Below are 115,343 nucleotides of genomic sequence, written 5' to 3'. Positions count from 1 at the left end.
GCTGCAGCTTGTATACCTCCACGCCTTTGTAGTTCACCATCATCGGCTCCTCCTCGATCGGCTTCCACCTGGCCAGGTCCTGCATCGTGATCAGTCCGCCCTGCTCTTTGGAACCGCGCACAAATTCCTCGGCAATGTCGCCTTTGTAAAAGCGGTCATAGGCTGCCATGATGGCCTCTTTTCGGCTTTTGCCTTGTTTCAGGGCTGCTCTTTCAGCTTCCACCAGTTTGGTGAGCGTCTGCAGCAGGTCCTGCTGCACAAAGATCTCACCGGCGTTTGGTGCCTCACGCTCTTCACCTAAATGCGTCAGGAATACCTTTTTGCTGTATGGCCACTGCTTGATCAACGCCTTGTTTTTCTCAATGCTATTCGCAGTCTGCGCCTCAATTGGGTAGCCTGCCGCCATTTCCATGGCAGGCGCCAGCACCTCTTCCAGACTCAGAGTGCCGTAGTTAGCCAGCATATGCATCAGTCCGCCCGGGGTACCAGGTGTGGTGGCTGCCAGCGGACCGTTCTCCGGCGGGAAGTTATAGCCTTTGTCTTTGAAGAACTTGGCGGTAGCGCCGGTAGGGGCTACGCCCATCGCATTGAGGGCGATTACCTTTTTGGTTTTGGGGTTGTAGATCAGCGCCTGTGTTTCGCCTCCCCAGCTCAGCACGTCCCACATGGTGCAGGTGGCCGCCAGCATGGTACAGGCCGCATCCACGGCGTTGCCGCCTTTCTGGAAGGTCATGGCGCCGGCAGTGGCCGCAAGCGGTTTGCCGGTAATGGCTACCCAGTTCTTGCCGTGCAGCACCGGCTTCTGGGTCTGCTGCGCCGCTGCCGGAAATAGGGGCAGGGCTAGCAGACAAAGGGATATGATTCGTTTCATTTGTTAAGGTTTTAGGAGATCAATTTAGTGATTTTCGCTAAGCAGGCCAATGCAGGCGGGAGCATTTGTACTAATTTACAGGTTGATGGCCTCACATTTTTAAGCTTCCAACTGAAACCGGCTGGCTCATTCCATTTCCTGTGCCGTGTATACCTGCACTTTCGCAATCAAGCCTCTGCAAAATATTTTCAGCTTTAATTTTTTGATTGTAAGTAATATATCAGATATTAGCCAGCAGAAATGAACACAGCCCAAAATCATATCACCTATTATAGCTACTACTATTTTACTTTATGTAAATAAGGGTGGCGATGCTATAGGTTGACAAACAGCTATAAATCAGAGGCCTCCCGATCGGAGGCTTTTTTTGTGTGAAGACATGACAGCGAAACTGAACAGCTATTTTACTTTTTACTATTACTACTTCTATCGCAGGAAGCAGGCGGGGTTCCTATGGTAAAAAGCAAGCTGTTGCTTTTCACTTACAAAGAGTCCCCATCCGGCGGACTCTTTTTTTATTTAAAAGGATTCAAAACATCTAAAACAAGCAGATGGTGAACATAGCAAACAGATACGGTGATGTGCAGGAGTACTACTTCTCCCATAAGCTGCGGGAGGTCGCCCAGCTGAACGCATCCGGCAAAAGCATTATCAACCTCGGTATAGGCAGTCCGGATATGGCCCCGCCACAAGAGGCGGTGGAGGCGCTGTGCGCTGCCGCCAAAGACGACAAAGCACATGGCTACCAAAGCTACAAAGGAACACCAGCCCTCCGGCAAGCCTTCCGTGACTGGTATGCCAACTACTACGCGGTTACTCTGGATCCGGAAACAGAAATATTGCCACTGCTGGGCTCGAAAGAGGGCATCACTTATATTTCCAACGCCTACCTGAATGCCGGGGATGAGGTGCTGGTGCCCAATCCGGGTTATCCGGCCTATGCCGCTGCAACCAAAGTAGCGGGTGGGGTGGTGCGGTACTATGACCTGCGGGAGGAAACGGGTTGGTTGCCAGATCTGGAGGAATTGCAGCAGCAGGATCTCAGCAAGGTGAAACTTATGTGGGTGAACTACCCGCATATGCCTACCGGGGCTGTGGCGACTAAATCAGCCTTCGCACAACTCGTGGATTTTGCGGAGCGAAACGATATCCTGCTCTGTCATGACAATCCTTACAGTTTTATCCTCAACGACAAACCTGAAAGCATTCTCTCAGTCAAGGGTATCTCAACGCATGTACTGGAACTGAACTCTTTGAGCAAGTCACACAACATGGCCGGTTGGCGTGTGGGTATGCTGGCAGGCCATCCCCAGCATATCTCGAATGTGCTGATTGCCAAAAGCAACGTCGACTCAGGTATGTTCCTGGGTATACAGCAGGCCGCTATCGAGGCTTTAAAACAATCCCAGGCCTGGTTTGATGAACTGAACGCACAGTATGCGGAGCGGCGGAAGCTGGTCTGGCAGCTAATGGACACCCTGGATTGCAGGTATAGCACTGAGCAAGTGGGATTGTTTGTGTGGGGACGTGCTCCGGAAGGAGTCAAAGTAGAGCAGTTGGTGGACGAACTCCTCTACGAAGCAGGGGTCTTTATCACGCCCGGCTTCATTTTCGGAACGAACGGGGATCGCTACATCCGGGTGTCGCTGTGCGCTGACGCAGATCAGCTGCAGACAGCATTGGAAAGAATAAAAGCATTTAAGAAAACTAAAGTCAAATCATCATGATCGTAGGCGTAATAGGTATCGGATTGATAGGAGGCTCCATGGCGATGGACCTCAGGCAACGTGGTTTTGCCAGCAGAATAATCGGATTAGACAATAATCCGGAGCACATCCGGATTGCGAAAAGTGCAGGCATTATACAGGAAGAGGGCAGTCTGGCAGAGCTGGCCAGCAGCTGTGAACTGATCATCGTTGCTACGCCGGTAGATGTGACCCCGGGTATCGTGCTGGAGCTATTAAACCAGCTTGAAGACGGTACCGTTGTGCTGGACGTGGGATCTACAAAAGAGCAGATCTGCAAGGCAGTCGCAAGCCATCCCCGCCGAAAGCAGTTTGTCGCCTGCCACCCGATTGCCGGAACTGAAAATACCGGTCCGGGAGCGGCGCACCACAAGCTCTTCGACAACAAAGTGAACATTATCTGCAACGCGACCGCCTCAGGCGAGGAAGCAGTCCGGAAAGCGGAATCCGTGTTTGCCGCCCTGAAAATGGAAACAGTGCACATGGAGGCGCGTGAACATGACCGACACATCGCCTTTGTTTCGCACTTATCCCACATCTCTTCCTTTGCGCTCGGGCTGACGGTGCTGAAGATCGAAAAGGATGAGAAAAGCATCTTCAATATGGCCGGCAGCGGTTTTGCGTCTACCGTGCGACTGGCAAAAAGCTCTCCCGACATGTGGGCGCCTATCTTTAAGCAGAATGCCGGCCATGTATCAGCGGCACTGGATGCTTACATCGAACAGCTGCTGCTCTTCAAAGAATCGATTGACGAGGGCCTCAGCTCCGAAACCTATGATATGATTTCCACGGCTAACCAGATCAGCCGCATACTCGACGGCATAGAGCTCAAGAACCGACAGAAGCCCTTTGCTCCCCCGCTCACTGGGAAAGACAAATTGGGGATCGCCCCGATTACCACCTGGCTCCCTGACCTGCAACGGCCCCTGGTGATCAGCGGTCCCTGCAGCGCCGAAACGGCGGAGCAGGTGATGGAGACCTGCCGACAGCTGGCTGCAACTGGCAAGGTGGATGTGCTGCGGGCCGGCATCTGGAAACCCCGCACAAGACCCAATAATTTTGAAGGAATCGGCACGATCGGTCTGGAGTGGTTGAGAAAAGCAAAGGAGGCGACAGGTATGAAGATTGCAGTGGAGGTGGCCAATAAGCAGCATGTGGAGGAAGCGCTGAAGTATGGCGTGGACATTCTGTGGATAGGCGCACGCACGACAGTCAATCCCTTCTCGGTGCAGGAAATCGCGGATGCCCTGCAAGGTATAGATGTGCCGGTTTTGGTCAAGAACCCGATCAATGCCGACCTGGAGCTGTGGATCGGGGCGCTGGAGCGCTTGAGCGGGGCAGGTATAACCAAACTGGGTGCCATCCACCGGGGCTTTGCCAAGTATGGCGAGACAAAATTCCGCAACGCGCCACAGTGGCAACTGCCCATCGAGCTGAAAAGAAGGATGCCTGACCTGCCCATGATCTGCGACCCGAGCCATATCTGCGGTAACCGGGAGTTACTGGCTGAGATCTCGCAGCAGGCGATGGACCTGAACTATACCGGCCTGATGCTGGAAAGCCACATTGACCCGGACAAGGCATGGAGCGACGCCAAACAGCAGGTGACGCCGGAGCGACTGGCGGAAATCATTGACGGGCTGGTGCTCCGAAACGGTTATGCGGGTAAAGTGGGGGTGGATGATACCCTGCAGGAGCTTCGCAGTCAGGTAGATCAGTTTGATAGTGAATTGTTTACCCTGCTGTCACAGAGGATGCAGGTGGTGGAGCGCATCGGCCAGTACAAGAAGGAGAACAAGCTGACCATTCTGCAGGCGTCCAGATGGAACGATGTATTGGAGCAGTCCTTTAAGCGAGGAGAGAAGCTTGGTCTGAGCAGGGACTTTATTGAAAAGTATCTCAAAGCCGTGCATCAGGAATCCATCAATCATCAAAGCGCCATCATGAATGCGCAGTAGGAACAGGTATAGAAAAAGGGATTGAAGCAATAACCAGCTGCTTCAATCCCTTTTTAATTTAAAGCTCAGTATTATCTGATCAAGCCAACGCCGACCGTCGAGTTAGACCGTTCGTCGATGAGGATGAACGAGCCGTTGGCCCTGTTTTCAGCGAAGGCATCGTAAAAGACCTCCTTGGCTGTTTTCAGCTGCACGTCGGCAATTTCATTAAGCTTTAGTTCGCTTACATTACTATCAGCACCAAGCGTTACCACATCTATCAGGTTGGAGAGTGCGCTGACTTTGGCTCTGGAAGTGTTGACCCCATGCTGTAACAGGTAGGTGCCACCCACACGCAGCGGCTTCTTGTCCATCCAGCAGATGGTGGCCTGAAGCTGTCTGCTTTGCTGCGGCAACTGGCTAATAGGTACGATCATATCGCCCCGGCTGATGTCCACGTCATCCTGCAGTAGCAGACTGACGGATTCCTTAGCCTGCGCCGCTTCTATCTCACGGCCATACTTTTCAATTTTGGCTATCGAGGTTTCCTGCCCGCTTGGCAGCACGACTACACGCTCTCCTTTGCGCAACAGTCCGCTGGCTACTTTACCTGCATAGGCCCTGTAGTCATGAAACTCCTCAGACTTTGGCCGTACCACGTACTGCACCGGGAAGCGGCTTGCTTCTTCTGACAGTTGCTTTTCCAAAGGTATAGCCTCCAGCAGACTAAGCAGCGATCCCCCCTGGTACCAGGGCATGTGCGCTGACTGACGCACCAGGTTTTCGCCGTAGAGCGAAGACACTGGTATAAAGCTGATCTCCTGACCCGGGAAGCGCACCTTTTCGGCAAAGGCCATGAAAGCGGCCTTTATTTCCTCAAACTTTGTCTGGTCGTAATCAACCAGGTCCATCTTGTTCACGCAAACCACCACATTCGGAATGCGCAGCAGACAGGAAATATAGAAGTGCCGGTATGTCTGCTCCACCACACCGTTGCGGGCATCCACCAGGATCATGGAGACATTGGCATTGGAAGCGCCTGTTACCATGTTGCGGGTATACTCGAAGTGCCCCGGTGTGTCAGCGATGATAAACTTGCGCCTGGGCGTAGAGAAGTAGATGTGTGCCACGTCGATCGTGATGCCCTGCTCACGTTCGGCAATCAGGCCATCGGTAAGCAGCGACAGATCCACATAGTCGAGACCCTTCTTTTTGCTGCTTGCCATGATGGCTTCCAGCTTATCGGTGGTGATCGAATTGGTCTCGAAAAGGAGTCGGCCAATCAGGGTGCTTTTCCCATCGTCCACACTTCCTGCGGTTGCTATTTTTAGAACGTCCATACCTTAAAAATATCCTGATTGCTTTCTTTTTTCCATCGCCGCCTCCGAACGTTTGTCGTCTATGCGGGCACCTCTTTCGGACACCGTGGCACTCAGTATTTCCGCGATGATGTCTTCAATTGCCACGGCAGTTGACTCCACTGCAGCCGTACAGGTCATGTCGCCCACCGTTCGGAAGCGCACCATGCGAGTGCTCACCGGCTCGTCATCCGACACCGTCATAAAACCAGAGTAGGGGAGGATCTGTCCGTCACGCTCAAAAGTCTGCCGCTCGTGTGAGTAGTAAATAGAAGGTATAGCCAGCTGCTCTTCTCTGATGTAGTTCCACACATCCAGTTCCGTCCAGTTGCTGATCGGGAAAACGCGCACGTTCTCACCCAGGTTAATCCTGCCGTTGAGCATATCGAACAGCTCCGGGCGCTGCTTTTTAGCATCCCATTCGCCGAAGTCATTACGAACCGAGAAGATCCGCTCCTTGGCGCGGGCTTTTTCCTCGTCTCTTCGGGCGCCACCAATGCAGGCGTCAAAGCCAAACTCCTCGATGGCATCCAGCAGCGTAACGGTTTGCAGCACATTGCGGCTGGCATACTTCCCGGTTTCCTCCACTACCTTCTGCTGGTCAATGCTGTCCTGCACGTAGCGCACGATCAGCTCCAGGCCCAGTTCTTCTACAAGCTCATCTCTGAATTGGATGGTCTCTTCGAAATTGTGCCCTGTGTCGATGTGCAGCAGGGGGAAAGGGATTTTAGCCGGATAAAAGGCTTTGTAGGCAAGTCTTACCAGTGTGATCGAGTCTTTTCCGCCGGAGAACAGGAGCACAGGTTTTTCAAACTGCGCAGCGACCTCCCGTATGATGTAGATCGCTTCGTCTTCCAGTTCTCGGGGAAATACAGCGTTGTGAGTAGCCATATTAATTTTGTTTGTTAAAGTAATTTGCATGCAGACCGCATTCCTTCTGGGTCTGTTCCCACCACCACCTTCCGGCACGCGGTTCTTCACCTGGCAGTATCGCCCGGGTACAGGGCGCACAGCCTATGCTGACAAAGCCCTGGTCGTGAAGCGTATTATACGGTACGTTGTTGTCCTGCAGGTAGGCAATCATTTCGTCGAATGACCAGTTGATGATCGGGTTGAATTTGATTACCTGAAACGCCTCGTCCCATTCCAACAGACTGAAACTGCTGCGGTTGGCACTTTGGCCGGAGCGCAGTCCGGTAACCCAAACATCCACATCCTGCAGTGCTCTCGTCAGCGGAAGCACCTTACGCACATGGCAGCAGGCTTTTCGGTTCTCGACGGAGTCGTAGAAGCCATTCACACCGTTTTTGGTAACCAACGCCTCCACATCGGCAGCCTCCGGAAAGTAGGGTTCTATTTTGCTTTTGTATTTGTATTCGGTTTCGCTCCAGAGGGTATAGGTTTCCTGAAACAGGCGGCCTGTGTCGAGCGAGAAAATTCTGATCGGAAGCTGATTGGAGAAGATGGCGTGGGTGATGACCTGGTCCTCCTGCCCCAGCGCTGTTGAAAAAGCAACGCGGCAGGGGAATCGGTTTGCTACCCATGCCAGTGCTTGAGGGAGTGACAGGTCTGCCAGTTGCTCAAGCAGCGACGGTATTTGATTTTTCAAGTTCATTGGCCTCTTTTTTTACAGTGAATCGTTCCCAGATCCGTTCGTGGACGTAATAGAGCAGAATCTTGCTAAACACTTCTATCGACCCGATGGAGAAAGCCATTTTAAGCTCACCCGTGATCAGGTAAGAAATAACAATGGTATCAAAAGTGCCCAGGACACGCCATGAAATCGCCTTGGCAACACTTTTGAATTTGCTGTCCTTTTTCTGCGGACGCTGCTTTTTACTAAAAGCTTTTTGGAGATATCGGTCTAGTAGCATTGTGCTGCATTGAGCACCAAAACTACACAAAACCTACAAATTTAGTAGGGTAACAAGCTAAAAAAATCTAAAATCAGCTATATCTAATATTTAAGGCGCAGTTGTTCAGTTGCTTGGGGTGATCAGGTCGGAGAGGGTTTTGTTTTCGACAACAGCCAAAGTCTGATCTCTCACCTGGCACATGATGAGGTGCATGTTGCAAGTGGCTTCGTCGGGACAGTCGGAGCATTTTTCGTAATAGTTGAGGCTCACGCAGGGGAGCCAGGCGATAGGTCCGTTGAGCAGGCGGATGATTTTGGCCAGTGTGATCTCTTCTGGTTTTTTGATGAGGTAATAGCCGCCGCCTTTGCCTTTTTTGCTGCCCAGTATACCTGCCTTCTTCAGCTCGAGCAGGATGTTTTCGAGGAACTTATGTGAGATATTCTTACTAACTGCGATTTCCTGTATAAGCACGGCACCCTTATCCTGGTTTTCGGCCAGGTAGGTGAGTGCATGGAAAGCGTACTTTGTCTTTTTGGATAACATAAAAGAGGCTGGTATCAGCAGGCCCGGCTTTTCAAGGCAGGCTGTGTTACCACAAAATTAAGTAGCAGTATGATGTAAAACTATTCTGCGAACAAAAGATTGCAGGTATAGGGTATCGAAGTGGCGGTGCTGTAGCGGATTTGTCGTCCTGAAGGTACGCGGTGGTAATGTTTATACCTGGTTGGTACTTAAATACTTATGCCTGCGTCTGCTGAAAAAACCATACCTGACAAATAGGCGTAGATGCTCAGAGTCGGAGCAGTTGGTATAGTTCAACTTCTGTCGTTCTGGCTAGCCCTGGTGCGCTGCATTTGGGGTTAATCAAATCAAAAACGCTTGCCCTGCAGGTATAAGAATATGCTCAAAACTCTACTCTTAGCATGTGTCTTTTGCTCCCTCATTTTACAAGCTTCCTACAGCCAGAACTCGCTATCCGGCACGGTGCAGGATGAGAATGCAACTGCCATTCAGGGAGCCTCTGTTCATCTCCTGAACACTTCCTTGGGTGCGACAACTGACAGCCGTGGCAGCTTTACGATTGCAGGTATACCTGCGGGCACCTACCGGGTGAGGACCAGTGCGCTGGGCTATGCCACCACGATCGACCTCGTGACGATAAGCGATGCAACACAGCAACTGGATGTGCGGCTACCAGCGGTCAGCAGGCAGCTGGGGCAGGTGACCGTAACGGCCCAGAAACGGGAGGAGGACCTGCAGCGGGTTCCGTTCAGCATCTCAACACTCAGCGGCAGGCAGGTGCAGGAGTACAGGCTCTGGAATGTGCGTGATATCACGGCCATCATACCTAACCTCTATGCGGCAGACCCCGGTGATAACAGGCCTGTGACTTCTATCAGGGGTATCACCACCACCTCCTACGACCCGGCAGTGGCTACTTACATTGACGGTGTGAATCAGTTTAGCCTGGACACATACATGGCCGACCTCCTGGACATCGAGCGCATTGAAGTGCTCCGCGGTCCGCAAGGGACGCTCTACGGAAGGAATGCCATGGGAGGTGTCATCCACATCATCACCCGTGAGCCAGACAATCGTCTGAGAGGATCGGCTGAAGCCAGCGTCGGCAACTACGGGCAGCAGCGCTACAGCGGCTCCCTGCAAACTCCGGTCGTAAAAGACCGTCTCTTGCTAGGTATAGCCGGGCTACACCGGAGGCAGAATGGTTTCTATACCAATCGCTTTGACAACAGTGATTATGACAGGCAGCAGGTATGGATGGGCAATTATTACCTGAAGTACCTGGCAGCTCCCAGCCTGAACTTCACACTCCATGTGAAGCACAGCGCAAATCGGAACAGCGGACCCTTCCCGCTGGTAATGGGGCTGGAAGAGGCGCTGGAAAATCCCTTTGAGTTGAATCAGAATGCAGTGGGTGAGATGGTGGATAATACGTTCAATGCCTCCTTGTCGGTTAACTACACTTCCCGCCATATTCAATTTTCCTCGCACACCGCCTACCAGCGCAACTACAGGTACTATGACCAGCCGCTTGATGGCGATTTCTCACCAATCGATGGTATTTCGATCGTGAATGACTTTGGCAGGGATTGGAACAAGGTACAGGTACGCACGCAGGAACTCCGCTTTACTTCACCGGCTGCCAGCGCTTCACCTTTGCAATGGACGGCCGGCTTCTATGGCTTCCACAGCGAGAGTCCGGTGAAGCAGGGAATATACTTCGGGCAGGACGCAGCCATGGTAGGCGCTCCCTTTCCTGACTTCAGCAGCGTGATTATTAACAGGGGCGAAAGCTATGGAGCAGCCCTATACAGCCAGGCAACTTACCGCATCAGTCCAAAAGTGGAAATAACGGCGGGCTTGCGTTATGATTACGAACGCAAATCGCTGCAAGTGAGGGGCGAGCTCTGGACGAATGAAGCGGAGCCGATCATTACGCAAGCCGACACAGCTGCAAAAGCCAGCTTTCGTGCCTTCTCACCCAAACTGAGCCTGGCATACCTGATATCGGAAAATCACCAGTTGTACGGTACCTATAGCCGTGGCTTCCGGGCAGGTGGCATCACCCAGCTTTCTTCAGATCCTGCACAGCCTCCGCTCTATGCGTATGACCCCGAGGAGAGTGACAATTATGAAGCTGGCGTTAAAAGCTCTTTTCTGGGAAACCGGTTACGCCTGAACATCGCTGCATTCCATGTGCAGGTAAGCGATGCGCAGGTACCTGTGCTGGTGATGCCCGAGGCGCTTGTCATTACCCGCAACGCAGGCAGGTTGAGGAGCAGGGGGGTAGAAGCAGAGCTAACCACTGTGCTGCTGCAGGGGCTGGAGACAAGCTATAATTTTGGCTATACCCATGCAGTGTATACCCGGCTGAGCGGCATTGTGGGGGGAGAGGAGGTAAGCCTGGATGGAAACAGGCAGATCTTTACACCTGAGGTCACCTCTATGCTGGCACTGCAATACAGGTACGACCTTAACCCGGAGAAGACAGTTAGCTTGCTGGCAAGAGGGGAGTGGCATTACCTGGGCAGCCAGTATTTTGATCTGGCCAACCAACTGGAGCAGGAGGGCTACCACATACTGCATGCCAGAGCGGGCATCTCCTACAAAGGCTATGAACTGATGCTATGGGGCAGAAACCTGGCTGACAAGCGGTATATCGCCTACGCCTACGGCTTCGGTGCCGTGCGCCTCGGGAGCCCACGTACCTATGGCATTACGGGGAGCTACCGGTTTTAGACTGTGTCTATACCTATACCTATACCTGTCGCACCCTTGCCTGAGACTAGCTGCTCTAATTAGACACCAGGTTCTCGTTCAGAGGTTTATTCTTTTTCATTGCTTTCATGTAGCGCACCAGTGCTTCCAGGTCTTCATCCGGAATTTCGTGTTCTTTAAAGGAGGGCATCCTGCCCAAGCCCAATAGAAAAGCCTTGCTTCGTACTCTAAACTTGATCAGGCCACCTGGCAGTGGCACATTGTTGACCGGCGGTCCTACACCAGCCTCTCCTCCTGGGTGACATTTCTGGCAATGTTGCATAAAGACCAGCTGCCCCCGTTCCAGTTGTTCTGTTTCCAGCGGAATGGGGCCACTGATCGGCTCACCCCGCTTTGCCGTGCCGCAGGCTGCTGTTACAAGTAGGAGCAAAACTGCCAGGCAGTATTTAGTCCGGTTATGCAGGATGTGAGTTGTGATGCTGTCCTTCATTTCAATTGCCTCCTTCCCTCGTTATTTTCCAAAGTACGCCTGTCGCCTGTTTGGGAGCAGGGCCTTTTTCTGTCATCGGCATGATGCCGAAATCCACTACATACAAGGCCTGGCCGCTGGGGTCAAATTCCGCATCGATGGGTCGCTCTATACCGCCGCCGCCAATCTGTGAGGCGGGGCCATTGGTTTTGCCCTTGTTCACGGCAAAGTCCGTGATCACGCCGGTTTTTACATCTACCCGCACCACTTTATATCCAACAGGTCCGTAGATGCGGCCCACTTCAGGCGCCATGTCACCGAACTGTGCTACGAAGGCCTGCCCTTCATGCCCGAAAGCAGGACTGGAGGAGAATGAAAAGCCGTTTGAGGACGAGTGAACACCCAGTGTAGCAACAGGTCGGGGAGGTTTGGCGGGATGCTTGGCCAAAATGAATTTCGGGTCCTCTTTGTTCGTTTCGTAATCTTCCGTATTCATGGCATCGCCTCCAGAATAGTCCGGCCAGCCATACCAGGTGCCGCTGCTGACAGACCAGAGCCAGTCGCCGTTGCCATAACCTGGCCGGCTGCCCCGTGTGTCGTAGGCATTGTCTGTCACAAACAGCCTGCCCTCCGGCGAGAATGCCAGTCCGAATGGGTTGCGAAAGCCCCAGGCGACCAATTCCAGTTCCCCGCCAGTGGCAGGTACCCGAAAGACGGCACCTGAGCAAGGTATACGGCCTTTGATAACCTGGCCGGGCTGTGAGGCTTGTCCGAAAGGGAGGAAAGCCCCCGTAGTGGCTTTGTCCTTGTCGTCGGGCGTGAGCGGATTATCAGATACAAAGTTCTGCCCCGCCAGCACGATGTCTTCGCAGGGTATATCGTGAAACTCAGGTTTGCGTGATAACCAGCCATAGTCATAATTGTCGGGACCCACCACGCCGGAATTGGTGGCAGTGCCCTGGCCAAAGTATACATAGCCGTCCTGCCCGATGGCCGGTCCGTTGGTATGGTGATCACCAAAGCTTGGCAGATTCTCCACCAGTCTGGTAATTTCGCCCTCCGGGGTAATTCTAAGAATTCTGCCGCCTTCCATGGTGCCTCCCTCGGCTACATAAAATGCTCCGTCATGAAATGCGACGCCAAGCCAGGGGCCGTTTTTATCACCAGCTGCCACCTGCGTTGTTTGTCCGGAGGGTTCTATCTTCAGCAGCCGCGGTGTTGTCCAGATCTCACCGTAAGAATAGCCTGCTTCAATCACATAAGCATTACCTGCATCATCAAAGGTCACGCCGGTGGGATAGGTCAAACCAGTTGCAACAGCCTCAATTTTATACCCCTTGGGCAAGGCCACATCCGTTGGCTGCACGGGCCGCTGCGTAGCCTCGAAGCTCTGCTCGCCCCCGTAGTGCCCCCTGAGCTTGTAGCAGCCCTGCAGGAGCAGTAAGGTTAGCATAGATATGATGGTGAATGCGGAAGGCCTGTAAAGTTTTTTCATAGACAAGATACTTCGTATTAAATGTTACATTCACAATAAGTTACGATCATATTGTTACGTAATTTGTGCTGCCAGAGTAGCGCATTAACACGGAATAATTAAACTGCAGAAGGAAGTGATGTGATGCTGCAAGATATAGGATTGGATCTGCGCTGGGGAGTCATATGCTCCCTGATCTTTCCAATTCAGGCCAATCCTCTCAACTTTTTGTAGAAGCTGTCGCTATAGGTATCACTAATCGGGATGATCTGGTCTCCAATGCTGATCCTGTTCTTTTCGATGTGAACGATCTTGTCGATGGCAACCATATAGGAACGGTGTACGCGGGCAAAGTCCTGAACTGGCAGCAGTTCCTCCAGTCTGGCAAAGCTCAGCAGGGTCATGATCTTTTCCTTGGCTGTATGGATCCGCAGATAGTCTTTCATGCCCTCCACGAATAGAATATCGCGGGTGGCAATTTTCTGGATGCGATGGCCCACTTTCAGGAAGATGTATTCCTGTTCATGCTTCGGCTCAGCTATAACTTCTTTCTTCTCCGGTAGCTGCCGGTTACCTTGTTCCTGGTACAATCGAAATACACCTTTGTAGAACCTCTCAAAGGAAAACGGTTTGACCAGGTAGTCCTTCACCTCCAGTTCAAAGGCTTTCAGGGCATACTGATCATAGGCAGTCGTCAGGATGATCATAGGTTTTGGGTTCAGCATCGGGATGAAACTGAGTCCGTCCAGGTCAGGCATGTTGATGTCCAGGAAAAGCAGGTCGGGCTTATCTTTATCTATTTCTGCGGCTGCTTCCAAAGGACTCATGAAGGTGCCTTTCAGCTCCAGGAAAGGGACTTTCGCTATATACTCTTCCAGTATTTCCTGGGCCAGGTGCTCATCATCAATTATATAGCAAGTGAGCTTCTCTTTCATGAACCTGTGAATGTAGATTGTGAATCTTTAAAGTAACTGTAAACGTTTCGTCCGTGCTGTTGAGCTCCAGATTATGTTGGTCCGGATACAACAAAGTCAGTCTTTTCCGAACATTCGGCAGCCCGATGCCTCCCGGTTCTTCCAGCTTATTTCCCTTGTGTCTTCCAATCGGGTTCTGGATACGGAAGGTAAGGGTATTTTCTTTTATCTCTACGCTCACTTTTACATCACCGGGTTCCAACCGTGCAGGACTGTGCTTGTAGGCATTCTCCATGAGGTGAATGAACAGCAGCGGGGCAATGTGGCAGGAGTCTGTGTCTCCTTCAATTTGCAGGTCCACCACCGGGCTCTTTTTATACCGGAGCTGCTGCAGACTTATATAATCCTGCAGGTAGTTCATTTCCCTTGAAAGTGGTACGGTGGGGGCATTGGATTCATAGATCATGTATCGCATCAAAGACGATAGGCGCATAACGGCCTCCGGTGCTGCCGGAGCCTGTTTGTATACCAGCGTATGAATGTTATTGAGGGTATTGAACAGAAAGTGCGGATTGATCTGTGACTTCAGATAGTACAGCTCTGCCTCCACGGCCTGTTTCTCCAGCTGCTCTTTCCTGATCGTATTAAGCACCAGGTTCTCTGTGACTCTGGCCAGCCAACCGAGAAAGAGGAAAAGGGGAACAGCCGTGATCAGCATCATGACATAGTAATTTGGCCAAGATTCCAATCCATTAGGGTGGAAAAACATAAAGGGCAAGGGACCGGTTAAAATAATCCCTGTCAGTTTTAGAAAATAATCCCCCTTCTTTCTTCTACCTAAATAGCGGGTAAGGAGAAGGAAATGGCCGTAAAAAACATACAAACAAGTCAGGATGAACGCTGTGGTCAAGGTAAGCCAGCGGCCATCATCCTGACTCAGCTGCAAGGCTACCAGGAGGCTAAACAGGATCCAGAGAACGATGTGGATCAGCGTGAATACCTTCTTGATTCGATTCATAAAACAAAGATATTTTTTCCTGCCATTTCCTCACCACCGACTCGACCGTTGCCCTGTCTCGATCTACGAAATGGGGAGTTGAGGCTGCAAGTACTTTGGCGGAAGCAAAGCAGCCTTTGGTCGATTCATTAGCAGCGCCAGCATATTGCTTTTTGCTTTCCAGTCCCATAGCGTTTCCTTTATTCTGAAAATGAGCGGGCTAGATCTGTATAGATGCTTCGCTTTCTTCTTGAGTACGATCACAGAAAAAATCAGAACTATGGAAAATCAAATCAGCCTGTCCATACGCAATGTCTCTAAAACCTACGCCAATGGCGTACAGGCATTGAACAATATTAACCTGAACATTCCCTCGGGGATGTACGGCCTGCTCGGTCCAAACGGTGCCGGGAAATCTACACTGATGCGCACACTGGCCACACTGCAGGAGCCCGATGAAGGCAGCATACGCCTGGGAGAAATAGATGTGCTGCGCCAGAAGGAGGAGGTGCGCCAGACACTCGGTTACCTGCCGCAGGAGTTCGGTGTCTACCCGAAGTCGAGTGCAGAGGACCTGCTGGATTACTTTGCAGTTCTCAAAGGCATTACAAACCGTGCTTCCCGCAAAGAGGTGGTGGAGCGTTTACTCCGGCAGACAAATCTCTGGGACAAGCGCAGGCAGAAGCTGGGTGGCTATTCGGGGGGGATGCGCCAGCGATTTGGCGTGGCGGTAGCACTGCTGGGCAACCCGAAGCTACTGATCGTTGATGAACCCACGGCTGGGCTGGACCCGGCCGAACGGGTGCGCTTTCTTAACCTGCTGAGTGAGCTGGGCGAGAGCAGTGTGGTGATTCTGTCCACACATATAGTCGAAGACGTGTCGGAGCTGTGCACGAACATGGCTATTATCAACAAAGGAAAAATACTACTGGAAGCAGCGCCGCTGCAGGCCGTTGCCGCCCTGGAAGGCAGGATCTGGCGAAAGCTGATTCATAAGAATGAACTATCAGCCCTGGAGCAGGAGTATAAGATTATCTCTGTTAAGCTTCTCAGCGGGCGCACACTGGTCCATATATACAGCGAGGAAAGTCCGGGCAATGGCTTTGAACTGGTAGAGCCTGGCCTGGAAGATGTTTACTTCAGCACCATGGCGGGTTTTTACACGAACTTTCAGCATGTGGAGGAGGTAAACATATGAAATTACGGAAGATCTTTCACCTGGAGTTCTCCTACCAGCTACGCAATGTGTCTACCTGGCTGTACTTTTTGGTGGTGGCGGGGCTCGCTTTTTTATGGTTCATAGGCAATTACCTGCATGACGCACGGGAAGGGTATTTCTTACTCAATGCGCCTATAGTCATAGCGGCCGTCGCTGTTTTATGCTTTCAATTGTGGGTATTGGTAGGCGCATCTGTGGCGGGCGACGCGGCTGCCCGGGATGTACATACACGTATGTATTCCCTCACCTACACAGCTCCGGCCAGCAAGGCCGAGTATCTGGGAGGGCGATTCCTTGCCGCTTTCTTACTCAATGGCATTATCCTACTAGCCATACTGCTGGGCACGCTGTTTGCCCTATACTTTTCTGGCGTAGAGGCTGAAGTGCTGGGTCCGTTCCGTATGGCAGCCTATCTGACTACTTTTCTCTACATTATATTGCCCAATACTTTTATCGTGACGGCCATCCAGTTCTCGTTGGCGGCCCTCACACGACGCGCTATGGCAAGTTACCTGGGCGGAGCACTCCTCTTCGTGGCTGCGTTCATTTTGGGTCAGGTTTTGCAGAACGAGGGGGAATGGGGGAATTTGATAGACCCCATCAGTTTCACCCCAATTATGAGTCATCTGTCGAATGAATGGAGTCCACTGGAGAAGAATAACCGTCTGCTCGTGTTGGAAGGCTCCCTGCTTCTTAACCGCCTTCTGTGGCTGGTGATCGCACTAGGCATGCTGACACTCACCTATTTCCGGTTTCGGTTCACATACCCTGCTGCTGGTGAAAGGAAGCAGCAGAGGCTTCAACAGTCTGCCAGTATAACTGCCCCGGAGTGGCTGAAGTGGAGAACAGGAGAATCACTGCCGCAAGTCAGGGGAGCATTCGGTCTCTCCACACACCTTCGCCAGTTGCGCCTCATCACCATGAAATCCTTTCTGCAAGTGGCCAAAAGTATAGCAGGGCTCCCTCTTTTGGCAGCACTGGCCATGCTGATGGGGTTTGCCTTGTCTGGAAACCTCAAAGCTAAAGGGGTGCCATTGCTGCCCAGAACAGACTTTGTGCTGGATACGCTCACAGCACCCATAGTGAGTCTGGATTTTTTCTGGATCATCATCGCCCTGCTCATAATTTATTATGCCGGGGAACTGGTATGGCGGGAAAGGGAAATCGGCCTGAGCGAGATATCGAACGCGGCACCGGTGCCGGAATGGGTTCTTTTTCTGAGCAGGTTCCTGGCGCTTAGTCTTCTACTGGTGGCGTGGCTGGTATTCCTGATGACGACTGGAATAGTGGCTCAGACAGTGATGGGTACTTCTACCATCGAGATGGGACTATACCTGCAGGTTATGTTCGGGCTACAGTTGGTAGATTGCCTCCTGTTTGCTCTGCTGGCCCTCTTTGTGCACGTGCTGGTCAATCATAAATTTGTGGGACATCTAGTAGCGCTCCTGGTCTACGGGTTCATCCTCTTTGCTGCTAACCTGGGCATGGAGCACAAACTCCTCATTTTTGGAGCCAGCCCAGGTTGGTCCTATACGGATATGGTAGGTTTCGGCACTTCCCTAGCACCCTGGCTGTGGTTCAAGCTATACTGGCTTGCATGGGCGCTTCTTTTGGCAGTGGTGGCGAGACTGTTCTGGGTGCGGGGCCGGGAGGGAAGTATAGCTTCACGAATCAAACTGGCCCGCAGCCGCTTCACTCGTTCCACGATGTTGGTTGCTGCCACTTCGGTTGGGAACATTACACTATTGGGTAGTTTCATTTTCTACAATACCAATGTGCTGAATGACTATAACTCCACATCTAACGCAATGGAGCAGCGGGCGGAATATGAAAAGCGCTACCGGCAGTACAAGGGCAGGCCACAACCCCGGTTAATCAAAACCAACCTGTACGTTGAGATTTATCCGGAGCGGCGGGAGGCGGAAATACGCGGCACCTACCATTTGGTAAACCATAGCACAGTAGCTATCGACTCTATCCATCTGGCCACTGCTGCGGGAGTTCAAACAGCCAATGTTGCATTTGACCGTCAAGCGACGCTGGTACTCGCAGACGATAAGCTAGGTCACCAAATTTATGTGCTTGCAGAATTGCTTCAGCCCGGTGACTCACTGCTACTTAGTTTTGAAGTAAATGCTAAAACTCGCGGCTTTTCGAATAGCGGAGCAGATGCCTCTGTGAGGGCTAATGGCACCAACTTCCGGAATTATGAATGGATGCCAGCCATTGGCTATCAGGATTATCGTGAGCTGGATGATGTTGGTTCCAGGAACAAGTATGGGCTTTCACCCCGGCCCGCTACTCCTTCTCTCTATGATGTGGAAGCGCGCAAAGACTCACCCTTCAGCGAGCGCATCTCATTCGAAGCGGTCGTAGGAACAGCTGGTGATCAGACCGTAGTGGCGCCGGGAACGTTGCGCCGTACCTGGATCACTGGCGGCCGCCGATACTTCCACTATGCTACTGATGCTCCCATTCGGAATGAATATAATTTCTTTTCCGCTAACTATGCGATGCATGAAGGGCAATGGAACGATGTAGCCATACAGATTTACTATAACCCGGGCCAAACAGAGAACCTGGAGCGCATGCTGCGGAGTGTACAGGCCTCGCTGGCCTATTACACCCAACAGTTCGGGCCTTACCCACACCGGCAGATTCGGTTCGTCACGTACTCCGGCTACAGTTTCGGTAACCACGCCGCACCCATCAATATTACGGCCGGGGAGGGTTTCTTTCTCTTGAACCCGAAGGATGACCCACGGGGATTTGACCTGGTGACGGCGGTAGTGGCACACGAAGTGGCGCACCAGTGGTGGGGCAACGAGTTAGATCCGGCCAATGTAGAGGGGGCGGGACTGCTCTCAGAAAGCCTCGCCTGGTATTCTGCGATGGGGGTGCTGGAAGAGAAATATGGACCTGAGCATTTTCAGCGGCTTCAGAGTTTCTTGCGGGAGGAATATAAAAACCCGCGTACTCGTGCTGCTGTACCGCTGCTTCAGGCCAATGACTGGTACCAAAACTACCGTAAAGGTCCCTTCGCGCTTTATGCGCTGAGTCAGTACATCGGCAAGGAAAAAATGAATACTGCACTCCGGCGCCTGATCGAAAAGAATGGATCGGGGAAATCACCGCAACCGACCTCACTTGATCTTTACCGGGAGTTAAAGACGGCAACACCTGACTCTCTTCAGTATTTGCTACATGATCTCTTCGAGAAGAATACCTTCTGGGTACTGGAGACGAAACAAGCCAAGGCGAAGCAGATCAAACCAGACGCCTGGCAGGTGATACTTGAAATTCAGGCTCGGAAATTTATGGTAGACAGTATAGGTGTAGAAACTAAGGAGCCAATGAATGATTGGGTAGAAGTTGTCGTATTTGCTCCTGCCAAAGCAGATCAGAGTCAAGGCGAGGTGCTTTACAAGAAGAAGCATTTTATAAGTTCAGCTAAGCAGACGATTACGGTGATGGTACAACGCAAACCTGCCCGTGCTGGCATAGATCCTGACAACCTGCTTATTGATTGGGAAACAGATGACAATACCGTAGATATACAGTTGGAATAGTGCGCACATTAGGCGTGACGCCTGCATGATAGAAGGGGGAATTACCGGAAAAAAACCGCTTCAATTTTTAATTGAAGCGGTTTTTTTCCGAAGAATTAAGTTCTTCCTGCACCTTGTTCTTCTGCCGGTTGACAGTTTTCACCTTATCATCTTGCAGGAACAAATCTTAAAAGCAATCTACTGCCTTACTTCAGCAGTTTATAAGCCGGTACCAGTTGGTGCGTAGGAGAGCTTTCCACGGCTTCCTGCAGCAGGGCCAGGTGGCCAGCGCCATAGATAACTAATATCCTGTCCTCAGGCGATTCGGTAATGCGCTGGATGTTTCGGAAGATGCGGAGGTTGCGGTTAAACCAGGTGGCGCTGTACCAGTCTACGCCGGTATAGTCGTATGCCTGCTCTTCGTACTGAAATGCTTCGCGGAAGTAGTTTTGGTGCTTGCGGCGTATTGTATCAGGGTGGTTATACTTCTGAATGACCTTGTAAAGCGTACCCTGCTGGCTGAACAGCTCTTTGTCCTTTTCTGCGCGCTCCAGCGTTTTGGCACGCATGTAAGTCCAGAACTTTTCCATACGTTCTTTCTTATCTTCGCGCAGCTCAAACTTGGTCGCGCCGGGCCTTTGGTACGTATCGAGATCGCCCATAGCGTTGATGCAGTACACACGCTGGTGCCCCAGTTCCTTAGCCAGTTGAAAACCGATCAGGTATACCTCGTCTACCGGCAGTTCAAAGTGGCCATCCAGGTAGGCCCGGTACAGCGAATCAAGCTCTGCCTGTTTTTCAGGCATTACTTCTACGGCAATTTTAGTAGGCTTATATTTAGCCAGTTGCCGGTTAATCTTCATCAGGTCCTCCTGGCTTTCCGGACTCGTCACATCCAACTGGTCTTTTTTCTCGGTTACGATAATATCCTTGTTGCGGTGCGAGAAGTGGAAAGTGCCTAGTAGCATCACTTTTGCACGATCATCTTTTTTGCCGGGTTTAGAGGCCTGTGCCTGTACAGGAGATAAAAAGCAGCCTGTAACAAAAGCCGCCGCGAGTAATAGTTTTTTCATTATGAATGATAGTCAAAAATTTTGTTAGCTGATGATTCCAGACAGGGCGGTGGCGTTGCATGCCCATTGGCTACATTTTATTAAGTGGCTATACCCCAGTTTAATTATTTTTTGTGGTGATGCAGGCGAGGCGTATACCTGAGTCACAGTACAAAGTTCCGGTGAAACAGTGCCTGTCACAATGGACAAACAGGTGCTTGCCTTGCACAATTGAGCATGTCCTATGAGAAGCCTAACCAGTAAAAAAATTGCTACCGCATGCGAAACAGAAAATATGTAAACCCTTTCTGAAATGTTGTAATATTTTAGCTCGTATTGCCCGCTATGTTTGCTGCACAAAATAAGCATTATGGCAACTACGAAAATCTACATCAAGAACATGGTATGTGACCGCTGCAAGCGGGTGGTAGAAGAAGAGCTGACGAGGCTTGGCTACCTGGTATTGCAGGTGGACTTAGGTGAGGCGGAAATAGCCGCAGTCGAAGAACATGACCTGCTGCATGTGCGGCAAGTGCTGGCCGAGAACGGTTTTGAAATGCTCGATGACCGCAAGTCACGCATTGTGGAGCAGGTAAAGCTGGCCGTGATCGATCTCATACACCAGCAGAGTGATGCTGGCATGCACCTGAACATGTCGAACTACCTGGCGCAGAAGCTGGGGGTGGATTACAGCATGCTCAGCAGCCTGTTTTCATCTACCGAAGGTACAACCATCGAGAAGTACGTAATCCTGCAGCGCATCGAGAAGGTAAAGGAACTGCTGGTATACAATGAACTCAGTCTGAAAGAAATTGCCTACGAACTGGGCTACAGCAGTGTGGCGCATCTGTCTAATCAGTTTAAGAAGGTAACGGGTCTTACCGCCAGCCACTTTAAGGAGGTAAAAACCAACAAGCGAAAGACGATTGACAAGGTGCTCAGCTAAGCAGGTACAATGCCACTCAAACTACTCCTGGCTGTGCTCGGTCTGCTGACCTTTACCAGCCTGCAAGCGCAACAACATAAAACCATGAAAAAAGAAACAACTGTATTGGTGCTGTTCCACTCGAAGGGCGGCACCACTTACAAACTGGCTTCAGCCATTGCCCGTGGCGTAGAGAAACAGGAGGGCGTGAAAGCGGTGCTGAAGCGGGTGCCGCACATCAAGCCGCCCGTCGACCTGGAAAATCAAGCCTTCTCTTCGGTACCTTATGCTACTCCTGAAGAACTGGCAGATTACGATGGCATTGCCTTTGGCTCACCCATTCACTTCGGTAGCACCACAGCCGACATGCGGCTGTTCCTGGAGGGCACCCTCGGCTTATGGTCGCAGCACAAACTGGAAGGCGTACCAGCTACAGTGTTTATGGCAGCAGGTGGCGGAGCGGCAAAAGAGGCAGCTATACTTTCAATGTGGTCTACGCTGGCGGTGCATGGGATGGTGCTAGTGCCTACAGGTATGATGGGAGCAGCAGAAATGGATAAATCCATAGCGCAGGGAAACACCGTGTTCGGTATCACTGCCCTTGCCAATATGCCGGGCTCCGGAAGACCATCTGAAAACGAGCTATACCTGGCCGAACTGCAGGGAGAGGCCCTTGGCAAGGTTGCCAAGGCACTCGCGCCTTTGCGCAGGTCGGCATCTCCAGCAACGTCACCCGCCAAAGCGCCCGATGCAGGTAGAATTGAGGTGGAGCAACGCCTGCAAGAACTGGGTATACGGCTGCCGGTGCTGCCCGAGCCGGTGGGCAATTACAAGCCCCATACCCGCTCCGGAAACCTGGTATTCATCAACCAGGTGGCGCTGAAAGAAGGCAAGGTGCTGCACCCCGGCCTGATAGGGCAGGACCTAAGCACTGAGCAAGCCAAAGAAGCCACACGACAGACGATGCTAAATGTGCTGGCCGTGCTGAAAAGCGCTGTTAATGATGACTTGAACCAGGTAAAACAGGTGGTGCAGCTAACAGGCTTTTTAAATACCCCCACAGGCTATACCCAACATGCTGAGTTGATGAATGTGGCCTCTGACCTGGCTGTAGCGGTTTTCGGTGAGAAGGGCAAACACGCCCGCGCCGCCCTCGGCGCTTCGTCTATACCTGTTAATTCGCCTGTGGAGATTCAGGCTGTGTTTGAGGTGGAGTAGGGAAGAATGTAGAACCGCCACGCAGGTTTTCGGCTGTGCGGCGGTTTATCTGGGTACTAAGATTTGATTTTTTAGATCTTTCTATAATGTTCCTCCTCTATTTTTTTCATTAGAATCTTTATAATAATACAATTTAGTATTTTGCCGTTATTATATGGTTTTTGAATATAGCTAAAATGACTTGGTAGTGTATTTGGAAGTTTCCCCATATAAAATCCTACAACACTTCTTTAAAATTCTGTAACACCTCCACCCTCTCCACGCTATACCTTTGTCATGTTCAAAATCAGTAACACCAAAAGAAAAATAGAACATGAAAGAGCTGCAATTCAAAACCAACATCAACTGCGGAGGCTGTGTGGCTAGTGTAACACCAGTGCTAAATGCTACCGAAGGCGTGTGCGAATGGAACGTGGATACCACCAACCGCAACAAAGTGCTTACCATCAAAACTGATTCCCTTTCTGCCAGCGAGATCATGGCTACGGTAGAGAAAGCAGGCTTCAAGGCGGAGGTGCTGTAATAGCAACGGGCAGTACCCGCTGAGTTATGCGCGTGTTCAGCACATACCTGTTTGTCCAGCAAAAGCACCTGTTTGTGTATGGCCTGGGGCTGCAAAAGCGCAGAAATTTGTGCCGTTGCAACAATCAAATAAAGAGCAGGCGGGAGCGGTACAAACCCCAAGCCTAACACAGCCTGCATGACAAGTTAAAAAACAAGCAAAACTATTATCGAGCAAAACGGAAGCTGCCCCTGAAATGGCGGACGGCCACCTTATTGCCCAAACCTTTAGCTACAAAATAAATTCATGAAAAAAACATTACGAACCACTCTTGCAGCAGCAACGCTGAGTACACTGCTGCTGCACCAGGCAAATGCCCAGATCGACCTCAGTTTCCCGGCTACGCCGGCACCGGATACCACGCAGGCAGGCAAGCCATATTTCAAGTCCAGCATCAACGGCATTATCACGGCTTCGGGCTTTGTGCAGGACGGTACCTTTGGGATGGGCGAGGGCGCTATTACCATGTGGGCCAACCCAAAGCAACCCGCCCGGGACGAGTACCAGTTTGGCGGCGACCTGCGCAAGACCTGGCTCATCTTTAAAGGAACAGCCTATAACCTGCCGCACGGCATCACCGCCACCGGTCGCGCCGAGCTGGACTTTTTAGGAGGCACGGCAGGGGCTGGCGGTTTTGCCGACGAGAACCTGTTGCCGCGTGTGCGCCTGGCCTATGTGGAGGTGCAGAAGGGGCAGACAAGGTTGCGCCTGGGTCAGAACTGGACACCGATGGTCGCGCACTTCCCGAACTCTGTTACGCACTTTGCCATGGGCTATGGCTCGGCAGGTGGCATCGGCTTCCGTAATCCGGGCCTGTTCCTCTACCAAGGTATAAGCAGTCCGACAGCCGCCACCAAAGTTCGACTGGACCTGGCCGTGTTCCGCGGCTCCTGGACCGGACCCAAAGCCGAAGCAGATGGTCGGGATGAAGGAGAGATCGGTATACCACAAACAGAAATCGGGCTGAACATCAGCAACCAGACACAGCCGCTGAAATGGGAAGTAAACCTGGCCGGCCACTACGACCGCAAGCGCCTGGTGCAGGGCGATAGCCGCAGCAATTTAGAGGGTAAAGCCATGCAGGCAGGCACGAAGCTGACGTATGGCGGTGCCACCCTGCAGGGGAATGCCTACTGGGGCCGCGCCATCGGCCAGAGCTGGGGTCAGCTGCTGCAGTTCGGAGACATAGCTGGCTACGGAGCCTGGGGGCAGGCAGGTTATAGATTCGGCAAGCACCTCAGCGCCTGGGTCATGTACGGCCAGGACAACCCGACTGATGGCGATGTGCTTGCTGAAGTAACAGGAAATGCTCGCCTGAAAAACGAGATCATTGTGCCGATGATCCGCTACGACATGGGCTCATTAGGTATAGCCCTGGAGTGGTACCGAGCCAACACTGACTGGAGGCTCCTGGAAAACGGGCAGCAGGTATACAAGACTACTTCCGCCAACCAACTGGCCCTGGGTGCACAGTTTGTGTTCTAAACGACCAATCCAATAACCTGTTCATTCAAAATTCACTCATTTAAATTTACTCATTCGAAATTCTACATCTATGAAGAAATCATCTGTTCAACCCTTTATCCTGGTAGCCAGGGTACTGATCGGAATTACATTTTTAGTGGCAGGCATGCATAAAGTACTCTTCTGGGATGGGCCGGCCATGTGGATGGCATCGAAAGGCCTTCCTTTTGTGCCCCTGCTGCTGGGAGCCGCCATGGTGACGGAATTGCTCGGTGCCATCCTTCTGTTTGCGGGCTTTAAGGTGAAACAAACCGCCATAGCCCTGATTCTGCTCCTGCTCCCGATGACGCTGTTTATGCATACCTTCTGGAACATGGAAGGCATGATGCAGCAAACCGCCATCATGGACTTTATTCAGAACATGGCTATCATGGGAGGATTGGTTGCCCTGGCAGCCGTGGCCCACCTTTCAGCTAAGCAACCAGCAAGTACAAAATAAGAATGCTATACCTGAGCCGTGCTACCTGCCTGACGTAGGGGCACGGCTTTTTTTAACTTTATATAACATGGGACATCATCACCATCACCATCACTATGCGACGGTGAACATCAAATTTGCCTTCTTCCTGAACCTGGGCTTTGCCTTACTGGAGCTCATAGGCGGGGTTTTCGTAAACAGTGTGGCCATCATGAGCGACGCCCTCCACGACTTTGGGGATGCCTTTGCACTGGGTGTCACCTATTTTCTGCAACGCAAATCAGAGCAGCCGGGCAACCATACCTATACCTATGGCTACAAGCGCTACTCCGTGGCTGGAGCCCTGCTTACATCGCTCATACTTATCTTTGGGGCTGTATTTGTACTAACAGAAGCTGTTGAACGATTGTTGAATCCTTCCATGCCTGAACCAATGGGCATGTTGCTCTTTGCCATACTGGGGATAGTGGTGAACGGTGCCGCTTTCTTCAAGCTGAAAGGAGGAATCAACCTGAACCAGCGGGCTGTGTCGCTGCACATGCTCGAAGATCTGCTGGGTTGGGTAGCGGTGCTGGCTGCCAGTATTATCCTGCTGTTCTTTGAGTTGCCCTGGCTCGATCCGCTTTTGTCAATAGTCATATCGCTCTACATGCTGGTACACGCCTTCATAAATGCCTGGGCAGCTTTGAAGGTCTTGCTCCAGGTCAACCCGCTGGACACTCAGCTGGAAAAGGTAAAAGCCCATGTGCTGTCCCTGAAAGATGTACAGGAGATACACGAGCTTAGGCTGTGGTCCCTGGATGGTGAGCACCACGTTTTATCGGCTCACCTGGTTGTATCCAACATGCAGGAGCCAGAGGCAATAGCCACTCTAAAGCATCAGGTTAGCCACGCGCTGAAAGCCTTCTCAATCACTGAAGTAACTTTAGAGCTCGAGCACGAAACAGAAGTGTGCCGTCTGAAAGCCTGATGGCGATTTGTTAGTGAGTGCTCTTAAATACAAAGAAGCCGCTTCCTGTCAGAGTAAGCGGCTTCTATATTTTAGATGGTGTGAAGGTATAGCCATTGGTGCCCTATACTTTGTAGATGTCCAGGTACCGGGCAACCGAGCGCTTGAACGCCTCCCGGGCGCCGGAAGGAATTACCTGTCCTTCAAAGGCACCATACATAGCATCAAAGTCGAGCGGCTCCACTCGCTGCTGTATCAGCTCTACCGCTGGTTTTTTCAAGGGGATCAGGTTGGGGTAGCTGTACATAAAGGACACATGCTTTCTGTCGTGTACTACAAAGATGCTGTCGCCTGTCAGAAGGCTGCCTTTGGCTCCGTGGTGGGGCAGGTGCAGTACCGTGCTGCCGGCAAAGTGGCCGGCCACATGCACGATCTTGATATCGTCCCATAGCTCCAGTTTCTCACCCTCCCACAAGCGGATATGCCTGCTTTTATCCTGTATCCATTGCTTGTCCTGCGCATGCAGGTAAATCGGGCAATCGAAGGCCTTAGCCCATTCTGCCATCAGGCTGTAGTAGTGCGGGTGCGAAATGGCAATTGCTTTTATACCTCCCAGCGAGCGGATATAGGTTACCGTTTGCTCATCCAGAAAAGGAATGCAATCCCAGAGTATGTTCCCGCTTTTCGATAGAACCAGGTGGGCTTTCTGGTCGATGGCAAAAGAAGGCATGATCTTGAGGTCGTAGAGGGCTGACTGTAGTTGTGTGATGCGAATGCTTCTGCCTTTTGCTACTTCCTGGTAACTTAGCCATACCTGTCCCTTGTCGCCTACGTACTGGCGCTCGTCCTGGCAGATGGGGCAGGCGTCTGCCTCTGTTCTGGCTGTTGCATACCGGGTGCCGCAGGTGGCGCAGATATTTTTCTGGTCCTTGTCTCTGATTGCAAGCTTCATGCTTTTTTTACCGGCAGAAGCTGAAAAAGTGTTGTGCGCCAGGCCCGGTACCAGTAGGAGAGACGAGCTCAGGAAAGACTTCTGTAGAAATGATTTTCTGTCCATTGGATGCTGTTTTTAAGATAAATCGATCTGATTAACAGCACAAAGTTCTCACGTTAGATTCCCTTGCTCAATGGACAAACCTTTGCTTTTCTAGGACAAGTACGCACTACTTTACCAGCCCGGCTTCGATATGTTTTTCCTTTAGCCTGAAGTGCTGCGGCGACGCGCCCTCATTCTTGGTAAAGAACCGGGTGAAGTAAGCAGCATCGTCAAAGCCCAGCTCGCCTGCTATTTCCTTTACGGAAAGTTTGCCGTGGTGAAGCAATCGTTTGGCTTCGAGCATTAGCCTTTCCCTGATCAGGTCGCTTACAGTTTTGCCGGCGTATTTGTGCGTGATCTCATTCAGCGCTCTTGGCGTAATAGCTAGCTCTGCAGCATAATGTTGCACCGCGTGTTGTTGCCTGTACTGCTGCTCCAGCAACATTTTAAAGGAGCGGTAAACCAGGTAACGTGGTTCTGGTGATGCCTGCAGCTCTTCCTGGTGGCTGGCTTTGAGTTTGTATACCTGGAGCAGAAATATTTTGAGGTAAGAGGCAATGATCACGGTCGACAGCTCAGAATGATTTTTATACTCCAGCAGCATTTTCTGCATTAGGTTATTAAGCAGCAATACCGCCTCCTGGTCCAGCTGAAGAACTGGCTGCACGTTGATATTATCGAAGATGCCATACTTGAGTAGCAGGTTCTCAGCACCTGATTCAACAGAAAAAAGTGATTCATTAAATTTCAGCACAAAGCCTTTGGTGGGGCCGTCTTTAGTGATCTGGTGGATATGGCTGGGCTGTAGCAGGAAAAGGCAGGGACCATGAAAAGCGTAATCTTTAAAATCGATGGTGTGTGTGCCGCTTCCTTCGGTTATCCAGATAATCTCGTAGTAAGTATGCCGATGCGGGGTCACCCGCCTGAGCCCGGCATCTTGCCTGTCCTCATACGAAGCAATATAAAAATCCCGGAAGCTGTTTTTCTTGAAGCTATCAGCCTCTGTGTAGACTGGAATACTGGCACCTTGCTTTGTCATTTCCTGTAGGTTTATTGCGCTTGTAAAAATAAAAATCTGTTGTTGATTTTACAGCTTTGTCAAAAGTATAGCCTGCCAGATTCCGGATCCGACAGGCTATACTTTGTAGTTTCTTCGCCTTTCAAAGCACTTCTAGGTTTCCCATCATGCCTAAATCTTCGTGCTCCAGGATATGGCAATGGTACATCACCCTACCCTTATACTTATCAAATGGTATGGCAATGCGTACTGTGCTATTGGCGGGTACATTGACCACATCCTTCCAGGCGCGGTAGGGTACGGGCACTCCATCTACAGCTATCACCTGGAAAGGAAATGTGTGCAGGTGGAAAGGGTGGTCCATGCCCATGTGGTTTACGATATCCCACACCTCCAGTGTACCTGCCTGTGCGGTGAGGTCGGTTCGGTGATGTTCAAAGGCCTTGTTGTTGATCGTGAACTGCAGCGGCTGTATGGTAGCGCCAAAAGTTATGGTTTTGCGATCAGCTGCTGAGGCCAGATCCAGTTCAGGTATGGTGGCCAGCTTTTCTGGAAGAAGAACGGATTTAGGCTCACCCTTCACCGTAAAAGTGGCTAATACCGCACCTCCGGTTGGCGTGTCTTGGCTTGGGCCGGCAGGAGTTCTGCTGTAAGGCAGGTTCAGCAGGGGCAGGTTCGCTTCTTCTGTTGCTTCCACCAGTATGTCTGCTCTTTCTCCCGGACCTAGCAGAAGCTTGTTTACTGCCACCGGCCTTTCCAGAAAACTGCTATCCTGTCCGACTAGGTATAGCTTTTTGCCTGGTATACCTAAGTGATAGTATCGGGCAGTGGAGGCATTCAATACGCGGAGCCGTAATAAACCTGTTGGTATCGACATTTCCGGCATTCTTTCGCCATTCACCAAAACCAGATCGCCTTCCTTCCCTTTAGCCCAGTCCATACCTGCATGCGAGGACACCTTTCCATTATTCAGTTGAATGTCGTGTAGTACCAGCACTTTCTCGGTGGCGGTGGCCAGGGGTTCTATTTTGTCAAGCGCTCCCCTGATGATGAGAGGGCCATAAAGGCCTTCAAAGAGCTGGCGTGTAACGCTACCGTGCGCATGAGGGTGGTACCAGTACATACCTGCGCTACCCGGGTGTGCCTTAAAGGTATAAGATAGCGTATCTCCGGGTACAACTACCTGGTGTGGCTTATCTTCCTCTGGCGACATAAAAATACCATGCAGGTGCAGGTTAGAAGGCACCTCCAACTGGTTGCTAAAGTTTACCCTAACTGTTTCACCTTCCTGTATCTCCAGTAGTGGACCCGGAAAGCTGTTGTTGTATGTTAGGAGCTCGGCTTGCGTTCCATTAATAGGCTGTAGACTTTTAGCTGCTGTTAGGTGGAACTGTACTGCTTCTGTAGCGGAGTGTGTTAATATTTGCTTATCCATAGTTTTATTGTGTCTGAACTGAATGGTTGAGCAAAACTAACAAGCTGGATAGAGTAAGTTGTTACAGGATTTTCGCTACCATTTACACTTTTTTAAGTCAAATAGCAGCATTGAGTGCCTGTTTATCATGTCGCTTATAATGGCGCCATCTGATAGCTACATGCCGAACGGTACCATAACCTGATCTAGTTCTTTCGGAGGCGGCTGATACACTTACCCAGGCCTGACAGCCGTACTTTCAAATGCGACGTATTTATTAGCTGCTAAAAGCCGGCTAGTTATTTAGATAAGGTTATAGAAAATGGAAGCGAACTCGAATCAGCTAAAACCTAATTTCCTACTCATTGTAGTGGATGACATGGGCTATTCCGATTGTCAGCCTTTTGGCGGCGAGATCAGGACGCCCCATATGCAACAGATGGCGGATAATGGTGTCTGTTTCCGACATTTTCATACTTCTGCTCTGTGTGCACCCACAAGGGCTATGCTGCTGTCGGGTTGCGATAACCACGATGCCGGCCTGGGCAACATGCCGACCGCGCATGCCACCAACCAATATATGCAGCCCGGTTACGAAGGCTACCTGAACGGCGATGTCCTGACCCTTCCTGAAATTCTGAAGCAAGCCGGCTACCATACCTATATGGCAGGTAAATGGCATTTAGGTGAACCGGAAGCCTGGCGGCCTCATTCCCGTGGCTTTGAGCGGACGTTTTCTTTCCTGGGAGGCGGTGTCAGCCACTTTAACGACCAGCGGCCCTTGAGTGCCTACGAGCAACCCCACACCAAGTATACAGAGGACGGTAAAACTGTCGATAACCTGCCTGAAGAATTCTATTCCTCCGACTACTACACCGATAAGATGATGCAGTATCTATCGGAGCAGCAGGACGAGAACCCGTTCTTTGCCTACCTGGCCTTTACCGCTCCCCATGACCCCTTACAGGTGCCCGATGAATGGCTGGATAAGTACAAAGGGGCCTACGATGGTGGGTACGATACCATTCGGGAACAGCGCCTGCAGCGGATGAAGGAACTGGGGCTGATACCTGATGAACTAAGCGAGAACAAAGGCAGTGGTCTGTTCAAAAGCTGGGACGAGCTTAACGATGAAGAACGTAGGGAAGCGGCACGGAAAATGGAAATCTACGCTGCCATGATCGAAAACCTGGACTGGAACCTGGGGCGCCTGTTTGATAGGCTGAAGGATCTGAACAAATACGACGACACGATTATCTTCTTTCTTTCCGACAACGGTGCCAATCCTAAAGAACCTCATTTTTATGCACCCAACACTGAGGATTCAATCGATCAGGAGTATGATAACCGCCTGGAGAATTATGGGAAAATCAATTCGTTTATTTCCATTGGCGGGGCCTGGGCAGAAGTAGCCAATACACCTTTGTCCTACTTCAAGTTGACCACCTACGAAGGCGGCACACAGACACCCTTTATTGTTTCCGGAAGGCGAATGCACAAACGCGGTGTGGTTACTGATGAAATGCTGCATGTTACGGACATCATGCCTACCATCTTAGATTATGCCAATGTGACATTTCCGCGTACAAATAAAGACCTGAAGCCACTTTATGGAACATCACTGAAACCATACCTGCAGGAGGAAACAAAGCAGCCGGTCCGAAATAAGTTTGACGTGCTTGGTTTTGAAATAGCTGAATGCAAAGCCGTGCTGAAAGGCGATTGGAAGCTCATCTTCATGCCGCCACCCTATGGCAAAGGCGATGAATGGCATTTGTACAACCTGAAGGAAGACATCAAGGAAGAGAACAACCTGGCCGGGCAGTTTCCTGAAAAGTTTATGGAACTCAAAGCGGACTGGGAAGCATACGCGCGCTCAGTCGGTTACATACAATCCAATGGTGAGCCTGCGGTGCAAAAATTAGGATATGAAGAGTTTTACCGTTTCGATCCAAAGCACCGGCTGGAAGGAAATCTGAAGACGCAAGATGCAGCGTCCAAAGATGCTTCTCCGACAGACTTGGTCGATTAAACCCGTATGTCATTCTGTATATTGATCAGGATATCAGGGATGATCACGTTTCTATTCATATTACTGCTGGCAGACGACCGCTCAAAGGAGGTGATCATGTTCGGCAGGCGAGCGCCAGGTATAGCCAGACCCAGGCTGGAGTAGGATCCAGCGATACGACAAAAGCCGCTCCAGGTATACCTGAGGCGGCTTTTGTAGACCGAAGGATTGCATTATCGAACCTTTTCCACAAGGATTTAACAGCAATAGAGGCTTATCTTCCAGCTGACAATTGAAAGCTTTCTTAATAATATATCCCTTATGAATAGCTCCAGTTTTCTTGCCTACTATGCCAGCAAACTATAGTATTGCATTGCCTCTGCGCTATTGATATTGCTGTCGGCAATTATCCATACTTATTGAGCATCCCGGACTTGTTGATTTTGGATAGATTCCGGGAGGCCTTCTGTACTGTTACTGTTTATTCTCGTCGTTCGGTTTAGCCAGGTTATGGTAGGCAGGTCCTTCCAGCACCTCCCCCCCAACCGAGAAACGGCTGCCGTGGCAAGGGCAGTCCCAGCTTTTCTCAGCATTGTTAAAATGCACTATACAGCCCATGTGGGTGCAGACAGACGATACCACGTGTAGCTTCCCGGCATCGTCTCGGTAAGCAGCCAGTTTCTCATCGTCTATTTCAATGGTTTTGCCTTCCCCTGGCTGTATTTCTTTCAGCTGATCTACTTCCCCGTAAAACAGGAAATCCTTTACCAGGTGCACGGCCACATCTACGTTTTCTTTTATGAATTTAGGAGCAGAAGCTACAGGCGTAAAACGAGTAGGGCTGTACATTTTTGTCAGCTCGTTTTCCTTGCCCGTAATGAGGTCGCAAATCAGCATGCCTGCTAGCGTACCCCAGGTAAGGCCGTCGGCGGCGAAGCCGGTGGCGATGTAGGTGCTGTGCTGGGTTGGGCTGGTGCCGATGTAGGGCAGTGCATCGGCAGGTTTGTAATTCTGAGCTGCCCATTTGTATACGATATGGTCCACGTCGAAGCGCTGAGTCAGATACTGTTCCAGTTTTAAGAAAGCCTCTTCGTTGTGTTCTTTTTGGCCTACCTTATGGGCTTCTCCCAGAATAAGCAGAAAATTGCCCTGTTCATTGCTGTAGGGGCGAAGGGAGTAATGCTGCATTTGCTGCACGTGCCAGTAAACACCGCCATCGGGTATGGTATCTCCTTTCAGACGTACAGCCATGGCATATTCACGGTACGGTTCCATGGCAGTATGCACCGCATAAATGCCTTTAGGGGAGTGTGTGGCCATCACTACCTGCTTTGCCGTTACCTTGCCTTGCTGGGTATGCACGATACAAGGATCACCGTCTTCTACGTCTATTACTTTAGTGCCTTCGTAAATATGGCAGCTTTCGCTTTCTATGGCGGCTGCCAAACCCTGCACATACTTAAGCGGGTTAAACTGTGCCTGATGCGCTATGTTGGCTATTGCATCTACTTTAAAGGGGAATCCTGCAGGCGCCTGGTCAGTTACGGGCAAGCCAGTCTTTTCGGCTGCTTTCCGTTCCCGCTCCACCTGAGCCATTAGGTCGTTACCCGGCTCTGAAAACAGATACCACGGTACGCGCTTAAACTCGCAATCTATACCAAACTCCTGCACGCGCTGCTCAATAAAGTCGATTGCGGAACTGCGCGAGGCCGCTACTGCCCGCATGGCTTCTTCGCTGTGCTTCGACTCAACCGTATACAGGCGCTCGTCTATTGGTGCGTACAGGTTGCCAGTGGAGGAGCCAGTGGTACCGGCGCCGACTTTCAGGGCCTCCAGCACAACTACGCGCTTGCCTGCCTTCGCTAAGGTATAAGCCGTGCTGATACCAGTTATTCCTGCGCCTATTATGGCTACGTCTATCTCAATGTCGCCAGAGAGTTGTGGGTACGTTTTAAACGGAGTTGTTGCACTCCATAAAGCCTGTGTAATATGATCTCCTGCCATGCTGATTTCTGTTTTAGTTTTGGTATTTGTTTTCGCAAAAAGCAAGGGTAATGTTGTGTAAAATATCATAATTTGCCTAATGATATTACAAATAGGTGGCGCATTTTACTTAGAGGATGTGCATGCACTGTTGTGGCCTCTTGACATAGAACCTTTAAACAACAGTAGAGCATTGCGAATGACTTGTTCCTAAGTGCCTCTATAAGCAGTGCTCACTGAAAAACAGCAACAAGGGAGAGGCTGCTTTAATGTCCGAATATTGTAGGGAGTGCATAAAAAAATCCTCTCTATGTTAACCGAGAGCTCAGTATTAAAAAGGATGAGGTATTTGCGGAAGGAAAAATCAATGGCAAGCCTGAGAAATATAATTGAAGAATTTAGTCGTGTAACATGGCACTGGCATCATAATCGGCTATACCTCGTCTGCAGCCAGAGCAAACCGTTATACAACTAAATTAAGCTTTAGTGTCCCAATAACGAGCAATGCTCTTAAAAAAAGCCGCTCCAGGTATAGCTGAAGCGGCTTTTTAGTAGACCGAAGGATGGTATTATCGAACCTGATTCAGAGAGATTTAACTGCTGTTGAAGAATTCCTAGTGCTAGGAGAGAAGGAGGCTAAAGTTTAGACTTATTAATTGTACTAATAAGGCACATAGAGCTGTTGGCTAGCCTCACTAGTCTTTACTTTATATGCTTTATTAACAACTACCCCTAAACATAGACAATTACTGCAATTAGCTTATCAGTGCTCCGCATACAATTGCTAAAATCTTAATCCTTTGGTTGTAGAATACGATGAATGCCAACTGCTTAGCACTATTGTTAAAGCCTGTTACCTATATCAGCTTAGTTCGTTATACCTGTATAAATACTGCGTTCGCAGGTATAGGCATTCATCTTAATTTTACCGCAGCACACTTACCCATCCTTTTATGTACCTGCTTTCCTGCGCTAGATAGAGCACATAGTAGTAGGTGCCTTCCGACAGGCCCGCCGCATCCCAGTTGTTTTGGTAGGAGTGGGTGTGGTATACCTGCTTGCCCCAACGGTTATAGATAGCCAGGGAGTTGTTTTGGCTCAGGTCCAGGTGAACGACCTCGAAGTACTGGTTCTTGGCGTCCCCGTTGGGCGTGAAGATGTTCGGGATGACCACGGGTGGGTATACAATCGACTCGGGTTTCTCCTCCGACTCAGGTTGGCTTTCCACGGCTGTCTCAAGCGCTTTGGTGTGCTCCTTGTAGAGAAAGATATCCCAGTTTGCCCTTGGTCGACTCCCAAGATGATTTGGGAACCGGAGTGTAGAGGAGATGGTGTGCCCCGCCAGGTAGAAGTTATCCTGTGGCGTTAGCGCGAGCCGCAGACCCGTCGACGTGCCATCGCCAGTCGACTGGATGGCCCCGGCTATTTCGCCGCTGGCGGTTAGCTTTGCCACAAAGACATCGTACTCATTTTCGCTGCCCTGCGCATCCAGCACCGTACTGCCAAACGCAACCTTGTCCTGGAGATGCCCTGCCACCAGAATAGACCCATCTTTTTCGCTTACCTTAATCACGTTGCCGGCAATGCCTCCCATATAAAAAGTGTCCACCTTTCTGCTGACAGAGTACCGCCCGGTTTGGTCGCCGTCCGGATTAAACTTGAGCGCCAGGTCCATGTGGTCTGCTTTGTTGGCGAAGCGCCCTGTCAGGTAAATATTCTCAGCCCTGTCAAAAGTAATGTCTAAAATAGAGCTAAACCGCTCGCCTTTGCCCACGTGCCTGGCCCACTTTAGGCTGCCGTCATCCTTGTATTTCACCAGGAAGCCATCGGCCATGCTGCGACCCTCGAACAGCTGGTCGTCGAGCTGCACAGCGTGCATGAACTCCCCCGCCACGATCGGTTGCTGAGTAGCGTCTACTAAAATGCTGCGGATATAAGCGGGGTTGGAGGAGTTGACAGGGGCAATCATGCGTTCGAGGAGCGGGTTTCCGGCATTGTCGAATTTGTACAGGTAAAGTCCCGTAGTTTCTACGCCATTGCCCAAGTACCTGCCCTGACTACACGCGATGTACAGGTTGTTTTGCTTGTCGATGGCAAGCTTCGCTTCGACTGTCGTTTCTCCAGGGAGGTAGTTTAGCCATAAAGGCTGGCCAGCAGCATCGTATTTAGCGATAAAGTGCTGGGGGAAGTAAGAGTTTTGGGTATAGGTTTGGTCCATGAACCTCAATTCTCCATGAAACCTGCCTATCACGTACATGTTCCCAGCGGCATCAAGCACTGCCTCTTCGATAGAGCCAAAGCGGTTGCTGCGTAACACCTGTGCCCACATAACCTGCCCCTCGGCATCAAATTTTGCGATAAAGCCCGCTCTGAAATTAGACGGGGCCTCGCTTACCAGAGTGATAGGACCGATCGGCATGCGTCCATCCCCGTGAATGAACGAACCCGTCATGATTATCTCGCCCTTATTATTCAGCAGCAGCGAGGTCACCATATTTTCTTCATCGCCACCAATGCGTTTTAACCAGGAGTTGTCCTGGGCGGTTAGATTGAACCGAAAACCTACTAAAAGGAAGAGTGTGAGTAGAGAAGGAATCGAAACGCGTAGTGAATGCATCATGAGGAAAATGGCACAGGAACTGCACCTGGTAAAAGCGCAATGTAAAAAGTCGCCCAAAATTAACAGCTTTTCCTATAGTAACTGACACGAACTGGCTTGGATTCTTTTTTCAGTTGTTTTTTTTTGGTGAAGTGTGCTAATCTGAAGCATGCTATAAATGCGATTTTCGCAAAAGGTTTTATGGGGCATGTGTTCTCCTGCAACGCAATACAAGAGCAAGAAAGATGGGGAGAGGCATAAAAAAAAGCCGCTCCAGAATTATCTGAAGCGGCTTTCTAGTAGACCGAAGGATGGAATTATCGAACCTTGTCCACATTGATTTGGCTGATCTGAAGATGTTTCTGCAAGTGGGAGAGGGGCCCTTTTAGCCGTAGCGTCGAGATTTTTGGTTAGCTTGGAGAATTTCAAAGTTTATAGAGTACTCAAAGTCTCAACCTCTACACTTTTACTTTCTTTGGAATTAATGTAGTGTTTGCAAATAAATTCACTGATGCAGTGAAGATTGAAAAAACCACCGCTGCCAAAGCACAGAAAAACAAAGCCATCGCCATCGGCACAACCGACCCTCCCTGGACCAGCCCGATAACGGCGGATACAATAAACGTAACGGCCAGTTGTGAAAAACCAAATACTGCCGATGCCGTGCCGCTCTCATCTTTAAAGGACTCCAGTGCCAGGTCCGTAGTGGTTGGGAAAAGAACTCCGGTAGGCAACAGATATAAGAAAATCATAACAAGCATATAGTTAACGGGTAAATTTGCCAAAACTCCTACGGCTAGTAAGAAACCGATCAGTACTTGTAAGATGGAAGCGTATTTTATAATTCTCCGCAGGTTCATAAACTTCATCAGGAAGTTAACAGCATAGGTTGCCATCATCATGCCCACGGCATTGGCTCCAAAAATAACGCTGTATTGCGTTCTAGAATATCCTCCTTTTCCCATGATTAGGAAAGGTGAATTGGAAATGTATACCATCAGGCCGCTGTAGGCCATGCTGCCGATCAAGGTATAAACCACGAATTGCTTACTGCGGAAAACATGGAGATATGAACCCACTACAGAGCGCTTTTCTACCTGATGTGTAACATCGTTCCGAGTCCTGTTCAGCGTTTCAGGTAGGAAGAAAATAACCGACAATGTGGCAACTGCACCCAGTAAGGTCATAGCGATAAACACGTTATGCCAGTCGCCCTGCGTCAAAAGCAAATTGCCAATACTTGGAGCAATAATCGGCGCAACGCCTATAATCATGGCTAGTAAAGCGAAGATACTGGTAGTCCGCTTCTTGTCGAAAATATCTGTCACCACGGCCCGGGCTATTACCACGCCAGCTGAGCCGCTAAATGCCTGCATGAACCTGCACAGCCAAAGCTCCTCAATGTTCCTAACACCTATGACAAGCACCGATGACACCGTGTAGATAGCAATGGCAATAATTAGAGGCCATTTTCTGCCGAACCTGTCTGAAAGCGGCCCCCACAGGAGCTGCCCTACAGCAAAGCCGCCTAGAAACACAGACAGTGAAATCTGCACTTTGCCGATGTCAGTGTTTAAGTCATCTGATATGGCTTGAAAGGCTGGCAAGTAAAGGTCGATGCTCAATGCCTCCAAAGCGGTAAGCAATGCCAGGATCACAACAATGATTAATTCTTTTCTGGTTAATTTCATGGGTATAGCTTTAGCGGTAAGGAAGCGGCCTGCATCCTCTCAACCGGAATATACTTGTGTTAATAATGCTTTTAAAAAGACACGGCGCTGCCTAGCCAATGTAGGAAGCGGCCTGCTAAGCACCATGTTATGAAAGAGGATGTAGTTGTTTAGCTCAGGAAGAGGCTAAACATTCTGGCAGATCATCATGCTATGGAATTCTTCTCTTCCTGCCTGGCAGTTTTTGATTTATCTTCAGCCACTCCGGCTTTCCAGTAAGAGTAAGCGTACAGCTCCTTTTGCTCCCAACCCATTTCTTTGCGCAAATAAGAACGGACCGCTTTTACTGTAGAGAACTCAGCTGCCACATATGCAAATTTGGAGGTTTCAGGCAGCGCTACTCCTCTTACCAATTCAGCCAGCGTGCTCCCTTTTTCAGGCGTTGGGTTATGCAACCAGATAAATTCGAAATCGGCATCGGTCTGCAGCACCTGCTTATCTGCTTTTTCAGGAACTTCAATAATGCATACTCCTTTTGCTGTAGAAGGCAGTTTTTCCAGTATAGCGCCAAGCACAGGTATAGCAGTGGCATCACCTACCAGCAGGTACCAATCAACTTCAGGGTAAAGTTCTTTTGGCGATGTCCGCATCATCACGCCCAGTTTATCACCTGGCTTTGCCTGCAGTGCCCACTTGGAAGCAGGCCCTGTATCACCATGGTTTACAAAATCAATAATAAGTTCTTTGCGCTCCAGGTTGATGCCCCTGTGTGTATAGGTTCTCACAGCAGGTGCAACTTCCTGGGGTGGATGAATCCATTTGTGTTCTTTTTCATCATAGCCTGGAAAATGCACCTCGTTCAGGCCTACCGGTGGAACCAGTATTTTATTATTGTCACCGATGGTGGTATGCACAAACTGTTCGACATCACCGGTTAAATACACACGGATATAGTGAGGGGTGATGAATTCTTTTCGGGTAACTGAAACCTCTACCTCACCTGCTGCTAATTTTGCCATCTCAATATTATTTTATGTGTCTGAAAGGGGCTGACGCTGCAACTCTTCTATTAACTAGATCAAGCCTTCTTTCTTCATTAGCCTGATAAGTGGTTAGATAAATAAAACCCTTCTATAAAATTCCAGCATCCAACACTTTCCCGGAAACGAGGTCCCGATTTTAGAAATTAATTCTCCTCCTTCATTTCCAGGCAACAGAGTCGCAACTACTGTTGATTAAACTATACTAATCCCATTTGTTCGTAGTGGACAAGGCATATTTTCCTGCCCCGGTAAAAAATAGCGCCACTGCTCCAAAGAGAAATAAGGCATTCAGTTCAACAGACCATCCACCTGTAGGAATAATTTCCCAAAGGTGTTTTAAATGCCACGTCAGAATGGCCACGACCATTGTGCCTGCAAAGAATACAGATGCTATGCGTGTTCTAAAACCAAAAATTAGCATGATGGGGGCGATGATCTCTCCTACATAAACTCCGTAGCCCAGGAAAGTCGGTAAACCAGAGTCTGCCATGGTTTTTAATACATGATCTACACCATTGAAGAGTTTATGAACACCGTGCATTAGCATTAGAACGCCTAATGTCAGTCTCAAAATCAAGAGACCCAGATCGATGTTCGTACTCACAACTTTCTTATTAATTGGTAATGAACTCATAAATGTTTAAAAATACTTTCTGATAAATATTATTGCTCCACCTCCCCGGTTAGGTATACCCGGATAAAGTGCGGGGTAACTATATAATGCCACTCAAGGCGCTACTACTGCAATTTTTCTATTGAGTAGGTATGGGCATAGGCCTATACCTACCTTTTAAGTTTATCTAATTCACAAAAAGCTAGAAGGCAGAATCTACTACGCCACCATCAACACGCAGGGCTGCTCCTGTAGTAGCAGAAGAAAGCGGACTGGCCACATACACCACCAGGTTGGCTACTTCTTCAGCTTCTGCAAAACGCTGAATGATAGATGAATTTCTCTTCGCTTTTATAAAGGCATTTTGTGCTTCTTCCACGCTTATACCTTTTTCTTTGGCTTGTTCCTGGAATATTTTCTCTGCTCCTTCCGCAACAGTAGGTCCGGGAAGTATAGCGTTAACAGTGATGTTGGTTCCTTTCAAATACTTGGCTAAACCTCTGCTCAATGACAGGTAGGCAGTTTTGGTCACGCCATACGTAATCATGTCTTCTGGTATATTGATGGCCGATTCGCTTGAAATGAAAATGACACGCCCCCAGTTGTTCTGCTTCATACCTGCCACATAATGGCGTGATAGGCGGACACCACTCATCACGTTAACTTCAAAATCATCAAACCATCTCTGGTCATCAGTCGTCTCAAACGGACGTTCACCATAAATCCCTACATTGTTTACCAGAATATCAACGGCTGGCAATTTTTCTATCAGGGCATTTACTTCTTCAACTTTAGAAAAATCAGCTGCAATGCCTTCTACTGCTGCATCAGGCACTTCGCTTTTCAGTTGCTGGATGGCTTGGTTGATTCTCTCTTCGGTGCGGCCATTGATGTACACTTTCGCACCTTCTCTCAATAATCCCAGCGCAATAGCATAACCTATTCCGGCGGTAGAGCCTGTTACCAGTGCTGTTTTATTTCTTAACTGTAAGTCCATCGTATTACCTTTTTGTAGTTACTGTATTTGCAGACACCAACGTGACTTTCATTTCGATATCATCATAAATCGCTTTGTCACCGATGCTATCAAAAAATGATTTTGACCCATACCTAACATTGTATTTACTTCTGTCGAAAGTAAGGTTTGCTGTAGCGGTTGTTTGTCCGTTTTTAGTTACAACTGTGGCAGGAAATTTAATGGGGTGCGTAATGCCTTTGATGGTTAGATTTCCTGTCACGTTGTAGTTGTCTCCGCCTTTGTGCTCCACTTTGGTGATAGCAAGTTTGGCTGTCGGGAAATTGCTGGTAGCGAAAAAGTCGTCTGACTTTAAATGACCCACCAAATCCTGATTATCCTTCTTTTCCTTTAGGTTCGTGTTGGTGATGCTGTTCATATCTATCACGAATGAGCCGCCGGTCAGTTTGCCGCCTTTCAGGATAAGTTGGCCAGTCAACAACGAAATGCTTCCATAATGTTCGCCACCTAATTTTTTGCCTTTCCACTCTAGTGTAGATGCCTTTACATCTACCTCCTGGTTCGGTTTTATTGTGCCTGCAGTTGCTATTGTCGTGAGCAGCATGGCTGCTATTATAAATAAGCTGAGAATTGACTTTTTCATTTGATTATGTTTCTATTCGGTTCCTTCTAACTGGTTTTTTAGGGTTTCGTGTCTAATTTATAAGTCGCTAATTGTTCCGCTTAGCGGAATGATTTCTTTGTCTATTTTCAGGAAACAATTTATTGTGTTATCTCTCAGGTTCAACACTTGGCTAACGCCCAGCCCATCTTGCTCAACCCAGGAGATAAAAAGAGAATGATTGTTGATGCGATGCACAAAGTAATTTTCATCTGCTTCCTTTCCTTTCTCTTCTCCTGCTATGCATTTCCAGTGCAGCGTATCTTCTGATTTGAATTCTATTTCATAGGTATAGTCTCCATAATCATATAATAGCTTTTTACCAGCCAGAGAAATTCTATCATTCGACTCTATGCTATTTTTTTGCGCTATTTCCTGATTTTTTATCTCATTCTGATTTGTGCAAGCTATACCTGCAAGTAAAATCCCAACTGCAATTATTACCTTTTTCATTATCTGATTTTGAAAGGATAGTATTGTTATATAACCTCTTGCTCTATTTTCCTGCTACCTGCTGAATTGCTTTATCTGGGTAATGCCAACTTTAAGATGAGCTCTTCTTTTTGTCTTCTTACCTTTTTCGCATTCGCCAGAAAATCAGCGTCTGTATCTTTATAACCTAGCTGAGGTCAAAAATAGAGGCATTATAGCTTAATGTAAGAGCCCCAATTTTGCTAAGGTAGTGCTGGCGGCTTGTTATTGTTTTTGGTCTATTTTTTTGAAAACACTAATGCGAAGCCCAAGCCTGATAAAACTAAAATTTTGCTCCATTTAGTAATGCTCCAAAATTTGTAGTTGTTTACATACTTTGTAAAGCTGCCCGATAAATAGGAAATCATGCAAAAAATACCCAGAGATTGGATTGCAAAGACAAGTCCGAGAATAAGCATTTGGTAAGTTATGCTAAAGCTAGTCTTGCTAATGAATTGCGGTAAAAATGCAATGAAAAACAAAGCAACTTTTGGATTTAGAACATTCATTAAAAATCCTTTTCTAATCAAGAATAAGGATGATTGTGGTTTTTCATCTTGAAAGGAATCAGTGTTTATTTCCTCTTTTTTTTCTTTTATTGCTTTGAACGCCAAATAGAACAAATACAATGCTCCGAAATATTTTATGACGGTAAAAGCGATAGCGGATTGTTGGATGATAATTGAGAGCCCTGTTGCTGCAGCAATTGTATGCACCAAAACGCCTAAGGAAAGTCCCAAAGAAATTTTCATTCCGTTTCTTCGTCCTTGTGTTAAACTTTCTGTCAAGACGAAAATATTGTCAGGCCCTGGCATAAATGTCAATAAAATTGACGCGCCTATAAACGAGAGAAATAATCCTATTTCCATATTTTCTATTTGCTAATGCTTTGTTACAATCTCTATAGGTTATGCCCTAATGTTTAAGTAATGCAAAATTACGACCCTTACATGGAACATGTCTTGCACAAACAGGCGGTTCACCTGTGCATTCCTGTCGGGTATACCTGTAGTCTTAAAAGCAGTAACTATCTTAGCAGATGAAATACAAAACGATTATTTAACTTATAAATCAAGCGTAAACACAGCATCCATGTACAAGTACTTTTTCACCAAAACTATCTTCATTTTGGTATTTTTCACAGCTCTTTCGCTCCACACAAATGCTCAGGACTTGAAAATACCAAGGCCAAGCAGCCTTCAAAAAATAGAACAGCAGTTGGGCACATCCAACCTTGTTGTGACTTACTCAAGACCTAACACCAAGGGCAGAACGGTATTCGGCGAACTGGTTCCGTATGGTAAAATCTGGCGAACAGGTGCTGACAAGCTAACGGATATAACAGTTGAAAAAACCATTACAGTAGCCGGAAACACACTCAGCCCTGGCAGGTATTCTATCATCACTATACCTGACAAGAAAATGTGGACGGTGATTTTTAACCGCGAGCCGGATCTTTGGGGTGCAGCAGACCATGACGAGAGCAAGGATGTTTTTCGCTTCCAGGTAAAGCCTGTCCGACTGAAAGACAGACAGGAAACCATGCTGATCTCTTTTGAAAATGTATCTGCCTTCGCGTTGGATTTTCAGATAAGATGGGAAAATACGATGATTCAGTTCCCGATAGCCATTAACCAGGACAAGGAAATAGAGGCTTCTATTGACGAGGCAATTGCTAGAGGTGAAAAGCCTTATGTAGAGGCTACCATTTTTTACCTCAACAACGGCAAAGACTTAAACAAAGCGCTGGGCTGGATGCAGGAGGCCGAGAAAGAGGTGAACGATCAACCATATATTTATTACTGGAAAGCAATGGTAGAGCATGGGCTGGGCAAGAAATCCGATGCCCTGGCGTCTGTTACAAAAAGTCTGCAATTAGCAGAAGAAGCAGGCAACCAGGACTACATCAGAATGAGCAGAGCACTGATTAAAAAGTTGAAATAAAAGATGCTGCAATCCCCGCTAAGTCACGTGCTTGGTGGGGATTAATTTTTTATTTCCCGGAATTGCTCCGGCGTCATGCCTGTTCTCTGTTTAAAGATTCTTGAAAAATAAGCCGGATCGCTAAAGCCTAACTGATAGGCTATTTCTTTTAACGACATGGTATCATAGGCAATGTATCGTTTCGCCTCTGTGATACTTCTGTTGATGATCAGTTGCTTCACCGTCATACCTGTTGCGGCTACCACAATTTCATTTGTCCTGCGAATACTCAGGTTGATGGCATTGGCATAAAATTCCACTTCTTTATGCTCGACAAAATGCTTTTCAATTAACCCCAGCACTTCCCCCACTTTTGTGTCTTTCGTGCCGGGTTGCGTTACATCGGTGGCGATATGAATTAAGAAGGCAGCCAGATAAGCCTCCATCAGGTTTTGCCTTTTACTTCCGCTATATTCCTTCTCAATTAAACTCATCAAGCTTTTCAGAACCTGAGAAACCTCCGCTGGTAAGGTATGCACGAAGAAATAAGGCTTTACAAGCAGCACCTTGGAAAGCTGAAAGAAGCGGTTAAAAAATTCAGGAGACACCGCTATCAAAAAACCTTGTTTGGTCCCAATTTCCATAGTATGCACTTGGTTGGGAGTCAATACATAAATTTGGTTAGGGAAAATAGTATAATCTTCAAAATCGATGGAGTGCTTTTCACCGCTTTCTACATTTGTAAACCAGAGAATTTCATAGAAATGATGCCGATGGTAGCCCGTAAAATTGCTTTCGTCAGACGCTTCTATTCTTTCTAAAAGAAAGAACTCATCTGTAGGCAAGCTATGAAAGGGGATTATTTCATCACTCATAAGCGGATTGTTTATCTAAAATAACGGAATGCCATCAAATATGCCATACCCAACTAATTTATCAAGTGGGTAAAGTTAATGTTAAAAGAACGGAACAGCTTCATTATCTTCTCTATACAGCTAGAAGAAGTTTGGCATATGTATAAGAAGGCTGAAACCATTTGTATGGTAGCTGAGGATATTTATATGACAGGAACTGTGGCTTGGAGGTAAAGGAGCCAAAGCGGATAAAGGAGTTGAAGGAGGAGAACTTCAGCCTCAAGAAGATTTCTGCCGAATTCTTACTGGTGGAGTTTCTGGACAAGAAGCGAGGTGTGGGTGTACCTTAGGCATGCTGGTCCGTAGGTGGGGCAGGAGCAGCTATCAGTACAAATATTTTGAGAAAGATAACAGCGTTATGAAAGAGCAACTGCAGCAGCTGGCGGGAAGCTGACCCGAGAAGGTTTATACAGACTAGGAGTTTAGGATCTTAGTGTCCGGAATGAATAAAAAAAGCCGCTCCAGTATTATCTGATGCGGCTTTCTAGTAGTCCGTAGGGGAATCGAACCCCTGTTGCCAGAATGAAAATCTGGAGTCCTAACCCCTAGACGAACGGACCATTCTGTCTTATTGTGATGCAAATATAGCGGGTAGCTTTTATTTTGCAAAGTATCCGGTCTTCTTTTTAACAAAAAAACAGCACCTGCAGCGTAATTGCCTCACTTTTAGAGAGAAATTTTTTGTCCTTTTAACAACAGGATCACTCCGCTTTTAAGGAAAGAACCGGATTGGCTATAGCTGCCCGTACTGCCTGCGTGCTCATGGTGATCAGTGCAATGATGAGTGTGGCGGCCCCTGCCATCAGGAAAGGTAGATACCCGATGCTGATTCGGTAGGTAAAGTCCTGCAGCCACTCACTCATCAGGTACCAGGCGATAGGAGCTGCCAGCACAAAGGCGATCAGCACCAGTTTCACAAATTCCCTGGAGAAGAGCACTGTGATCTGGAACACAGAGGCCCCCATAACCTTGCGTATACCGATCTCTTTGGTACGTTGGGTGGCCATAAAGGCAATCAGCCCATACAAGCCCAGACAGCCTATAAATATGGCAATAAAAGAGAAAATCTTGAAAAGGGTACTCTGCCGTGACTCATCTCTGTAAAAGCGATCAAGCGTATCGTCTATAAATTCGTAATGAAACACCGCTTCCGGATAGGCCTTCTGCCATACCTGTTCAAGATGGGCCAGGGCATCCTCTGCCTGTCGCATGTCTATTTTCGCCATCATAAAGAAGTGATCACCTCCACTGGAATAAAAGATGACTGGGTCGATCGGGAAACGGAGTGAATTTTGGTGAAAGTCTTCCACTACACCCACAATAGTTGCCTTCTGTCTGCCTCCATTCAGGTATATACTCTTGCCAATTGCCTCCTCAGGCTGCTGTAAGTCCAGTTTTCGGCGCATTGTCTCGTTGATGAGCACTTGCATGACAGAGTCTTTTTCAAAGCCGTCAGCTCTGAACATGCGACCCGTGATGAGCTTAATGTCAAACAGCTCCAGGTAATGCTCATCTGCGGACTTCATGTGTGCCTGGAAAGGAATGATATTTTCTGCGTTGCCAAAGCGAAACGCACTTAAGCGTGTAATTTCAGAAGAAGGTGGCGCAGAGCCGAAAGTAAGTCCGTTAAGTGCTGGGCTTTTCAGGATCTCGTCCCGAAGCGCTTCTATTTTATCGCTGTTTTCGCGAGGCAAAGGTACCGTTACAACAGCATCTTTATCGAAGCCCAGATCTTTGTTGCGCAGGTACTCCATCTGCTCATTGACAACAAGTGTACAAATGATGAGAACCTGGCAAATGGTGAACTGTAATACCACCAGACTACGTCGCAGTGAGAGACCCCCGACCTCCTGTACCGACATGCGGCTGCGCAGCGCGGCGATCGGCTGGAAGCGCGCTAACAGAAAAGCAGGGTATAGGCCAGCGAAAAGGGAGACCAGCAGCACCTGTAGCGTCACAAAGAGTAACAGTTGCGGATTTTCAATAAAACTGAAAGCTATTTTCAATCCCAGCAGCTGGTTCAGGTAAGGCAAAGCCAGTTCTACCATTATAACAGACATGAGTGTGGCAGCCAGTGTGATCAGCAGTGTTTCACCCAGGAACTGAAGCATAAGTTGCAGTTGGTTGCTGCCCATAACCTTACGTATACCGACCTCCTTCGCTCTGCGTACAGCCAGTGCCGTAGCCAGGTTGACAAAATTGATGCAGGCAGTCACAAGGAGGAGCAAGCCGATCAGGGCCATCGACCAGATCACTTCTTTGGATATAGTGCGTTGAGAGTAGTTGCCGTATGCCGGATTGAAATGAATATCCTGGAGCGGCTGAAGGTTGATCAGTTCTTTAGCTGTTCGCTTGTCAGGTATAAGACTCTGTATAACACTGTTTGCCTGTTCTTCTATTGCTTCCACAGCTGCATTGTCAGGCAGTAGAGCAAATGCTGTGTGGTTACTTAGGAGTGTGTGCCAGGAGCTGAGATCAAAACTTGTAAAGCTCTGCAGGGTAGGGTAGGAGACAAGCATCGCAAACGGAAAATCGGTTGTGACCGGAAAGTCAGGTATAACGGCTGCTACCTTAAGCGTAAGTTTGTTGTTGTAGCTGATTACTTTGCCAATCACCTCGTCATCCTCAGGGAAGAATAACGCTGCCATGCTGTTTGTGAGCACCACGTTGTTTGGTTCGCGCATGTAGGGGCGAAGGTCCTGCCCATCTGTGCTGAAACTGAAAATCTCAAAAAATTCCGGCTCCACAAAGGCTAGCTGACCTGGGTTCCGAAAGTGGCGGGGCACCGAGCTTCCATTGCCAGGGATCGTAATCTGACCATCTGCTTCTGAATATATCTGGGTTATGTTTTCAAAGCCCGGATTATTATTGCGCAATGCATTGGTAGCCGGGAAGTGAATAGATGTAGTTTGAAAAACGCCATCGGCATAGTGCGCATCAATATTCAGCCGGTAAATACGATCACCTTTGCTGTGGAAGGCGTCGTATCTAAGTTCATACTGAATGACCAGGAAGAGCAGGATGCTGCAGGTAATGCCCAGCCCCAGCCCCAGTACATTGAGCAGGCTGTAGCCTCTGCTGCGTAGCAGGGAGCGGAAGGCCGTTAGAAAATAGAGCTTTAACATGTCGTGTACAGCTTTAGGAGTGGAACCGTTAGCTTCATTAAATCCATTGTTGTGCCAGTCCTGCAAAAAGGGCTTTGCCGCCTTTATCAGGCATAGGCGTACTGTTCAACTGACCAGTTGTGGACACTTATTGTCCGTGGCTGGACAGGTATAAGCTATATATTTCCTAAATTTATCTTAAATTAAGCATTAAACCCGACTGGCATAATTTTCTATCCTCTTTTTATAAAACCTATACCTGTCATGGAACAAAACCTGGGAAGAATACTGGTGATCGACGACAACGAAGATGTGTTGTTTTCGGCCAAAATGCTGCTGCGCAAATATGCCAAAGAAGTAGTAATGGAAAAGAATCCGAAGAAGATCCCTTTCCTGGTTTCCAACGAAGAGTTCGATATTATTCTCCTGGACATGAACTTCAGCCAGGACATCACGAGCGGGCAGGAGGGTTTTTTCTGGCTAAAGGAAATTCTGAAATATGACCCCTCGGCCGTGGTTGTCATGATCACTGCCTTCGGGGATGTGGAGATGGCCGTGCGGGCACTCAAAGAGGGGGCGACTGACTTTGTGCTGAAGCCCTGGCAGAACGAGAAGCTGCTGGCCACCCTGACCGCCGCCTCCAAACTGCGCCACTCCTACAAAGAGGTAAACCAGCTCCGGCAGGTAAACCGCACCCTCACCGCCGAGTTACAGAACCAGCAGCCGGTCATCACAGGTGAGAGCCAGGCCATGCGCAGTCTGTTCTCCATCATCGACAAAGTTGCCCGCACCGATGCCGACATTCTGCTTCTAGGCGAGAATGGTACCGGAAAAGAAGTCATCGCCCGCACTATCCACCAACGCTCCTCCAGGGCCGATAAGGTGTTTGTAACGGTAGACATGGGGGCCATCACAGAAACCCTGTTTGAGAGTGAGCTCTTCGGGCACAAGAAAGGCGCCTTTACAGATGCGAAAGAAGACCGGGTGGGGCGCTTTGAAGCTGCAAACGGAGGTACGCTTTTTCTGGATGAGATCGGGAATTTATCGCCTGCGCTGCAAAGCAAGCTGCTGACAGTACTGCAGCGCAGGGAGATCATACGGGTGGGTACCAACAAGCCTATACCTATTGATGTGCGACTCATCTGCGCGACCAATATGCCGCTGAAGGAAATGGTGCAGCGGCACGAATTCAGACAGGACCTGCTCTACCGCATCAACACGGTGGAGCTGAACCTGCCGCCACTTCGTGAGCGCCTGGAGGACATTCCCTTATTTGCGGATCATTACCTGCAAACGTATGCCACCAAGTATAAGCAGCCACTCAAGCGACTCTCTGACGCCGCGCTGGCTAAGCTGCGTCGCTATACCTGGCCAGGCAATGTGCGGGAGCTGCAGCATGTGCTGGAGCGTGCCTCGATCATGAGCGATAACCGGGAGCTGCAACCGGATGATTTCTTCTTTATACCGGACGAACCAACCGTGTCTGCAAACGCCCCGGCAGCAGTGCCCAATTCCCAAAATCTGGAGGACCTGGAGCGACAGGCGGTGCAGCGGGCCATGCAGCTACATGAGGGCAACGTGTCAAAAGCGGCTAAAGAACTGGGCCTGTCCCGCGGTGCCTTGTACCGAAGACTAGAAAAATATGCGCTTTAACAACTACCGGCTACAGTTGGTGCTGCGGCTCATTATGCTGGCACTTACTGTTTTTGCGCTGGTAAAGGTAGGGCTGGATCCTGCCTACCGGGGCACATTCATCGGTCTTGTGCTCTTCCTGCTGCTACAGGTATTCCTGCTGGTGCGCTTCCATGAGCGTACAAACCGCCAGTTCCTGAGCTTCCTGAATTCCATCCGACACGACGATTTTACAGAGCTTATACCTGCATCAACTGGTGGCAGATTGCACCGGGAACTGGCAGCGGGTCTGAATGAAGTGATGAAAAAATTCAGGGCCGTGCGGGCCGAAAAAGAGGCACACCTGCACTATTTTGAAGCTATCGTGCAGCACGTTGGTACAGGCATCATCACCTATAAAAACGATGGCAGCATCCTGCTGCTCAACCACGCTGCCCGTAAGTTACTGCAGGTCGGCGCACTGCATCAGATACAGGAACTGGCCGATTTATACCCTGACTTAGCCGTTCGCCTTTCTGGACTGGACCATGGCGAGAAGGCCGTCGTTCCGCTGCGACAGGGAGGCTCGGTTATAAACCTGTCGGTGCAGGTGATCGAGTTGGTGATGCTGGGGGATAAGGTAAAGCTGGCTTCGGTGCAGAACATACAGCGCGAACTGGAGGACAAGGAGATGGAAGCATGGCAGAACCTGATCAAGGTGCTGACCCATGAAATAATGAACTCTGTGACGCCTATTGCCTCACTTTCAGCCAGTGCTGGCGAAGAAATAAGCGGGTATGTAGATGATACAAATGCCGAAGAGATCACAGTGCTGCGGGATGAATTACTGGACATCCGCCAGTGTCTGCACACGATCAGCCGCCGAAGCGACGGCCTGATTCATTTTGTGAATGACTTTCGTAACCTGACCCGCATCACTGTACCGGAACTGACGCTGATCGACGTAGGGGAGCTGCTCTCGGAAATAAAGACACTGCTGCGCGAGCAGTTGGTGCAGCAGGGCATTGATTTTAAGATAGAACTGCGATCAGGTAGCAGCCTGTTGCTCTCGGCCGACAGGGGTATGGTGGAGCAGGTGATTATCAACCTGGTCAAAAATGCGATGGAAGCAGTGCATGAAAAGGCACATAAGTTAATCACTGTGCGTGCCTACCTGGACGAGCGAAGCCGTGTGTGCCTGGAGGTGGAGGATAACGGACAGGGTATGACGGCAGAGGCGACGACCAAGATTTTCATTCCCTTCTTCACTACAAAGAAGAGCGGATCAGGTATAGGGCTCAGCCTATCCCGTCAGATCATGCGTCTTCATAAAGGCTCTATATCTGTGCAGTCGGAGCTCGATAAAGGGACTGTTTTTATATTGAGGTTTTGATCCTCTTAAGAGCTTAGCTGGGGTTCAAGTTCAAAATATGCTTCCAGACTATATTTCCCTACTGCAGGGGCGACACAATCTACTTTGCTCACAGCCGTCATAAAGGCAAGTTTGTCGTAGAGGCTACGGCTGAGCAGTCGCACAAAAGGCAGAAGCGTATCCACATAGTCGAAGGGAATCTCGGCTACACGTCCGTGGTAACCAGCTGCATCACATACGAGCTGCGCCAGTTCCTGCCGGGTATAGGTAGTAGGGCCGCCAAGCTCCAGGGACTGACTAGGCTTTCCGATGCAGTCGATCGCGATGCGGGCTACATCACCATCATATATCGGGTTGGTAAGTTTGTCGCCTTGACCCAGCTGTCCAATATGCCCTTTTCGAGCCATGGTCGCCATTTCTTCAAATACTGAAAACAAGGCAACCGGTTTTAGAATGGTATAAGTAAGTGAACTGTGTCGTAATGCCATTTCGAAACAGGCATGTGCCTTAAAATAGGCCAGTTGCGGATAGTGCCCTGCCCCGAAAGCCGACACGTAAATAAATTGCCGAACCCCAGCCTGCTCCGCTTCTTTCAATAAATTGAGGTTTGCTTTGTAATTGATGTCGTGAAACGAGCCGCCACCCTGGTGACGGAGACTCAGATTTTTGCCCAGGGCTGAGATCACCACGTCCACTCCCGTACAGCAGCCTTCCAACGAAAAAGGCTTTGTTGCGTCAGCAAGTACGAGCTCTTCCGGATCCGGAAAAAGGGACTGCGCCTTCCTCAGATTCCGCGCCAATACACGCACTTCAAATCCATGCTGTTTTAGCTCCCGGAAAATATGCCTCCCCAGGTGCCCGGTAGCGCCGGCCAGTAGAACTTTTTTCATAGTGAAGGGCTGTTTGTTTCGCGTTAATTCCTATACGTGATAATCGGTTGATATGCAGTGTATTAAAGGAAAAATACAATGCTCCACTACGCAGTTCCTGCAGCTTTGTTCAAAAATTCCTATCTTCGGATTTAATTGCGTGGGTTGTGGTTTTTATAAGCCCACCAGTAGCTGATAGAATCAATCATATGATGTTCTGGAATAAGTTAAGCAACGCCTGTGCGGTAGCTTCTATTTGTTTGAGTTTGGCAGCCTGCGTACCGCTTGAGCAGCAGGGATATGCCACTTCGGGCAGTACGGCGCAGCAGTCCGTACGCTACGAAGACTATGTGTACGATAACAGTATACGCTCTGTGCAGTGTTACCGCGGCACCGGTGGACCGGAAGCAGTACTGGAACCTGCCGTTATTTCCATAGGCCAGGAGCAGCCTATTCTGCTTGAATTCGACCGCCTTAATGCCGGTCCGCAGCGGCTCGTGGCCAAGCTGGTGCACTGCAACGCCGACTGGACCCCTTCCGGACTGAATGATGCGCAGTACCTCAACGATTTCAACGAGTTCTTCATTACAGATGTACAGAACTCCATCAACACCCGCGTTCCCTATGTGCATTACCGCTTTCGGGTGCCGCGCGTGAAACTGAGTGGAAATTATGTGCTGCAGGTAAGTGAGGAGGGAGGAAATCTGCTCCTCACCAGGCGTATACTGGTATACCAGAACCTGGTAGCCGTGACAGCCAAACTCGGCATGCCAACCGGCCCGGAGGGGAGAGCAGCCCGCCAGCCCGTGGAGTTCAACGTGTTTTATAAAGACTATGCATTGGTGAATCCGGCGCAGGAGGTAAAAGCTGTCATGCGCCAGAATCACCGCTGGGACAATGCCAAGATATACCCGAGACCTGCCTTTGTGCGGGACGATCAGCGGCGACTAGAGTATGTATTTTTCGAGGCGAAGGATCACTTCCTGGGCTTAAGCGAGTTCCGTTCCTTTGATTCGCGCAGTATCCGCTTCAAAGGCTTAGGTATAGAGCAGATCAACCTGGAAGCTTCGCCTGTGCATATATTGCTACAACCTGAACGCAGCCGGGCTGGTGCAGCTTATAGCCAGGACCCCGACGCTGACGGCAAAATGTTGTTTGGCAACAGAGAGTATGGAAACTCAATCGTAAATGCTGACTATACCTGGGTAGATTTTGAACTGAAGACAGGAGAGGAGCAAGGCGAAGTATACATACAGGGTGGCTTGACTGACTGGCTGCTAAACGATGAAAGCCGTATGCGCTATGACCAGGAACAGCAGGCTTATAAAGGCAGGCTGTTGCTGAAGCAGGGATATTATAACTATTACTATGCGCTAAAGCCAGCCAACGGACAGGCAGCGGATGCCAGCTACTTTGAGGGAAGTCACTTTGCCACAGGCAACACCTACGACATCCTGATCTACTATCGTCCGCCAGGCTCCCGCGCCGACCTGCTGATCGGGTATGAGGAAGTCCTGTTCAACAACAGGTAATGAGACTGCATAAATACCCAGTTGTGGGTATTTCGGAAGCTGGGTGGTCGTTTTATCTTTGAGTATGACAATAGACTGGTAGGATCTGATTTATTTACTATAAACCTGTCTTCCCAATTACAAACATCAGTGACTATCAACTTTAAGTTTAGCGGTAAAGTCCATTGTTTACAAAAAAAGGCGGGAGAAATCCCGCCTTTCGTATTTTTTGAAATCGTGTGCTTTACACATTGAAACGGAAGTGCATGATATCACCGTCCTGCACCACATAGTCTTTGCCTTCCACGGCCATCTTACCGGCCTCCTTTATCTTGGCTTCAGTTTTGTACTCCTGGTAGTCCTTGAGCTTGATCACTTCTGCACGGATAAAGCCTTTCTCGAAGTCAGAGTGAATAACGCCTGCTGCCTGAGGTGCTTTCCAGCCTTTCTCGATTGTCCAGGCGCGTACCTCTTTCACACCAGCGGTAAAATAAGTGATCAGGTTGAGCAACTCGTAAGAGGCGCGGATCAACTTGTTCAGGCCAGACTCTTTCAAGCCATACTCAGCCAGGAACATTTCTTTTTCTTCCGGATCAGTCAGTTCTGCGATCTGAGCTTCGATAGAGGCAGAAATAAGAACAACCTGCGCATTCTCGTTTTTCACATGCTCTTCCAAAGCCTTCGAGTATTCATTGCCGTCGTTCATGGAGTTTTCGTCCACGTTGGCAGCGTAAATCACAGGCTTGTCTGTGAGCAGGTTCAGTTCGCTGATCGTTTCTTTATCATCTTCGGTAGCGTCAAGGCTTCGGGCGTTGAGGCCCTGCTCCAAATGGTTCTTGTACTTCTCGAGAGAAGCCAGTTCCTTTTTGGCTTTTGCATCACCCGCTTTGGCAGAACGCTGTACCTTGATCATCATTTTCTCGATGGACTCCAGGTCTTTCAGCTGCAGCTCCGTGTCGATGATTTCTTTGTCAGAGATCGGGTCTACTTTGCCGGCTACGTGTACAATGTTTGGGTCTTCGAAGCAACGCACCACATGGATGATGGCATCTACCTCACGGATGTTGGCCAGGAACTTGTTACCCAGACCTTCACCTTTACTGGCTCCTTTCACCAGACCGGCGATGTCCACAAACTCGATCACAGTAGGCAGTACACGCTGCGGGTTAACGAGTTCTTCCAGGATCTGGAGTCGCTCGTCAGGCACGGTGATGACGCCCACATTCGGTTCGATGGTACAGAAAGGGTAATTGGCAGATTCTGCCTTAGCGTTCGAAATAGCGTTGAACAAAGTGGACTTGCCCACATTTGGCAGTCCCACGATTCCGCATCTTAGTCCCATTTATCTTTATCTTGTTTTATATCAGGGCGCAAAGATACGAAATTTCAGTCAGTATAGGGTAGGGGCCAGGATGATAAAAAAAGCCCGTGCAGGAAACACGGGCTCTCGGTCGCTAAACTAAAAACGGGGAGACTATTCCCACTTCAGTTCTTCATCAAAAGACACCTCGGCATTGGCCACTGGTACCGGAGTTGCTTCGGCTTCAGTTGGGTTTTCGAGGGCGGCGAGGGCCTCTTCAGTCAAAAGTTCGGATTTAACGTGATCGATTGTGCCCTGTAAGGCTTCCATGAACTTCACAAAGTCCTCTTTGTAAAGGAAGATCTTGTGTTTCTCGTACGAGAACTCGTCATCCTTGAACTTGCGCTTGCTCTCTGTGATCGTCACATAGAAGTCGTTTGAGCGAGTTGATTTCACATCAAAGAAATACGTTCTCTTCCCTGCTCTTACTCTTTGGGAATAAATTTCTGCTTTGTCGTTGTTCTCTTCCACCGTGTTATAGACGTTAAATTCAACTTTCTGAACCTAAAGCTAACATATTGTTCTGATATATAAAAATTTTTGAATTTAAAATTTAGCCATTTTGTAGCCCTGCAGAGAATTAATTCTATATTTGCCACCGGACCAAATATAGTATAGTATGAATTTGCTTTCACTTATACTAGTATTTCTCTTTTCTATCAACTCCGGCACGGCCCTTTATTCTGCTGACGGCAAGGCTTCTTACTACGCCGACCGCATGCACGGACACCGAACTGCCAACGGGGAGCGCTACGACAAAACACAGCTCACGGCCGCTCACGCCACCTTACCGTTTAACACCTATGTGCAGGTGACCAATGTGCGCAACGGCAAATCGGTGGTGGTGCGCATCAACGACCGCATGGCACACAGCCGCCATCGCATCATCGACCTCTCCAAGGCGGCGGCACAGCAGATTGAGTTGATCCGGGAGGGAATAGCCTCTGTGCAGTTGCACGAAGTTCCGGATGATGGGCAACCCGAAATGACAACCGTCGTTTCTGAGATAAAGCCGACCGGAAAGAAATAACCCTGTACCTGTATGAAAAAGCCACTCACCCTAGCCGATGTTCAGAAATTTGAGAACATGGAATTTCTGGCCAAGCAGCTGGTCGAGGGCTTTATTACTGGACTTCATCAGTCTCCCTACCATGGCTTTTCAGTTGAGTTTTCGGAGCACCGTCTCTACAACAGCGGCGAAAGCACCCGCCATATCGACTGGAAAGTTTTTGCCCGTACTGATAAGCTGTTTGTAAAACGCTTTGAGGAAGAGACGAATTTGCGCTGCCATATCCTGCTGGATGTTTCCCCCTCCATGTATTATCCGGTAGAGAACCGAGGCAAACTGACCTTCAGTGTACTGTGTGCCGCTGCCCTGGCTACCTTGCTTCGTAAGCAGCGTGATGCCGTAGGCCTGGTGACATTTGCCGACACCATACGTCAACAAACCCCTGTTCGCTCCACGGCTTCGCACCTGCATACCTTGTTATTGCTGCTGCAAAAGCAGCTGGAGGAAGCACCAACCCGCGCCCAAACGGATGTAGCTTCTGTCATCCATCAGATAGCCCAGCAAATACCGAAGCGATCGCTTGTCGTTATCTTTAGCGACATGCTGGGTCAGCACGAAAACAGTGATGCCATATTTGCCGCGCTGCAACACCTGAAGCACCAGAAGCACGAGGTCCTGATCTTTCATGTGATGGATCGCCGTACAGAAGAAGAATTTGACTTTGCAGAGCGGCCTTACGTGTTTGTGGATGTGGAGACAGGGCAGGAGCTTAAACTACAGCCCTCGCAGGTGAAAGCCCACTACCAACAGGCCGTAAGCAACTACAAGCGCGAGCTCGAGTTGAAATGCGGTCAGTACAAGATTGACTTTGTGCCGGTGGATATCAGCGAACCGTTTGACAGGGTGTTGTACAGCTATCTGGTGAAGCGGGCGAAGGTGAGGTAGGGCTTACTTTAATTTCCCAAATCGATAATTGAAAGAGGCATTGATCTGTCTGATAAAGGCGTATGATTCCCTGTACTGGTAAAATGCCGGATCCTCCACTTCACTTACATTTCTGCGGTATTTCTGAAAAGGACTGCGGATGCTAATCCCTATGTTCGCTTTTTCATCTTTCAGAAAATGTTTGTTCAAGCTTAATGTACTCCAGGTATAGCCAGCCGTGCGCCCCTGTAACATCAGATTGGGAGAACTGTAACCGATGTTTCCGCTTGCACGCCAACCATTAGCAAAGCGGTAGCTGGCATTTGCCCTGGCATTATAGGTAAAACCTTCACGGTGCTGCCTGTTGTCCTCTATAGACGCCTTGTATATTACATAGTTGGCCATTGTGTTGACACTCAGTGTCAGGTTCTTCAGGAGAGTGGTATTGCCATTCAGGGACAAATTATACCTGCGATCTCGTCCCAGGTTGCCATAGGAGCTGCGGGCAACAGAATCTGAACCCAGGGTAGTAAAGTATTGAATCGCATCGTTTGTGAAATGATGAGCCAGGCTGGCGTTTAGGGATGTTCTGCTGATGAATTTGCTGTAGTCCAGCTGCAGTAAGTGGCTGGTGGCTGGGTCCAGGTCAGGGTTGCCATAGCTTATGTTGAGTGGGTCTGTTGCGTCAATGTATGGGTTCAGATCATAGAGGCCAGGTCGTTGTATTCGCTGACTGTATGATAGTCTCAGGCTCCCATTTTCCTGAAGCATACGAGTAAGGGTGATGTTTGGGAACAAGTTGAGATAACGCTGTTTTGCTCGTGTGTTAGAAGAGCGATAGTTAGCGGTCATCCTGGTATCCTCCAGCCTCAAACCTGTTTTGAGCCCCCATTTGTTTTTGCGCAGATTTAGCGATGCATAGGCAGCATGGGTGTCTTGCCTGTAGTCAAAGCTATTGCTCATGGTGGAGTCGAGTACAAACACCCCTGTTTCAGGTTGTAAGTTTTTATAGAAGAAGTCACTATTGTTCTCTTGTAAAATTGTTTTTATACCCAGCTCTAGTAATTGTTCACCAATTGGCTGAATGTAGTCTGCCTGCAGGTTGTACTCCCGCAGTCTGTCTCTGTTTTGTGTGGCACTCTGTCGGCCAGTATAATTTAGGATAGGCTGCAGCGTAAAGGCAGTCGCATTTTGGTTATCGCTGTCGATTAAGATCAGATCGAAGGAAAGACTGCGGGCATCGTTATTTTCAAAATTGCGCTGATAGCTTAGGCTGAGGTCTGCATTGCTGCCTTTGTTGTTGCCATTGTTTATATTGTGGTATGCCTCCGTTGTTTCGTCAGTATTATTTATTTGTTTAGCCTGCTGCGTGTGCCTATTTGAACTGTTATGTTTATTAAAGCCAAATGATGCCGTCAGCTGATCAGAGGGACTAAACTCCCAGGACAATTCCCCTCCGATGTTCTGTGCACGGCCAATTCCGCTTCCTGTACCCGTTTGTTCGAGTCTGCTTCCCCGTATTAGGTCTTGTCTGTAAAAGCTGCTGCTGTTGCATGGCCTGTTTGTGTAGTTGTTGCTATACCTGCCGGTTATACCAACCTTACCTGCTGTCGCCGTAAGTGTGGCGCTCCCATTGTAAGATTCCGGGTGCCCTCCAGCTAAATTGAGAGAGCCGTTATAGCCGCTGATAGTTCGATTGTGTGTGATGATGTTGATGATGCCACCTGCACCAGCCGCTTCATAGCGGGCAGATGGATTGGTGATGATTTCAATTTGCTTGATTGAACTGGCTGGTAGACTTTTCAGCACCTCCCCAGGATTGGAGGAAAAGAGCGCTGAACGCTTTCCGTTTACCAAGATCTGATAGCTTTCTTGTCCATTGAGCGTAATATTCTCCTCTGCGTCAATAGCCAGCATCGGCACTTTGCGCAGCATCTGAAAGGTGCTTAGCAGATTGACCTCAGGGTCTAGTGCTACATTGTAAGTTGTTTTGTCTGGGCTTTGTTCGATGAGTGGTTTTTGAGCAGTGATTTGTATCTCTTGAAGCTGGGTGGTGATGGGGGTAAGGTAGAGGGTGCCTAGATCTAATATGGGAGTTGAATAAAAAAAGGGTAAATCAACTACCCTATTTCTAAATCCGATATAGCTGATAACGACTTGGTAATGTTTGCCGGTTGGATAGGTTAAACTGAAGGCGCCGTTTTCGTTCGTTAGTGTACTTAGTATAATTTTTTCGCTACTCTTATCTTCTAGTACAATTGTTACATAACTAAGCGTGATTTTGTTTATAGTGTCATTAACAATTCCATTAATAGTTACTTTAGTGCTCTGTGCATACGCATTATTCCAAATGCTAAAAATAGACATATTAAATAGTAGCAATCCTATTGTTCTCACTAACTTTTGCTTGATAACCATTGATAGTTAGTAAAAAGAGTTAAGCAGTAAAACCTGATACATCCCTATCTCAATTATAGATGATAGGGATGTATCGGGTTAATATAATTATTATCGTCTTGGCGCGACAGGAGTAGGATTGCCTAAATTGAATGTTTCACCTAAAATTTCAAATCTCACATTCTGGAATGTTACATCAGAAACCAATCCTGTCATGTTTGCACTAGGGCAATCACCTGCTGGAAAATCAGTAACTAAAGTATGGCAACCTCTTGTTCTTCCATTTCGAACAGGCAATGTTAGTGTGGCCGTTTGGTCTTCAAACGTTCGTGTTAATCCTGGTACAGGATCTCCACCTTTTCTTGCTTGACCCTGATTTATACAGCCTGTTTCAACTACAGCTGTATAGTGTACTAAAACTTCAACTGAGCTAATATTCCCAAGTCCTGCAAAGTCTACACAAATTTCTAGATTTGTTCCTAGGTCTCTAGCGGTAGGTGTTTGCTTTACTACTAGATTTTGTGCAAACACATCATTAAATGCAAACAGCGCGATAAGCGCAATGGCGAAACTAAATACTCTTGCTTTCATAATTGGTTTGTTTATGGTTAATTTATTGATTGCTATAAATAATCTTGCATGAAATATTGAACAGTAGAACTCCGACCAGTGCAATTTTGCAGAGGAGTTTATGTGTAAATAATCATATATGTGATTAATGATTCTTCAGCTGGAGTTGAGGTAACAATAATACAATGTAATTGTTTTCATAGGAGGGGGTGCTGTGGTTAGTTGTTTTGCATTACGCGTATAAACTAATGTTTATACATGGGTGATCAGGGACTGCTGACCGTAAATGGGTGCAACAGCATAAGTTGATAGAGCTAAAATTGCTCTGCAATAATTTAAATATGAAATGCGAATAATATAATCGCTAAGCGTTTATGTGAATGTATACGCTAGCTTTTAGTATTATATTATCGTTGGAAGAGATTATGTAGCTGACGGGCAGCAAAGAAGGGTAAACAGCTCAATTAAAAATGTAAACAAATATTCTGTTTTTGTATATAAAATTCAATAAACTAGCAATAAATTTATATTTATGATCGTTAATTCTTTCATTTGTTTAATGTTAGTGACTAGTCTGGCATATTGTCCAGCGACTGCCACAGGTACTTACACGCTATTGTGCGATAAGGCCGCCAGTTTTCAGCTATCCGCAGCATGGTAGCTTTCAGCACCTTGCCTGTCTCCTCAATAGCATAGTGTCTTTTCATGGCATTCTGTATACCTAAGTCATCTACGGGCATCACATCAGGGCGCTCCAAAGCAAACATCAGCAGCATCTCCACCGTCCAGCGGCCTATACCTTTGATCTGCGTCAGGTGCTGTATCAGGGCTTCGTCCTCCATGGCATCTATAAGCGCATGTTCTAAGTTTCCACCTTGCGCAAAAGCCGCCACATTGCGCACATAACCGATTTTCTGAAAGGAGAGCCCTGCCCCTCTGAGGGTTTCATCCGGAGTTTCAAGCACCAGGTGAGGGTGCGGGTAGTTGTCAGGGAATAGTTCTTTGAAGCGCCCAAAGATGGTGGCTGCGGCTTTGGTGCTGAGCTGCTGGGATACAATGGCACTGAGCAGCCTGAAGTAAATGTCCTCTGATCCGGATGATTTAATTGGTCGGCCCTGCTCCAAGATTTGAGCCATGACCAGATCTTGGCTGAGTACCTTCAGCACTTCAGGTGAAAGGAGGTATTGGGTGTTATCTAAGGCCATGGCAGCGATACAGTTAGTTTAAAAGCAGTTATAACAGGTGACGGACTAAACCGCCACCTGCTTTTTATTGAGACTGTGTAGCACCTGCAGCACATGCTGCAGCATTTCTTCACTCACATCCAGATGCGTGACAAAACGGATCATCTGCGGGCCGAAACTGCTGGCACGTATCTGTTGCTCTGCCAGTGCGGAGACAAAATCAACATCCTTATACCTGTCGTTGAGCTTGAAGATGACGATGTTCGTCTCCACTGGCATCACGTAGTCCACGTAGTCTGCTTCCTGCAGCACCGCCTCCAGCTGCTTAGCCTTCTGGTGGTCTTCTGCCAGGCGCTCCACATGGTGGTCCAGCGCATAGATGCCGGCGGCTGCCAGGTAACCACCCTGCCGGATACCACCACCCAACACCTTGCGGATGCGGCGTGATTTTTTGATGAATTCTTTCGTGCCAAGCAGGAGGGAACCAACCGGTGCACCCAATCCCTTCGAGAGACAGATCGAAATACTGTCGAAGTAAGTACCGTACTCCTGCGGGTTCTCACCAGAAGCTACCAGGGCATTGAACACACGGGCACCGTCCAGGTGCAGGGCGATGCCGTGGCGCTTGCATACCCCGGAAATAGCCGCTATCTCAGGCAAGGTATAGTAGGAGCCGCCGCCTTTGTTGCAGGTGTTCTCCAGGGCGACGAGGCGGGTAGGAGGGTAATGAATATTGTCCGGACGGATATGGGCTTCTACCTGCGCAGGGGTCATTTTGCCGCGCTCGCCATGCACCAGTGCCACCGAGGCACCAGAGTTGAACATGATGCCGCCCCCTTCATACTGGTAAATGTGGGCTGTAATATCGCAGATTACTTCCGTCATCGGCTCGGTATGGGCCTTGATGGCAATCTGGTTGGTCATGGTGCCGGAGGGGCAGAAAAGGCCGGCTTCCATCCCAAAAAGGGCTGCAGCTTTTCGTTCCAGGGCGTTTATGGTCGGGTCTTCTTCGTACACGTCGTCGCCTACCTGGGCGGCAAACATGGCCTGCAGCATGGCAGGAGTGGGCTTTGTGACGGTGTCGGAGCGGAGATCTGTTATGTTCATATCGAATTTGATGCTAGAAATACTTTACTTTGTAAAAATAATAACTTACTTTTGCCCTTCAAATTTAAATTTTGCAACGATGGGAGTTACTAGACTTAAAAGAAAAGACCGTAAGAATAAGGCAAGAGCAAACAACAAGGTTGCCAGAATTAAGCAATTGCTTTTAACGCCAGTTATCAAGAACGTGGACATGGACGAGCTGCGTGCTCAGTTCGGTGAAGCGCCTAAGAACAAGAAGGAAGAAGAAGCTTCTGCTGAGTAGTCTTTTACGGCAAAGTAAAACCATCTGCCTGCCAACGCTGTGAGAGCTTCGGTTGGCGGGTTTTCGAAAGACTTCAAAGTGTGCTTGCACTCGCAGGCACGCTTTTTTTATGCCCTTTTGCCAAGCTCGATCACCTGCAGATCGCGCAACTGCCCATTGTCGATGGCAAAGCGTACCATGGTGCGCACCTTGTGAAAGCCGTGCCTGCCAGCCGCACCCGGATTGATGTGCAGCAAATTATTCAGGTTCTTGTCGGTCATGATCTTGAGGATGTGCGAGTGACCGGTGATGTAGAGGCCCGGTGGATTCTTCCTGATTTCCTGCCTTATATCCGGATGGTATTTGCCCGGATACCCCCCGATGTGTGTCATCAGCACATCCAGTCCGTTGACGTTGAACCGCAGTACCTTCGGGTAGAGCGAGCGGATGTCCTGTCCGTCAATGTTGCCGTACACGCCCCGAAGGGGGGCCACCTCACTGAGACGCTCCGCTACCATGGCAGTGCCAAAATCACCGGCATGCCAGATCTCGTCCCGGTCGGCCAGGTGCCGCAGGATCTGATCGTCCATATAGTCGTGCGTGTCAGAGAGGAGGCCTATTTTCATGCTATACCTTGTGTGCTTATACCTTCCAGGTTTCAGGTGATTGACGCCATTCAGCCAGGGTCGGCATGGCTGACTCCGGGATATAGCCGTTTTGCATGGCAGCTTCGGTCAGCGCCTGGTAATCGCTGAGACAGTGCAGCGGTATACCTGCTTCATTGAAGTTATCTTCAGCCAAAGCGAAGCCATACGTAAAGATGGCTGCCATACCGATCACATTGCCGCCAGCAGACCGCACTGCTTCTGCAGCCTTCAGCGAACTGCCACCTGTCGAGATCAGGTCTTCTACCATGACCACTTTTTGACCGGAGATAAGCTTACCTTCGATCTGGTTGGCCATACCGTGGCTCTTTGGCTGCGGCCGCACGTATAGGAAAGGCATTTCCAGCAGATCGGCGACCAGTGCTCCCTGTGCTATGCCTGCTGTGGCTACTCCTGCGATGGCTTCAGCCTCCGGAAAGTTTTGCTTGATCATTTCAGCCAGCTGCTGCTTAATGTAGCTCCGGATGTGTGGGAAGGATAAAGTTACGCGGTTATCGCAGTAGATGGGTGAGTTCCAGCCTGAGCTCCATTTAAAGGGCTGTTCTGGTCTCAATTTCACGGCCTCTGTTTCCAGCAGGAAAGAGGCAACCTGGTGTGCTGTCGTCTGATTATCCATGGCCGAATTTAAGAAATATTTCCCCTTTTTACCGACCTGTATTTTCTTTACAGCGAAATATTAATTGATTTGTGTAAATTTCAAGCCTGATACACGAGCACCTTACCCTATGAACGTTTTTATTAACGATATTCCGCTTATCCTCAAGAAATCAAACGAGAAGGTATACCGTCATCACTATGACCTGGTGCTCGATGCCGACAACCACTTCACCTCCAAAGATCTGGTAGGGGATGTGCTCATCAAACGGGCCGACCCGCAGTTAATAGATCGTATTGTTCGGCTTATGGAGGTGAAAAAGCTGAAAAAGCTGAACTCCCTGACATTGGTCGCCAACAAGAAAAAGCAGTTGATCGAGCACCTCAAAGATCAGTTCAAGATCGTGAAAGCCGGAGGCGGACTGGTGCTGAAAGACGGAAAGATCCTGATGATCTACCGCCTGGGCGTGTGGGATCTTCCTAAAGGCAAACTGAACAAGGGCGAGAAGACGCAGGACGGTGCTGTGCGCGAAGTGGAGGAGGAGTGTAATATCTCGGTAGAGGTTTTAAGCAAACTCCCTAAAACCTGGCATTCCTATGCCTATAAAGGCAAGAAGATCCTCAAGAAGACGAGCTGGTACCTGATGGAATGTACCGATGACAGCCTGATGAAGCCACAGGCGGAAGAGTTTATTGAGGAAGTGCGCTGGATGACACCCGAAGAGGCCATGGAAGTGCTACCCAAAGCCTACACCTCCATTGCCTTTATTGTGCGGGAATATCTCCAATCGCTGAAATCTGGAAAGGTATAAACTCATCTACATTACCACCAAAGCGGTGAATTTCGCGGATGATCGTGGAGCTGATGGCCGCCAAAGCTGGTGATGTGATCAGGAACACGGTCTCCAGGTCTTTGTTGATGTGACGGTTGGCCTGGGCTATCGTGTTTTCATATTCGAAGTCGGTTGTGTTGCGCAGTCCGCGTAGCAAAAAAGTAGCCCCTACTTCACGGGCAAATTCTGCTGTAAGCCCTTTATAGGAACGAGCCGTAATATTGGGCTTATCTTTAAAAACCTCTCCGATAATATCCACCATTTTGTCTACCGGTATGTAGCGCTGCTTGCTGCTGTTGTTGCCGATGGCAATGATAATCTCATCAAACATTTTAGAACCACGCAGCACCACATCCAGGTGGCCATTGGTAAAGGGGTCAAACGAACCTGGGAAAATGGCGACTCTTTTCATGTTTAATCTTGAATGAGTGAATTAGTGACTGAGTGAATGGAGGAAATTGTTAATTGACAATCGATCTGTGGAGTTTTTTTAATACTGAAACGGGGTTCTGAGCCTATACCTAACGTTTTCTTGAAGAATCATGCTGATTTTAATTGAATTTAGCAATTAACAATTAGCAATCAGCAATTAACAATCAATCAAACTACTCACAGAAGTGCAGGCTGAAGAGTTCAAAGTAGCGGTGATCAAACAGGTCGTCGAATTTGTAGCTGTAGCCTACATCAGCAGGGCGTTTGCCGAAGCGTACCTGCCGGATGTATTTTTTGAGCATGTTGAACAGGCTTGAGTCAGGGGTGATATCGCCCCAGGCGGTGATCGTTTCCTGCTCGGGATTCATCTTCTGTTCCTGCATCACAAAGATGACGAAATAGATGAAGTCTTCCGGGCTCAGGTAATGGAATACGTTACAGAACTGCAGCCCGTTTTCATCTACTACCAGCACGGTGACATAATTCCGCTCCACAAACAGGTGCATGAAGCGGCCTGCATTACGGTCGGTCTGGTGCAGCACACTCTTGATCAGGGAGCTGGTCTGGTGGGTAAACTGAACCGTACGCTCCGGGAAAACGCTTTGGGCCATCCTGTAAATCACCCCATCGATAGCAAAGATATTAACAGCATCCAGCCCGAAGGTGCGGTTGTAAAGAATGACATGCTGCTGTGGGTCGAGGTTGCTGTGCAGGCGCAGGTAGTCTTCCTGGTGAGCCGGGTCAAACAATGTTTCCGGTACAAGGGTGAAGAACTGATTGCTCACGCTGATGCGGACATCCAGCCAGCGCTGCTCCTGCAGGATAGGACTTTGGTCGGCAATCAGGCGCAGCTGCTCTGCTATCTGAAGCGGCGTGAATACCGTGATGAGCTCATAATCTTCCAGCGCGACAAACTTGTTACGCTCCACATCGGCAACGGCCAGGCGCATGGCTTTGGAGCTGATGGCAATGTACAGGTTACAATTGCCAGCCTGCGAAAGCTTAAAAGCCTCATCCTGTATCTGGTAAGACAGCCGAAAGTGCGTGTTGATGGTGTTCAAGGTATATGAGCTCCAGGTAATACTATATTGTGCTATGCAAGTATACTAAAAATATAGTAAAATGATCATGCTTGTACGAAGCGATGTGGCATCCCGAACAGATCATCCAGTGAAAACAGGTAATGCAGCACATGGTGTTTATCAGCCAATGGAATCTGCCGGATCTCGTCCAGACTTAGAAAGGCCACCTCTTCAATCAGCTGCTGCTCGGGACTCGCTTCCGGATCTATACCTTTTACCAGTTCACCGCCTGTCAGTTCCAGTTCAAAAAACAGCTCAACAGCCTGAAGCGGCTCCTCGAGGAATTCATTTACGAAAAGGAAACGCTTTACTTTCGTCTGCAATCCGGTTTCTTCCAGCACTTCACGCACCAGACAGGCCTCTACAGTCTCGCCATATTGCAGCCCACCGCCAGGCGGAGCCCAGAAAGCTTCATTGTTGAGTGTTGGTTGATGGCGCACGAGCAGAAGCTTGTCGTCCTGCAGGCAAATGCCGCACACGCGCAGCCTTACTTTACCGGCATAGGCGGCGGCATTGGGGTTTAGTGTGTTCATGTTTGCGATAGCGGGGTATAGGTGGTAAATTTACAAAATGATTCAGACCTATAACCCCGATTTCCGGGCAGATATAAAAGAAAAGCTGGAGCGCCAGGAGTTTATGAAGCTCATGGGCTTTGAAGTGACCAAAATAGAAGTAGGCAGAGTAGAAGGTGAATTGGTGCTGGAGCAGAAGCACAAGCAGCACAAAGGATTCGCGCATGGTGGGGTGATCGCTACCCTGGCCGACATTGTGGCGGGTTTTGCCGCCGTAAGTCTGGTGCCGAAGGGCCACCATGTGGTAACAGCGGAGATCAAGGTGTCTTACTTCCACCCGGGTGTGGGTGACAAGCTGCTGGCCAAAGGCTACGTGCTGAAGCAGGGGCGCAAACTTAAATTTGTGAGGCAGAGGTATATGTGATAAAAGGTGCGCAGGAGCCCCTTCTGATCGCCAAAGCCAGTGCCTCCATGGCCAACATTGCACCAGAAGAGTTGAGGAGTTAAATGATGCGTCCAGTAGAGGCACTTAGAACAAGTTTTCCGTTTGAGCCTACCCAGGACCAGGCGCGGCTCTTTGCCAAGCTTGATGAATTTATAATGGACTCAGAAGCCGAGAAATCGGTATTTCTGCTCAAAGGCTATGCCGGTACAGGTAAGACCACGGTCGTGACGTCGCTGGTGAAGATACTTCGCACCTTTGGGTATAAATATGTGCTGCTGGCTCCAACTGGTCGTGCCGCCAAGGTGATGGCTTCGTACAGTGGCCGCAAAGCGTTTACCATCCACAAAAAGATTTACCGGCAGACAGCTAATCCTTACTCCGAGGGATTGTCTTTTACCCGCATGCCAAACAAATCGGACAAGACTTTTTACATCGTGGATGAGTCTTCGATGATCTCGGATGACAGCGGCTTTGGGCAGAACGGTCTGCTGCAGGACCTACTCGGCTACGTGTTTGAGAACAAGAGCAACAAGCTGCTGCTGATCGGCGATACGGCCCAGTTGCCTCCGGTGAACCAGACGCTGAGTCCGGCCTTAAATGCGGATTATCTGAAGCACAATTTCCGCTGCCAGGTGCACGAATTGGAGTTGCGCCAGGTAATGCGACAGGCGGAGGCCTCCGGTATACTCATGAACGCCACGCAGCTGCGGAACCAACTGCAGAGTGACAAGCCTGATATCAAACTGCACACCAAAGGCTGGCGCGATATTTACCGCATGACAGGTGAAAAGCTGGAAGACGGTCTGCGCTACGCTTATGATAAATTCGGTATCGAGAACTCCATCGTGATCTGCCGCTCCAACAAGTCTGCCAACTTATACAACCAGCACATCCGGCGGCAGATTTTCTTCTCAGAGGATGAGATCGGGGTGGGGGACTTCCTGATGATCGTGCGTAACAACTATTTCTGGTTGCCTAAGGAGTCTAACATCGGTTTTATGGCGAACGGTGACTTTGTGGAGATCACCAAGATCATCCGCTACGAGGACATGTACGACCTCCGGTTTGCCGATGTTCGGGTGCGCTTTGTCGATTACCCGGAGGAGGAAGAGCTGGAGGTGAAGATCATGCTCGACACCCTCTATACCGATGCACCAGCACTGCCAGCCGACCAGAACAAGAAGCTCTACGATGCGGTGCTGCAGGACTACCTGGACATTAAAAACAAGCGGGAGCGCTCCAAAGAGATGAAGCAAAACCCTTACCTGAATGCGCTGCAGGTGAAGTTTGCCTATGCCCTGACCTGCCACAAGGCGCAGGGCGGCCAGTGGAAAGCGGTGTTCGTGGACCAGGGATTTCTGAAAGACGAAATGGTGAACGAGGAGTTTGCCCGCTGGCTTTACACGGCCCTCACCCGTTCGTCAGAAGAGCTTTACTTGCTGAACTTTAGCAAGCAACTATTGGTTGACTGATATATTTGGAAGGTTCACCAAAACGTTAGAACTTAACAACGGACGAATCGTAACAGCATTAGCTAAACCCTTTATACTTATGAAAAAATTAATCCTTTCTTTTGCAATGGCAGCACTGGTAGCCGGTGGTGCCGTAGCGCAGCAAGGTCCTGCAAAGCAAACTGCCGCTCCGCAGGCACAGGCCAAATCCGGTCCTGCCATAACGTTTGAGTCCACCGAGCACAACTTCGGTGATATCGCGCAAGGCGATGTGGTGGAACATACCTTCACTTTCACCAACACAGGTACACAGCCGGTAATCATTGACCGTGTGGATGTAACCTGCGGTTGTACATCACCTGCCTGGACCAAAGAGGCTGTGATGCCAGGTAAGACTGGTTTTGTGAAGGCAAAGTATAACAGCGCCGGTCGAATGGGACAGCAGAAGAAAGCTATTACGATCCATTCCAACACAGGTGAGCCAACCTATGTTTACATCGTAGCCAATATCAAAGAAAAGCCTGCGTCTTCCGCGAAAGCGCAGTAAGCAGCTATACTCTTTTTAAACAGAAAGGCTCCCGGTTATCTGCCGGGAGCCTTTCTGTTTAAAAAAACTTCCTATACGTTATAATGCTTTGAGAATGGCATAAAACAAAGCGGCCCAACCAACTATCAGGGCGGTACCGCCAATTGGCGTAATAGCGCCCAGCCATGTAATACCCGTCATCGTCAAGGTATAGAGGGAGCCTGAGAAGATGATAATGCCGATCAGGAATGCCCAGGCGGCAATCTGCAGGGCAGGGTGCTCTATTTTGAAGAGCAGCAGGCCCACCGCCAGCAGGGCCAGGGTATGGTACATCTGGTATTTCACGGCCGTTTCAAAAGTCTCGACACGGTTGGTGGCGCGCAGCATGGGAGCCAGGGCATGCGCTCCGAAGGCTCCGATCATCACACTAAGTGCGCCAAAGGCACTGGCTATTAGGAGTATGGCTTTTTGAGTCACAGTAGAAGATAGTTTGGTTTAATCGGGTGCTAATTTCCGACATAAATCAACCAATTCATAATTCCCGGTACAGGTTCGGGTAATCTGATATCAGACCGTCTACACCCATCTGTTTTAACCGCTGCATCTCCTGCAGCTCGTTAATGGTCCAGGGAATTACCTTCATGCCTTTTGCTTGGCAATCTTTGATCAGCTTTGGCGTCACCAGCTTGTAGTAGGGACTGTAGATGTCAGGTATAAATCCCAGGGCTTCGAGATTCTTGTTCAACCCTTTCACGTTTTCAACCAACAGCGAAGTCTTGATGTGCGGATAGCTTTGTCGCAGCACCTGCAGCGTACGCACATCAAAGGACTGTATGATTACCCACTCTGCTATACCTGCTTCCTCGATCACGCCCATCAGCAGTTCCACAAATTCCTCAGGAGCGGGATGCAGCTTTCCGTCGCCGCTGGGCTTCGATTTGGTTTCGATGTTATAGTATACCTGTGGCCGGTCTTTTTGCTGCAGGTAGGTTTGCACCGAGTCGATCAGGTCGGAGAGGAGGGGTTTGTAGGCAGGGAGCTTCTCCTGCTGCGGAAACTTGTCATAGAATTTAGTACCCGCATCGAATGTTTTAATGGTAGCATAGTCCATCTGGTAAAGCACATACCTGCGCTTGTCGGCTGCAGGTATTTCACTGCCGTCGGGCAGGAGGTCATGCTCTGAGTTGATGTAGGGGTCGTGGGAGAGCACCACCTGCTTGTCTTTGGTGATGTGCGTGTCCAATTCCAGGGTGGTCACGCCCAGGTCGAGCGCCCGGATCATGGCCGGAATGGTATTTTCAGGCATTAGTCCGCGGGCGCCCCGGTGACCTTGCAGGTCAAAAGCAGGCAAGTGCCGGGCAGTTGTGTCAGGTATAGCGCCTTGTTGTGCAGGCATGGTGCAGGAGCTTATCAGGTATAGAAAGGAGGCAAAAAGCAGGTTTTTGTGCATGCGGAGTTCTTTTCAGCAAAAAAAGCGCATGGGCAGGTATGGCTATACCTTTTAGCCGTTAACAAATCATTAATTCTTTTACCTGCCTTCAGCCTATTTCAACTGCTACTTATTCGTCTTCGCCTTCCAGCGCTTCGATCACCTGCTCTTCAAATTCGTCCTGGCTATCATATTGGGTGAACTCAATGGTTTTGCCTTTGTGCTTCAGCTCCTGTACCACGTCCAGCGCCACCACCAGCGGTTCCATTTCACGGCCAATCAGAGTAGCATCCCAATCAGGGCCGAGCAGCAATTGGTCGCCATACATACCTACGCACCAGTTCTCCAGAAACTCTACCAATGTAATAGACTCTGGCTTGTAATCCGACCAGTCGTCTTCGGCACAGGATTTGGCGCCTTCCGCATTGGACCAGAACAGGATCACCTCTGCATCTTCGTACTCAGCAGAACTGGAAGTAGCCCAGGTATCGTCGTGTGTCAGGCCCCAAACGCTCTCTGTCTCAACGATGCGCTGGATGAATTTTCTGTAATTGGCTTCCATGTTTTCGTTGGTATTCTCTTGCATGGTGATGGATGGTTTAGCGTGAAAAGATCGTCTAAGGTATGATTATTTGTTGTAATTCCGTGCTCCGAATATGCCGCTGCCGACGCGTATGAAGGTACTGCCCTCAGCCAAAGCGAGTTCCCAATCCGAGGTCATGCCCATCGAGATTTCTCTGAAGTCATCATTGGCAATAAAGAACGTTTCTTTCAGTTTCTCAAAGTATCCCCGCAGCGTCCGGAATTCACCCCGGAGTTTTTCCTGGTCATCTGTATTGGTGGCGATGCCCATTACTCCTGTGATACGGATAAAGTGCATGTTGCGGTACTCTTCGCTTTGCAGCAGGGCTACTGCCTCCTCATAGGTCATGCCATACTTGGTTTCTTCATCGGCGATGTCGAACTGCAGCATGCAGTTGACAGGTAGGGTGCGGTTAAACTGCTCTGCTCTTTTATTGATTTCTACCAGTAGTTTGAGGCTGTCCACGGACTGGATGGTGTCGATGAACTGGGCGATCTGCTTCACCTTATTTGTCTGCAGGTGTCCGATGAGGTGCCAGGCGATGTCGTGCGGCAATTGATCCCGCTTCTCCAGCAGCTCCTGTACCTTGTTCTCACCAAAAATGCGGTGGCCAGCGTTATAAGCTTCCATAATCATTTCGGGCGGATGCGTCTTAGATACAGCTACCAGACGGCAGGGCGTGTCACGCAGTTTCTCATCAAAAAAGCGAATGTTATCAGCAATTGCAGACATAGTTTTATGTGGTGTGTTCAATATCAATATCGTACTTGTATAAGTCAGGTATAGCTGTTGGCCAGCAGCAGCTATACCTGGGAGCTGAAGCTAATTAAAGGTATGGCAGAAAGCCTGCTCAAAACTATACTCTCTGATACTCTAAACCCGAACTCCTCAACTCCAAAACTCTTAAACTCCTTTAATCTTCCAGCACATTGGTCATAAAGGTATTCTTAAGCGTCATCCAGCCAACAAGCAGCAGCAAGGCCCACTTTAGGTATACCTGGTAGTAGTCGTACGTGTCGCGGAAGCGCTTCTCCCGGACCTCCGTCTTCTCGAACTGGTCGATGTTCTGAAATACCTCCTGCAACCCGTCACGGGAATCAGCTCTGAAAAATCGTCCTTCACCGGTTTCAGAGATTTCACGCAGGCTTTTTTCGTCTAACTGCGTTTCTACTAACAAGGTTTTGCCATTGGCATCCACGTCGTAGGGCACAAGCCCGTCTTTCCCTATACCTATGGTGTATACCTTGATCTGGTGCGCGTAAGCCAGACGGGCAGCCATGGTGGGGTCGAGGCTACCGGCTGTGTTTTCTCCGTCACTGATCAGGATGGCTACCTTACTCTTGGCATTGGAATCACGCATCCGGTTGATGGCCACCGCCAAGGCACTACCGATGGCCGTGCCATCATTCGGGATCATACCGTTTTCGATGGAGCGGATGCTTTCGCGTAATAGTTCGTAATCGGTGGTGAGTGGAGCCAGGGAGTAGGCGTCGCCGGCAAATACCACCACCCCGATGCGATCGGCTACGCGACCGTCAATGAAGTTAATGGCAACGTCTTTGGCAGCTTCGAGTCTGCTTGGCTTGATGTCCTGTAGTTCCATGGATCCTGAAACGTCCAGCACCAGCACGATGTCTATACCTTCGGCGGTTTGCTCTACCTGCTCATTTATACGCTGCGGTCGGGCCAGGGCCAGTAGCACCAGCATCACAAACAGCATGTAAACCACATCAGGTATAAAGCGCAACAGACTCGACCACTGCCAGCGTACTGTGCCTTCAAACATGGCCATATCCAGCTTGCTGCGTGACTTAAAACGGAGCAGGCCCTTGATCAGGAAGAGGAGGGGTACCACCGGCAGGGCATACAGCACCAGTGGGTATACCCAGTCAAAAGAGCGCATCGTGCTCAGGCTAAACCATTCCAGGCTGAGCCAGTCCAGCATGTCATCGGTTATTCCTGGCATTTCCTGTTATTTCGCGATGTGTTTTATAACGGCTTCTGGCAAAGCGTCGCAGCATGCCCAGGGCCTGGTTTGTTTCCTGGTCCGGTTCGGCCGTTACGTTGCCGTAAATGGCTTTGTCGCACAGGCGTAGCGCCACGTTCACCTGTTCGTCGTCGTTGTAATACTCCACAATTTCTTTTGTCGTGAACGAGTTGATGGCGCTTCGCTCCAGTTTAGTCAGGTAGTTTTTCCAAAGGGCCACCGCTTTCTCCATACTCGATGGCACACCCGTTTTCACGAAGCGGTCGACGTGGGAGTTATACCTGGAGTTGAAATACAGGTGGTCTTTGCGAAGTCGGTAGAGCTGGTATTTTGTTTTGATCGTTTGCCCGAACACCAGCCATACCAGTGTAATGAATGCTGCAATGGTGACGATCCAAAGTACCAGCACAGGCCAGTCGAACCGTTCCTCGACCTGTGCCAGGGTGGTCTGAGTGCGCAGCTGCAGCGGCGTGGATACCTCCTGCACCAGCTGCCGCAATACCACCGACTGCCTTGGCGATACTACCTGCAACGTGTCAGCACCCCGTAGCACAATGGCCGGCAACTCAAGCGACTGAACAGGTGAGGTATCAAAAGTGCGCAAGGTATACACGGTGCTGTCCGTGCTGATGCCTGCGCGTGTAGTGGTCGGGTAGAACTCCTGCCGCACCAACTCGAAGGGTGCAAAATTATAACTGGAGTCTGGCAGGATGACTTCCTGAGCCGCCGGGTGCCGGTGCACCAGGGTATAGCGCACGAGCTCCCCGATATGCACGGAGTCCTTGCTGAAGCTGCCAGCCGGTGGCAGCAACTGCTGTGCCTGGGTACTTAGGGTAAGCAAACAAAAGAGTATAAGCAGGGAGTTACGCACTTTTCTTGGATGTTCGGTTACGGAGGCGGAATAGGTTCACCAACTGCATCACATAGTCTTCATTGGCCTGTATGGCCAGATAATTGGCCTGGTACTTCTGGCAAATCCGGATCACCCTGTCCTGGTTCTGTTTGTACTGGGCAAAATAATGCTCTTTGAATTCTGCGCCTGAGGTATTGAGCCAGATTGTCTTGCCCGTCTCCTTATCGACCACCGGCACAATGCCCAAGCTTGGCATATTGCGCTCACGCAGGTCGAGCAACTGTATCACGATCAGGTCATGCCGCTTTGCCAGCATGGCCAGTTCCTTCTCATAGTTTACATCAATGAAATCGGAGATAAGCAGGATAATGCTGCGGCGCTTTACGATATCGAGTGTAAGCTTGATGCCGGCTGCCAGATTGGTTTTAACTGATTTGGGATTCAGCTCGTGTAGCGCCTTGATCAAGGTATATGCCTGTTCTATACCTTTGGCGGGCTTGATGTATTTCTCTTTTTGATCACTGAAGCAAATGATGCCGATCTGGCTTTGCTGGCGGGCGGCGGCAAGGGCAAGCACCCCACAGATCTCTTTGCCAACATCCAGTTTGTGCTGACGGCCGGTACCCACGGTCTGGGAGGCGCTTACGTCCAGCATCAGAAACACCGACTGCTCTTTTTCCTCCCGGTAGGTTTTCACGAAGGTGCCATGCCCCTTGGCCGATACGTGCCAGTCGATCGAGCGCACATCGTCGCCGTACTGGTAAGCGCGCACGTCATCAAACTCCAGGCCTGTTCCTTTAAAAACAGAGTGGAAGTCACCCTGCATCTGGGTGTTGATGGCTTTGCGTATGCGTATCTCGTACTTGCGCAGCTTTTGAACAAGTTCCTTCATAAGGGTAGGGGCTTTGCCTCAGATTTTAAAATTAGGACATATTCCCGTAATATTACATTCGTGAAACGAATTTTATACCTACTTTCCTTTGTCGTGCTGACTGGCTGTGGCCAGAGCAGCGAAAAGCGACCTGCTGACCTGCTGCCTGAGCAGAAGATGGTGCAGATCCTGGCCGACGTGCATATTGCCGAAGCCCGCATCGAAAACCATGTCCTGTACCCGGACACCGCCCTGATGGTCTTCAACAAAGAACAAAAGCAGATCCTGGCGCAGCACGGGGTAGAGGAAGAAGACTTCAGGAAAACCTACCGCTACTATCTGAACAACCTCGGGCAGATGGACCGCCTCTACGAAATCATCCTGGACACCCTGAGCGTACGGGAAGCCAGGCTCCGCTCTATTGATACAACAGGAGCTGAGCCTGGCCGCAGACCCAGACCCATACTGGAGGGGATGCAGGAGGCTTATTAATTTAAATCAGTTTACTTCCGTTTGGTACTGGTCCGGCCGGTTGCGCCAGCACGATATCCCCGTTCTCGTCTGAAAAGCCTGTCACCAATACCTCCGACATGTATTTACCGATCTGCTTGTTACCCAGGTTGGTCACACACAGGACCTGTTTCCCAGGCAGTTCAGTTAAGGTATAGTGCTTTGTGATCTGGGCGCTTGATCTTTTCATGCCTAACGGACCCAGGTCAATCAGGAGTTTATAGGCAGGCTTGCGGGCTTCCGGAAACTCTGTGGCCTCCACAATGGTGCCTACCCGGATATCTGTTTGTTCAAAATGTTGCCATGAAATGGTCGGCATGGCCTGTGCGGGTGTATGCATGTTGCTGTCTGTTTTTCCCACCCAAGTTACAGATTTTGCTTTAAAAAATGGCCTGTTACGCCTGGAGCTGTGCGCCACGGTAACATTAGGCCTATACCCGCGTATCCTATGCAACTGGCTTTCTTACTGTTAAAAGAGCTAAAAGTATAAGCCTGTTAAAGCTATTGCAAAACCTTAAAACTATGAAAAGAGAATCCGGAGCTAGTTTACCCGTGTGGGTGGAGAACATATCGATGCCTGTTACCAACCCCCTCGTCGACAACATAAGATGTGATGTATGTGTTGTCGGCGCAGGTATAGCAGGCGTTACGACGGCCTACCTGCTGGCCAAAGAAGGGCGTGACGTGGTGCTGCTGGAGGCCAAAGAGATAGGCGGGGGAGAAACCAGCCGCACGACGGCTCACCTTTCCAACGCACTTGATGAGCGATTCGACGAACTTATCCGGCTTTTTGGAGAGGACGGTGCCCGCTTGGCTGCTCAAAGCCATGGAAAGGCGATTGATAAGATCGAAGAAATTATTAAAGATGAAAAAATAGACTGCGATTTTGCACGGGTAGACGGCTACCTCTTTGCCACCGACAACCAGCAGCAGGATGACCTGATGAAGGAGTTGGAGGCGGTCCAGAAAATAGGCTGGCTGGATGTCGTGCTGCGTAAGCACAGCCCGCTGAGCACCCTCACCGAGTACCCTTGTCTGCAATACCCGAATCAGGCGCACTTTCATGTACTGAAATATTTGTCTGCCCTGGCAAATGCCTTTATCAATGCTGGCGGCCGCATCTTTACCAAAACCAAGGTGGAGCGATTTGATACCGGTCCGGTGGTAACCGTTGTCTCCAACGACGGACATGCTGTTGCAGCGAACCACCTCGTCGTGACGACGAACACGCCGATTAACGACAAGGTGACGATGCACACGAAACAGGCGCCGTACCGTACCTACGCCATCGGTCTTGCGGTGCGCCAGGGCGAGGTGCCTGATGCTTTGTACTGGGACATGGAAGACCCTTATCACTATGTTCGGTTGCTCAAAGGCAAAGCTGGCGGAGAGGATGGAGAAGATTTAGATCTGCTGATCGTAGGAGGCGAAGATCACAAGACAGGACAGGCAGACCATCTGAGTCAGCGATTTAACTCACTGGAGCGCTGGACCCGCAAACACTTCCCGATGGTTACAGAAGTGGTGTACCGCTGGTCTGGCCAGGTGTTTGAGCCAGTGGATGGCCTTGCTTTCATTGGCCGCAATCCGGGGGACAGCGATAATGTGTACATCGCCACTGGTGACTCGGGCCATGGTATGACACACGGTACGATTGCCGGCATGCTGATCACGGACCTGATACAGGCTAGGCCGAATCCATGGGAGAAGCTGTACGACCCAAGCCGCAAGAGTACCAAGTCGGTAGGGGAGTTTTTGAAGGAAAATATTAATGTGGCCGCTCAGTTCAAAGACTATGTGACGCCCGGTGAGGTAGAGGATCCGTCGGAGGTATTGCCGGGTACGGGTAAGATCATGCGCAATGGCATGAAAAAAGTAGCCGTGTATTGCGACCAGGACGGCGTGCGGCATCAGTGCTCCGCGGTCTGCACCCACATGGGCTGTGTCGTGCATTGGAACGAGGTGGAAAGCTCCTGGGACTGCCCATGCCATGGCTCCCGTTTCGATCCGTTTGGGAGAGTTATTACCGGACCAGCCATCAAAGACCTTGGTCCGGCGGAGTAAACTGACTTTATACCCATAATACAAAGGCCCTGCTATACCTTTCGTACAGCAGGGCCTTTGTATTATGGGTATAGATGATATTAAGTATCGGTAGCTATTACTTCCAGGCGTCTAACTCCTGCAGGCGCTGTGTAATCCGCTCTGACCATTCCTGTTGCACCTGTGCATCCAGACCATGGCGTGACAGCTTGTCGAACTGATCCTGCTCTGCTTTCCAGGCCTTGAATGCGTTGCCTACTGTTGCGTTAAGGTTTGTCTTCAGGTTACCGCAGGAGACCCCCAGTTCCTTCAGTTCTTTGCGCAGCATGCGGGCATGTACTTCCGTCAGATCGAAATGCAGTTGCTCGTGTGCCAACAGCTTATCAGACTGTTTGTTCTTGGTCCAGGATTCTCCAGGAAGGAACACGCACTTCACCTCGTAATAAAACTTATTGTCTTTGCAACGGGCGTCCACGGCCAGGTTGGCAGCGGTCAGGGCATGATGTGGGTTATTGGACTCTGGTGTTCCCCTGAAATCTTCCCAGTTTAGCTTCCGGGTAGCAGACCAGGCCAGGTGCTCATTATTTGATACACTGGCACTTGCCGGATTCGGAACATAAATAACAGAGGCCGGCGAACCGGCTGGGGTAGGGTACGGCATAAGCAGGCCTACCAACAGGCTAAGGAGTAGAGTGATAATAAACATCGGCTAAAAGTTTAAAAAGTCTCTATCGGGGCAACACTGACTCCTTTAAATAGGTGCCACTATTGCATTATTTTATTTACTAAGCCTACTGCTTAGCATTTTAAAGCGCCAGAATAGTAATATAGCAGCAACAGATAAACCTACTAACAGACCAGTCCAGACGCCATTCACACCGAAGTCCAGTTTAAAGCAAAGCACGTAACCAACCGGCAGACCAATTACCCAATAAGCAATCAGGGAAATAAGGCTCGGTATCCGCACATCTTCCAAACCTCGCAGGGCACCGAGCCCCACCACCTGCACACCATCCGAAATCTGGAAAAGTGCAGCAATAATCAGCAGGGTTGCGGCTATCTCGATCACCACCGGATCGTCTATATACAGGGAAGGTATGAAATTTTTGCCAGCAATCATAAGAAGTCCGCTGCCCATCATGAACAGGGTGCCCATGACAAAGCTACTGATACCGGCCACCTGCATGGACCTGTAGTTTCGGAGCCCTTTCTGGTTGCCTACCCGTATGGTCGCCGCCGCCGCGATGCCGCTGGCCATCATGTAAGTAACGGAAGCCACGTTAATGGCGATCTGGTGTGCGGCCAGTTCACGCGCACCCAGCCAGCCGATCATAATTGCCGAGAAACTGAAAGCACCCATTTCAAACACCATTTGTCCGGAGATCGGGAGTCCCAGGCGGAAAATGTGGTACATGTGCACAAAGGACAGGTGCCGGAAGGTCAGGAATCGGTGGAATGCGGCAAATCGTTTGGCGTAGAGCACATATCCTCCCATCATCATGGCCATGATAATGCGCGAGATCAGGGTTGCCCAGCCTGCGCCTACCAGTCCCATTGGCTCAAAACCTAATTTACCAAATATGAGGATGTAGTTGAGCACAATGTTAAGTCCATTGGCTAGTATCGAGATATACATGGCCTGCTTGGTGAGCGAAAGCCCTTCGGCAAACTGGCGGAAGGCCTGAAACACCATCAGCGGCACCATCGACAGGAACAGGATATTGATATAAGGAATGGCCTGCCGGACTACCTCATCCGGTTGCTGGAGCCAGGTGATGTAGGGAGAAAGAAAATAACCAGCTATGAACAGGATAACTCCAAGCAGCAGATTCGAGAATAAACCATTGAGCAGGAGCAGGGAAATACGGGTGTAGTTTCGACGGCCGTCCGCCGCGGCAATCAATGGTGTGATGCTGTAGGAAACTCCCAGGCCGAATACCAGCGTAATCGTGAAGATACTGTTTCCCAGTGATGCCGCCGCCAGGGGTATAGTGCCGATCTGCCCCACCATCAGGCTGTCGAACACACTCACCATAATGTGCCCCAACTGACTTAGCACCACAGGGTATGCCAGCAGGAAATTTTTACGGAAGTGCTCTTTGTATTCTTCTGATCTCATAAGGGCTTCGGGAAAAGGACTGCAAAATTAGCTTTTTTTCCCTTGCCCTGCACCTCATGATGGCAATAGTGCTTTATTTTGATTTGGTCAGCTGGCTTTTCTGAAGCTGCGGAGTTTCGTCAGGATTGCCTTTGCCGGTATTGGGAGCAGCACAAGCGCAGCTGTCAGGATGATCTTTTTTGTATTCATGGGTTGGTGAATTGGGTATAACAACGTGATTAAACAGCTCTAAAAAGCATATCCGCAAAGCCGCCTTGTTCATCCAGGAAGGAAGTGACGAATTCGAATCCGGCCAGTTGACCCATTTCAGTAGCCTGCGGCAGCGTATACTTATGTGAATTCTCCGTATGGATCGCCTCCCAGGCAGTAAAAATATAACGCTCCCGGGTAGCTTCCAGGTATACCTCCTGGTCGCGTTGGCTTACCAGAAAGCTTTTCATAACCCCCAACTGCGGATCGTACAGCGCAAAGTGTTTGAAGCCATTCAGGTCAAAATTACCCCCTAGTTCCCTGTTGATGCGCTCCAGCAGGTTCATATTAAAGGCTGCGGTTATACCGCCGGCATCGTTGTAGGCTGCCAGAATAGTCCCCGGGTCTTTGCGTAAGTCGACACCCAGCATAAAAAGATCCCCCGGCTGCAGGTGCTGCCTGATCTGGCTGATAAAATCCTGCCCCTCTTCACGCTCAAAGTTACCAATATTCGAGCCCAGAAAGAGGACTACCTTCCGTTCATTCAAGTGCTGCTCAAGCCACTTCAGGCCTGTGATATACTCTGCCACTACTGCCTGCACGTGCAACTCAGGGTACTCTTGCTGCAGGCCCTTGCCCAGTTCCAGCATCGCAGATCCCGAGATATCCATAGGCACGTAGTCGAAGGGCTTCTCCTGCTTTACCAGTTCCTGCAACAGCAGCTTGGTTTTCATCGCATCACCCGCACCCAGGTCTACCAGGTGAAAAAAGCCGTCAGCTGCGAAAGCACTGACCATGGCCGACCGGTGCTGCTGCATCAGGCTGTACTCGGCCCGTGTCAGGTAGTACTCAGGCAGGGCCATGATCTGCTGAAAAAGCCTGCTTCCGCTGGCATCATAGAAGTAGCGGGAAGACATCCGCTTTGGGTTCTGGCTTAACCCTTCCGCCACGTCTTTGGCAAATTGCGCTCTGTCCTGGCTACCATCCGTCTTGCGTGAGAGGTCAATCAATGTATTAGGGGGTGTTTGTAAAAGCATATTATTAAAGAGCCAGCCTTATTCCGGAGAATTGCCAGCGTTTGTCAGGATGAAAAAAATTACGGTAAGTGGTTCTGATATGGCGCTCAGGCGTAGCACAGGAACCACCCCGCAACACCATCTGGTTGACCATAAACTTCCCATTGTACTCACCCAGCGCACCGGGTGCTGTAGAAAATCCAGGGTAGGGGTGATAGGCACTGTAGGTCCATTCCCAGGCATCACCATAAAGCTGCTGCATACCTGTTCCTGAGGTTGCCGCCCTGGGTTCATACATGCCCGACTCCTGAAAGTTGCCTCCAACAGGTGGGTATACCTGCGAAGCCGCCTCCCATTCGAATTCTGTTAAAAGACGCTTGCCGGCCCAGGTGGCATATGCCTGCGCTTCATAAAAACTGATGTGGCTGACAGGCTTGTGCAAGTCCAGCTTTTCCAGCCCGTGCATGGTAAACTGATACCAGTCCCCGTCCTGCTCCAGCCAGTATAATGGGGCTTTGAGCTTATTACTCCGCACCATGGCAAGGCCCTCATCCAGCCATAAACGAAAATCGCTATACCCGCCATCCTGCATAAACTCCAGGTACTCTTTGTTGGTCACCAGCCGGTTCAAGACCTCAAAGTCGGAGAGTAGCACCTCGTGCACGCCCAGCTCGTTGTCGAAACTGAAGCCCTCTCCCTGAAAACCGATGCGGTAGATGCCACCGGGCACTTCCAGAAATGTCGCCTCTCCCGGATAAGCAGCTTGTGAAGTTGATCCTGCTGAGTGGTAGGCCGGCAAAAGCGGGTTGGTACTGAGGATGTACTTTATATCTGTGAGGAGGAGCTCCTGGTGTTGCTGCTCATGTTGCAGGCCCAACTCCAGTACAGGCAGCAGTTCTTCCAGCTTTTCATCACTTGTAGTCTCCAGCAATTCACTCATGTGTTCATTTACATGGCGCCGGTAAGCGTAAACATCGCGCAAAGGCGGTCGTGTAAGCGTGCTTCGCTCTGCCCGCTGCACCCGGTTGCCTACAGTATTATAGTAGGAGTTGAACAAAAAGGCATAGTTTGGATGAAACACCTTGTAGTTTTTGAGGTGTGGCCCTAACACAAACTGCTCAAAAAACCAGGTCGAATGGGCCATGTGCCACTTGGGGGGACTCACATCCACCATCGGTTGCACCACGGTGTCCTCTGGTTCGAGCGGAGCGCAAATTTTTTCAGTCTGAGCCCGGATCTGGCTAAATCGTTCGCGTGTGGTCTGGTTGATGGAAGCAGTTATTGTGGTCATAGGCATCTGGGGTATGCGGGAGGCGCAGAAGCAGGCTAATACAGCGGAGGGAATGCATTAAAGTGCTTCTAACTGTCGTATTAACTCATTTTCTACTTACTTTGTTTTCGATAAGCCGATATTGGTAAGACTAATCTGATGCTATTATGCCTTTATACCTGACAGTTACGCCTCATCAACTTCAGTTTAAATTTGATGCCCGCACCTCTCGTGGCGCCATGCGAACGCATCAGGTATATTACCTGCAGCTGCACGATTCGGACAGGCCTGGGATAATAGGGGTGGGCGAGTGTGCGCCACTTCCTGGCTTGAGCATCGATGCACGTCCTGACCTTGCGTCAAAACTCAGCCATCTCGCGGAGGACGTTCGGCAGCGGCAATTCACAACAGATGAGCTGCAGGAGCACTTAAGGTCTGAGGAACTTGTTGATTGGCCCGCCATCCGGTTTGCGCTGGAAACAGCCTTGCTTGACCTGCAGCAGGGGGGGCGGAAAATTCTTTTTGAAAATGGATTCAGTCAGGGCACCACAGGTATACCGATCAACGGTCTGATCTGGATGGGGGAGAAGGACTTCATGCAGCAGCAGATCAGAAAAAAACTGGAGGAAGGCTATACCTGCCTGAAGTTGAAAATCGGCAGTCTGGATTTTGCCACAGAGCTTGACATACTGCATCAGATACGCGAAGTGGCCGGGCCCGATGACCTGACAATTCGGGTAGATGCAAACGGTGCTTTTGCGCCGGAAGAAGCCTACCGTAAACTGGAGCGACTGGCCAGGTATAGCCTGCACTCCATTGAGCAACCCATCCGGCAGGGGCAGGTCGAGCAGATGCAGCAACTCTGCGCCTATACACCTATACCTATCTCCCTCGACGAAGAACTGATCGGGGTGCAGGAAGCCACTAAACAGGCTGAATTATTAGATTTCGTAAAGCCGCAATATATTATCCTGAAGCCCACTTTGGTCGGGGGGCTGCATGCGAGCGCCACCTGGATTGAACTGGCTATAAAGCGCGACATTGGCTGGTGGATGACCTCAGCACTAGAGTCAAACATCGGGCTTAACGCGATCAGTCAGTTCACGGCCAATTACGCAATCGACATGCCACAGGGATTGGGTACCGGTCAGCTATACCACAACAACATGGCTTCTCCACTTCAGATAGACAAGGGTTGGCTGTGGTATGGTGATGCCCCCTGGGGCGAACTGCCGGAATAGGTTTAACCGTATACCGGAGCACCTGATAAAAACAGAAGCGGCCTGCAAATCTTGCAGGCCGCTTCTGTTTAGGCTTGTATGTATCTTAGTTCGAACCCGGACGACCGCGGTACATACCCGGACCACGCTGCATGTTCTCTTCGGAAGCCGGCGCTCCTTTGAAGCTGCGGATGTTGTAAGAGAATGTCAGCATGAAGAAGCGCTGCAGTACAGTGGACTGCACATCTTCCACATAAGACTCTGTGATATTGCGGCGAATGCTCACGTTCTGGTTCATCAGGTCATTCACGCTCAGGCTGATCTCACCCTGCTTGTCTTTGAAGATCTTCTTACCAAGACTCATGTTCCAAAGCAGGAAGCTGTTGTCCACGCCGGCAGATAAACCAGAGTTATACTGGTGATTCAGTTCGGTGCGGTATACCAGGTCTTTCCAAAGGATCCAGTTATAGCGAACACTTGTATTTTGGTTGAAGAAGTTGTTGTTCTGAGTCGTACGCAGTGTGTTTGACACAATGTTGTAGCTCGAGAAAGTGGACACTGAGAAGTCTATCTTTTCGCTGATGTTGCTGCTGATGTTAACTCCGGCTCCCAGGTTGGTGTTGTTGGCATAGTTGATCTGTTCATCAATCATACCCGGTATTCTGGAATAACCCACCGTGCCATTTACATTAAAGTTAGAGCTGATGAAGTTAAGCGGCTGTCCGTAGTTGAAGAAAGAACGCACATTGTAGTGACCGTCCAGGTTTACAGGTCGGCTCAGGCGGGCACCCGGACGCAATTCGTATCCTTCGGCTATACCTTCCGGCACGTTGGTCGTGTACACGCTGTTGGCTACATAGTTGTTGGTCATTGTACCGAACATGCCGATAAAGAACACGCGGTTTGTCTCAGCATTGAAGTTGCGGTAGCGGATGTTCAGACGGCTCTGGTAATCCTGGTCCAGGTCTGCGTTACCGATGCGTGCCTGCAGCGGGTTTGAAATGTCCAGTACCTCCTGTAGCTGCTCTACAGACGGCACGTTGGTGCTGGTTCTGAAGTTCAGGGTCAGGTTCTGAGAGTTAGAGAACTTGTACTCGTACTCAGCCGATGGCAGGAAATTGTTGAACTTACGTTCCAGTGGCGCTAAATCAACCGGGAACTGGCTGTCGGTGTTCAGCGTGGCATACTGGTAACGGGCATTCAACTGAAGTCTGGCTTTGTCGTTGCGGTACTGGTAGCTTGGACCTATGTTCTGAGACAGGTAATCGCTCTTGAATGTGCTGCTCAGCGGTGTGTTGAAGTTTGTATACCCACCGGCTGTTTCCATATAATCGTAGGTTCTGCGGTCTGAGTCACGCATTTGGTTGCCAATGCTATACTCTACCTGCCAGCGGGATTTCTCACCCAGGCGCTGCGAGTAGTTTGTACTGCCTGACCAGCTGAAGTTTTTGCGATCCAGACGAATGTATTGGTCGCGGAGCACGTTTCTGTCAGGGTCTTCAAAATTTTGTGTCTGCTCGTACTGGAAGCCATCCCCTTCCACGTTGTTGATGCTCGTGTTGAAGTTGGTCGTCAGGATGCGGCCAGAGTCACCGAAGCGTTTTGAGTAAAGGATGTTATTGCTGAAGTTGAAAGAGGTATTGTCAGAGCTTGCGCGGTTAAACGACTCTGAAAGAGTTCCTTCCAGGTCGAATGTGCGGGCATTTCTGCCAGTAAAGCTATTATCATTCTGCACGCGCAGGCTTGGGGTTACAAGCAGGCGGTTGTTTTGATTTATGTTATACTGCAAACGCATGTTCAGGCGATGACCGTCTTCACGATCCCTGTTGTCCGCATTCTCTGTATACTGCAGACCAGCATCATCCGATACAAAGTCACGGAAACGGTACTGGTCGTTGATGATATCACGGTTGGTATAGTTGTAGTTGGCGCTCACATCCATTTTCTTGCCCCACTTGTCCTGGTAGTTGATGCCGAAGTTGTTGGTGTTGATGATACCAATCGGGGAGCCACCGCCCCAGCCACCTCTACGGCCGCGCATGCCACCACCTGGTGTTTCACCGATCGAGAAGTCAAACATGTTGATGTTGTTGGTCAGGCCTGTTACCGTGATGCGACGGTCGTTGTTGAAGTAGTTGACAGCGGCTCCGGCCATGTAACGGTCATCAGTACCGTAGCCAGCTGATATTTTACCTGTGTAGCCCTGACGACGGTCTTTGCGGGTAATGAAGTTGATGGTCTTGAGACGGTTGCCGTCTTCAAAACCACTGAAGGCAGCCTGATCGCTCTGGGCGTCAAAGATCTGCACGTTTTCAATCATGTCAGAAGAGATGTTGCGCATGGCAGAGGTCACATCCTCACCGGTATAGCGCTTGCCGTCAATCATTACCTGGCGTACTTCCTCGCCCTGCGCCTGAATACGGCCATCCTGTACCTGCACACCCGGCATTTTGGTCACTAAGTCCTCGGCACTGGCATCTGGTGCTGTCTTAAAGGCCTTGGCATTGAATTGGGAAGTATCGCCTTTCTGCTCACCTAGCGGTGCACGCCCGATGATCTGTACTTCTCCCAGTCTGGTGTTTTGCTCCTGCATGCTCAGTACACCCAAATTGATAGGCGCCTGTGCTACCTGTACCGGCCTTGACAGCATATCATAACCCAGAAAACGAACCTCCAGGGTATAATTGCCTGAAGGAACACGCTCAAAGCGGAAAGCACCCTGGCCGTCAGTCACTGTGGTCAGGATTGTCTCGCTGGCAGCACGTTTCATCACGACGCTGGCGCCTGGCAAGCCGCTCTTGTCTGTAGCGCTTTGCACCGTGCCGGTTACTGTCTGTGCGTATACCTGTGAAAAGCCGATCAACATGATCAGCAGAGAGAATAATTTTCTCATCAGATTGTAGAATTGAGTAGTAGTGTTGGTCTATTTTTAATCGGAAAATAAAGCTTAATATCATCAGCGAGGGAAAGTAGTTCCGCTGGTGATATCTTTAGAATAGAGAAGGAGGCTAAGGTTTAAACAACTATTAGAAATATTTTCAGATCAGGATGAACAGGCAGATTGTGTCGATGAATGACGGTGGCAGGTAGACAAAGCTGTTCCTGAGAGCTTGTTGTCAAATCTTGCGGATAGGACTACAAGTTCTTAGTGGTTTTAGTCGTGAAAGGTGTAAAAACTGACTAGCGGTGCTTTTCCCGTAACAGTTCAGCTACTTTTACCATGCCTGTGCTGGCCTTCTCTTCAAACAGGTGCAGATTCGGCCGTGGCCGTACATAGGGGAGGTTGGGGTCCACGACAAAGATCGGCGCTTCATCCGGAACCAGGTCCACGAGACCGGCTGCCGGGTATACCACCAGGGACGTACCTACAACCAGAAAGATGTCTGCTCGCAGAGTCTCAGCCATGGCCTGCTCCATCATTGGAACGGGCTCTCCAAACCACACAATGTTGGGGCGGAGCTGGGACCCACGTTCGCATTTATCCCCCAGGTTCAGTTGCCAGCCTTCTATCGGATAAACCAGTTTAGGATCAAGGGTACTGCGGCTCTCGAAAAGTTTTCCGTGGAGGTGAATAACGTCGGTGGAGCCGGCACGCTCATGCAGGTCATCCACGTTTTGGGTGATGATCTTTACCTCAAAGTCCTGTTCCAGTTCAGCCAGCATTTTGTGCCCGGCATTGGGCTGGACGCTGTGCGCATTTTTCCGGCGCTGGTTGTAAAAGTCCAGCACGAGTTCCGGGTTCCTGCGCCAGCCCTGTGGAGAGGCGACCTCCATCACATCATGCCCCTCCCAGAGTCCGTTCGCATCGCGGAAGGTAGCGATGCCGCTTTCTGCACTTATACCTGCTCCGGAGAGCACAACCAGTCTTTTCTTTGCCATACCTTGCTGATCTGTTCTGCTATAATTTACTCTGTGAACTTCATCCGGGTTTATTCATTCGCAGGGCGCCAGGGTGGGTAAAACCTGTATACCTATACCTGCAAACGGGACGCAAAAAAGCCGCTCAGTCTAGAGCGGCTTTTCCTGGTTATTTCTTTTTCGCTGTGCCTGTTTTCTTGGCAGCCGGTTTTTTAGCGGCAGCTTTCTTGGCAGCTGGCTTCTTGGTGGCCGGTTTCTTTTCAGCTGTGGCTGTTTCGGCTTTCTTCTTGAATCCGCCCCGACCTTTCTTCTCTGGTGTCTGCTCTGCCAGGTCCAAACATTCCTGCAGGGTCAGATCAGCCGGTTCTTTGCCTTTGGGGATCTTCACGTTTTTCTTACCCACCACGATGTATGGTCCGTACCTGCCGTTGAGCACCTGTACATCCGGATTCTCCGGGAAAGTTTTGATGAGTTTTTCCGCATCAGCCTTCCGCTTCGCTTCAATGAGAGCAATGGCCTCATCTGCCGTTACCGTCATCGGGTCCAGTGTCTTTGGCAGAGAGTAGAATTTGCTTGCGTGACTGATATAAGGGCCGAACCGACCAATGGCAGCCTTCATTTCCTTGTCCTCATACACCCCGACGATGCGTGGCAGTTTGAACAGGTCCAGGGCATCCTCCAATGTCAGGCTTTCGATAAACTGGCCCTTGCGCAAGCTGGCGTAGACTGGTTTATCACCTGTCTCAGGATTTTCTTCTCCCAGCTGCACATAAGGACCAAAACGGCCTAGTTTGGCGATGATCTTCTGACCGGAGACTGGGTCTATACCTATCTCACGGGCACCGGACACGTCGGCGCGGTTTATGTTTTCGCTGTTTTCAATACGCTTATGGAATTTCTCGTAGAAATTCTCCAGCATTTGTTCCCATTCCTGCTGCCCCTGGGCGATCTCGTCAAACTCAGCCTCAACACGGGCCGTGAAAGAGTAGTCGATCACGTTCGGGAAATGCTCCACCAGGAAGTCATTCACCACCATTGCCATATCCGTCGGGAAGAGTTTATTTTTCTCTGCACCTGTGATCTCGGTTTTGGTCTGGGCGCTGATCTGGTCGTTTTTAAGGGTCAGGACATTGAACTTACGCTCTTTGCCTTCGCGGCTGTCCTTCTCCACGTAGCCTCGCTTCTGTATCGTTGAGATGGTAGGAGCGTAGGTGGACGGACGGCCTATACCCATTTCCTCCAGCTTCTTTACCAGGCTGGCTTCTGTATACCTTGGCGCCGGGCGGGAATAGCGCTGGGTAGCCAGCATCTGGCGTAAGCCAAGCGTCTGGCCTATACTCAACGGTGGCAACATGCCTTTCACGTCTTCGTCACCGCCTTCTTCATCATCTTTCGACTCGATGTATACCTTCAGGAATCCTTCAAACTTGATCACCTCTCCGGTAGCCACCAGTTTGTCAGGCTGCGTGGATATATCGATCGAGGCAGTTGTTTTCTCGATTTCGGCATCAGCCATCTGAGAGGCGATGGCCCGTTTCCAGATCAGTTCGTACAGACGCTGCTCGTTGCGGTCGCTGCTTGCCACCATCTGAGAGAAATCCGTTGGGCGGATGGCCTCGTGCGCCTCCTGTGCTCCTGATGACTTGGTCTTGAAACGACGGGTCTTCACAAACTTCTCCCCAAAGGAATTGCGTATCGCGCTGGACGCACCCTGGATCGCCTCGTCCGATAGGTTGAGGGAGTCAGTACGCATGTAGGAGATCTTACCGGCCTCGTACAGACGCTGTGCCACGGTCATGGTCTGGGCTACAGAGAAGTATAGCTTACGGCTGGCCTCCTGCTGCAGGGTAGAGGTCGTGAAGGGAGGGGCGGGACTACGCTTGAGCGGCTTCGTCTCGAGGTTACCAATCGTATAATCAGCTCCGACACATCGCTGCAGAAAAGCCTGCGCCTCTTCTTCGGTCTTAAATTTAGTAGGCAACTCCGCCTCCAGGGTTTTGCCCTGCACATCAAACTGGGCTGTGATCCGGAAGCTTGACTCGGCGTTGAATCGCTCAATTTCCCGTTCACGCTCCACCACCAGCCGCACAGCCACTGACTGCACACGTCCGGCTGACAGACCTGTTTTGATCTTTTTCCAGAGCACCGGTGACAGCTCAAAACCTACCAGACGGTCCAGCACACGGCGGGCCTGCTGTGCATTCACCAGGTCCATGTCGATGCCTCGCGGTGAGCTGATGGCGTTGAGAATGGCATTTTTAGTGATCTCCCGGAAAACGATGCGGCGTGTTTTGGCTTCGGTCAGGTTCAGGGCTTCGGTCAGATGCCACGAAATGGCTTCTCCTTCGCGGTCGTCGTCCGATGCGAGCCATACCATTTCGGCTTCCTTGGCTAGTTTCTTTAGCTGTGAGACGACGTCTTTTTTGTCACTCGATATCACATAAGTAGGTTTAAACTTATTTTTGATATCGATGGCGTTGTTGTCTTTAGGCAGGTCCCGCACATGGCCGAAACTCGATTTCACCACAAAATCTTTTCCCAGGTATCCTTCAATCGTTTTGGCCTTGGCCGGTGACTCGACTATGACTAGATTTTTTATCATCCTTTATATTTAGGGGCGATTCATTTGAATTTTGCCCAAAGTTCAAATTTTTTTTCAAACATATACAACCTGAAATTGATAACATAGGTTTAACATGCCATCATTGTTTTGGTGAACAGGCTGTTTTATTAGCTTAACTATCTATACGGACCACTTTTATAATTATATGCAACGATTGTTAGTCATTTGCCGCCACGCAGAGTCAAATGATCCTTTCCCGCTCCAGCCAGACTTTGAACGGGAACTCACAAAAAACGGACAGCATCAGGCGCGAATAACCGGGCAGTGGCTCCGTGATACGTACCAGAAGGTCGATACAATCCTGAGCAGCCCGGCTCCCCGCGCCGGTCTGACTGCCAGGCTATTGGCTGAAAAGTTGTACTTTGATGAAGAGCGGATCGACTACGTACCCGACTTTTACAATGCGCGTGAAAGTGTGCTGCTCAATGTACTGGGTAGACTTCCAGAGCATGTAACGCGTGTGCTGCTGGTGGGGCACAACCCAGGTATAACAAGTCTTGTCCGTACCCTGACAGAGCAGCACGTAGCCTACCTTGAGCCGGCAGGTGCCTACGCCATTCAGCTGGACCTGCACACCTGGCAGGACCTGCATGTAAAAAGCGGAAAGCTGGAATCGAGCTTTACACAAGCTTAAATTGCAGGCATCATTTGTCAGTTTTTTTTGATAGCTTTATAAACTCATTACTATTTGCACCTATACCTGATCATCAAGAAGCTGGATGAAAACTAAAATAGTAGCTGTGATTAACCAAAAAGGTGGCACAGGTAAAACAACCACTACCATCAACCTGGGCAGTGCACTGAGCAAACTGGGACATAAGGTCCTGCTGGTTGATCTCGATCCTCAAAGCAATTTATCATACAGCCTTGCTGTCTCTTCGCCTGATCAGACACTGGCTGAAGCCTTCCTGGGTTCACAATCCATCAAAGATATAATAGTTGAAAAAGATGGTCTCTGGGTAGCTCCGGGATCTAACGAGCTGGTGGATGTAGAGATATCACTGGTGTCGCAGCCGGATCGGGAGCAGTTCCTGAAAACCATGCTATCCCAGGTCAAAGGATTTGATTATGTGCTGATTGACTGCCCGCCCTCACTTTCGGTCCTAACACTAAATGCACTGACCGCCGCGCACGAGGTACTCATACCTTTGCAAATGGAGGTACTTACCCTACAGGGCCTGGACCAGATCATGCATACGATCACTAAAGTAAAAAAAGCATTTAATCCGAAACTTAAAATAAAAGGAATCGTAGTGGTCATGTTTGATGTGCGTCGCAAGCTGAGTCAGGAAGTCCTCGCATACCTGCGCGAAAACGTGAAAGAAAAAATATTCGACAGTCAGATCAGACTGAATGTAAAGCTGGCAGAAGCACCTTCTTTTGGCAGAAGTGTGTTGGACTACGATAACGCTTCCAATGGAGCTAAAGACTACACAGCACTTGCCGCTGAGTTCTGCCAGGTATAACGAGCGCTTGCAAGCAATAGCTATTTTTGAGTAAATTGCAATAACATTCCCCTTGTACTGTTCAGCCAGTCAGTCTAAAACTGATGCTGACGAAGGGTCGGACAGATGACAAACCCCATACAACCCTAAACATATGGCCTTAGGTAAAAATTTGAAGCTGAGCAAAGAAAAGCTCATCAGTGACGTAGAAACCAGCCAGTCAGAAAAGTCGACTCCGTCGCGTGCGAAAGCCAAGCAGCAGACGCCCGCCGCCACTACTACCGTGGAAGAGAAACCGGAGACGTCCAAAACAAAACAGGAAAGCGCTACTGCCGCTGCCCCGTCAGCACAGCCGGAAGGCCCTGACGCTGCTGGCAGAAAAGATGCTGGCACCAGCTCGCTGGCAGTGAAAAGTGCGCCTAATGGCAAACAAAGCCGCAAGCAGGTATTGCCTTCAAGCCCTGAGTACATCAGCGAACAGCTTAACAAAGTGCTTTACGCACTTGATGCCTTTAAGAAAGGAGATATCTCGGTTCGACTGACAAAGCAGAATGACGATATCTTCGCAGAGATTGCGGAAGCCTACAACTCGATGGTGGAAATGATCGGTGGTGTAGGTGGTGAGGTGTCGCGCATCTCGAAAGTGGCCGGTGTGGAGGGGAACCTGAAAGCCCGTGCCTCTGCTGAGAATGCTTCCGGCTTCTGGAAGGACATGATCAACAACATCAACGGCCTGGTGGATTCCATTGCGGTTCCGGTACTTGAAGTGGGGAAAGTACTGAAGAACATCTCGCGTGGTAACCTGGACGAAACCTTCCAGATTCCAGTGTCGGGTGACTTCAAGGTCATGGCCGAGACCATCAACCGTACGATCGACAACCTGAACCTATTTGCAGGTGAGGTAACGCGTGTGGCACTTGAAGTGGGTACCGAGGGTAAACTGGGTGGCCAGGCATCGGTGCCAAACGTGGCCGGTGTATGGAAAGACCTGACAGATAATGTAAATACCATGGCCAGCAACCTGACCTCGCAGGTACGTGACATCTCGAATGTAGCGACTGCGGTGGCGAAAGGTAATCTGGCTCAGAAAGTATCAGTGGATGTACGCGGTGAGTTTGCCCAGCTGAAGGACAACATGAACCAGATGGTGGACTCACTCAACATCTTTGCGGACGAAGTAACGCGTGTGGCCCGTGAGGTGGGTACAGAAGGACGCCTCGGCGGCCAGGCCAAAGTGCCGAACGTGGGCGGTGTATGGAAAGACCTCACCGACAACGTGAACACCATGGCCAGTAACCTGACCTCTCAGATGCGTGACATTGCGAACGTATCCACGGCAGTTGCGAAAGGCGACCTGACCCAGAAGATCACGGTGAATGTGCGCGGTGAGATGGCCGAGCTGAAAGACATCATCAACCAGATGGTGGACTCCCTGAACATCTTCGCCGGTGAGGTAACACGCGTGGCACGTGAAGTAGGAACAGAAGGTAAACTGGGTGGTCAGGCGGCTGTACCTAATGTAGAAGGTACCTGGAAAGAACTGACTGACAATGTAAACCTGATGGCAGGTAACCTGACCCTACAGGTACGTGACATTGCGGAGGTAGCCACAGCGGTAGCGAAAGGAGACCTGACCCAGAAAGTGTCTGTGGATGTGAAAGGGGAGCTGGGTGATCTGAAAGACATCCTGAATGAAATGGTGGACCGACTGAACGTGTTTGGCGCGGAAGTAACCCGTGTGGCACGTGAAGTGGGTACAGAAGGTATACTGGGTGGCCAGGCGAACGTGCCAAACGTTGCCGGCATCTGGAAAGAGCTCACGGACAACGTGAACTACATGGCTTCCAACCTGACACTGCAGGTACGCGACATTGCCAACGTAGCGACTGCGGTAGCGAAAGGTGACCTGAGCCAGAAGATCACAGTGAATGTACGTGGTGAGCTGGCTGATCTGAAGGAGAACCTCAACCAGATGGTGGACTCACTCAACATCTTCGCAGACGAGGTAACGAGAGTGGCCCGTGAAGTGGGTACGGAAGGACGCCTCGGCGGCCAGGCTTCGGTTCCGAACGTAGGCGGTGTATGGAAAGACCTCACCGACAACGTAAACACGATGGCCTCTAACCTGACGCTGCAGGTACGCGACATTGCCAATGTAGCAACCGCAGTGGCCAAGGGTGACCTGACTCAGAAAGTGTCTGTGGATGTGAAAGGTGAGTTGAACGAGCTGAAGGAAAACATGAACCGCATGGTGGACTCGCTCAACATCTTTGCCGGTGAGGTGACCCGTGTGGCGCTTGAAGTGGGTACCGACGGTAAACTGGGCGGACAGGCCAACGTTCCGAACGTGGCCGGTGTATGGAAAGACCTTACTGATAATGTAAATACGATGGCCTCCAACCTGACAACGCAGGTACGAGGTATAGCGAAAGTGGCCACCGCGGTAGCGAAAGGCGACTTGAGCCAGAAAATTACGGTTGAGGCGAGAGGAGAGATCCTTGATCTGAAAGAGAACCTCAACCAGATGGTGGACTCACTGAATATCTTCGGTGACGAAGTAACGAGAGTAGCACGTGAGGTAGGTACAGAAGGTAAACTGGGCGGACAGGCCAATGTGCCGAACGTGGCCGGAACCTGGAAGGACCTGACCGACAACGTAAACTACATGGCGTCTAACCTGACTTCTCAGGTACGTGACATTGCCAAAGTAGCGACAGCGGTAGCGAAAGGTGACCTGAGCCAGAAAATCACGGTTGAGGCGAGAGGAGAGATCCTTGATCTGAAAGAGAACCTCAACCAGATGGTGGACTCGCTGAACATCTTTGCTGATGAAGTTACTCGTGTAGCAAGAGAAGTGGGTACTGAAGGTCGTCTTGGTGGCCAAGCGAACGTACCGAAAGTACGCGGTACCTGGAAAGAGCTCACCGATAACGTAAACACCATGGCGAGTAACTTGACGCTGCAGGTACGCGACATTGCGAAAGTTGCAACCGCAGTGGCCAAAGGTGACCTGACGCAGAAAGTGTCTGTGGATGTGAAAGGTGAGTTGGGTGAGTTGAAGGAAAACATCAACCGCATGGTGGACTCGCTCAACATCTTCGCCGGTGAGGTAACCCGTGTGGCGCTTGAAGTAGGTACAGAAGGTAAACTGGGAGGCCAGGCCAATGTGCCAAATGTTGGTGGTACCTGGAAAGACCTGACTGATAACGTAAACACGATGGCCTCTAACCTGACAACACAGGTACGAGGTATAGTACGTGTAGTAACTGCCGTATCAAAAGGTGACCTGACGCAGAAACTGACCCTCGAAGCAAGAGGCGAGGTGGCAGAGCTTGCCGATACGATCAACACAATGGTGGTGGACCTTAACCGCCTTGCGGGTGAGGTTAGCCGTGTGGCAAGAGTAGCTGGTGTGGAAGGAAAGCTGACCGAGCGTGCGACACTGGCAGGTGTAGGCGGTAGCTGGAAAGAACTGGTGGATACCCTGAACGACCTATTGGAGTCCATTGTAACACCAGTACTGGAAGTATCCCGCGTAGTTCGTGCTATCTCTGAAGGTGATTTAACCCAGAAGGTAGAAGCCCATACAGCAGGTGATATCCTGGATATGGCAAATGCCTTGAATCTGGCCGTTGACAACCTGAACGCCCTGCTGGGTGAGATCAATGACTCTTCACTTGTAGTAGGAAGTTCTTCCGAGGAAATGGCTGACAAAGGTCTTGAAATGAACCGCGTGACGCTGGATGTGGCGCTTGCCATGCAGCAAATGGCGGAAGGTGCCCAGAATCAGGCCCTTAAAACAGATCAGGCCTTTAAGCTGATAGAAGAGATCATGAAAACCACGAAAGACACGGCCAATCGTGCGGAAGTGGTGAACAAATCAGCTTTGCTGGGTGAGGAAACTTCGCAGCTGGGTCTGAAGACGGTAGCGGAAGTGGTGAAGAACATGGAGGAGATCTCCAGTTCTGCTTCGCTTACCTCTAAAACGATCGAAGTACTGAGCGCCCGTTCGCAGGAAATCTCCAAGTCACTCGGTGTGATCACCGACATTGCCGCACAGACAAACTTGCTTGCCTTGAACGCTGCCATTGAGGCGGCCCGTGCAGGTGAGGCAGGACGTGGTTTCGCGGTAGTTGCCGAAGAGATACGCAAACTGGCCGAAGGTTCACGCAAGTCAGCAAGCGAAATTGCAACACTGGTGGATGACGTGAAAAAAGATACCGCCTCTGCCGCTATGGCGATCTCGACCATGGAAGGACGTGTATTGAAAGGAAAGAATGCGACATTCGAAGCATCCGGGGCCTTCAAAAATATTGCTGCTTCCAGTGGTGAGACACTTCGTACGGCACAGGACATCCTGACAGCGACCGAGGTACAGAAGTCATCGATCGGGGACGTAGTGAAATACGTGGAAGAGGTGGTAGCCATTGCCGAGCAAACGGCCTCCGGTACACAGCAGGTAGCGAGCACAGCCAAGCAATTGTCTACTTCGATGCAGGAGCTGACATCATCTTCTCAGAACCTGAACGACATTGCCGCAGATCTGCAAATCAGTATCTCCGCCTTCAAGCTGGTGGATGGCAACCTGGTGTTTAATCACAGCCCGAACAATCGCCGCCTGGCTTCCATGCCAACCAAGCCAAAGCAAAAGCAGCTTACCGGTAATGCACGCCTGAGCTCGGTTAGCTCCCGAAACAAGAACAGCGAGGACAACAGCAAATAAACCGTTCCGGACTGATGAAAGAAAAGACGAACAAGAAAGAGGCGCAGGCAGCAGCTACAGCCGTCGAATCCGGAAAGGATAAGACAGCTGAGAATGCAGTGGCTTCTTCCAAAGATAGCCCGGCCAAGCCTGAAGCCGTGAAGGAGGAGATGATTCACCTGATCGTTTTCAAGCTTGGCGCGGAAGAATATGGTATTAAGATTGATCAGGTAAAAGAGGTAACTGTTACGCCAAATGTAACCCGTATGCCCCGAACGCCTGATTTTATTAAGGGGGTAGCCAATATCCGTGGTGATATTATCGCGATCATGGATCTGGAGGAGCGCTTTGGCATTCGCCCTGTTCCACTGGCCGGAGACCTTAATCCACACATTACCTATACCCTGGTGATAGAAGCAAGGGAGTACAGCATTGGGGTGATCGTCCGCGAAGTACCGCAGTCCCTGAACATGTCTATGACCAAAATTGACAAGACCCCCTCTTTTCTGCAGGATATCAATATCCACGAGAATTATATAGAGGGTATTGCCAAGGTGAACAACCGCCTCATCATCGTGCTGGATATGTACAAGATCCTGACACAGGACGAGATCAGAGAGTTGAAAAGTAACTAAAGCAATTCATTCAAATTGAAGCTATACTTTAAAGTATGAAAAGAATTCTGATTGTAGATGACTCCTTCTACATGCGCACAATGCTCAAAAACATGCTCACAGATGCAGGTTACGAGATTGTTGGGGAGGCGCCCAATGGGCAGACAGCACTTGAGCTGGCGAAAGAAACCAATCCTGACCTGATAACCCTCGATGTGATCCTGCCAGACAATACGGGGCTTGATGTGCTGAAGGGCATAAAAGCAGAGCAGCCGGATATGAAAATCGTGATTGTGAGTGCTGTAGGGCAGGAAGTGATCGTGAATGAGGCGCTGGAGTATGGGGCACTCTCTTACATCGTAAAGCCTTTCTCGGAAGAGAGGGTGCTGGAAGTAGTGAAGAAAGCGCTGGGCGAATAGCGCTATTCTGACTTATAAAGTACTCATTGTTGGTAGTAGGAAAGGAATCGTACTTTGAAAGGACAGGAAAGCAAGCTAAAGGTGCTGGTTGCTGACAGCTCAAGCCATGCCCGCCTGGTGCTGGAAAGCATTCTGAGCGGTTCGCCAGATCTGGAAGTAACAGGCCTTGCTTCTAATGGAGCACAAGTGCTGGAATCATTGCGACGCCAAAAGGTGGATGTAATACTGGCTTCAGTAGATCTACGGAAAAACGAACAACTGCTCGTCTTTAAGCAGGTTTTCAGCGAATGCCCTACACCGATCGTGATGTTGGTGGAGAAAGAGCAGCTAAGCCTTGAGCTTCTTAAAGATGCGATAGACCTGGGCGTTTATAGTGTCATCCTGAAACCTGGCCCTCCGGCAAGACCTGCTTACAGAACAATGGCAGAAGAGATCTGCAGGAAGGTGTCAGCAGTGCGTAATTCTGAATACTGGGATCCTCAAAAACGATTGAGTATGCTGGGAGAGGAGATGCAGATTTTCCCGCTGACAGCTCAAAAGGATTCCCGGAATGTAACAGCCGACACCATCATCGTGATCGGAGCTTCGACAGGAGGAACACAGGCAGTGGAGCAGATCATCCGGCAGCTAGACCCGAGACTCAAAGCGTCTGTTTTGGTTGCCATACACCTGCCGCCGAAGTTTACGCACAGCTACTCACGCAGGCTCAAGGGCATGACCGAACTAACCGTGATCGAAGGCCGCACTGGACTTATACCTAAGCCAGGTAAAGTAATAATAGCCCCTGGTGGCAGGAACATGATTGTACACACAGTCATGGGAAACGCCTCCAGTCTGAAAATAGGTTTTAGTGATGACAATGGCGCAGCGCATGATCTGCCTTCAGTGGACAAACTGATGCAGGCGGTGGCGCAGAGTGGCGTGCGGCGCGTGATCGGAGTGATCCTGACAGGTATGGGAAAAGACGGCACAGCAGGGGCCAAAGCCATCGCACTTCGAAAAGGAGGGCATGTCATAGCGCAGGACGAGGCTTCATCAGCCATTTTTGGAATGGCAAAATCTGCTATAGAAAGTGGAAATACGGACAAAGTGCTGCCTTTGTCAAAAATTGCTCAGTACCTGAACCGGTATGTGGCAGCAGAACAGCAGCAAGTCAGTACAACTGACGTGAATTCATGAAATCGAGAGAGCAGGAGTATAAAGAGATATTTATAGCAGAAGCGCTGGAATACTTCGACGCCCTTAACAGGCTCATCAGCGAACTGGAAAAAAGACCGCAGGACGATCAGGTGCTGGCGGAGATATTCCGTATGCTGCATAACCTGAAGGCGAATGCAAAGGCGATCGGCTACCTGCAGATCTCGGATGTATCCCACAAGCTCGAGACAGCCTTTGGCCTCATTCGCAATAAGGAACTGAGCTTCAGCGATGAAGTGGTAGGGGTTCTTTTTGACGGCATCGACCTGCTCGGAGAACTGATCAAGGGCATTGACAGCGAACGGCAGGTAGAGATTGATCCGGTGCTGATCCGTAACCTGGACATTATTGTCGACAGCCTTTCGGATAGCACCGTAGAGTTGGCTAAGGTGCAGAAGTTCAGCACCTCCCGCAACCTCACACTGTCCGACCTGATCTATATTCAGGTAAAGAAGCTGGATCATCTCATGAACCTGGTGGGGGAGTTGATCATTGACCGTGACCGCATCCTCTCGCTAAGCCGCGAGCTGGATAGTGATGAACTTAAGACGGTGGGTTCTCACCTATATCGTATTACAGAGGATCTGCAGTACAGTGTGATGGATGCTCGCCTGGTAAGCATCGGCACTTTATTCAATAAATTTCCGAGGGTAGTGCGTGACATCGCGACTGCCGAGAAAAAAGAGATTGACCTGGAGCTGAGCGGGCAGGATATTCAGATTGACCGTAACATTCTGCAGATCATGACAGACTCATTGCTGCACCTGGTGCGCAACGCCATCACACATGGCATTGAAAAGCCTGAGCAGCGTGTGAAAGCAGATAAGCCCAAAGCCGGATTATTGCAACTCTCAGCCCGCAGTGACCGCGAAAGTGTGGTGATTACGCTTACTGACGATGGGAAAGGTATAGACATCGGGAAGGTGAAGAAAGCAGCAGTGGCCCAGCAGTTGGTACCAGCTGATGTGGCCGAAAACCTCCCAGATTCAGAGGTATATTCTTTTTTGTTTGAGCCGGGCTTCTCACTCGCCAAGGAAGTGACAGAATATTCAGGCCGGGGCGTGGGATTGGATGTGGTGAAAAACGCAATCGATTCAATAGGCGGCCGCATCCGTATAGAATCAGAGAAAGGCAAGGGGACCAGCTTTATACTGCAATTACCAACCTCCATTGCAGTGAAGGGTGCTCTTTTGTTTGAGATAGACAGTATTTTCTACGCCATCCCGCTGATCCACACGGACTCGGTAGTTGCATTAGACAAAGACGAACTCCATGAAGTAGGTGAGGTACTCGTTGCTGATATCAAAGGAGAAACAGTGACTGTTGTATACCTGGACGAGCTCCTGAATGTGCAGGAAAACCAAATGCGTTTGGGAGACAAAACACGCTTGAAAGGCCAGGTGCAGAACATCATCATTGTTTCGTACAACAACCGAAAACTCGGACTGATCGTGGACAAACTTTACCGGCAGCAGGACATTGTGGTAAAACCACTAAGCAAGCCGCTGGATAGCATAGATTTATATGGTGGTGTCACACTGCTTGGTACAGGCAAAGTATGCCTGGTACTGGATGTGCCTGCCATAACCAGATACTTTGTGAATAGAAGATGAGGAAATGAGGCGATGGATAACAGAACTAATAACACGACGAACATGATGGATACGCATGTAACCGAGTTGGAAAAGGACATTATCAAAGAGATCCTGAATATAGGGCTGGCCCGAGCTGCCGATTCTTTCGCTGTGATCGCCAAAGATAAGGTCATGCTGAAGGTGCCTGATGTGCAGCTGATTGAAGTAAAGGACCTTATTTCGCTCATCGCTAAATATGAAGACACTCATTTTATAATTCAGTCTGATATAAAAGGTGATTTTAACGGAGCTACGCTCATGCTCTTCTCAGAAGAGCATATCAGCCTGCTCTCCAGTGTCTGCCTGAGTATGCTGAATGTGCAGAAAGGCGAACTGAATGTGATGCAGGAGTCCCTTTTACTCGAGATCAGCAACATCATCACAGGCGCTTTGGTCACCCAGCTTGCCAATATCCTCAAGAGCAACATCTACGGCTCGCCACCCAAAGCACCTAAAAACCATATAGCTAACTCACTGAAAGATATCCTGGTGCAACACCCACTTTTTCAGCCGCTCGTGTTCACTGTCATCACCAAGTTTCAGCACAATTCAAAAGACGTGGAACTGCCTCTGCTTTTGTTCTTCGACACCAGCACCCTGCTTAAAATGCTTGAAATCATCAGAACTTTTAAGGTATAGGTATACCTGATCAAAAGTTTATAAAATAAAATATCTGACGAGCTATACCTGTCTGGTTTATCCCACCAGGTATAGCTCGTTACCTTTTTAAGCTACCCCTAACTTATTATTGACCCTATTGAATGCCTGATGCGTAAAGTCTAATTGGAATGTCTTGTTTGAATATAGCGTCAGTTTTCGTTTTTTTGCATTTTTATTTATTTGAAACCACACAGTCAATTAATGAACGCCTTAGGAAGACACATTTTAGTTGAATTTTACGATTGCTCTCCTGAACTGATGAACGATGTGATGCACATCGAAAACAGCATGGTTGCCGCAGCTGAAACAGCCGGAGCCACTGTCATCAACAGTACTTTCCATCACTTCTCGCCTTATGGCGTATCAGGTGTGGTGGTAATTCAGGAAAGCCACCTGGCCATCCATACCTGGCCTGAGTATGGCTACGCAGCCGTAGACCTTTTCACCTGTGGCGACTCTGTTGACCCATGGGTTTCTTATACCTATCTGAAAGAAGCATTCCAGTCGGGCCATGGCTCGTCTATGGAGCTACGCCGTGGCCAGCTAAGTCTGCTGAAGCGTAACGACTTCAACCTGGAGACCCTACGTGATGCTACCGCTAAGACGATTGAAGCAGATGGCTCTATTACGAGGGATGTCTGGTTCACGGAGCGCGATGAGAACATTGCGCTTTCTTTGAAGCACACAGGCAACCAGCTCTATAAGAAAGATTCTGAATACCAGCGTGTAGAAATATATGAAACGCTTGCTTACGGCAACATGCTGACGCTGGACGGCATGGTAATGTGCACGCAGAAAGATGAGTATGTATACCATGAGATGATCACGCATGTGCCGATGTTCAGCAACCGCTCAGCCAAGCGTGCCCTGGTGATCGGTGGAGGCGACGGTGGTACGGTACGCGAGCTCCTGCGCCACGAGCAGCTGGAAGAGGTGACGCTTGTTGAGATCGACGAACTGGTGATCGAAGCCTGCAAACTGCACCTTCCTGAAACGGCCGTAGCGTTTGACAACCCGCGCCTGAACCTGCTGGTAGCAGATGGTATCAAGTACATTAAAGAATGTGCCGACGAGCATTACGACCTTATCATCGTAGACTCAGCTGATCCGGTTGGTCCGGGAGAAGGTCTGTTCACAGCCGAATTTTACCAGGAGGTATACCGTTGTCTGACAAAAGACGGTGTAATGATCACGCAAAGCGAGTCCCCACGCTTCAACTCCGCTGTGTTTGTAGAGATCTACGACACCTACAAGCAGATATTCGGACAGGAGAAAGTACACTGTTACCTGGCGGCTATACCTACCTACCCGACAGGCACCTGGAGCTTCTCTTATTCAGCGAAAGGCAATGCGAATCCATTGCAATTCGATAAAGAGGCAGCTGCAGCTTTCTCCCAGAAAGAAGGTCTTAAATATTACAATGAAGCTGTGCATACGGCTGCCTTTGCCCTTCCGAACTTTGTGAAGGAGCTTTTAAACACAAAACCAGAAAACGTAACTGATGAGTACTCAGCAGAACCAACCAACTAATAGCAAGCAGCAAAAAATCGCAGCGTTTGACCCTAACGGCGTAGGCGATGTGAACGGTGGCCTTTTTGGTTTGCCCTTTACAGTAGAGGAGTCGGAGGTTGTGCTTATACCTGTGCCTTGGGAAGTGACCGTTTCTTACAGCGCCGGTACGGCAGCTGGGCCACAGGCCATAAAGGAGGCCTCTCCACAGTTGGATCTTTTCGAACCTGCCATCAAGGATGCCTGGAAATTGGGTATAGCGATGGAGGATATTTCAGAGGATTGGGCTGCTGTAAGTGAGAATCTGCGCCAGAGAGCCGAAAACTACATCAACTGGCTGGAAGAAGGTAGCCCGGAATCAGACAGGTCAGAGTTTGAGAACCTGCCAGCTGAAGTTACTGAGAAGGGAGAGGAGCTACTGCAGTGGCTGAAGTCAAAAGCACATAATTACCTGGACCAGGGTAAACTGGTTGGTGTAGTAGGAGGCGACCACAGCACCCCACTCGGGCTGATGCACGCACTGGCCGATCGTCACGAAGAGTACGGTATATTGCAGATAGATGCACATGCCGATTTACGTGATGCTTATGAAGGTTTTAGGTATTCGCATGCCTCCATCATGTTCAACGCCCTGCAACTGCCGCAGGTTAAAAAACTGGTACAGGTAGGAATACGTGACCTGGCACAGTCAGAAGCGGAGTTGGCTAACCAGTCGAACGGTAGGGTTGCCATCTTCTACGACAGCGTGCTGAAGGAAAACATGTACGAGGGCGACAGCTGGAAGAAAGAGTGTAAAAAGATTATTGCCCAGCTTCCTCAAAAGGTATACATCAGCTTTGACATCGACGGGCTGGACCCGAAACTTTGTCCTGCCACAGGCACACCTGTGCCTGGCGGTCTGGAGTTTGAAGAAGCTGTATACCTGATCAAAGCGCTGGTGCGTTCAGGCCGCGAGATCATCGGTTTTGACCTGTGCGAAGTAGCGCCGGGCGACAGTGAGTGGAATGGCAATGTCGGTGCCCGTTTGCTTTACAAGCTCTGCAACTGGATGGCTGTTTCCCAAAAACGCCTGGAGGTACAGTAGGCTTACCTTTATTCCCGCTTTGCCGTATAGCGTGATAGGAATAATATACTATCACTATATATCGAAACGAAATGGGAATCATTATTAAGATTTTATTAACCGGTGTAGCCGCTCTTTTGGCAGCGTACATACTGCCTGGCGTGCAGATTGCCGGTTTCGGGTCGGCTTTGATTTTGGCTGTTGTACTGGCCTTGCTCAATGCCGTCGTTCGCCCGATCCTGGTTATCCTGACGATACCTGTGACTGTGCTGACACTCGGTTTGTTCCTGCTGGTCATCAATGCGCTGATCATCCTGTTAGCCGATTCCCTTGTGGGAGGCTTTGATGTGGATGGATTTCTATGGGCCCTTATCTTCAGTTTGGTGCTATCATTGATCGAAGCTTTGTTGGATTTGATTTTCTAGCATGGGAAACCACCAAAAACAGAAGAGCCCCTGGTGCAAATCAGGGGCTCTTTTGTTTTTAACGTGTTTGTTTTTACCGGGTCATCCAGGCTTCGCAGGCGTCAGCACACTCACGGCAGGCGTCAGCACATTTCTGGCAATGGTCGTGGTCATGTTTGCGGCACTCCTCTTCGCACAGGCGGCAGATCTCGATACACTCTTTCATAACGTGCTTGGCATGGGCCGAGTCACGGGCTACAAAGCGGGCCGTGAGGGTACAGATGTCGGCGCAGTCGCGGTCCAGCATGATGCAGCGCACCATCATTTTTACATTATCTTCCTGCAGACAGGCAGTTGCGCAGGCTTCACAGGCAGTGATACATTTTATGAGCACATGCTCTAATTCATTGGTTCTCTCTGATTTCATAGTTTACAGGTTATAAGGTTTATACTCTAATTAAAGTACGGCTGCAAAAAGTCATTGTTTATTTATTGGGTAAGCACAACCAAAACAGGAACCTATTTCACACCGATTATGGTTAACTTTGGGTTTAGTACAGCAATTCTATTTCGTATCGTTACACTTTCTACAGAGCATGAGTTTAGGTATAAGAGAAGCACGTGAGGCATTAAAACTGTATTTTGGCTATGAGCAGTTCAGGCCCATGCAGGAGCAGATCATCACGAATATTCTGCAGCAGAAAGACGTAGTGGTGCTTATGCCAACCGGCGGCGGAAAGTCTGTCTGTTACCAGGTGCCTGCCGTGGTGATGCCCGGTCTGTGCGTAGTAGTTTCTCCCCTGATCGCCCTGATGAAAGACCAGGTGGAAGCGCTACTGGCAAACGGTATACCTGCCGCCTACCTGAACAGCTCCCAGACAGCAGATGAACAGTACCAGATTGAAGAGAAAAGCCTGGCAGGTCAGATCAAGTTGCTATATGTTTCTCCGGAAAAATTACTTTCCGCTGGCTTTTTCTCGTTTCTGAAAAGACTGCAGGTGTCCCTTTTCGCAGTTGATGAGGCGCACTGTATTTCAGCATGGGGACATGACTTCAGGCCAGAGTATACCCAACTTCGCGCCCTCAAGCAGCAGTTTCCGGCTATACCTGTAGTAGCGCTGACCGCTACAGCTGATAAGCTAACCCAGAAAGATATTCAGGAGCAGCTCCAGCTGCGACAGCCTGAGGTTTTCCTGTCTTCCTTTGACCGACCTAACATAAACTTGTCGGTGCTGCCCGGTCAGAACAGATTCAATAAGATCACAGATTTCCTCTCGCGCCGGCAAGGCCAGCCAGGCATCATCTATTGCCTGAGCCGCAAAGCGACCGAAAGCCTGGCGGGCAAGCTGCGCGAAAATGGCTTCAACGCTACGTTTTACCATGCGGGCATGAGTGCCCAACAGCGATCAAAAGCACAGGAGTCCTTTTTGCGGGATGACGTGCAGATCGTTTGCGCTACCATCGCATTTGGCATGGGGATAGACAAATCGAATGTTCGCTGGGTGATTCATTACAACTTGCCTAAAAATGTAGAAGGCTATTACCAGGAGATTGGGCGGGCAGGACGCGATGGTGCGAAGTCAGACGCACTCCTGTTCTACAGTTTTGCCGATGTGATGAATTTGCGCACCATGCTGTCAGATAATGACAAGTCGCAGAATGAGTTGCAACTCGTTAAGCTGGAGCGTATGCAGCAATTTGCTGAAGCCACCTTCTGCAGAAGACGTATTTTGCTGCAATACTTCGGGGAGCAGATGAGCAAGGATTGTGGCAATTGTGATATCTGCCGTAATCCACCTAGCCGATTTGACGGGACTTTAATTGCACAGAAAGCATTATCTGCCATTGCACGCTCGCAGGAAAAGCTCAACATGAGTCTCCTGGTGGATGTATTGCGCGGTTCACGCAATAGCCAGGTAATGGCAGGCGGCTACGACCGCATCAAAACATATGGTGCCGGACGTGACATTGGCACCTTGGACTGGCACCGTTATCTGCACCAGATGCTCAATGCAGGCTTGGTAGAGCTTGCCTATGATCAGAATTACACCTTGAAGTTGACGGAGCAAAGCAGGCAAGTACTCTTTGATGGCCGCAAGATTGAACTGGTTAAGTTTGAGGACGCTAAGCAACAGACAGAAACCTTACAGAGAGAAAAACCGAAAAGAGAAATTATCAAGGATGCGCTGTTCGAGCGACTGCGTGCTTTGCGAAAGCGCCTGGCAGATGAGCAGAATGTGCCTCCTTACGTTGTATTTACGGATAGTACACTGCAGGAAATGGCAGCGGAAAAGCCAGCGAATCGCATCGCGATGTTGGCGATCAGTGGGGTCGGTGCTCAGAAGCTCGAGCGCTACGGGCATAATTTTATCAATGAGATCATCGCCTTTCTGACAGAAGAGCAGGCAAAGGGTAGCGCGATCAAAGGTGCCACGCACCTGGTTACCTGGGAGGCTTATCAGCAGGGGTTAAGTCCGGAAGAGATAGCCAGGCGCCGGAACCTGAATCCTGTCACTATCTATTCGCACCTGGCTACTTTGCTGGAACAGGGTTACGATGTGCCTGTGCACGATTTTGTTTCGAAGCGAGAATACGAGGCTATCGTCGAAGCGATTGAGAGGCTTGGCAAAGATGCCAAACTGAAGGATTTGTATGAACACCTGGAGGAACGCTATGAGTACTTTAAGATCCGGCTTTCGCTGGCCATGCACAAAATGCAGTACGCCTGGTAGTTTGCAGGTATAGTCAACAAAATAAAGGCCGTCCAAATCTGGACGGCCTTCTTTTTTATAGTAATAAAGAGTATGGATTACTCCACAGAAGCAATTGGATCTGGCCAGCTGTCTTTGTCACCGTTTACGATTCCCTGTGAGAACACCTCGCCACGAAGCAACAGGATACCAGCCACGTGAGGCGCAGCATAGGAAGTGCCGCTTCCGACACTACCGATACCACCACCAATGCGGGTAGAAGTTACACTCACACCAGGTGCTGTATAATCAACAGGGGCGCCATAGTTGGAGCTTGACCAGAAGTTCTGGTAGCGATCCATTGCAGACACTGTGTAAACACCTGGGGCATTCACACGGGCCGGAGAATTTAAAGAGCAGTCAACAGCGCTGTTGCCAGCTGCGATAGCAAACAGAATGCCTCTGCCAGCTGCAGTAGTTACGGCATTGTCAAGTGTGCTGGAGATACCTGCACCCAGGCTCATGTTTACCACATCACCAGGCTTAGCCATGTTGATTACATAGTTTACGGCACTGATGGCTCGTGACACAGTACCATATCCTGTGTTATCAAACACGCGCAGGGCTACAACATTTGCATTTGCAGCTACGCCCACCATGCCAGTACCATTGTTTTTGGCGGCGATGATACCGGATACATACGTACCATGACCGAAGCCGTCTTCAATAGAAGCATCACCATAAATAAGTGACGTACTGCGCTGGAAGTCTACATTCAGGTCAGGGTGATCGGTGTCTATACCTGAGTCAATTACCCACACCGTTTTGCCGGTGCCGTCGCCGTAGCCATTCATGGCAATGTGCCAAGGCAGTGTTTCACCTGGAAGAGGAGTTATTTTAGCATACGGGCTGCTGGTTGGCTGCTCAGGCTCTGGTTCTGGGCTTGGCTCTGTCGGAGTCGGCTCAGTAGGTGCAGGTTCTGTAGGAGTTGGCTCTGTTGGAGCGGGTTCAGTTGGCGTTGGCTCCGTTGGAGTAGGCTCAGACGGAGCAGGCTCGGTTGTGTTTTTCTTACTGTTGCCATTGCCTTTTGTGTTGGTATCAGTGCTACCATCTTTGGTTTTACCGCTGTTACCTTTCACAGTTGTATTGTCAGTACCAGGCTTTGCAAGCATAATGATACGGTCTTGCTCAACATAGGCTACTTCTGGGTTTTTGCGCAACTGATCTAACTGATTTTTAGTAAGTCGGGCGGCAAAACCGTTTACATTTCCTTCAAAAGTTTGCTGTATAGCTTCACGTTCAATGCCCGTTGTAAGCAGCAGTCGTTCACGCAGGGCTACAGTTGCGGTACGGCCGGCTATGGTCATGGCACTTACACCGGTTGCGCTTAAGTTGTTTCCTCCATTTTTAAATACCACAATGTACTGGCCAGGTATAGCCTGTCCATGTTGTGTATCGATTTGAACAGAATCAGTCTGAAACTGCTCTTCCATGAAGTCCTCTTTCTGACAGCTTGAGAGGGTGAATACTGACGCCAGAGCTAAACCTGACAACGCCTTGAATAGTGTAGAATTGTTCATCATATAAGTTTGGTTGGATTGGGTAAATTATTGAATTAAATTTTTCACAATGCCTCGTAACAACACGAGTATTTGAAAAGTTTAAGGATGCGATAAAATTGTAAAAATTTTATGCAGGCAACAGATTTAGTAGGGCGTAGTATTCCTGTCTACATTTTCAAATGTGGATTCTTGAAGATGTGGTTCTCACAAAGAGATCTGCAGGATGTGAAGGTTTAGTAGATTTTAATCATATAATACGCGTTTGGGGTTACTTTTCACGAAAGATAATTGGATAAAAAGTAAGATTGCAAACTTTTTGATAAATAAATTTTAATTGAACTATTGATGGGTTCTATCAAGATGATTTAAATGATTATGCATTACTATAATTGCATTATACCTATGTATATAGGTTTTTGTAAATATCACTGAAATACAGATCAATTATTTGCTAATAAAATTAGTATAATACGTATATATTTAGTATGTTTACATGCCAGCACCCAGAGTGCTCTAGTATTATCAGGACACGAACAAAGAATAAGAGTGGAAAAGGTAACATCGAATATAAGACACCTTCGCAAGCAGGCCGGTTATACCCAGGCACAGCTTGCCGAGAAATTAGAGATCAAGCGTTCGTTGGTGGGAGCGTACGAGGAGGGAAGGGCGGAGCCGAAGCTAAGCACGCTGGTCAATGTTGCGCGTCTTTTTGAGGTTTCCCTTGACGAACTCATTACTGCTGACCTGTCTGATCCGGCCTATAAACCTGAAGCAGGTCAGGCCGGTGGCGGTAAACTGCGGGTTTTAGCCATTACGGTCGATCAGGAAGATCGCGAAAATATAGAGCTGGTTCCTTATAAGGCAAGCGCCGGATACCTTAATGGGTATGCCGATCCTGAGTTTATTGAGGAATTGCCCCGTTTCCGCCTTCCTACCCTGGGCAGTGGTGGTACTTACCGTGCCTTCGAGATCAGTGGTGACTCCATGCTGCCTCTGGCTTCCGGTACCGTCATTGTTGGGCGGTATGTAGAGGATTGGAGTACGCTGAAAGATGGAACTCCCTGCATCATTGTCAGTGGTAAAGAGGGGGTTGTATTCAAGCGGGTTTATAATAAAGTGAAAGAGGCTGCCACCTTGCGCCTGCACTCTGACAACCCGCTCTATTCTCCTTACGAGCTGCCAGTTGATGATGTGGTGGAGATATGGGAAGCCAAATCTTATATCAGCTCTACTTTCCCAATTGCTGATATATCGCTTGACAAGCTGTCATCCATTGTGCTTGATCTCCAGAAAGAGATGCTTAAACTGAAGAAAGCTTAATATTTTAACAGCACCCTAAGTATTGTATAAACAGCGCATCCTGCCTCTGATAGGGCAGGATGCGCTGTTTTAGCCCTGTTTTATGCGACCAGTTAACTACAAACGCCATTATCCGTAAAGGCATAGCATAAAACAAAAGCGAGATATGATACGATTAATTACCGCTTCCCAAAGATATGAGGCCCAGGTGGAGGGCTGGCTCCGTTCCCACTATCTCTTCTCTTTCGCAGATTATTACGATCCGGAAAACATGGAGTTCGGCCCACTTCGCGTCTTCAATGATGACTATGTAAAACCACGCTCGGGTTTTCCTACCCATCCCCACTCTGAGCTAGAGATTGTGACCATTGTGCTTTCGGGCGAGCTGACTCATAAGGACAACATTGGAAATGAGAAAACCGTGTCTCCGGGCCAGGTACAGCGTATGACTGCCGGTACAGGTGTGAGCCACTCTGAAACAAATGAGACAGACGATGAGATCCACTTACTGCAACTATGGTTTATGCCAAACAAACGTGGACTTGCACCTTCCTATGAAGTGATGGATGTAGGGTTTTTAAAGGCAAAGGATGAGCTTATCCCTTTGGTGACAGGGCAGAAGGTGCTGGAAGATGTTGCTTACATCAATTCCAATTCCACAGTGTACTATGGCAGCGTATCGCAGGGTGAAGAAATAACTTTCAGAACATTCAAGATCCGCAGAACGTTGATATATGTGCTGACAGGAAGCCTGCTTGTCAATAATGTCGAAGCTGACAGCCATGACCAGATCAGGCTTGATGAGCAGGAGGTGATTGCCATCCGGGGGACTGCAGATGCCACTTTTATCCTGGTGGATGTTCCTGCTCTTGAGGCAAATTACTAATTGATCCTTCGTATCAACAAAGCAGTGGGCAGGCCTGTAGATGACCTGCCCACTGCTTTCCTTATTTTTATTCATTGTCATCACCTGGAGTAGCAATGGCTTCCTGCAGGAGGTGCTCGTCCAGGTGTTTGCTTGTTTTGGCTCCTAACTCCCGCAGTATCTCCACTCTTCGTATCAGGTTACCTTTACCTTCGGTTAATTTGTTCATGGCCCCGTTGTAGGCGCTTTGACTTTGCTCCAGGTGGCGGCCTACTGTTTTTAAGTCTTCCACAAAGCCCACAAACTTGTCGTAAAGCTTCCCGCTTTCTTCTGCAATCTTCAGTACATTTCTTTTCTGGTCTTCCTGTCGCCATACGCCAGCCACAGTGCGCAGCGTAGCTAGTAGGGTAGAGGTGGTCACCAGCACAATGTTCTTGTCAAAGGCATCTGTAAAAATGTTTTGGTCATGCTGCAGTGCCAGATTAAAGGCCGGCTCAATGGGGATGTACATCAGCACAAAATCCGGAGAATTTATGCCGCTCAGGCGGTGGTAGTTTTTGCGTCCCAGATCAGTATAGTGTGTCCGGATAGAACTGATGTGACTGCGCAGGTAAGTCTCCAACTGCGCCTCATCATCGCAACTACAGTAGGCTTCGTAAGCAACCAGCGAAAGCTTTGAGTCTATCACCAGGTGTTTGGAGTCAGGCAGGCGCACAATCACATCGGGCCGGTATACCTTCTGATCGTCATTCTGCCGCACCTCTTCGCGTTCGTAGTGCACGCCTTTGCGCAGACCAGATTTTTCGAGGAGGCTCTCCAGCAGGTATTCGCCCCAGTTGCCCTGCGTTTTACTTTCGCCTTTCAGGGCTTTCGTCAGGTTGAGCGCATCCTGACTCATTTGTTGGTTCAGGGCCGACAACTGAGTGATCTGTTCTTTCAGCGAAATGCTATCCTTTAGTGTCTTCTCGTAGGTAAGATCTACTTTGGCCTCAAACTCACGGATGCGTTCTTTAAGTGGTGTGAGGATTCGTTCCAGGTTTTCGGAGGAAGCCTTATTGAAATGCTCGGCATTGGTCATGAGCACCTGGTTGGAGATGTGCTGGAACTGCTGCAGGAATTTTTCACGCAATTGCTCCAGTTCCCTCGCCTGCTCGTGCATGCGCTGGTGCAGGTGTTCATAGTCTGTTTCCGTCTTGGTCAGCGCATTGGTCAGCTCTATAATTTCTGTTTGGGCATCCCGCAGCTGGTTTTTCAGTGCTTCAGCTTCCTGTGCCTGGTGTCGGGCCTGGCCCTCCAGAACGCCCTGTGCTACCACTGCCTGGTTAAACTTATCCTGCAGTGCGCTTATTTTACCCCTCATAGCCAGATAGGCTACCACGAGTCCAGCCAGAAATGCCGCTATACCTACCAATATCTCCATACAGTAAAGGTATGTTTTTTTAGCATTTCAAACCAGATGCTAACCTTTTTAGTTTTCAGGAGCTTTCTAAATGCTCGGTAGCATTCCACTCCGCATAAAACTGGGTCAGAAAACCCTCCATGTAGCGGTGGCGCTTTTCGGCCATGGCACGGGCAGTCGGGGTATGCATCCGGTCTTTCAGGAGAAGCAGCTTTTCGTAGAAATGGTTGATGGTGGGCGCTGAGTTGGACTTGTAAGCTTCAAAATTATCGTGAAGCACAGGGGCTATAGCCGGGTTGTACAGTTCGCGTCCTTTATGACCGCCGTAGGCAAAAGTGCGGGCTATACCTATAGCGCCAATGGCATCAAGTCGGTCTGCATCCTGCACAATGCGCCCTTCGAGTGTAGGCATTGCAGAGGAGGTGCCGGCTCCTTTGTAAGACAGCCCACTGACAATGGCACAGATCTCCGCAATCAGGTCATTATTTACCTGCATCTTATCAAGCCATTCCCGCACCATGCGCGGCCCTACAGTGTCGTCGCCGTTATGAAACTTATGATCGCCTATGTCGTGCAACAGTGCCGCCAGCTCTACTTTAAAAGTATCGGCTCCATTTTCCTGTGAGGCAATATAGAGGGCGTTTTTCCAGACCCGGTAGATGTGCCACCAGTCATGGCCGGAGCCTTCGCCCTCCAGTTGTTCTCTTACATAGTCTGCGGTTGCGTCGATAATGGCTTGTTGCTGCATGGTATAAGGTATATTTGCCAAAACTGCGAAATATCCCGCAAAGGCACAAAGCCATTTCTATACCTTTATACCTGACACGGCTTCAGTGGCTATACCTTGTTTGGTCGGTACCGGTAGTAAATCCAACTCGAGCAGGTCGGCCCAGGTGTTCAGGTATAGCACCACATCGTCTCGCTCGTTATGTTTCAAGTAGCGTCTGTCAGGCGGCAGCGCTTCGGTTACTTTAGCATCAGAGAGTCGCTCCAGGTGGGTCAAATCATCTTTAGTGAGTCCCCAGGAAAGCATCTGGTCGATGATCTCATCTATGGGCATGCCGCTTTGGGGACAGTAGTCGCGCAGTTGTACGCTCCAGTCGCCATGTCGCCACATGGCGGCTCCATGTATGTAACCCTTTTCGAACTGGGTAATGGTCTGGGCCAGGTGGCCGCAATTGCAGCTGCCCATGTGTCCCCATTGGTAGTTGGCGCCTTGTGCCAGTCGGTCTGCTGTCTGGCGAATAGCCGCCACCAGTTGTGCTGAACTTCTTGCCATATGTTTGGTGCTTAGAGGTGAACGTGTTAGCGGAGGTGTGAACTCCTTATATTATAAAACGGCAGATGCTTCAAATGTTATGGATGTCCGCCTGATTTTCATTGCTCCCCCTGGCTTTATACCTTTGTAGGTATATCTTTTCATTCCAAGAGCCTCAATTATGCGCGTATTACCTGTTGTACTTTCTCTTCTTTTGATCTCCATTCTTTATGCAATTCCTGATGCGAAAGCCCAGATTCTAAACATCGAAAGGTCAAGGGTCCAACGTGATACGGCTAATTTCCTGACAGGCAAGGCGGGACTTAATTTTTCGATGTACAACCGCAACGCAGGGCGTGACAACCCCAATAACTTTCTGCAGTTGACTTTTAACGGGGACCTGGCGTATATATCCAAGCAGCATACCTACATGTTCCTGAACTACTATAATTACTTGCTTGTAAACTACGACTCACGTGAATTGCGCAACACAGTCGCCAGCAATGGCTACTCGCATTTCAGGGCGAACCTGTTTAGCCGCCGTAAGATGTCTTACGAGCTTTTCACCCAGTATCAGACGGACTTGGCCCGTGGCCTGGAACGGCGTATTCTAACAGGTGGCGGGCTGCGCTGGCTGCTTTATCGTACAGACAACACTTCCTGGTTTGCGGGAACAGGCCTGATGCACGAGCACGAGAGCTGGAAAGATCCCGAGCAGGAAGGCGTTACCCGGGTGGCTGATCTGCTTAAATCTACTAATTACATCAGTCTGCGCTCCAAGTTATCTGAGCATGTGGAAACGAACAACATAGCCTATTTGCAGACAGGTTATGACGATGATATCAGCCGCTTCCGTAACCGTATCAGCGGTGATCTGGGTCTGACGGTGCGATTGGTCGGACGTGTGTCGATGCGCACCAACTTCAATTTTACCTACGAGGACAGACCCATCGTTCCGGTTACGAAATTTATCTACGCCATCACCAACGGTCTACAGGTTGATTTTTAGCAAAGCGGCCTGTTCATAACAGCAAGTGCAGTATTTGCACTGCTGTTACATAAGTTTATATCAAACTTTTTTAATATTATTTGCATTGAGCCAAACAATGCAGTCAACTTTGGCGTAAGCTGCGTCATGGGATATATGTTACGAGCAAGTGCCTATGGTGCATTTAAGTAATTATCCTGCAATCAGAACGCACAATTCTGATCCGTGACGTTTAACAATATAACTGGTAAGTCCAGCGTGCTTCAACTGCACACATTTGTACTTTTTTATCGATGGAAAAAACTTCTAAAATCTACATTGCTGGCCACCGGGGCATGGTAGGCTCTGCCATTCTGCGCCGTTTGGAGGCCGATGGGTATACTAACATTATCACCAGAACCTCTTCTGAACTGGACCTGCGTAACCAACAGGCCGTGCATGAGTTTTTTGAAAACGAGAAGCCGGACTACGTGTTTCTGGCCGCTGCCAAGGTTGGGGGGATCCATGCCAACAACACCTTCCGGGCAGAGTTCCTGTATGACAACCTGATGATCGAGGCCAACATCATCCACGCTGCCCATGTGTCGGGTGTGAAGAAGCTAATGTTCCTGGGATCTTCCTGCATCTACCCGAAAATGGCCCCGCAGCCCCTCAAGGAAGAATACCTGCTCACCGGACCGCTGGAGCAGACAAACGAGCCCTACGCCATTGCCAAAATAGCGGGCATCAAGCTTTGCGAATCCTACCGCGACCAGTACAACAGCAATTTTATCAGCGTGATGCCGACCAACCTTTACGGCTACAACGACAACTACGACCTGAACAATTCGCATGTGCTGCCGGCCCTTATCCGAAAAATACATGAGGCGAAAGACAACGGTGCACCCACTGTTACCGTATGGGGCACAGGGAGTCCGAAACGTGAGTTCCTGTTTGCGGATGATCTGGCTGCCGCCTGCGTATACCTGATGGACAATTACGACGGTCGTGAGCTTGTAAATATTGGTACAGGGGAGGATATCTCCATCAAAGATTTAGCCCTGCTGATCAAAGACGTGATCGGCTATGAAGGCGAACTGGAGTTTGATACTTCCAAACCGGATGGCACGCCGCGCAAACTCATGGATGTGAGCAAACTGCACAGCCTTGGTTTCAAACACAAAATAGAATTACGTGAAGGTATAGCACTGGCCTATGCCGATTTCAAAGAAAAATACGTGACTGCTTAGTCATACCTTATATTCAACCATAAAAAGAGAATTACATTAAACAAGTATATCACATGAAGACAGCCCTTATCACTGGCGTAACCGGACAGGACGGCGCATACTTAGCGGAGCTTTTACTTAGCAAAGGATATAAAGTACACGGTGTGAAGCGCCGTAGCTCGATGTTCAACACCGAACGCATCGACCACCTATACCAGGACCCGCACGAGAAGAACATCAACTTCAAGCTGCACTACGGCGACCTGACCGACTCCACCAACCTGATCCGCATCATACAGGAGACGCAGCCGGATGAGATCTACAACCTGGCCGCCATGAGCCACGTGAAGGTGAGCTTTGACACGCCGGAGTACACGGCCAACGCCGACGGACTGGGCACACTCCGCATCCTGGAAGCCATTCGCATCCTGGGGCTGACGAAAAAGACGAAGGTATACCAAGCCTCCACTTCAGAACTGTACGGTCTGGTGCAGGCTGTGCCGCAGACGGAGACCACGCCGTTCTACCCGCGCTCTCCTTACGCTGTTGCCAAACTCTACGCTTACTGGATCACAGTAAACTATCGCGAGGCTTATGGCATGTTCGCCTGCAACGGTATCCTCTTCAACCACGAATCACCGCTGAGAGGTGAAACGTTCGTGACGCGCAAGATCACCCGCGCCGCTGCCCGTATAGCCATGGGCCTACAGGATGGCCTGTACCTGGGTAACCTGGACGCCAAGCGTGACTGGGGCCATGCCAAAGACTATGTAGAAGCCATGTGGCGCATTCTGCAGCAGGACGAGCCGGAGGACTTTGTGATCGCCACAGGCGTTACGACTACGGTGCGCGACTTTGTGAAGATGTCATTTGCCGAGGTGGGCATCGAGATCGAGTTCAAGGGCGAGGGCGTGGACGAGAAAGGCTACGTAGCCGCCTGCAACAACCCGGAGTACCAGATCGAGATCGGCAAAGAGGTGGTGTGCGTAGACCCGAACTACTTCCGTCCGACGGAGGTGGAGTTGCTGATCGGCGATGCCACCAAATCGAAGGAGAAGCTGGGCTGGACGCCGAAGTACGACCTGCCTGCTCTCGTGAAGGACATGATGCAGAACGACATCGAGCTCTTCAAGCGTGACACTTACCTGATGGAAGGCGGTCACCGCATCCTTAACTACCATGAATAATCGCTTGTACCCCTAACAAGGTATAGTTGGGATAGAAAACGGCAGCTTCACTTTGGTGGGGCTGCCGTTTTGTTGTTTATACCTGCCAGATCTAATCCCAGGTTTAACTGTACTCCATTGCGTTTAAAGCTTACCTGTATGACTGAAGCAGTTGTGTTTAAATAATTTATATAAGCATCCAGCGCCAGATTTTGACGTAACGACAGGTATAGGTATAGGTATAGGTATAGGTATAGGTATAGGTATAGGTATAGGTATAGGT

At 49.6% G+C, this 115,343-nt stretch carries 103 protein-coding genes and 1 tRNA gene (1 of these 104 running past the window's edge); 45 read left to right on the top strand and 59 right to left on the bottom strand.

The window, feature by feature from the left end:
* Positions 1 to 871 carry the beginning of a gamma-glutamyltransferase family protein gene (locus tag AC5FXQ_RS04885; protein ID WP_493601371.1) on the bottom strand. The gene continues 1,016 nt to the left of window position 1, outside the view, so only the first 871 of its 1,887 coding nucleotides appear in the window; the start codon lies at positions 869 to 871; the stop codon falls past the left edge of the window.
* Positions 872 to 1,422: 551 nt separating this feature from the next.
* Between AC5FXQ_RS04885 and AC5FXQ_RS04880 the strand changes: the two genes are divergently transcribed.
* Both AC5FXQ_RS04880 and AC5FXQ_RS04875 read left to right on the top strand, forming a co-directional pair.
* Positions 1,423 to 2,598 carry a pyridoxal phosphate-dependent aminotransferase gene (locus AC5FXQ_RS04880; RefSeq protein ID WP_493601370.1) on the top strand — a complete coding sequence of 392 codons (1,176 nt, stop codon included), beginning with the start codon at positions 1,423 to 1,425 and terminating at the stop codon, positions 2,596 to 2,598.
* A complete protein-coding gene (locus AC5FXQ_RS04875; RefSeq protein WP_493601369.1) occupies positions 2,595 to 4,574 on the top strand; it encodes a prephenate dehydrogenase in 1,980 nt (659 codons plus the stop codon). Before AC5FXQ_RS04880 ends, AC5FXQ_RS04875 begins: the two co-directional genes overlap by 4 nt.
* Before the next feature lie 71 nt (positions 4,575 to 4,645).
* Here AC5FXQ_RS04875 and AC5FXQ_RS04870 read toward each other — a convergent pair whose 3' ends face one another.
* The 5 genes from AC5FXQ_RS04870 to AC5FXQ_RS04850 all read right to left on the bottom strand — a co-directional run bounded on the left by AC5FXQ_RS04870 (position 4,646) and on the right by AC5FXQ_RS04850 (position 8,310).
* Positions 4,646 to 5,893 carry a sulfate adenylyltransferase subunit 1 gene (locus AC5FXQ_RS04870; protein ID WP_493601368.1) on the bottom strand — a complete coding sequence of 416 codons (1,248 nt, stop codon included), beginning with the start codon at positions 5,891 to 5,893 and terminating at the stop codon, positions 4,646 to 4,648.
* A 3-nt stretch (positions 5,894 to 5,896) separates the two neighbouring features.
* Positions 5,897 to 6,802, bottom strand: a complete 906-nt coding sequence (gene cysD, locus AC5FXQ_RS04865; RefSeq protein WP_493601367.1) for a sulfate adenylyltransferase subunit CysD — start codon at positions 6,800 to 6,802, stop codon at positions 5,897 to 5,899.
* A gap of 1 nt (position 6,803) precedes the next feature.
* Positions 6,804 to 7,526: a phosphoadenylyl-sulfate reductase gene (locus AC5FXQ_RS04860; protein WP_493601366.1), complete on the bottom strand. Its 723-nt coding sequence runs from the start codon at positions 7,524 to 7,526 to the stop codon at positions 6,804 to 6,806.
* Positions 7,492 to 7,785 carry a DUF2061 domain-containing protein gene (locus AC5FXQ_RS04855; RefSeq protein WP_493601365.1) on the bottom strand — a complete coding sequence of 98 codons (294 nt, stop codon included), beginning with the start codon at positions 7,783 to 7,785 and terminating at the stop codon, positions 7,492 to 7,494. Before AC5FXQ_RS04855 ends, AC5FXQ_RS04860 begins: the two co-directional genes overlap by 35 nt.
* Before the next feature lie 105 nt (positions 7,786 to 7,890).
* Positions 7,891 to 8,310: an RrF2 family transcriptional regulator gene (locus tag AC5FXQ_RS04850; RefSeq protein WP_493601364.1), complete on the bottom strand. Its 420-nt coding sequence runs from the start codon at positions 8,308 to 8,310 to the stop codon at positions 7,891 to 7,893.
* Between the two features lie 357 nt (positions 8,311 to 8,667).
* Between AC5FXQ_RS04850 and AC5FXQ_RS04845 the strand changes: the two genes are divergently transcribed.
* Complete coding sequence (locus AC5FXQ_RS04845) at positions 8,668 to 11,028, top strand: TonB-dependent receptor (protein WP_493601363.1); 2,361 nt, start codon at positions 8,668 to 8,670, stop codon at positions 11,026 to 11,028.
* A 55-nt stretch (positions 11,029 to 11,083) separates the two neighbouring features.
* Here AC5FXQ_RS04845 and AC5FXQ_RS04840 read toward each other — a convergent pair whose 3' ends face one another.
* The 5 genes from AC5FXQ_RS04840 to AC5FXQ_RS04820 form a co-directional block, all read right to left on the bottom strand.
* Positions 11,084 to 11,497 carry a c-type cytochrome gene (locus AC5FXQ_RS04840; RefSeq protein WP_493601362.1) on the bottom strand — a complete coding sequence of 138 codons (414 nt, stop codon included), beginning with the start codon at positions 11,495 to 11,497 and terminating at the stop codon, positions 11,084 to 11,086.
* Position 11,498: 1 nt separating this feature from the next.
* Complete coding sequence (locus AC5FXQ_RS04835) at positions 11,499 to 12,929, bottom strand: PQQ-dependent sugar dehydrogenase (RefSeq protein WP_493601361.1); 1,431 nt, start codon at positions 12,927 to 12,929, stop codon at positions 11,499 to 11,501.
* 227 nt (positions 12,930 to 13,156) lie between these two features.
* The gene (locus AC5FXQ_RS04830) at positions 13,157 to 13,885 is read right to left on the bottom strand and encodes a LytR/AlgR family response regulator transcription factor (RefSeq protein WP_493601360.1); all 729 of its coding nucleotides are present in this window, start codon (positions 13,883 to 13,885) and stop codon (positions 13,157 to 13,159) included.
* On the bottom strand, positions 13,854 to 14,882 hold the full coding sequence (locus AC5FXQ_RS04825; RefSeq protein ID WP_493601359.1) for a sensor histidine kinase: 1,029 nt from the start codon (positions 14,880 to 14,882) through the stop codon (positions 13,854 to 13,856). The genes AC5FXQ_RS04830 and AC5FXQ_RS04825 overlap by 32 nt, the downstream gene beginning before the upstream one ends.
* Positions 14,824 to 15,051: a hypothetical protein gene (locus tag AC5FXQ_RS04820; protein ID WP_493601358.1), complete on the bottom strand. Its 228-nt coding sequence runs from the start codon at positions 15,049 to 15,051 to the stop codon at positions 14,824 to 14,826. The genes AC5FXQ_RS04825 and AC5FXQ_RS04820 overlap by 59 nt, the downstream gene beginning before the upstream one ends.
* A gap of 90 nt (positions 15,052 to 15,141) precedes the next feature.
* Between AC5FXQ_RS04820 and AC5FXQ_RS04815 the strand changes: the two genes are divergently transcribed.
* The gene (locus tag AC5FXQ_RS04815) at positions 15,142 to 16,059 is read left to right on the top strand and encodes an ABC transporter ATP-binding protein (RefSeq protein ID WP_493601357.1); all 918 of its coding nucleotides are present in this window, start codon (positions 15,142 to 15,144) and stop codon (positions 16,057 to 16,059) included.
* Positions 16,056 to 19,649 (top strand): ABC transporter permease/M1 family aminopeptidase, encoded by a 3,594-nt coding sequence (locus AC5FXQ_RS04810; RefSeq protein WP_493601356.1) that lies wholly within the window; start codon positions 16,056 to 16,058, stop codon positions 19,647 to 19,649. Before AC5FXQ_RS04815 ends, AC5FXQ_RS04810 begins: the two co-directional genes overlap by 4 nt.
* Positions 19,650 to 19,834: 185 nt before the next feature.
* Here AC5FXQ_RS04810 and AC5FXQ_RS04805 read toward each other — a convergent pair whose 3' ends face one another.
* A complete protein-coding gene (locus AC5FXQ_RS04805) occupies positions 19,835 to 20,701 on the bottom strand; it encodes a DUF5694 domain-containing protein (RefSeq protein ID WP_493601355.1) in 867 nt (288 codons plus the stop codon).
* A gap of 349 nt (positions 20,702 to 21,050) precedes the next feature.
* Here AC5FXQ_RS04805 and AC5FXQ_RS04800 point away from each other — a divergent pair, with 349 nt between their 5' ends.
* The 6 genes from AC5FXQ_RS04800 to AC5FXQ_RS04775 all read left to right on the top strand — a co-directional run bounded on the left by AC5FXQ_RS04800 (position 21,051) and on the right by AC5FXQ_RS04775 (position 26,297).
* Positions 21,051 to 21,626 (top strand): helix-turn-helix domain-containing protein, encoded by a 576-nt coding sequence (locus AC5FXQ_RS04800; RefSeq protein WP_493601354.1) that lies wholly within the window; start codon positions 21,051 to 21,053, stop codon positions 21,624 to 21,626.
* 84 nt (positions 21,627 to 21,710) lie between these two features.
* The gene (gene wrbA / locus AC5FXQ_RS04795; protein WP_493601353.1) at positions 21,711 to 22,823 is read left to right on the top strand and encodes an NAD(P)H:quinone oxidoreductase; all 1,113 of its coding nucleotides are present in this window, start codon (positions 21,711 to 21,713) and stop codon (positions 22,821 to 22,823) included.
* A 313-nt stretch (positions 22,824 to 23,136) separates the two neighbouring features.
* Complete coding sequence (locus AC5FXQ_RS04790) at positions 23,137 to 23,346, top strand: heavy-metal-associated domain-containing protein (protein WP_493601352.1); 210 nt, start codon at positions 23,137 to 23,139, stop codon at positions 23,344 to 23,346.
* A 285-nt stretch (positions 23,347 to 23,631) separates the two neighbouring features.
* Positions 23,632 to 24,870, top strand: coding sequence for a hypothetical protein (locus AC5FXQ_RS04785; protein ID WP_493601351.1), 1,239 nt, complete (start codon positions 23,632 to 23,634; stop codon positions 24,868 to 24,870).
* A 70-nt stretch (positions 24,871 to 24,940) separates the two neighbouring features.
* Positions 24,941 to 25,348 (top strand): DoxX family protein, encoded by a 408-nt coding sequence (locus AC5FXQ_RS04780; RefSeq protein ID WP_493601350.1) that lies wholly within the window; start codon positions 24,941 to 24,943, stop codon positions 25,346 to 25,348.
* Between the two features lie 67 nt (positions 25,349 to 25,415).
* The gene (locus AC5FXQ_RS04775; protein ID WP_493601349.1) at positions 25,416 to 26,297 is read left to right on the top strand and encodes a cation diffusion facilitator family transporter; all 882 of its coding nucleotides are present in this window, start codon (positions 25,416 to 25,418) and stop codon (positions 26,295 to 26,297) included.
* A 103-nt stretch (positions 26,298 to 26,400) separates the two neighbouring features.
* Here AC5FXQ_RS04775 and AC5FXQ_RS04770 read toward each other — a convergent pair whose 3' ends face one another.
* From AC5FXQ_RS04770 to AC5FXQ_RS04760, 3 genes are all read right to left on the bottom strand, one after another.
* Positions 26,401 to 27,333 carry an MBL fold metallo-hydrolase gene (locus AC5FXQ_RS04770; protein WP_493601348.1) on the bottom strand — a complete coding sequence of 311 codons (933 nt, stop codon included), beginning with the start codon at positions 27,331 to 27,333 and terminating at the stop codon, positions 26,401 to 26,403.
* Between the two features lie 106 nt (positions 27,334 to 27,439).
* The gene (locus tag AC5FXQ_RS04765) at positions 27,440 to 28,351 is read right to left on the bottom strand and encodes a helix-turn-helix domain-containing protein (RefSeq protein WP_493601347.1); all 912 of its coding nucleotides are present in this window, start codon (positions 28,349 to 28,351) and stop codon (positions 27,440 to 27,442) included.
* 121 nt (positions 28,352 to 28,472) lie between these two features.
* Entirely contained in the window at positions 28,473 to 29,765 is a 1,293-nt protein-coding gene (locus AC5FXQ_RS04760) for a multicopper oxidase family protein (protein WP_493601346.1), read from the bottom strand.
* Between the two features lie 301 nt (positions 29,766 to 30,066).
* Here AC5FXQ_RS04760 and AC5FXQ_RS04755 point away from each other — a divergent pair, with 301 nt between their 5' ends.
* Together AC5FXQ_RS04755 and AC5FXQ_RS04750 are read left to right on the top strand one after the other, a co-directional pair.
* Positions 30,067 to 31,776, top strand: coding sequence for an arylsulfatase (locus AC5FXQ_RS04755; RefSeq protein ID WP_493601345.1), 1,710 nt, complete (start codon positions 30,067 to 30,069; stop codon positions 31,774 to 31,776).
* Between the two features lie 6 nt (positions 31,777 to 31,782).
* Positions 31,783 to 31,920 (top strand): hypothetical protein, encoded by a 138-nt coding sequence (locus AC5FXQ_RS04750; RefSeq protein WP_493601344.1) that lies wholly within the window; start codon positions 31,783 to 31,785, stop codon positions 31,918 to 31,920.
* Between the two features lie 309 nt (positions 31,921 to 32,229).
* On the opposite strand, the gene AC5FXQ_RS04745 is transcribed toward AC5FXQ_RS04750, so the two are convergent.
* The 9 genes from AC5FXQ_RS04745 to AC5FXQ_RS04705 form a co-directional block, all read right to left on the bottom strand.
* The gene (locus AC5FXQ_RS04745; protein ID WP_493601343.1) at positions 32,230 to 33,759 is read right to left on the bottom strand and encodes an FAD-dependent oxidoreductase; all 1,530 of its coding nucleotides are present in this window, start codon (positions 33,757 to 33,759) and stop codon (positions 32,230 to 32,232) included.
* Positions 33,760 to 34,663: 904 nt separating this feature from the next.
* Complete coding sequence (locus AC5FXQ_RS04740) at positions 34,664 to 36,358, bottom strand: T9SS type B sorting domain-containing protein (RefSeq protein WP_493601342.1); 1,695 nt, start codon at positions 36,356 to 36,358, stop codon at positions 34,664 to 34,666.
* Between the two features lie 437 nt (positions 36,359 to 36,795).
* On the bottom strand, positions 36,796 to 38,028 hold the full coding sequence (locus tag AC5FXQ_RS04735; protein WP_493601341.1) for a multidrug effflux MFS transporter: 1,233 nt from the start codon (positions 38,026 to 38,028) through the stop codon (positions 36,796 to 36,798).
* 185 nt (positions 38,029 to 38,213) lie between these two features.
* Positions 38,214 to 39,026, bottom strand: a complete 813-nt coding sequence (locus AC5FXQ_RS04730) for a siderophore-interacting protein (protein WP_493601340.1) — start codon at positions 39,024 to 39,026, stop codon at positions 38,214 to 38,216.
* Between the two features lie 226 nt (positions 39,027 to 39,252).
* Positions 39,253 to 39,684: a DoxX family protein gene (locus AC5FXQ_RS04725; RefSeq protein WP_493601339.1), complete on the bottom strand. Its 432-nt coding sequence runs from the start codon at positions 39,682 to 39,684 to the stop codon at positions 39,253 to 39,255.
* Positions 39,685 to 39,865: 181 nt separating this feature from the next.
* Entirely contained in the window at positions 39,866 to 40,660 is a 795-nt protein-coding gene (locus AC5FXQ_RS04720; RefSeq protein WP_493601338.1) for an SDR family NAD(P)-dependent oxidoreductase, read from the bottom strand.
* A gap of 4 nt (positions 40,661 to 40,664) precedes the next feature.
* A complete protein-coding gene (locus AC5FXQ_RS04715; RefSeq protein ID WP_493601337.1) occupies positions 40,665 to 41,282 on the bottom strand; it encodes a YceI family protein in 618 nt (205 codons plus the stop codon).
* A gap of 57 nt (positions 41,283 to 41,339) precedes the next feature.
* Positions 41,340 to 41,753, bottom strand: coding sequence for a phenolic acid decarboxylase (locus AC5FXQ_RS04710; protein ID WP_493601336.1), 414 nt, complete (start codon positions 41,751 to 41,753; stop codon positions 41,340 to 41,342).
* A 257-nt stretch (positions 41,754 to 42,010) separates the two neighbouring features.
* Entirely contained in the window at positions 42,011 to 42,640 is a 630-nt protein-coding gene (locus AC5FXQ_RS04705) for a LysE family translocator (RefSeq protein WP_493601335.1), read from the bottom strand.
* A gap of 88 nt (positions 42,641 to 42,728) precedes the next feature.
* Here AC5FXQ_RS04705 and AC5FXQ_RS04700 point away from each other — a divergent pair, with 88 nt between their 5' ends.
* Positions 42,729 to 43,715 carry a DUF2911 domain-containing protein gene (locus tag AC5FXQ_RS04700; RefSeq protein ID WP_493601334.1) on the top strand — a complete coding sequence of 329 codons (987 nt, stop codon included), beginning with the start codon at positions 42,729 to 42,731 and terminating at the stop codon, positions 43,713 to 43,715.
* 41 nt (positions 43,716 to 43,756) lie between these two features.
* Here the strand turns inward: AC5FXQ_RS04700 and AC5FXQ_RS04695 are convergent, their stop codons facing one another.
* Positions 43,757 to 44,569 carry an AraC family transcriptional regulator gene (locus tag AC5FXQ_RS04695; protein WP_493601333.1) on the bottom strand — a complete coding sequence of 271 codons (813 nt, stop codon included), beginning with the start codon at positions 44,567 to 44,569 and terminating at the stop codon, positions 43,757 to 43,759.
* A 203-nt stretch (positions 44,570 to 44,772) separates the two neighbouring features.
* Between AC5FXQ_RS04695 and AC5FXQ_RS04690 the strand changes: the two genes are divergently transcribed.
* Positions 44,773 to 44,898 carry a hypothetical protein gene (locus tag AC5FXQ_RS04690; RefSeq protein ID WP_493601332.1) on the top strand — a complete coding sequence of 42 codons (126 nt, stop codon included), beginning with the start codon at positions 44,773 to 44,775 and terminating at the stop codon, positions 44,896 to 44,898.
* A 198-nt stretch (positions 44,899 to 45,096) separates the two neighbouring features.
* Here AC5FXQ_RS04690 and AC5FXQ_RS04685 read toward each other — a convergent pair.
* Positions 45,097 to 45,168 (bottom strand) — tRNA-Glu (locus tag AC5FXQ_RS04685).
* Positions 45,169 to 45,309: 141 nt separating this feature from the next.
* Positions 45,310 to 47,733 (bottom strand): ABC transporter permease, encoded by a 2,424-nt coding sequence (locus AC5FXQ_RS04680; RefSeq protein WP_493601331.1) that lies wholly within the window; start codon positions 47,731 to 47,733, stop codon positions 45,310 to 45,312.
* 243 nt (positions 47,734 to 47,976) lie between these two features.
* Here AC5FXQ_RS04680 and AC5FXQ_RS04675 point away from each other — a divergent pair, with 243 nt between their 5' ends.
* Entirely contained in the window at positions 47,977 to 49,365 is a 1,389-nt protein-coding gene (locus AC5FXQ_RS04675) for a sigma-54-dependent transcriptional regulator (RefSeq protein WP_493601330.1), read from the top strand.
* On the top strand, positions 49,355 to 50,716 hold the full coding sequence (locus tag AC5FXQ_RS04670; protein WP_493601329.1) for a sensor histidine kinase: 1,362 nt from the start codon (positions 49,355 to 49,357) through the stop codon (positions 50,714 to 50,716). The genes AC5FXQ_RS04675 and AC5FXQ_RS04670 overlap by 11 nt, the downstream gene beginning before the upstream one ends.
* A 5-nt stretch (positions 50,717 to 50,721) precedes the next feature.
* Here AC5FXQ_RS04670 and AC5FXQ_RS04665 read toward each other — a convergent pair whose 3' ends face one another.
* On the bottom strand, positions 50,722 to 51,585 hold the full coding sequence (locus AC5FXQ_RS04665; RefSeq protein WP_493601328.1) for an SDR family oxidoreductase: 864 nt from the start codon (positions 51,583 to 51,585) through the stop codon (positions 50,722 to 50,724).
* Between the two features lie 245 nt (positions 51,586 to 51,830).
* Here AC5FXQ_RS04665 and AC5FXQ_RS04660 point away from each other — a divergent pair, with 245 nt between their 5' ends.
* Positions 51,831 to 53,096 carry a type IX secretion system plug protein gene (locus AC5FXQ_RS04660; protein ID WP_493601327.1) on the top strand — a complete coding sequence of 422 codons (1,266 nt, stop codon included), beginning with the start codon at positions 51,831 to 51,833 and terminating at the stop codon, positions 53,094 to 53,096.
* Positions 53,097 to 53,319: 223 nt separating this feature from the next.
* On the opposite strand, the gene ychF is transcribed toward AC5FXQ_RS04660, so the two are convergent.
* Together ychF and AC5FXQ_RS04650 are read right to left on the bottom strand one after the other, a co-directional pair.
* Positions 53,320 to 54,417 (bottom strand): redox-regulated ATPase YchF, encoded by a 1,098-nt coding sequence (ychF, locus tag AC5FXQ_RS04655; RefSeq protein WP_493601326.1) that lies wholly within the window; start codon positions 54,415 to 54,417, stop codon positions 53,320 to 53,322.
* Between the two features lie 132 nt (positions 54,418 to 54,549).
* On the bottom strand, positions 54,550 to 54,906 hold the full coding sequence (locus AC5FXQ_RS04650; RefSeq protein ID WP_493601325.1) for a DUF3276 family protein: 357 nt from the start codon (positions 54,904 to 54,906) through the stop codon (positions 54,550 to 54,552).
* A gap of 148 nt (positions 54,907 to 55,054) precedes the next feature.
* Here AC5FXQ_RS04650 and AC5FXQ_RS04645 point away from each other — a divergent pair, with 148 nt between their 5' ends.
* Together AC5FXQ_RS04645 and AC5FXQ_RS04640 are read left to right on the top strand one after the other, a co-directional pair.
* Positions 55,055 to 55,465 carry a septal ring lytic transglycosylase RlpA family protein gene (locus tag AC5FXQ_RS04645; protein WP_493601324.1) on the top strand — a complete coding sequence of 137 codons (411 nt, stop codon included), beginning with the start codon at positions 55,055 to 55,057 and terminating at the stop codon, positions 55,463 to 55,465.
* 12 nt (positions 55,466 to 55,477) lie between these two features.
* Positions 55,478 to 56,389 carry a DUF58 domain-containing protein gene (locus AC5FXQ_RS04640; RefSeq protein WP_493601323.1) on the top strand — a complete coding sequence of 304 codons (912 nt, stop codon included), beginning with the start codon at positions 55,478 to 55,480 and terminating at the stop codon, positions 56,387 to 56,389.
* Positions 56,390 to 56,392: 3 nt separating this feature from the next.
* Here the strand turns inward: AC5FXQ_RS04640 and AC5FXQ_RS04635 are convergent, their stop codons facing one another.
* From AC5FXQ_RS04635 to AC5FXQ_RS04620, 4 genes are all read right to left on the bottom strand, one after another.
* Positions 56,393 to 58,303, bottom strand: coding sequence for a TonB-dependent receptor domain-containing protein (locus AC5FXQ_RS04635; protein WP_493601322.1), 1,911 nt, complete (start codon positions 58,301 to 58,303; stop codon positions 56,393 to 56,395).
* 573 nt (positions 58,304 to 58,876) lie between these two features.
* Positions 58,877 to 59,356 (bottom strand): hypothetical protein, encoded by a 480-nt coding sequence (locus AC5FXQ_RS04630; protein ID WP_493601321.1) that lies wholly within the window; start codon positions 59,354 to 59,356, stop codon positions 58,877 to 58,879.
* Between the two features lie 548 nt (positions 59,357 to 59,904).
* Entirely contained in the window at positions 59,905 to 60,540 is a 636-nt protein-coding gene (locus tag AC5FXQ_RS04625) for a DNA-3-methyladenine glycosylase family protein (RefSeq protein WP_493601320.1), read from the bottom strand.
* Between the two features lie 45 nt (positions 60,541 to 60,585).
* Positions 60,586 to 61,626, bottom strand: coding sequence for a threonine aldolase family protein (locus tag AC5FXQ_RS04620; protein WP_493601319.1), 1,041 nt, complete (start codon positions 61,624 to 61,626; stop codon positions 60,586 to 60,588).
* A gap of 79 nt (positions 61,627 to 61,705) precedes the next feature.
* Between AC5FXQ_RS04620 and AC5FXQ_RS04615 the strand changes: the two genes are divergently transcribed.
* Positions 61,706 to 61,888 (top strand): hypothetical protein, encoded by a 183-nt coding sequence (locus AC5FXQ_RS04615; protein ID WP_040574265.1) that lies wholly within the window; start codon positions 61,706 to 61,708, stop codon positions 61,886 to 61,888.
* A gap of 107 nt (positions 61,889 to 61,995) precedes the next feature.
* Here AC5FXQ_RS04615 and AC5FXQ_RS04610 read toward each other — a convergent pair whose 3' ends face one another.
* Together AC5FXQ_RS04610 and pyrE are read right to left on the bottom strand one after the other, a co-directional pair.
* Positions 61,996 to 62,493, bottom strand: coding sequence for a metallophosphoesterase family protein (locus AC5FXQ_RS04610; protein WP_493601318.1), 498 nt, complete (start codon positions 62,491 to 62,493; stop codon positions 61,996 to 61,998).
* A gap of 16 nt (positions 62,494 to 62,509) precedes the next feature.
* On the bottom strand, positions 62,510 to 63,148 hold the full coding sequence (gene pyrE / locus AC5FXQ_RS04605; RefSeq protein ID WP_493601317.1) for an orotate phosphoribosyltransferase: 639 nt from the start codon (positions 63,146 to 63,148) through the stop codon (positions 62,510 to 62,512).
* A 109-nt stretch (positions 63,149 to 63,257) separates the two neighbouring features.
* On the opposite strand from pyrE, the gene AC5FXQ_RS04600 reads away from it, so the two are divergent.
* Positions 63,258 to 63,938, top strand: coding sequence for an NUDIX hydrolase (locus AC5FXQ_RS04600; protein ID WP_493601316.1), 681 nt, complete (start codon positions 63,258 to 63,260; stop codon positions 63,936 to 63,938).
* On the opposite strand, the gene coaD is transcribed toward AC5FXQ_RS04600, so the two are convergent.
* The 3 genes from coaD to AC5FXQ_RS04585 all read right to left on the bottom strand — a co-directional run bounded on the left by coaD (position 63,892) and on the right by AC5FXQ_RS04585 (position 66,006).
* On the bottom strand, positions 63,892 to 64,371 hold the full coding sequence (coaD, locus tag AC5FXQ_RS04595; RefSeq protein ID WP_493601315.1) for a pantetheine-phosphate adenylyltransferase: 480 nt from the start codon (positions 64,369 to 64,371) through the stop codon (positions 63,892 to 63,894). The genes AC5FXQ_RS04600 and coaD overlap by 47 nt on opposite strands.
* 193 nt (positions 64,372 to 64,564) lie before the next feature.
* Entirely contained in the window at positions 64,565 to 65,452 is an 888-nt protein-coding gene (locus tag AC5FXQ_RS04590) for a DUF3822 family protein (RefSeq protein WP_493601314.1), read from the bottom strand.
* A 65-nt stretch (positions 65,453 to 65,517) separates the two neighbouring features.
* Complete coding sequence (locus AC5FXQ_RS04585; protein ID WP_493601313.1) at positions 65,518 to 66,006, bottom strand: NUDIX domain-containing protein; 489 nt, start codon at positions 66,004 to 66,006, stop codon at positions 65,518 to 65,520.
* A gap of 37 nt (positions 66,007 to 66,043) precedes the next feature.
* Here AC5FXQ_RS04585 and AC5FXQ_RS04580 point away from each other — a divergent pair, with 37 nt between their 5' ends.
* The 3 genes from AC5FXQ_RS04580 (at position 66,044) to AC5FXQ_RS04570 (ending at position 68,428) form a co-directional block, all read left to right on the top strand.
* Positions 66,044 to 66,409: a PaaI family thioesterase gene (locus AC5FXQ_RS04580; protein ID WP_493601312.1), complete on the top strand. Its 366-nt coding sequence runs from the start codon at positions 66,044 to 66,046 to the stop codon at positions 66,407 to 66,409.
* An 86-nt stretch (positions 66,410 to 66,495) separates the two neighbouring features.
* Positions 66,496 to 67,902 carry an ATP-dependent DNA helicase gene (locus AC5FXQ_RS04575; RefSeq protein WP_493601795.1) on the top strand — a complete coding sequence of 469 codons (1,407 nt, stop codon included), beginning with the start codon at positions 66,496 to 66,498 and terminating at the stop codon, positions 67,900 to 67,902.
* A 79-nt stretch (positions 67,903 to 67,981) separates the two neighbouring features.
* Positions 67,982 to 68,428: a DUF1573 domain-containing protein gene (locus AC5FXQ_RS04570; RefSeq protein WP_493601311.1), complete on the top strand. Its 447-nt coding sequence runs from the start codon at positions 67,982 to 67,984 to the stop codon at positions 68,426 to 68,428.
* 78 nt (positions 68,429 to 68,506) lie between these two features.
* Here the strand turns inward: AC5FXQ_RS04570 and AC5FXQ_RS04565 are convergent, their stop codons facing one another.
* The 7 genes from AC5FXQ_RS04565 to AC5FXQ_RS04535 form a co-directional block, all read right to left on the bottom strand.
* Entirely contained in the window at positions 68,507 to 68,884 is a 378-nt protein-coding gene (locus AC5FXQ_RS04565) for a DUF423 domain-containing protein (RefSeq protein WP_493601310.1), read from the bottom strand.
* A 55-nt stretch (positions 68,885 to 68,939) separates the two neighbouring features.
* Positions 68,940 to 69,857, bottom strand: a complete 918-nt coding sequence (locus AC5FXQ_RS04560) for a glycerophosphodiester phosphodiesterase (protein WP_493601309.1) — start codon at positions 69,855 to 69,857, stop codon at positions 68,940 to 68,942.
* A 109-nt stretch (positions 69,858 to 69,966) separates the two neighbouring features.
* On the bottom strand, positions 69,967 to 70,422 hold the full coding sequence (locus tag AC5FXQ_RS04555) for a DUF2750 domain-containing protein (protein WP_493601308.1): 456 nt from the start codon (positions 70,420 to 70,422) through the stop codon (positions 69,967 to 69,969).
* A 42-nt stretch (positions 70,423 to 70,464) separates the two neighbouring features.
* Positions 70,465 to 71,151: a YggS family pyridoxal phosphate-dependent enzyme gene (locus AC5FXQ_RS04550; RefSeq protein ID WP_493601307.1), complete on the bottom strand. Its 687-nt coding sequence runs from the start codon at positions 71,149 to 71,151 to the stop codon at positions 70,465 to 70,467.
* A 181-nt stretch (positions 71,152 to 71,332) separates the two neighbouring features.
* Positions 71,333 to 72,385, bottom strand: coding sequence for a vWA domain-containing protein (locus AC5FXQ_RS04545; protein WP_493601306.1), 1,053 nt, complete (start codon positions 72,383 to 72,385; stop codon positions 71,333 to 71,335).
* Positions 72,366 to 73,247, bottom strand: coding sequence for a hypothetical protein (locus AC5FXQ_RS04540; protein WP_493601305.1), 882 nt, complete (start codon positions 73,245 to 73,247; stop codon positions 72,366 to 72,368). The genes AC5FXQ_RS04545 and AC5FXQ_RS04540 overlap by 20 nt, the downstream gene beginning before the upstream one ends.
* 22 nt (positions 73,248 to 73,269) lie before the next feature.
* Positions 73,270 to 74,151: a DUF58 domain-containing protein gene (locus AC5FXQ_RS04535; RefSeq protein WP_196118053.1), complete on the bottom strand. Its 882-nt coding sequence runs from the start codon at positions 74,149 to 74,151 to the stop codon at positions 73,270 to 73,272.
* A gap of 60 nt (positions 74,152 to 74,211) precedes the next feature.
* On the opposite strand from AC5FXQ_RS04535, the gene AC5FXQ_RS04530 reads away from it, so the two are divergent.
* Complete coding sequence (locus tag AC5FXQ_RS04530) at positions 74,212 to 74,622, top strand: DUF4296 domain-containing protein (RefSeq protein ID WP_493601304.1); 411 nt, start codon at positions 74,212 to 74,214, stop codon at positions 74,620 to 74,622.
* A 1-nt stretch (position 74,623) separates the two neighbouring features.
* Here AC5FXQ_RS04530 and AC5FXQ_RS04525 read toward each other — a convergent pair whose 3' ends face one another.
* Entirely contained in the window at positions 74,624 to 74,980 is a 357-nt protein-coding gene (locus AC5FXQ_RS04525; protein ID WP_493601303.1) for a tRNA-binding protein, read from the bottom strand.
* 182 nt (positions 74,981 to 75,162) lie between these two features.
* Here AC5FXQ_RS04525 and AC5FXQ_RS04520 point away from each other — a divergent pair, with 182 nt between their 5' ends.
* Complete coding sequence (locus tag AC5FXQ_RS04520; protein ID WP_493601302.1) at positions 75,163 to 76,704, top strand: FAD-dependent oxidoreductase; 1,542 nt, start codon at positions 75,163 to 75,165, stop codon at positions 76,702 to 76,704.
* Between the two features lie 97 nt (positions 76,705 to 76,801).
* Here the strand turns inward: AC5FXQ_RS04520 and AC5FXQ_RS04515 are convergent, their stop codons facing one another.
* The 4 genes from AC5FXQ_RS04515 to egtB all read right to left on the bottom strand — a co-directional run bounded on the left by AC5FXQ_RS04515 (position 76,802) and on the right by egtB (position 81,298).
* A complete protein-coding gene (locus tag AC5FXQ_RS04515) occupies positions 76,802 to 77,389 on the bottom strand; it encodes a DUF922 domain-containing protein (protein ID WP_493601301.1) in 588 nt (195 codons plus the stop codon).
* Positions 77,390 to 77,461: 72 nt separating this feature from the next.
* On the bottom strand, positions 77,462 to 78,802 hold the full coding sequence (locus AC5FXQ_RS04510) for an MATE family efflux transporter (protein ID WP_493601300.1): 1,341 nt from the start codon (positions 78,800 to 78,802) through the stop codon (positions 77,462 to 77,464).
* Positions 78,803 to 79,020: 218 nt separating this feature from the next.
* Positions 79,021 to 80,001, bottom strand: a complete 981-nt coding sequence (gene egtD / locus AC5FXQ_RS04505) for an L-histidine N(alpha)-methyltransferase (RefSeq protein WP_493601299.1) — start codon at positions 79,999 to 80,001, stop codon at positions 79,021 to 79,023.
* Between the two features lie 31 nt (positions 80,002 to 80,032).
* Positions 80,033 to 81,298 carry an ergothioneine biosynthesis protein EgtB gene (gene egtB, locus AC5FXQ_RS04500; protein WP_493601298.1) on the bottom strand — a complete coding sequence of 422 codons (1,266 nt, stop codon included), beginning with the start codon at positions 81,296 to 81,298 and terminating at the stop codon, positions 80,033 to 80,035.
* Between the two features lie 146 nt (positions 81,299 to 81,444).
* Between egtB and AC5FXQ_RS04495 the strand changes: the two genes are divergently transcribed.
* The gene (locus tag AC5FXQ_RS04495; RefSeq protein WP_493601297.1) at positions 81,445 to 82,518 is read left to right on the top strand and encodes an o-succinylbenzoate synthase; all 1,074 of its coding nucleotides are present in this window, start codon (positions 81,445 to 81,447) and stop codon (positions 82,516 to 82,518) included.
* An 85-nt stretch (positions 82,519 to 82,603) separates the two neighbouring features.
* Here AC5FXQ_RS04495 and AC5FXQ_RS04490 read toward each other — a convergent pair whose 3' ends face one another.
* The 3 genes from AC5FXQ_RS04490 to topA all read right to left on the bottom strand — a co-directional run bounded on the left by AC5FXQ_RS04490 (position 82,604) and on the right by topA (position 88,957).
* A complete protein-coding gene (locus AC5FXQ_RS04490) occupies positions 82,604 to 85,390 on the bottom strand; it encodes an outer membrane beta-barrel protein (protein ID WP_493601296.1) in 2,787 nt (928 codons plus the stop codon).
* 287 nt (positions 85,391 to 85,677) lie between these two features.
* Positions 85,678 to 86,376: an SIR2 family NAD-dependent protein deacylase gene (locus tag AC5FXQ_RS04485; RefSeq protein ID WP_493601295.1), complete on the bottom strand. Its 699-nt coding sequence runs from the start codon at positions 86,374 to 86,376 to the stop codon at positions 85,678 to 85,680.
* 148 nt (positions 86,377 to 86,524) lie between these two features.
* Positions 86,525 to 88,957, bottom strand: a complete 2,433-nt coding sequence (gene topA / locus AC5FXQ_RS04480) for a type I DNA topoisomerase (RefSeq protein WP_493601294.1) — start codon at positions 88,955 to 88,957, stop codon at positions 86,525 to 86,527.
* A gap of 166 nt (positions 88,958 to 89,123) precedes the next feature.
* On the opposite strand from topA, the gene AC5FXQ_RS04475 reads away from it, so the two are divergent.
* The 11 genes from AC5FXQ_RS04475 (at position 89,124) to AC5FXQ_RS04425 (ending at position 102,646) form a co-directional block, all read left to right on the top strand.
* The gene (locus AC5FXQ_RS04475; RefSeq protein ID WP_493601293.1) at positions 89,124 to 89,612 is read left to right on the top strand and encodes a SixA phosphatase family protein; all 489 of its coding nucleotides are present in this window, start codon (positions 89,124 to 89,126) and stop codon (positions 89,610 to 89,612) included.
* Between the two features lie 85 nt (positions 89,613 to 89,697).
* Positions 89,698 to 90,444, top strand: coding sequence for a ParA family protein (locus AC5FXQ_RS04470; protein ID WP_493601292.1), 747 nt, complete (start codon positions 89,698 to 89,700; stop codon positions 90,442 to 90,444).
* 133 nt (positions 90,445 to 90,577) lie between these two features.
* The gene (locus AC5FXQ_RS04465) at positions 90,578 to 95,146 is read left to right on the top strand and encodes a HAMP domain-containing protein (RefSeq protein WP_493601291.1); all 4,569 of its coding nucleotides are present in this window, start codon (positions 90,578 to 90,580) and stop codon (positions 95,144 to 95,146) included.
* Positions 95,147 to 95,160: 14 nt separating this feature from the next.
* On the top strand, positions 95,161 to 95,760 hold the full coding sequence (locus tag AC5FXQ_RS04460) for a chemotaxis protein CheW (protein ID WP_493601290.1): 600 nt from the start codon (positions 95,161 to 95,163) through the stop codon (positions 95,758 to 95,760).
* Between the two features lie 35 nt (positions 95,761 to 95,795).
* On the top strand, positions 95,796 to 96,158 hold the full coding sequence (locus AC5FXQ_RS04455; protein ID WP_493601289.1) for a response regulator: 363 nt from the start codon (positions 95,796 to 95,798) through the stop codon (positions 96,156 to 96,158).
* A 54-nt stretch (positions 96,159 to 96,212) separates the two neighbouring features.
* A complete protein-coding gene (locus AC5FXQ_RS04450) occupies positions 96,213 to 97,337 on the top strand; it encodes a chemotaxis protein CheB (protein WP_493601288.1) in 1,125 nt (374 codons plus the stop codon).
* Positions 97,334 to 98,968 carry a chemotaxis protein CheA gene (locus tag AC5FXQ_RS04445; RefSeq protein ID WP_493601287.1) on the top strand — a complete coding sequence of 545 codons (1,635 nt, stop codon included), beginning with the start codon at positions 97,334 to 97,336 and terminating at the stop codon, positions 98,966 to 98,968. Before AC5FXQ_RS04450 ends, AC5FXQ_RS04445 begins: the two co-directional genes overlap by 4 nt.
* Before the next feature lie 12 nt (positions 98,969 to 98,980).
* A complete protein-coding gene (locus tag AC5FXQ_RS04440) occupies positions 98,981 to 99,628 on the top strand; it encodes a chemotaxis protein CheC (RefSeq protein WP_493601286.1) in 648 nt (215 codons plus the stop codon).
* A 222-nt stretch (positions 99,629 to 99,850) separates the two neighbouring features.
* On the top strand, positions 99,851 to 101,179 hold the full coding sequence (gene speE, locus AC5FXQ_RS04435; protein ID WP_493601285.1) for a polyamine aminopropyltransferase: 1,329 nt from the start codon (positions 99,851 to 99,853) through the stop codon (positions 101,177 to 101,179).
* Positions 101,151 to 102,242: an agmatinase family protein gene (locus AC5FXQ_RS04430; protein WP_493601284.1), complete on the top strand. Its 1,092-nt coding sequence runs from the start codon at positions 101,151 to 101,153 to the stop codon at positions 102,240 to 102,242. The genes speE and AC5FXQ_RS04430 overlap by 29 nt, the downstream gene beginning before the upstream one ends.
* A 71-nt stretch (positions 102,243 to 102,313) precedes the next feature.
* Positions 102,314 to 102,646: a phage holin family protein gene (locus AC5FXQ_RS04425; protein WP_493601283.1), complete on the top strand. Its 333-nt coding sequence runs from the start codon at positions 102,314 to 102,316 to the stop codon at positions 102,644 to 102,646.
* 73 nt (positions 102,647 to 102,719) lie between these two features.
* Here AC5FXQ_RS04425 and AC5FXQ_RS04420 read toward each other — a convergent pair whose 3' ends face one another.
* Positions 102,720 to 103,052, bottom strand: a complete 333-nt coding sequence (locus AC5FXQ_RS04420; protein WP_493601282.1) for a four-helix bundle copper-binding protein — start codon at positions 103,050 to 103,052, stop codon at positions 102,720 to 102,722.
* Between the two features lie 169 nt (positions 103,053 to 103,221).
* On the opposite strand from AC5FXQ_RS04420, the gene recQ reads away from it, so the two are divergent.
* Positions 103,222 to 105,357 (top strand): DNA helicase RecQ, encoded by a 2,136-nt coding sequence (gene recQ, locus AC5FXQ_RS04415; RefSeq protein WP_493601281.1) that lies wholly within the window; start codon positions 103,222 to 103,224, stop codon positions 105,355 to 105,357.
* Between the two features lie 77 nt (positions 105,358 to 105,434).
* Here the strand turns inward: recQ and AC5FXQ_RS04410 are convergent, their stop codons facing one another.
* Positions 105,435 to 106,898 carry a S8 family serine peptidase gene (locus AC5FXQ_RS04410; RefSeq protein WP_493601280.1) on the bottom strand — a complete coding sequence of 488 codons (1,464 nt, stop codon included), beginning with the start codon at positions 106,896 to 106,898 and terminating at the stop codon, positions 105,435 to 105,437.
* Between the two features lie 525 nt (positions 106,899 to 107,423).
* Between AC5FXQ_RS04410 and AC5FXQ_RS04405 the strand changes: the two genes are divergently transcribed.
* Together AC5FXQ_RS04405 and AC5FXQ_RS04400 are read left to right on the top strand one after the other, a co-directional pair.
* On the top strand, positions 107,424 to 108,197 hold the full coding sequence (locus AC5FXQ_RS04405; RefSeq protein ID WP_493601279.1) for an XRE family transcriptional regulator: 774 nt from the start codon (positions 107,424 to 107,426) through the stop codon (positions 108,195 to 108,197).
* 145 nt (positions 108,198 to 108,342) lie between these two features.
* Positions 108,343 to 109,062 carry a pirin family protein gene (locus tag AC5FXQ_RS04400; RefSeq protein WP_493601278.1) on the top strand — a complete coding sequence of 240 codons (720 nt, stop codon included), beginning with the start codon at positions 108,343 to 108,345 and terminating at the stop codon, positions 109,060 to 109,062.
* A 67-nt stretch (positions 109,063 to 109,129) separates the two neighbouring features.
* Here AC5FXQ_RS04400 and AC5FXQ_RS04395 read toward each other — a convergent pair whose 3' ends face one another.
* The 3 genes from AC5FXQ_RS04395 to AC5FXQ_RS04385 are packed head-to-tail and all read right to left on the bottom strand — an operon-like array spanning position 109,130 to position 111,719.
* Entirely contained in the window at positions 109,130 to 110,461 is a 1,332-nt protein-coding gene (locus AC5FXQ_RS04395; protein WP_493601277.1) for a DNA recombination protein RmuC, read from the bottom strand.
* 55 nt (positions 110,462 to 110,516) lie between these two features.
* Positions 110,517 to 111,188 carry an HD domain-containing protein gene (locus tag AC5FXQ_RS04390; protein WP_493601276.1) on the bottom strand — a complete coding sequence of 224 codons (672 nt, stop codon included), beginning with the start codon at positions 111,186 to 111,188 and terminating at the stop codon, positions 110,517 to 110,519.
* Positions 111,189 to 111,245: 57 nt separating this feature from the next.
* On the bottom strand, positions 111,246 to 111,719 hold the full coding sequence (locus AC5FXQ_RS04385; protein WP_493601275.1) for a hypothetical protein: 474 nt from the start codon (positions 111,717 to 111,719) through the stop codon (positions 111,246 to 111,248).
* Positions 111,720 to 111,879: 160 nt separating this feature from the next.
* Here AC5FXQ_RS04385 and AC5FXQ_RS04380 point away from each other — a divergent pair, with 160 nt between their 5' ends.
* The 3 genes from AC5FXQ_RS04380 to gmd all read left to right on the top strand — a co-directional run bounded on the left by AC5FXQ_RS04380 (position 111,880) and on the right by gmd (position 115,081).
* Complete coding sequence (locus tag AC5FXQ_RS04380; protein ID WP_493601274.1) at positions 111,880 to 112,707, top strand: DUF481 domain-containing protein; 828 nt, start codon at positions 111,880 to 111,882, stop codon at positions 112,705 to 112,707.
* Positions 112,708 to 112,961: 254 nt separating this feature from the next.
* Positions 112,962 to 113,915 (top strand): GDP-L-fucose synthase, encoded by a 954-nt coding sequence (gene fcl, locus AC5FXQ_RS04375; protein WP_493601794.1) that lies wholly within the window; start codon positions 112,962 to 112,964, stop codon positions 113,913 to 113,915.
* Positions 113,916 to 113,968: 53 nt separating this feature from the next.
* Positions 113,969 to 115,081, top strand: coding sequence for a GDP-mannose 4,6-dehydratase (gene gmd / locus AC5FXQ_RS04370; RefSeq protein ID WP_196115001.1), 1,113 nt, complete (start codon positions 113,969 to 113,971; stop codon positions 115,079 to 115,081).
* Positions 115,082 to 115,343: the final 262 nt, after the last annotated feature.

This window comes from Pontibacter sp. LHS1 (assembly GCF_058932855.1).
Note: the sequence above shows the minus strand (reverse complement) of the source record. Positions and strands in the feature narration are given on the sequence as shown.

Bases quoted from the DNA above. Each gene is read 5' to 3' on its own strand.
- AC5FXQ_RS04430 (WP_493601284.1), top strand. From the start codon at position 101,151: ATGAGTACTCAGCAGAACCAACCAACTAATAGCAAGCAGCAAAAAATC.
- AC5FXQ_RS04460 (WP_493601290.1), top strand. From the start codon at position 95,161: ATGAAAGAAAAGACGAACAAGAAAGAGGCGCAGGCAGCAGCTACAGCC.
- AC5FXQ_RS04550 (WP_493601307.1), bottom strand. From the start codon at position 71,151: ATGTCTGCAATTGCTGATAACATTCGCTTTTTTGATGAGAAACTGCGT.
- AC5FXQ_RS04455 (WP_493601289.1), top strand. From the start codon at position 95,796: ATGAAAAGAATTCTGATTGTAGATGACTCCTTCTACATGCGCACAATG.
- pyrE (WP_493601317.1), bottom strand. From the start codon at position 63,148: ATGGATAATCAGACGACAGCACACCAGGTTGCCTCTTTCCTGCTGGAA.
- cysD (WP_493601367.1), bottom strand. From the start codon at position 6,802: ATGGCTACTCACAACGCTGTATTTCCCCGAGAACTGGAAGACGAAGCG.
- AC5FXQ_RS04625 (WP_493601320.1), bottom strand. From the start codon at position 60,540: ATGGCCTTAGATAACACCCAATACCTCCTTTCACCTGAAGTGCTGAAG.
- AC5FXQ_RS04475 (WP_493601293.1), top strand. From the start codon at position 89,124: ATGCAACGATTGTTAGTCATTTGCCGCCACGCAGAGTCAAATGATCCT.
- AC5FXQ_RS04700 (WP_493601334.1), top strand. From the start codon at position 42,729: ATGTCTTGCACAAACAGGCGGTTCACCTGTGCATTCCTGTCGGGTATA.
- AC5FXQ_RS04410 (WP_493601280.1), bottom strand. From the start codon at position 106,898: ATGATGAACAATTCTACACTATTCAAGGCGTTGTCAGGTTTAGCTCTG.
- gmd (WP_196115001.1), top strand. From the start codon at position 113,969: ATGAAGACAGCCCTTATCACTGGCGTAACCGGACAGGACGGCGCATAC.
- AC5FXQ_RS04580 (WP_493601312.1), top strand. From the start codon at position 66,044: ATGATTCAGACCTATAACCCCGATTTCCGGGCAGATATAAAAGAAAAG.
- AC5FXQ_RS04880 (WP_493601370.1), top strand. From the start codon at position 1,423: ATGGTGAACATAGCAAACAGATACGGTGATGTGCAGGAGTACTACTTC.
- AC5FXQ_RS04860 (WP_493601366.1), bottom strand. From the start codon at position 7,526: ATGAACTTGAAAAATCAAATACCGTCGCTGCTTGAGCAACTGGCAGAC.
- AC5FXQ_RS04705 (WP_493601335.1), bottom strand. From the start codon at position 42,640: ATGGAAATAGGATTATTTCTCTCGTTTATAGGCGCGTCAATTTTATTG.
- AC5FXQ_RS04520 (WP_493601302.1), top strand. From the start codon at position 75,163: ATGAAAAGAGAATCCGGAGCTAGTTTACCCGTGTGGGTGGAGAACATA.
- AC5FXQ_RS04800 (WP_493601354.1), top strand. From the start codon at position 21,051: ATGGCAACTACGAAAATCTACATCAAGAACATGGTATGTGACCGCTGC.
- recQ (WP_493601281.1), top strand. From the start codon at position 103,222: ATGAGTTTAGGTATAAGAGAAGCACGTGAGGCATTAAAACTGTATTTT.
- speE (WP_493601285.1), top strand. From the start codon at position 99,851: ATGAACGCCTTAGGAAGACACATTTTAGTTGAATTTTACGATTGCTCT.
- AC5FXQ_RS04675 (WP_493601330.1), top strand. From the start codon at position 47,977: ATGGAACAAAACCTGGGAAGAATACTGGTGATCGACGACAACGAAGAT.
- AC5FXQ_RS04680 (WP_493601331.1), bottom strand. From the start codon at position 47,733: ATGTTAAAGCTCTATTTTCTAACGGCCTTCCGCTCCCTGCTACGCAGC.
- AC5FXQ_RS04840 (WP_493601362.1), bottom strand. From the start codon at position 11,497: ATGAAGGACAGCATCACAACTCACATCCTGCATAACCGGACTAAATAC.
- AC5FXQ_RS04380 (WP_493601274.1), top strand. From the start codon at position 111,880: ATGCGCGTATTACCTGTTGTACTTTCTCTTCTTTTGATCTCCATTCTT.
- AC5FXQ_RS04630 (WP_493601321.1), bottom strand. From the start codon at position 59,356: ATGAAAGCAAGAGTATTTAGTTTCGCCATTGCGCTTATCGCGCTGTTT.
- AC5FXQ_RS04515 (WP_493601301.1), bottom strand. From the start codon at position 77,389: ATGTTTATTATCACTCTACTCCTTAGCCTGTTGGTAGGCCTGCTTATG.
- AC5FXQ_RS04470 (WP_493601292.1), top strand. From the start codon at position 89,698: ATGAAAACTAAAATAGTAGCTGTGATTAACCAAAAAGGTGGCACAGGT.
- AC5FXQ_RS04875 (WP_493601369.1), top strand. From the start codon at position 2,595: ATGATCGTAGGCGTAATAGGTATCGGATTGATAGGAGGCTCCATGGCG.
- AC5FXQ_RS04835 (WP_493601361.1), bottom strand. From the start codon at position 12,929: ATGCTAACCTTACTGCTCCTGCAGGGCTGCTACAAGCTCAGGGGGCAC.
- AC5FXQ_RS04495 (WP_493601297.1), top strand. From the start codon at position 81,445: ATGCCTTTATACCTGACAGTTACGCCTCATCAACTTCAGTTTAAATTT.
- AC5FXQ_RS04535 (WP_196118053.1), bottom strand. From the start codon at position 74,151: ATGAAGGAACTTGTTCAAAAGCTGCGCAAGTACGAGATACGCATACGC.
- AC5FXQ_RS04665 (WP_493601328.1), bottom strand. From the start codon at position 51,585: ATGAAAAAAGTTCTACTGGCCGGCGCTACCGGGCACCTGGGGAGGCAT.
- AC5FXQ_RS04395 (WP_493601277.1), bottom strand. From the start codon at position 110,461: ATGGAGATATTGGTAGGTATAGCGGCATTTCTGGCTGGACTCGTGGTA.
- AC5FXQ_RS04855 (WP_493601365.1), bottom strand. From the start codon at position 7,785: ATGCTACTAGACCGATATCTCCAAAAAGCTTTTAGTAAAAAGCAGCGT.
- AC5FXQ_RS04490 (WP_493601296.1), bottom strand. From the start codon at position 85,390: ATGAGAAAATTATTCTCTCTGCTGATCATGTTGATCGGCTTTTCACAG.
- AC5FXQ_RS04820 (WP_493601358.1), bottom strand. From the start codon at position 15,051: ATGGGACTGGAAAGCAAAAAGCAATATGCTGGCGCTGCTAATGAATCG.
- AC5FXQ_RS04760 (WP_493601346.1), bottom strand. From the start codon at position 29,765: ATGGATAAGCAAATATTAACACACTCCGCTACAGAAGCAGTACAGTTC.
- AC5FXQ_RS04790 (WP_493601352.1), top strand. From the start codon at position 23,137: ATGAAAGAGCTGCAATTCAAAACCAACATCAACTGCGGAGGCTGTGTG.
- AC5FXQ_RS04440 (WP_493601286.1), top strand. From the start codon at position 98,981: ATGGATAACAGAACTAATAACACGACGAACATGATGGATACGCATGTA.
- AC5FXQ_RS04845 (WP_493601363.1), top strand. From the start codon at position 8,668: ATGCTCAAAACTCTACTCTTAGCATGTGTCTTTTGCTCCCTCATTTTA.
- AC5FXQ_RS04510 (WP_493601300.1), bottom strand. From the start codon at position 78,802: ATGAGATCAGAAGAATACAAAGAGCACTTCCGTAAAAATTTCCTGCTG.
- AC5FXQ_RS04720 (WP_493601338.1), bottom strand. From the start codon at position 40,660: ATGGACTTACAGTTAAGAAATAAAACAGCACTGGTAACAGGCTCTACC.
- AC5FXQ_RS04545 (WP_493601306.1), bottom strand. From the start codon at position 72,385: ATGCCAGGAATAACCGATGACATGCTGGACTGGCTCAGCCTGGAATGG.
- AC5FXQ_RS04600 (WP_493601316.1), top strand. From the start codon at position 63,258: ATGAACGTTTTTATTAACGATATTCCGCTTATCCTCAAGAAATCAAAC.
- AC5FXQ_RS04870 (WP_493601368.1), bottom strand. From the start codon at position 5,893: ATGGACGTTCTAAAAATAGCAACCGCAGGAAGTGTGGACGATGGGAAA.
- AC5FXQ_RS04390 (WP_493601276.1), bottom strand. From the start codon at position 111,188: ATGCAGCAACAAGCCATTATCGACGCAACCGCAGACTATGTAAGAGAA.
- AC5FXQ_RS04575 (WP_493601795.1), top strand. From the start codon at position 66,496: ATGCGTCCAGTAGAGGCACTTAGAACAAGTTTTCCGTTTGAGCCTACC.
- AC5FXQ_RS04825 (WP_493601359.1), bottom strand. From the start codon at position 14,882: ATGAATCGAATCAAGAAGGTATTCACGCTGATCCACATCGTTCTCTGG.
- AC5FXQ_RS04555 (WP_493601308.1), bottom strand. From the start codon at position 70,422: ATGCAAGAGAATACCAACGAAAACATGGAAGCCAATTACAGAAAATTC.
- AC5FXQ_RS04815 (WP_493601357.1), top strand. From the start codon at position 15,142: ATGGAAAATCAAATCAGCCTGTCCATACGCAATGTCTCTAAAACCTAC.
- AC5FXQ_RS04695 (WP_493601333.1), bottom strand. From the start codon at position 44,569: ATGAGTGATGAAATAATCCCCTTTCATAGCTTGCCTACAGATGAGTTC.
- AC5FXQ_RS04585 (WP_493601313.1), bottom strand. From the start codon at position 66,006: ATGAACACACTAAACCCCAATGCCGCCGCCTATGCCGGTAAAGTAAGG.
- coaD (WP_493601315.1), bottom strand. From the start codon at position 64,371: ATGAAAAGAGTCGCCATTTTCCCAGGTTCGTTTGACCCCTTTACCAAT.
- AC5FXQ_RS04830 (WP_493601360.1), bottom strand. From the start codon at position 13,885: ATGAAAGAGAAGCTCACTTGCTATATAATTGATGATGAGCACCTGGCC.
- AC5FXQ_RS04725 (WP_493601339.1), bottom strand. From the start codon at position 39,684: ATGAGTTCATTACCAATTAATAAGAAAGTTGTGAGTACGAACATCGAT.
- AC5FXQ_RS04635 (WP_493601322.1), bottom strand. From the start codon at position 58,303: ATGCTGCGCAAAGTGCCGATGCTGGCTATTGACGCAGAGGAGAATATT.
- ychF (WP_493601326.1), bottom strand. From the start codon at position 54,417: ATGGGACTAAGATGCGGAATCGTGGGACTGCCAAATGTGGGCAAGTCC.
- AC5FXQ_RS04570 (WP_493601311.1), top strand. From the start codon at position 67,982: ATGAAAAAATTAATCCTTTCTTTTGCAATGGCAGCACTGGTAGCCGGT.
- AC5FXQ_RS04400 (WP_493601278.1), top strand. From the start codon at position 108,343: ATGATACGATTAATTACCGCTTCCCAAAGATATGAGGCCCAGGTGGAG.
- egtB (WP_493601298.1), bottom strand. From the start codon at position 81,298: ATGACCACAATAACTGCTTCCATCAACCAGACCACACGCGAACGATTT.
- AC5FXQ_RS04775 (WP_493601349.1), top strand. From the start codon at position 25,416: ATGGGACATCATCACCATCACCATCACTATGCGACGGTGAACATCAAA.
- AC5FXQ_RS04780 (WP_493601350.1), top strand. From the start codon at position 24,941: ATGAAGAAATCATCTGTTCAACCCTTTATCCTGGTAGCCAGGGTACTG.
- AC5FXQ_RS04730 (WP_493601340.1), bottom strand. From the start codon at position 39,026: ATGGCAAAATTAGCAGCAGGTGAGGTAGAGGTTTCAGTTACCCGAAAA.
- AC5FXQ_RS04745 (WP_493601343.1), bottom strand. From the start codon at position 33,759: ATGGCAGGAGATCATATTACACAGGCTTTATGGAGTGCAACAACTCCG.
- AC5FXQ_RS04740 (WP_493601342.1), bottom strand. From the start codon at position 36,358: ATGATGCATTCACTACGCGTTTCGATTCCTTCTCTACTCACACTCTTC.
- AC5FXQ_RS04765 (WP_493601347.1), bottom strand. From the start codon at position 28,351: ATGACAAAGCAAGGTGCCAGTATTCCAGTCTACACAGAGGCTGATAGC.
- AC5FXQ_RS04385 (WP_493601275.1), bottom strand. From the start codon at position 111,719: ATGGCAAGAAGTTCAGCACAACTGGTGGCGGCTATTCGCCAGACAGCA.
- AC5FXQ_RS04610 (WP_493601318.1), bottom strand. From the start codon at position 62,493: ATGAAAATAGGCCTCCTCTCTGACACGCACGACTATATGGACGATCAG.
- AC5FXQ_RS04810 (WP_493601356.1), top strand. From the start codon at position 16,056: ATGAAATTACGGAAGATCTTTCACCTGGAGTTCTCCTACCAGCTACGC.
- AC5FXQ_RS04420 (WP_493601282.1), bottom strand. From the start codon at position 103,052: ATGAAATCAGAGAGAACCAATGAATTAGAGCATGTGCTCATAAAATGT.
- AC5FXQ_RS04645 (WP_493601324.1), top strand. From the start codon at position 55,055: ATGAATTTGCTTTCACTTATACTAGTATTTCTCTTTTCTATCAACTCC.
- topA (WP_493601294.1), bottom strand. From the start codon at position 88,957: ATGATAAAAAATCTAGTCATAGTCGAGTCACCGGCCAAGGCCAAAACG.
- AC5FXQ_RS04615 (WP_040574265.1), top strand. From the start codon at position 61,706: ATGGGAGTTACTAGACTTAAAAGAAAAGACCGTAAGAATAAGGCAAGA.
- AC5FXQ_RS04465 (WP_493601291.1), top strand. From the start codon at position 90,578: ATGGCCTTAGGTAAAAATTTGAAGCTGAGCAAAGAAAAGCTCATCAGT.
- AC5FXQ_RS04670 (WP_493601329.1), top strand. From the start codon at position 49,355: ATGCGCTTTAACAACTACCGGCTACAGTTGGTGCTGCGGCTCATTATG.
- AC5FXQ_RS04755 (WP_493601345.1), top strand. From the start codon at position 30,067: ATGGAAGCGAACTCGAATCAGCTAAAACCTAATTTCCTACTCATTGTA.
- AC5FXQ_RS04445 (WP_493601287.1), top strand. From the start codon at position 97,334: ATGAAATCGAGAGAGCAGGAGTATAAAGAGATATTTATAGCAGAAGCG.
- AC5FXQ_RS04785 (WP_493601351.1), top strand. From the start codon at position 23,632: ATGAAAAAAACATTACGAACCACTCTTGCAGCAGCAACGCTGAGTACA.
- AC5FXQ_RS04710 (WP_493601336.1), bottom strand. From the start codon at position 41,753: ATGAAAAAGGTAATAATTGCAGTTGGGATTTTACTTGCAGGTATAGCT.
- AC5FXQ_RS04805 (WP_493601355.1), bottom strand. From the start codon at position 20,701: ATGAAAAAACTATTACTCGCGGCGGCTTTTGTTACAGGCTGCTTTTTA.
- AC5FXQ_RS04525 (WP_493601303.1), bottom strand. From the start codon at position 74,980: ATGCATACACCCGCACAGGCCATGCCGACCATTTCATGGCAACATTTT.
- AC5FXQ_RS04425 (WP_493601283.1), top strand. From the start codon at position 102,314: ATGGGAATCATTATTAAGATTTTATTAACCGGTGTAGCCGCTCTTTTG.
- AC5FXQ_RS04485 (WP_493601295.1), bottom strand. From the start codon at position 86,376: ATGGCAAAGAAAAGACTGGTTGTGCTCTCCGGAGCAGGTATAAGTGCA.
- AC5FXQ_RS04715 (WP_493601337.1), bottom strand. From the start codon at position 41,282: ATGAAAAAGTCAATTCTCAGCTTATTTATAATAGCAGCCATGCTGCTC.
- AC5FXQ_RS04560 (WP_493601309.1), bottom strand. From the start codon at position 69,857: ATGCACAAAAACCTGCTTTTTGCCTCCTTTCTATACCTGATAAGCTCC.
- AC5FXQ_RS04735 (WP_493601341.1), bottom strand. From the start codon at position 38,028: ATGAAATTAACCAGAAAAGAATTAATCATTGTTGTGATCCTGGCATTG.
- AC5FXQ_RS04640 (WP_493601323.1), top strand. From the start codon at position 55,478: ATGAAAAAGCCACTCACCCTAGCCGATGTTCAGAAATTTGAGAACATG.
- wrbA (WP_493601353.1), top strand. From the start codon at position 21,711: ATGAAAAAAGAAACAACTGTATTGGTGCTGTTCCACTCGAAGGGCGGC.
- AC5FXQ_RS04620 (WP_493601319.1), bottom strand. From the start codon at position 61,626: ATGAACATAACAGATCTCCGCTCCGACACCGTCACAAAGCCCACTCCT.
- AC5FXQ_RS04850 (WP_493601364.1), bottom strand. From the start codon at position 8,310: ATGTTATCCAAAAAGACAAAGTACGCTTTCCATGCACTCACCTACCTG.
- AC5FXQ_RS04750 (WP_493601344.1), top strand. From the start codon at position 31,783: ATGTCATTCTGTATATTGATCAGGATATCAGGGATGATCACGTTTCTA.
- AC5FXQ_RS04770 (WP_493601348.1), bottom strand. From the start codon at position 27,333: ATGGACAGAAAATCATTTCTACAGAAGTCTTTCCTGAGCTCGTCTCTC.